This is a genomic window from Chitinophaga sp. CCNWYY40, from assembly GCF_037483205.1.
Taxonomy (GTDB): domain Bacteria; phylum Bacteroidota; class Bacteroidia; order Chitinophagales; family Chitinophagaceae; genus Chitinophaga; species Chitinophaga ginsengisegetis.
Genome location: NZ_JBBHLF010000006.1, coordinates 1 through 115,343 on the forward strand (window position 1 = coordinate 1; position 115,343 = coordinate 115,343).

At 48.1% G+C, this 115,343-nt stretch carries 88 protein-coding genes and 2 tRNA genes (1 of these 90 running past the window's edge); 31 read left to right on the forward strand and 59 right to left on the reverse strand.

The window, feature by feature from the left end; translation table 11 throughout:
* Positions 1 to 198: 198 nt before the first annotated feature.
* Positions 199 to 271: transfer RNA gene (locus V7S65_RS22780), tRNA-Lys, on the reverse strand.
* Between the two features lie 191 nt (positions 272 to 462).
* On the opposite strand from V7S65_RS22780, the gene V7S65_RS22785 reads away from it, so the two are divergent.
* From V7S65_RS22785 to V7S65_RS22800, 4 genes are all read left to right on the forward strand, one after another.
* Positions 463 to 1,275 (forward strand): SDR family oxidoreductase, encoded by an 813-nt coding sequence (locus V7S65_RS22785; RefSeq protein ID WP_079472865.1) that lies wholly within the window; start codon positions 463 to 465, stop codon positions 1,273 to 1,275.
* Between the two features lie 247 nt (positions 1,276 to 1,522).
* A complete protein-coding gene (locus tag V7S65_RS22790; protein WP_079472864.1) occupies positions 1,523 to 2,350 on the forward strand; it encodes an SAM hydrolase/SAM-dependent halogenase family protein in 828 nt (275 codons plus the stop codon).
* Positions 2,347 to 2,640, forward strand: coding sequence for a putative quinol monooxygenase (locus V7S65_RS22795; protein WP_336387913.1), 294 nt, complete (start codon positions 2,347 to 2,349; stop codon positions 2,638 to 2,640). The genes V7S65_RS22790 and V7S65_RS22795 overlap by 4 nt, the downstream gene beginning before the upstream one ends.
* Before the next feature lie 184 nt (positions 2,641 to 2,824).
* Entirely contained in the window at positions 2,825 to 6,061 is a 3,237-nt protein-coding gene (locus tag V7S65_RS22800; RefSeq protein WP_336387914.1) for a glycosyltransferase family 117 protein, read from the forward strand.
* A gap of 212 nt (positions 6,062 to 6,273) precedes the next feature.
* On the opposite strand, the gene V7S65_RS22805 is transcribed toward V7S65_RS22800, so the two are convergent.
* Entirely contained in the window at positions 6,274 to 7,119 is an 846-nt protein-coding gene (locus V7S65_RS22805; RefSeq protein WP_079472861.1) for a sugar phosphate isomerase/epimerase family protein, read from the reverse strand.
* Between the two features lie 165 nt (positions 7,120 to 7,284).
* On the opposite strand from V7S65_RS22805, the gene V7S65_RS22810 reads away from it, so the two are divergent.
* The 4 genes from V7S65_RS22810 to V7S65_RS22825 all read left to right on the forward strand — a co-directional run bounded on the left by V7S65_RS22810 (position 7,285) and on the right by V7S65_RS22825 (position 12,381).
* Entirely contained in the window at positions 7,285 to 8,379 is a 1,095-nt protein-coding gene (locus V7S65_RS22810) for a vWA domain-containing protein (protein WP_079472860.1), read from the forward strand.
* An 81-nt stretch (positions 8,380 to 8,460) separates the two neighbouring features.
* The gene (locus V7S65_RS22815; RefSeq protein ID WP_079473121.1) at positions 8,461 to 9,966 is read left to right on the forward strand and encodes a sigma 54-interacting transcriptional regulator; all 1,506 of its coding nucleotides are present in this window, start codon (positions 8,461 to 8,463) and stop codon (positions 9,964 to 9,966) included.
* A gap of 305 nt (positions 9,967 to 10,271) precedes the next feature.
* Entirely contained in the window at positions 10,272 to 11,594 is a 1,323-nt protein-coding gene (locus tag V7S65_RS22820) for a Gfo/Idh/MocA family protein (protein ID WP_111579687.1), read from the forward strand.
* A gap of 49 nt (positions 11,595 to 11,643) precedes the next feature.
* Positions 11,644 to 12,381 (forward strand): 3-keto-disaccharide hydrolase, encoded by a 738-nt coding sequence (locus tag V7S65_RS22825; protein WP_079472858.1) that lies wholly within the window; start codon positions 11,644 to 11,646, stop codon positions 12,379 to 12,381.
* A gap of 54 nt (positions 12,382 to 12,435) precedes the next feature.
* On the opposite strand, the gene V7S65_RS22830 is transcribed toward V7S65_RS22825, so the two are convergent.
* Positions 12,436 to 12,930 (reverse strand): GNAT family N-acetyltransferase, encoded by a 495-nt coding sequence (locus V7S65_RS22830; RefSeq protein WP_079472857.1) that lies wholly within the window; start codon positions 12,928 to 12,930, stop codon positions 12,436 to 12,438.
* A 472-nt stretch (positions 12,931 to 13,402) separates the two neighbouring features.
* Positions 13,403 to 13,473: transfer RNA gene (locus V7S65_RS22835), tRNA-Cys, on the reverse strand.
* 205 nt (positions 13,474 to 13,678) lie between these two features.
* Between V7S65_RS22835 and V7S65_RS22840 the strand changes: the two genes are divergently transcribed.
* Complete coding sequence (locus tag V7S65_RS22840) at positions 13,679 to 14,557, forward strand: nucleoside phosphorylase (RefSeq protein ID WP_336387915.1); 879 nt, start codon at positions 13,679 to 13,681, stop codon at positions 14,555 to 14,557.
* A gap of 30 nt (positions 14,558 to 14,587) precedes the next feature.
* Positions 14,588 to 15,370, forward strand: coding sequence for a diaminopimelate epimerase (gene dapF, locus V7S65_RS22845; RefSeq protein WP_079472855.1), 783 nt, complete (start codon positions 14,588 to 14,590; stop codon positions 15,368 to 15,370).
* A 64-nt stretch (positions 15,371 to 15,434) separates the two neighbouring features.
* Here the strand turns inward: dapF and V7S65_RS22850 are convergent, their stop codons facing one another.
* Entirely contained in the window at positions 15,435 to 16,934 is a 1,500-nt protein-coding gene (locus V7S65_RS22850; protein WP_079472854.1) for a polysaccharide biosynthesis C-terminal domain-containing protein, read from the reverse strand.
* 89 nt (positions 16,935 to 17,023) lie between these two features.
* Between V7S65_RS22850 and V7S65_RS22855 the strand changes: the two genes are divergently transcribed.
* Positions 17,024 to 17,962: a magnesium transporter CorA family protein gene (locus V7S65_RS22855; RefSeq protein WP_079472853.1), complete on the forward strand. Its 939-nt coding sequence runs from the start codon at positions 17,024 to 17,026 to the stop codon at positions 17,960 to 17,962.
* Between the two features lie 18 nt (positions 17,963 to 17,980).
* Positions 17,981 to 18,433, forward strand: coding sequence for an NUDIX domain-containing protein (locus V7S65_RS22860; protein WP_079472852.1), 453 nt, complete (start codon positions 17,981 to 17,983; stop codon positions 18,431 to 18,433).
* Between the two features lie 42 nt (positions 18,434 to 18,475).
* Here V7S65_RS22860 and V7S65_RS22865 read toward each other — a convergent pair whose 3' ends face one another.
* Positions 18,476 to 19,282: a queuosine precursor transporter gene (locus tag V7S65_RS22865; RefSeq protein ID WP_336387916.1), complete on the reverse strand. Its 807-nt coding sequence runs from the start codon at positions 19,280 to 19,282 to the stop codon at positions 18,476 to 18,478.
* A 343-nt stretch (positions 19,283 to 19,625) separates the two neighbouring features.
* On the opposite strand from V7S65_RS22865, the gene V7S65_RS22870 reads away from it, so the two are divergent.
* Positions 19,626 to 22,157, forward strand: coding sequence for a YfhO family protein (locus V7S65_RS22870; RefSeq protein WP_336387917.1), 2,532 nt, complete (start codon positions 19,626 to 19,628; stop codon positions 22,155 to 22,157).
* 72 nt (positions 22,158 to 22,229) lie between these two features.
* Here the strand turns inward: V7S65_RS22870 and V7S65_RS22875 are convergent, their stop codons facing one another.
* The 8 genes from V7S65_RS22875 to V7S65_RS22910 form a co-directional block, all read right to left on the reverse strand.
* A complete protein-coding gene (locus V7S65_RS22875; protein ID WP_336387918.1) occupies positions 22,230 to 23,102 on the reverse strand; it encodes a glycosyltransferase family 2 protein in 873 nt (290 codons plus the stop codon).
* Positions 23,103 to 23,107: 5 nt separating this feature from the next.
* Positions 23,108 to 23,824 (reverse strand): class I SAM-dependent methyltransferase, encoded by a 717-nt coding sequence (locus V7S65_RS22880; protein WP_079472847.1) that lies wholly within the window; start codon positions 23,822 to 23,824, stop codon positions 23,108 to 23,110.
* 110 nt (positions 23,825 to 23,934) lie between these two features.
* The gene (locus tag V7S65_RS22885) at positions 23,935 to 24,690 is read right to left on the reverse strand and encodes a glycosyltransferase family 2 protein (protein ID WP_336387919.1); all 756 of its coding nucleotides are present in this window, start codon (positions 24,688 to 24,690) and stop codon (positions 23,935 to 23,937) included.
* A gap of 8 nt (positions 24,691 to 24,698) precedes the next feature.
* The gene (locus tag V7S65_RS22890) at positions 24,699 to 25,940 is read right to left on the reverse strand and encodes a glycosyltransferase (protein WP_336387920.1); all 1,242 of its coding nucleotides are present in this window, start codon (positions 25,938 to 25,940) and stop codon (positions 24,699 to 24,701) included.
* 3 nt (positions 25,941 to 25,943) lie between these two features.
* Complete coding sequence (locus V7S65_RS22895) at positions 25,944 to 26,942, reverse strand: polysaccharide deacetylase family protein (RefSeq protein WP_336387921.1); 999 nt, start codon at positions 26,940 to 26,942, stop codon at positions 25,944 to 25,946.
* Between the two features lie 26 nt (positions 26,943 to 26,968).
* Positions 26,969 to 27,661 (reverse strand): methyltransferase domain-containing protein, encoded by a 693-nt coding sequence (locus V7S65_RS22900; RefSeq protein ID WP_111579677.1) that lies wholly within the window; start codon positions 27,659 to 27,661, stop codon positions 26,969 to 26,971.
* The gene (locus V7S65_RS22905; protein ID WP_336387922.1) at positions 27,654 to 28,592 is read right to left on the reverse strand and encodes a hypothetical protein; all 939 of its coding nucleotides are present in this window, start codon (positions 28,590 to 28,592) and stop codon (positions 27,654 to 27,656) included. Before V7S65_RS22905 ends, V7S65_RS22900 begins: the two co-directional genes overlap by 8 nt.
* Positions 28,593 to 28,681: 89 nt before the next feature.
* On the reverse strand, positions 28,682 to 29,353 hold the full coding sequence (locus tag V7S65_RS22910; protein WP_336387923.1) for a C40 family peptidase: 672 nt from the start codon (positions 29,351 to 29,353) through the stop codon (positions 28,682 to 28,684).
* A gap of 157 nt (positions 29,354 to 29,510) precedes the next feature.
* Between V7S65_RS22910 and dnaE the strand changes: the two genes are divergently transcribed.
* From dnaE to V7S65_RS22935, 5 genes are all read left to right on the forward strand, one after another.
* Positions 29,511 to 33,158 carry a DNA polymerase III subunit alpha gene (dnaE, locus tag V7S65_RS22915; protein WP_079472840.1) on the forward strand — a complete coding sequence of 1,216 codons (3,648 nt, stop codon included), beginning with the start codon at positions 29,511 to 29,513 and terminating at the stop codon, positions 33,156 to 33,158.
* Between the two features lie 110 nt (positions 33,159 to 33,268).
* Positions 33,269 to 33,586: a thioredoxin gene (trxA, locus tag V7S65_RS22920; RefSeq protein ID WP_079472839.1), complete on the forward strand. Its 318-nt coding sequence runs from the start codon at positions 33,269 to 33,271 to the stop codon at positions 33,584 to 33,586.
* A 112-nt stretch (positions 33,587 to 33,698) separates the two neighbouring features.
* Positions 33,699 to 35,840: a M43 family zinc metalloprotease gene (locus V7S65_RS22925; RefSeq protein WP_336387924.1), complete on the forward strand. Its 2,142-nt coding sequence runs from the start codon at positions 33,699 to 33,701 to the stop codon at positions 35,838 to 35,840.
* Positions 35,837 to 37,018, forward strand: coding sequence for an aminofutalosine synthase MqnE (mqnE, locus tag V7S65_RS22930; RefSeq protein WP_079472837.1), 1,182 nt, complete (start codon positions 35,837 to 35,839; stop codon positions 37,016 to 37,018). Before V7S65_RS22925 ends, mqnE begins: the two co-directional genes overlap by 4 nt.
* A gap of 12 nt (positions 37,019 to 37,030) precedes the next feature.
* On the forward strand, positions 37,031 to 37,561 hold the full coding sequence (locus V7S65_RS22935) for a DUF192 domain-containing protein (RefSeq protein WP_336387926.1): 531 nt from the start codon (positions 37,031 to 37,033) through the stop codon (positions 37,559 to 37,561).
* Positions 37,562 to 37,638: 77 nt separating this feature from the next.
* Here V7S65_RS22935 and V7S65_RS22940 read toward each other — a convergent pair whose 3' ends face one another.
* Positions 37,639 to 38,013 carry a GreA/GreB family elongation factor gene (locus tag V7S65_RS22940; protein WP_111579673.1) on the reverse strand — a complete coding sequence of 125 codons (375 nt, stop codon included), beginning with the start codon at positions 38,011 to 38,013 and terminating at the stop codon, positions 37,639 to 37,641.
* Positions 38,014 to 38,355: 342 nt separating this feature from the next.
* The gene (locus V7S65_RS22945; RefSeq protein WP_336387927.1) at positions 38,356 to 40,650 is read right to left on the reverse strand and encodes a DUF7133 domain-containing protein; all 2,295 of its coding nucleotides are present in this window, start codon (positions 40,648 to 40,650) and stop codon (positions 38,356 to 38,358) included.
* A gap of 153 nt (positions 40,651 to 40,803) precedes the next feature.
* Between V7S65_RS22945 and V7S65_RS22950 the strand changes: the two genes are divergently transcribed.
* Positions 40,804 to 42,069 (forward strand): NupC/NupG family nucleoside CNT transporter, encoded by a 1,266-nt coding sequence (locus V7S65_RS22950; protein WP_079473119.1) that lies wholly within the window; start codon positions 40,804 to 40,806, stop codon positions 42,067 to 42,069.
* Positions 42,070 to 42,339: 270 nt separating this feature from the next.
* Here the strand turns inward: V7S65_RS22950 and V7S65_RS22955 are convergent, their stop codons facing one another.
* Together V7S65_RS22955 and smc are read right to left on the reverse strand one after the other, a co-directional pair.
* Positions 42,340 to 42,735: a DUF4259 domain-containing protein gene (locus tag V7S65_RS22955; protein ID WP_079472833.1), complete on the reverse strand. Its 396-nt coding sequence runs from the start codon at positions 42,733 to 42,735 to the stop codon at positions 42,340 to 42,342.
* A 77-nt stretch (positions 42,736 to 42,812) separates the two neighbouring features.
* A complete protein-coding gene (smc, locus tag V7S65_RS22960; RefSeq protein ID WP_079472832.1) occupies positions 42,813 to 46,343 on the reverse strand; it encodes a chromosome segregation protein SMC in 3,531 nt (1,176 codons plus the stop codon).
* A gap of 416 nt (positions 46,344 to 46,759) precedes the next feature.
* Between smc and V7S65_RS22965 the strand changes: the two genes are divergently transcribed.
* A complete protein-coding gene (locus V7S65_RS22965; RefSeq protein WP_336387928.1) occupies positions 46,760 to 48,991 on the forward strand; it encodes an FUSC family protein in 2,232 nt (743 codons plus the stop codon).
* Positions 48,992 to 49,217: 226 nt separating this feature from the next.
* On the opposite strand, the gene bshC is transcribed toward V7S65_RS22965, so the two are convergent.
* Positions 49,218 to 50,801, reverse strand: coding sequence for a bacillithiol biosynthesis cysteine-adding enzyme BshC (bshC, locus tag V7S65_RS22970; RefSeq protein ID WP_336387929.1), 1,584 nt, complete (start codon positions 50,799 to 50,801; stop codon positions 49,218 to 49,220).
* Between the two features lie 219 nt (positions 50,802 to 51,020).
* Here bshC and V7S65_RS22975 point away from each other — a divergent pair, with 219 nt between their 5' ends.
* Positions 51,021 to 52,022, forward strand: a complete 1,002-nt coding sequence (locus V7S65_RS22975; protein WP_336387930.1) for a glycosyltransferase family 4 protein — start codon at positions 51,021 to 51,023, stop codon at positions 52,020 to 52,022.
* Positions 52,023 to 52,031: 9 nt separating this feature from the next.
* Here the strand turns inward: V7S65_RS22975 and V7S65_RS22980 are convergent, their stop codons facing one another.
* From V7S65_RS22980 to V7S65_RS22990, 3 genes are read right to left on the reverse strand one after another with little or no spacing between them, the layout of a single operon-like run.
* Positions 52,032 to 53,501, reverse strand: a complete 1,470-nt coding sequence (locus V7S65_RS22980) for a glycoside hydrolase family 130 protein (protein ID WP_079472828.1) — start codon at positions 53,499 to 53,501, stop codon at positions 52,032 to 52,034.
* Positions 53,502 to 53,515: 14 nt separating this feature from the next.
* Positions 53,516 to 54,787, reverse strand: a complete 1,272-nt coding sequence (locus tag V7S65_RS22985; RefSeq protein WP_111579668.1) for a glucose-1-phosphate adenylyltransferase — start codon at positions 54,785 to 54,787, stop codon at positions 53,516 to 53,518.
* A 43-nt stretch (positions 54,788 to 54,830) separates the two neighbouring features.
* Positions 54,831 to 56,246: a glycogen synthase gene (locus tag V7S65_RS22990; RefSeq protein WP_079472826.1), complete on the reverse strand. Its 1,416-nt coding sequence runs from the start codon at positions 56,244 to 56,246 to the stop codon at positions 54,831 to 54,833.
* A 177-nt stretch (positions 56,247 to 56,423) separates the two neighbouring features.
* On the opposite strand from V7S65_RS22990, the gene V7S65_RS22995 reads away from it, so the two are divergent.
* Both V7S65_RS22995 and V7S65_RS23000 read left to right on the forward strand, forming a co-directional pair.
* Positions 56,424 to 57,317, forward strand: coding sequence for a DUF72 domain-containing protein (locus V7S65_RS22995; RefSeq protein WP_336387931.1), 894 nt, complete (start codon positions 56,424 to 56,426; stop codon positions 57,315 to 57,317).
* Between the two features lie 86 nt (positions 57,318 to 57,403).
* Positions 57,404 to 60,328, forward strand: a complete 2,925-nt coding sequence (locus V7S65_RS23000) for an FAD-binding and (Fe-S)-binding domain-containing protein (RefSeq protein ID WP_336387932.1) — start codon at positions 57,404 to 57,406, stop codon at positions 60,326 to 60,328.
* A 5-nt stretch (positions 60,329 to 60,333) separates the two neighbouring features.
* Here the strand turns inward: V7S65_RS23000 and V7S65_RS23005 are convergent, their stop codons facing one another.
* Genes V7S65_RS23005 through V7S65_RS23020 form a run of 4 tightly spaced genes read right to left on the reverse strand, consistent with a single transcriptional unit; the run spans position 60,334 to position 66,816 of the window.
* The gene (locus tag V7S65_RS23005; protein WP_079472824.1) at positions 60,334 to 61,086 is read right to left on the reverse strand and encodes a class I SAM-dependent methyltransferase; all 753 of its coding nucleotides are present in this window, start codon (positions 61,084 to 61,086) and stop codon (positions 60,334 to 60,336) included.
* A 16-nt stretch (positions 61,087 to 61,102) separates the two neighbouring features.
* On the reverse strand, positions 61,103 to 64,276 hold the full coding sequence (locus V7S65_RS23010; RefSeq protein WP_079472823.1) for an efflux RND transporter permease subunit: 3,174 nt from the start codon (positions 64,274 to 64,276) through the stop codon (positions 61,103 to 61,105).
* A gap of 21 nt (positions 64,277 to 64,297) precedes the next feature.
* Positions 64,298 to 65,434, reverse strand: coding sequence for an efflux RND transporter periplasmic adaptor subunit (locus V7S65_RS23015; protein ID WP_079472822.1), 1,137 nt, complete (start codon positions 65,432 to 65,434; stop codon positions 64,298 to 64,300).
* Between the two features lie 35 nt (positions 65,435 to 65,469).
* Complete coding sequence (locus tag V7S65_RS23020) at positions 65,470 to 66,816, reverse strand: TolC family protein (protein WP_079472821.1); 1,347 nt, start codon at positions 66,814 to 66,816, stop codon at positions 65,470 to 65,472.
* A gap of 175 nt (positions 66,817 to 66,991) precedes the next feature.
* Between V7S65_RS23020 and V7S65_RS23025 the strand changes: the two genes are divergently transcribed.
* A complete protein-coding gene (locus tag V7S65_RS23025; RefSeq protein WP_159454455.1) occupies positions 66,992 to 67,696 on the forward strand; it encodes a TMEM175 family protein in 705 nt (234 codons plus the stop codon).
* Positions 67,697 to 67,707: 11 nt separating this feature from the next.
* On the forward strand, positions 67,708 to 68,748 hold the full coding sequence (locus V7S65_RS23030) for a hypothetical protein (protein WP_336387933.1): 1,041 nt from the start codon (positions 67,708 to 67,710) through the stop codon (positions 68,746 to 68,748).
* 55 nt (positions 68,749 to 68,803) lie between these two features.
* Here V7S65_RS23030 and V7S65_RS23035 read toward each other — a convergent pair whose 3' ends face one another.
* Together V7S65_RS23035 and idi are read right to left on the reverse strand one after the other, a co-directional pair.
* On the reverse strand, positions 68,804 to 69,778 hold the full coding sequence (locus tag V7S65_RS23035; RefSeq protein WP_336387934.1) for a terpene synthase family protein: 975 nt from the start codon (positions 69,776 to 69,778) through the stop codon (positions 68,804 to 68,806).
* 211 nt (positions 69,779 to 69,989) lie between these two features.
* A complete protein-coding gene (gene idi / locus V7S65_RS23040) occupies positions 69,990 to 70,523 on the reverse strand; it encodes an isopentenyl-diphosphate Delta-isomerase (RefSeq protein ID WP_079472817.1) in 534 nt (177 codons plus the stop codon).
* 176 nt (positions 70,524 to 70,699) lie between these two features.
* On the opposite strand from idi, the gene V7S65_RS23045 reads away from it, so the two are divergent.
* Positions 70,700 to 71,170, forward strand: coding sequence for a GAF domain-containing protein (locus V7S65_RS23045; RefSeq protein ID WP_111579664.1), 471 nt, complete (start codon positions 70,700 to 70,702; stop codon positions 71,168 to 71,170).
* 47 nt (positions 71,171 to 71,217) lie between these two features.
* On the forward strand, positions 71,218 to 71,958 hold the full coding sequence (locus V7S65_RS23050; protein ID WP_079472815.1) for a tyrosine-protein phosphatase: 741 nt from the start codon (positions 71,218 to 71,220) through the stop codon (positions 71,956 to 71,958).
* Here V7S65_RS23050 and V7S65_RS23055 read toward each other — a convergent pair whose 3' ends face one another.
* The 22 genes from V7S65_RS23055 to V7S65_RS23160 form a co-directional block, all read right to left on the reverse strand.
* The gene (locus tag V7S65_RS23055; RefSeq protein WP_336387935.1) at positions 71,959 to 73,536 is read right to left on the reverse strand and encodes a T9SS type B sorting domain-containing protein; all 1,578 of its coding nucleotides are present in this window, start codon (positions 73,534 to 73,536) and stop codon (positions 71,959 to 71,961) included. It lies immediately after the preceding gene.
* Positions 73,537 to 73,676: 140 nt separating this feature from the next.
* The gene (locus V7S65_RS23060) at positions 73,677 to 74,855 is read right to left on the reverse strand and encodes an aminotransferase class I/II-fold pyridoxal phosphate-dependent enzyme (protein ID WP_336387936.1); all 1,179 of its coding nucleotides are present in this window, start codon (positions 74,853 to 74,855) and stop codon (positions 73,677 to 73,679) included.
* Between the two features lie 19 nt (positions 74,856 to 74,874).
* Positions 74,875 to 75,456: an acetyltransferase gene (locus V7S65_RS23065; RefSeq protein ID WP_336387937.1), complete on the reverse strand. Its 582-nt coding sequence runs from the start codon at positions 75,454 to 75,456 to the stop codon at positions 74,875 to 74,877.
* A 20-nt stretch (positions 75,457 to 75,476) separates the two neighbouring features.
* Positions 75,477 to 76,088, reverse strand: coding sequence for a sugar transferase (locus V7S65_RS23070; protein WP_336387938.1), 612 nt, complete (start codon positions 76,086 to 76,088; stop codon positions 75,477 to 75,479).
* Entirely contained in the window at positions 76,063 to 77,340 is a 1,278-nt protein-coding gene (locus V7S65_RS23075) for a glycosyltransferase family 4 protein (protein WP_336387939.1), read from the reverse strand. The genes V7S65_RS23070 and V7S65_RS23075 overlap by 26 nt, the downstream gene beginning before the upstream one ends.
* A gap of 5 nt (positions 77,341 to 77,345) precedes the next feature.
* Positions 77,346 to 79,238, reverse strand: a complete 1,893-nt coding sequence (locus V7S65_RS23080; protein WP_336387940.1) for a heparinase II/III domain-containing protein — start codon at positions 79,236 to 79,238, stop codon at positions 77,346 to 77,348.
* Positions 79,235 to 80,353 (reverse strand): non-hydrolyzing UDP-N-acetylglucosamine 2-epimerase, encoded by a 1,119-nt coding sequence (gene wecB, locus V7S65_RS23085; protein ID WP_079472808.1) that lies wholly within the window; start codon positions 80,351 to 80,353, stop codon positions 79,235 to 79,237. The genes V7S65_RS23080 and wecB overlap by 4 nt, the downstream gene beginning before the upstream one ends.
* Before the next feature lie 111 nt (positions 80,354 to 80,464).
* Entirely contained in the window at positions 80,465 to 81,436 is a 972-nt protein-coding gene (locus V7S65_RS23090) for a glycosyltransferase (protein WP_336387941.1), read from the reverse strand.
* Positions 81,433 to 83,451 (reverse strand): glycoside hydrolase domain-containing protein, encoded by a 2,019-nt coding sequence (locus V7S65_RS23095; protein ID WP_336387942.1) that lies wholly within the window; start codon positions 83,449 to 83,451, stop codon positions 81,433 to 81,435. Before V7S65_RS23095 ends, V7S65_RS23090 begins: the two co-directional genes overlap by 4 nt.
* A gap of 44 nt (positions 83,452 to 83,495) precedes the next feature.
* The gene (locus V7S65_RS23100; protein ID WP_336387943.1) at positions 83,496 to 84,866 is read right to left on the reverse strand and encodes a hypothetical protein; all 1,371 of its coding nucleotides are present in this window, start codon (positions 84,864 to 84,866) and stop codon (positions 83,496 to 83,498) included.
* Between the two features lie 5 nt (positions 84,867 to 84,871).
* Positions 84,872 to 86,020, reverse strand: coding sequence for a glycosyltransferase family 4 protein (locus tag V7S65_RS23105; protein WP_336387944.1), 1,149 nt, complete (start codon positions 86,018 to 86,020; stop codon positions 84,872 to 84,874).
* Positions 86,017 to 86,568, reverse strand: coding sequence for a serine O-acetyltransferase (locus V7S65_RS23110; RefSeq protein ID WP_079472803.1), 552 nt, complete (start codon positions 86,566 to 86,568; stop codon positions 86,017 to 86,019). The genes V7S65_RS23105 and V7S65_RS23110 overlap by 4 nt, the downstream gene beginning before the upstream one ends.
* Positions 86,569 to 86,571: 3 nt before the next feature.
* Positions 86,572 to 87,666 carry a polysaccharide pyruvyl transferase family protein gene (locus V7S65_RS23115; RefSeq protein ID WP_336387945.1) on the reverse strand — a complete coding sequence of 365 codons (1,095 nt, stop codon included), beginning with the start codon at positions 87,664 to 87,666 and terminating at the stop codon, positions 86,572 to 86,574.
* A complete protein-coding gene (locus V7S65_RS23120) occupies positions 87,663 to 89,183 on the reverse strand; it encodes an oligosaccharide flippase family protein (protein WP_111579653.1) in 1,521 nt (506 codons plus the stop codon). The genes V7S65_RS23115 and V7S65_RS23120 overlap by 4 nt, the downstream gene beginning before the upstream one ends.
* Before the next feature lie 49 nt (positions 89,184 to 89,232).
* Positions 89,233 to 90,546, reverse strand: a complete 1,314-nt coding sequence (locus V7S65_RS23125; RefSeq protein WP_079472800.1) for a nucleotide sugar dehydrogenase — start codon at positions 90,544 to 90,546, stop codon at positions 89,233 to 89,235.
* A 129-nt stretch (positions 90,547 to 90,675) separates the two neighbouring features.
* Positions 90,676 to 93,069, reverse strand: a complete 2,394-nt coding sequence (locus V7S65_RS23130; RefSeq protein ID WP_336387946.1) for a GumC family protein — start codon at positions 93,067 to 93,069, stop codon at positions 90,676 to 90,678.
* 17 nt (positions 93,070 to 93,086) lie between these two features.
* The gene (locus V7S65_RS23135; RefSeq protein ID WP_336387947.1) at positions 93,087 to 93,902 is read right to left on the reverse strand and encodes a polysaccharide biosynthesis/export family protein; all 816 of its coding nucleotides are present in this window, start codon (positions 93,900 to 93,902) and stop codon (positions 93,087 to 93,089) included.
* 43 nt (positions 93,903 to 93,945) lie between these two features.
* Complete coding sequence (locus V7S65_RS23140) at positions 93,946 to 95,748, reverse strand: polysaccharide biosynthesis protein (protein ID WP_235016041.1); 1,803 nt, start codon at positions 95,746 to 95,748, stop codon at positions 93,946 to 93,948.
* A 969-nt stretch (positions 95,749 to 96,717) separates the two neighbouring features.
* Positions 96,718 to 97,290, reverse strand: a complete 573-nt coding sequence (locus V7S65_RS23145) for a LutC/YkgG family protein (protein WP_079472796.1) — start codon at positions 97,288 to 97,290, stop codon at positions 96,718 to 96,720.
* A complete protein-coding gene (locus V7S65_RS23150) occupies positions 97,287 to 98,663 on the reverse strand; it encodes a lactate utilization protein B (RefSeq protein ID WP_079472795.1) in 1,377 nt (458 codons plus the stop codon). Before V7S65_RS23150 ends, V7S65_RS23145 begins: the two co-directional genes overlap by 4 nt.
* Positions 98,644 to 99,399 (reverse strand): (Fe-S)-binding protein, encoded by a 756-nt coding sequence (locus tag V7S65_RS23155; RefSeq protein WP_079472794.1) that lies wholly within the window; start codon positions 99,397 to 99,399, stop codon positions 98,644 to 98,646. Before V7S65_RS23155 ends, V7S65_RS23150 begins: the two co-directional genes overlap by 20 nt.
* A 157-nt stretch (positions 99,400 to 99,556) precedes the next feature.
* A complete protein-coding gene (locus V7S65_RS23160) occupies positions 99,557 to 101,797 on the reverse strand; it encodes a helix-turn-helix domain-containing protein (protein ID WP_079472793.1) in 2,241 nt (746 codons plus the stop codon).
* A gap of 119 nt (positions 101,798 to 101,916) precedes the next feature.
* On the opposite strand from V7S65_RS23160, the gene V7S65_RS23165 reads away from it, so the two are divergent.
* The gene (locus V7S65_RS23165; RefSeq protein WP_111579649.1) at positions 101,917 to 102,870 is read left to right on the forward strand and encodes a nitrilase family protein; all 954 of its coding nucleotides are present in this window, start codon (positions 101,917 to 101,919) and stop codon (positions 102,868 to 102,870) included.
* A gap of 471 nt (positions 102,871 to 103,341) precedes the next feature.
* Here V7S65_RS23165 and V7S65_RS23170 read toward each other — a convergent pair whose 3' ends face one another.
* The gene (locus tag V7S65_RS23170) at positions 103,342 to 104,061 is read right to left on the reverse strand and encodes a hypothetical protein (RefSeq protein ID WP_336387948.1); all 720 of its coding nucleotides are present in this window, start codon (positions 104,059 to 104,061) and stop codon (positions 103,342 to 103,344) included.
* 157 nt (positions 104,062 to 104,218) lie between these two features.
* Positions 104,219 to 104,410 (reverse strand): cold-shock protein, encoded by a 192-nt coding sequence (locus V7S65_RS23175; RefSeq protein WP_079472790.1) that lies wholly within the window; start codon positions 104,408 to 104,410, stop codon positions 104,219 to 104,221.
* Between the two features lie 259 nt (positions 104,411 to 104,669).
* Here V7S65_RS23175 and V7S65_RS23180 point away from each other — a divergent pair, with 259 nt between their 5' ends.
* Complete coding sequence (locus V7S65_RS23180; protein WP_336387949.1) at positions 104,670 to 105,953, forward strand: MFS transporter; 1,284 nt, start codon at positions 104,670 to 104,672, stop codon at positions 105,951 to 105,953.
* On the opposite strand, the gene rpiA is transcribed toward V7S65_RS23180, so the two are convergent.
* Genes rpiA through V7S65_RS23205 form a run of 5 tightly spaced genes read right to left on the reverse strand, consistent with a single transcriptional unit; the run spans position 105,919 to position 111,429 of the window.
* The gene (rpiA, locus tag V7S65_RS23185; protein ID WP_336387950.1) at positions 105,919 to 106,620 is read right to left on the reverse strand and encodes a ribose-5-phosphate isomerase RpiA; all 702 of its coding nucleotides are present in this window, start codon (positions 106,618 to 106,620) and stop codon (positions 105,919 to 105,921) included. The two genes, V7S65_RS23180 and rpiA, sit on opposite strands and share 35 nt — an antisense overlap.
* 27 nt (positions 106,621 to 106,647) lie before the next feature.
* Positions 106,648 to 107,892, reverse strand: coding sequence for an NAD(P)/FAD-dependent oxidoreductase (locus V7S65_RS23190; RefSeq protein ID WP_336387951.1), 1,245 nt, complete (start codon positions 107,890 to 107,892; stop codon positions 106,648 to 106,650).
* Between the two features lie 11 nt (positions 107,893 to 107,903).
* A complete protein-coding gene (locus V7S65_RS23195) occupies positions 107,904 to 108,905 on the reverse strand; it encodes a 4-hydroxyproline epimerase (protein WP_079472786.1) in 1,002 nt (333 codons plus the stop codon).
* Between the two features lie 14 nt (positions 108,906 to 108,919).
* Complete coding sequence (locus V7S65_RS23200) at positions 108,920 to 110,509, reverse strand: aldehyde dehydrogenase (NADP(+)) (RefSeq protein ID WP_336387952.1); 1,590 nt, start codon at positions 110,507 to 110,509, stop codon at positions 108,920 to 108,922.
* Positions 110,506 to 111,429 carry a dihydrodipicolinate synthase family protein gene (locus tag V7S65_RS23205; RefSeq protein WP_336387953.1) on the reverse strand — a complete coding sequence of 308 codons (924 nt, stop codon included), beginning with the start codon at positions 111,427 to 111,429 and terminating at the stop codon, positions 110,506 to 110,508. The genes V7S65_RS23200 and V7S65_RS23205 overlap by 4 nt, the downstream gene beginning before the upstream one ends.
* 205 nt (positions 111,430 to 111,634) lie before the next feature.
* Between V7S65_RS23205 and V7S65_RS23210 the strand changes: the two genes are divergently transcribed.
* Together V7S65_RS23210 and V7S65_RS23215 are read left to right on the forward strand one after the other, a co-directional pair.
* Complete coding sequence (locus tag V7S65_RS23210) at positions 111,635 to 113,254, forward strand: M28 family metallopeptidase (protein WP_336387954.1); 1,620 nt, start codon at positions 111,635 to 111,637, stop codon at positions 113,252 to 113,254.
* A 29-nt stretch (positions 113,255 to 113,283) separates the two neighbouring features.
* Entirely contained in the window at positions 113,284 to 114,042 is a 759-nt protein-coding gene (locus V7S65_RS23215; RefSeq protein ID WP_339546479.1) for a M90 family metallopeptidase, read from the forward strand.
* Between the two features lie 291 nt (positions 114,043 to 114,333).
* Here the strand turns inward: V7S65_RS23215 and V7S65_RS23220 are convergent, their stop codons facing one another.
* Together V7S65_RS23220 and V7S65_RS23225 are read right to left on the reverse strand one after the other, a co-directional pair.
* Positions 114,334 to 115,089, reverse strand: a complete 756-nt coding sequence (locus V7S65_RS23220; protein ID WP_168771463.1) for a toxin-antitoxin system YwqK family antitoxin — start codon at positions 115,087 to 115,089, stop codon at positions 114,334 to 114,336.
* A gap of 83 nt (positions 115,090 to 115,172) precedes the next feature.
* Positions 115,173 to 115,343 carry the 3' end of a hypothetical protein gene (locus V7S65_RS23225; protein WP_336387956.1) on the reverse strand. It continues 378 nt past the right edge of the window, so only the last 171 of its 549 coding nucleotides appear in the window; its start codon lies off the right edge, out of view — the gene reads right to left on this strand; it ends in the stop codon at positions 115,173 to 115,175.

Consider the following 115,343-nt stretch of genomic DNA (forward strand, 5'->3'; position numbering starts at 1 on the left):
GATCCACGTGTTTCGTTGGCTAATCTGCTGCAAAACAACTATTTTTTGTCTTATCCCCCAACTTTTCAACTTGATCCCAAAAATGGTTATCTTTATAAAATAGCTTCGCTCTTTGTAAAGTCATGTAAGCCCAATCGCCAACGCGATCTTCATAAAACAAAAAACCCCACGCGATGCGTGAGGTTTCAAATTCTCCAGTGATCCCCTTGGGACTCGAACCCAAGACCCATACATTAAAAGTGTATTGCTCTACCAACTGAGCTAGGAGATCCTTTGCTGTTAAGCGGTTGCAAAAATAGGAATATTTTTATTTCCGCCAAACTTTTATTCAAAAATATTCCCAAACCCACTCCCACAAAGTATTATAACACCTCATGCCCAAAAATAGTTCATTACATTTCTGTAAATGCCTTGTAATAATTTGATGTTACTCACCTATTTTTGTGGGGCTAAATTATACCCATGAAAACGTACTTTCAGAATAAAACGGTTGTCATCACCGGCGGATCGTCAGGAATTGGTAAAGCCCTTGTAACAGAATTACTGGCACATGGCGCTAATGTGGCTGTTTGCGGCAGAAAGCAGGCTGCCCTCACTGACCTGCAACAGGAAGTCAATAACACCCGGCTGTTTACTTTCGTTGCGGATGTCAGTATAGAGGCCGAATGCAAAGCCTTTATTGAAAGTACCATCAGTAAGTTCGGAAAAATAGATATCCTGATCAATAATGCAGGCATTTCCATGCGCGCCCTGTTCCGCGACCTGGATGTAAGTGTATTGAAATCGCTGATGGATATCAATTTCTGGGGAACTGTATACTGTACCAAATTTGCATATCCTTCTATTCAGGCTAACAAAGGAACCATTGTAGGGGTATCTTCCATTGCCGGGTACAGGGGCTTACCGGCGCGTACCGGCTACTCTGCGTCCAAGTTCGCCATGCAGGGTTTCCTGGAAGCGCTGCGCACCGAAAATTTACATACAGGCGTTAACGTGATGTGGGTATGTCCCGGATTCACGGCGTCGAATATACGTAATACCGCTCTCAATCCACAGGGACAGGCACAGAGCGAAACTCCGCTGGATGAAGGTAAGCTGATGAGCGCAGAAGCAGTGGCAGCAGCTATTGCCACCGCCATCGCCAAACGAAAACGTACGCTGGTACTCACCGGCCAGGGCAAGCTTACCGTGCTGTTAAGTAAACTCCTCCCCGGCTTCCTCGACAAAATGGTTTACAATCACTTTAAAAAAGAACCCGGTTCTCCTCTTCAGTAAGTAACCAATCTTTTCACTGTAGCCGTTAACGTTAGTGCAAAAAATTCCGCTGAAAATACGATCGCCTCGGCTTTTTTGTCTTTATTTGCACTAAGTTTATTTCACTTAACCCCCAATGGCATCTTTTTTGGAAGGAAAGCGCACTTTTAATTTGCCATTCCGGATAAATGAAAAACGGATAGACGAGTGAGGACGGGAATTGATTCGTGGGTTTTGAACACTGGGATTTGGATTTAGATTTTCGGGCATGTCCATTATAACTTTAACATCAGACATAGGAATGCAGGATTACCTGGTAGGTGCCATTAAAGGGCAGCTCTGGCAATACTGCCCGGAATGTCATGTTACGGACGTCACACACCATATCAGCCCTTTTAATTTACCACAGGCTACTTATATCTGCAAAAGCGCCTTTGCCTATTTCCCGCTGGGAACCTTCCACTTTGTACTAATCAATTTATTCGATAAACGACCGGATCACGTACTGGTAGCTGAACACAACGGGCAATACATTGGCTGCGCCGACAATGGCCTGCTCACCATGATTGCCGGAGGTATGCCGGAGAAGGTCATTAAACTGCCCCTTCCGCCGGATGCACCCAGGAACACATTTACCATCATCCAGCTCATGGCCTCTGCCGCCCGGGAACTAAGCCGCGGCAAAGCTCTCGGTGAACTGGGTCCGCTCACCCAGCAGATCCACGTAAAACACAACCTGCAGCCACTTGTAGGCGACGACTTCATAGAAGGACAGATCATTCATATCGACAGCTTCGAAAACGTAGTAGTAAATATTACCCGCCAACAGTTCGATATGCAATGTAAAAACCGGAAGTTCCGCATCTTCTTCCGCCGCGATGAAGTCATCAGCCAGATCAGCGAAACCTATGCAGACGTTCCCGAAGGCACCAAACTCGCCCTCTTCAACGCTGCCGGTTACCTGGAAATAGCCATCAATAAAGGAAATGCAGCCGGCCTGTTCGGCCTGCAGGGCTTCCGCCGCGACCAGCTCACACAGCCGGCCGGATACCAGCAACTGTCATACTACCAAACTGTCAGAATAATTTTTCAATGATTAACCGTATCGTTAAAATGGAATTTGACCCGGAAAAAGTAAACACCTTCCGGGAACTCTTTGCCAAACAACAGGAACTCATCCGGAATTTCCCCGGATGCCTCCACCTGGAACTATGGGAACATGCCGCCTCCGGAAACACCTGGTTCACCTTCAGCCAATGGGAATCTGAAACCGCACTCGAAAAGTACCGCCAGTCCCCCCTCTTCCGGGAAACATGGGCCGCCACCAAAGCGCTTTTCAATGCGAAACCCGCCGCATGGACCGTCCAAACAGCCGTGAGCCTGTAACCTTCAGCGCTTAATCATTGAATTATAATGCTTTTTTAATCTCCCGGAAAACTCCCATCCGGCGCCCGGATGCTGCTAGCCAAAGGCTAACAGCTAAAAAGATATTTACAAAAAGTTAAAACTGTTCGCCAGATTAGCATAATTTGCTGTTTTTTATATTTTTGTCGGACCTTAAAACAACCTTATGAATTTTAAAAGGACCAACAACATGGTCGGCTGGGTCATCTGCATCATTGCCTGCTTTGTTTACATTAAAACGATGGAAGCTACAGGCAGCTTGTGGGACTGCGGCGAGTTTATTTCAAGTGCTTACAAAGTACAGATTCCCCATCCGCCCGGAGCGCCATTGTTCGTGTTGCTTGGAAGATTGTTTAGTATGTTCCTGAAACCATCTCAGGCCGCCCTGGGCGTAAATACCATGACAGCCCTGGCCAGTGGTTTCACCATCCTGTTCCTGTTCTGGACCATTACCCACTTCGCACGCAGACTCATGGTGAAAGCCGGTGAAGAGATCTCCCGCGAAAAAATGATCGCTATCATGGGCGCAGGCGCCGTAGGTGCCCTGGCCTACACCTTCTCCGACTCATTCTGGTTTTCCGCCGTGGAAGGTGAAGTATATGGTATGTCCTCTTTCTTTACCGCCATCGTTTTCTGGGCCATCCTGAAATGGGAACATGAAGCCGATGAACCCTATGCAGACCGCTGGATCGTCCTCATCGGATACCTCCTCGGCCTCTCTATCGGCGTCCATCTGCTCAACCTCCTCACCATCCCCGCTATGGTAATGGTGTACTACTTCAGACGCTTTAAGGTAACCGGCTGGGGCACATTCTGGGCCTTCGTTATCGGTTGCGGCATCACCGGCCTCGTACAGAAATATCTCATCCAGGATACCGTAAAGGCATCCGGATATATGGACGTATTCTTCGTAAATACCCTCGGAATGGGATACTTCTCCGGATTTATCTTCTATTTCGTACTCATCATAGCCCTGCTGGTTATCGGCTACCGTAAACCAAAATTCGGTATCTACGCACCTTTCATCGTTATCGCTACCATCATCCTGGTACCTGCATTTAACGAGGCAAGCGGCGGCACCATCGCCTTCAAATTCTTACTGGCTGGTTTCTTTATAGCCATCCCATACCTGCTGAAAACAGTAGGCGTGAAAATGGATGTATCCAAAACAGCACACTTCAGCCGGCTGACGATCTCCTTCGTGCTGTTTATGCTGGTAGGCTACTCTACTTATATTACCACAATGGTACGCTCTACTGCCAATCCTTCAGTAGATATGTACAACGTAGATAACCCCATCTCCCTGGTAGGTTACCTCGGTCGTGAACAATACGGCGACTTCCCGCTGGTATACGGCCAGGTGTTCACTGCCCGCCCAACCGGGTACAAAGAAGGCGGCAACATCTACGCACGCGGCGCGAAAAAATATGAAATCGCCGGCAAGAAAATGGAACCGGAATACGATCCGGCTGATATGATGCTCTTCCCACGCGTTTGGGACGCCAGCAACGATCAGGGCCACGCCGATTACTACCGCACCTGGCTGGGCCTCCAGCAAGGCGAAAAACCAGGCTTTATCGATAACATGAAATTCTTCTTCCAATACCAGGTGAACTTCATGTATGCCCGCTATTTCCTCTGGAACTTCGCCGGTAAACAAAACGATACACAAGGCTACGGTAACGTACGTGACGGTAACTGGATCTCAGGTATTCCGTTCATCGATAACTTCTTCTATGGCGACCAGTCCATGATACCAGACAGTCTGAAAGACAACAAGGCACACAACACCCTGTTCTTCCTGCCATTCATTCTCGGTGTCATCGGGTTCTTCTATCAATATAATAATCACCGTAAAGATACCCTCATCGTATCCCTCCTGTTCTTCTTTACAGGTTTCGCGATCGTTATCTACCTCAACCAGGCAGGTAACCAGCCGCGTGAACGTGACTACGCCTACGTAGGCTCCTTCTACGCATTTGCTATCTGGATCGGTTTGGGCGTACTGTCGGTATACAGCTTCCTGAAAAAGAGGATCAAAAGCGCTCTTACCCCCGTACTGGCTACTGCTATCTGCCTGCTCGCCGTACCGGTACTGATGGCCTTCCAGGAATGGGACGACCACGACCGCTCTACCAAATACGTAGCCAGAGACGTGGCCAAAGATTATCTGGAGTCCTGCCAGAAAAATGCTATCCTGTTCACCGTTGGAGATAACGATACTTACCCTCTCTGGTACGCACAGGAAGTAGAAGGCATCCGCCCTGATATCAGGGTGATCAACCTCAGCCTCCTCGGGGTGGACTGGTACATCGATCAGATGCGCAGAGCCGTAAACGAAAGCCCTGCTATTCCAATGACCTGGTCTGCCGATAAATATAAAGGTGAAAACCGCAACTATATCCGCTTCTTCGATCCCGGAAATATTCCTGCCGACAAATACTTTAACCTGAAAGAAATCATGAACTTCATGGGAAGCGATGATGTAAACAGTAAAGTAACCACGCAGGATGGCGGCGCAGAAAACTTCCTGCCTACCCGTCAGCTGTTTATCCCGGTAGACAAGCAGGCGATCCTCGCCAATGGAGTGGTAGCGGCGAAAGACAGTGCGAAGATCTTAGCTTCCATGCCTTTCAAAATCACCAAAAACTACCTGCTGAAAAATGACCTCGCAGTATATGATATCATCGCTGCCAACGACTGGAAACGGCCTATCTATTTCACCAGCCCTACCGATCTTGGCCTGAATGAATACATGCAAACCGATGGTCTTACCTACCACCTGGTGCCTTTGCCAAAAGCTACATCTACTGATCCGCTGGGCATGGACATCAATGCGAACGTAGGTGTGATGTACGATAACCTGATGCACAAATTTGAATTCGGTGGCGCTCAAACACGCGGTACCTACTTCGATGAGCCAAACAGGAAAATGATCATGTACCTCCGTCAGGCATTTACCAAACTGTCGGTAGCCATGACACAGGAAGGCGCCTCTAAAGACAGCGCCCTCAACGTGCTCCGCTACATGGACAAAAACATCATGGAAACCAACTTCCCGTATGCACTCACTACACCTGGTAACATGCACAACTATACTTCTATCCAAACCATCTACGCCTATTACATGGCCGGCGATGCGAAAAGGGCAGAAGAACTGTCGAACCAGGTGATCAAGGACTGTGAACAGCAGCTACGCTACTACAGCTCCCTGCCGCCAAACAGGATGACCAACGACTTACAACGCGATGGTCAGAATGCACAACAGTTCATTACCTGGTTAAACCAGATGAAAGGTGAATTTGGTCCTAACGGCACAAGAAAAAATAAAGACGGCGCCGTACAGGTGAATACCGGCGATTCCAATGCAGTACCGCAAGGCGCTGCGGATTCCGCAAAGTAACCGTCAACATACCCGATATAAAAAGGAAAGCCCATACCGGTTGGTATGGGCTTTCCTTTTTTATTAATATTAATTACTCTGCTCTTAAACTCTTAACCGGGTTAACCAGCGCTGCCTCGGTCATGTCCGTTATGGGACATCCACAAAAAAATCCGAAGATCCCGGCCGGGCCGTTATCTTCGGATCCATCATCCAACAAGGATGATATGCTATTACAGGTTACTTACAATAGTTCTCCAGAAAGCAGCGCTGGCCTTCACTTCAGGAACATTGTAATCCCAGTGGTATTCGTATTCTGCAGAAAACAAACCTTTGAACTTCTGATTTTTCAGTGTTTCCAGCACTTTCGGCATCTGGCAAACACCATTACCCCAAACTACATCGTGAGAATCACGAGATTTGTCGTTCAGATCCTTGAAATGCAGGCTTACAATATGACCATCCAGTTTTTTGATACATTCTACCGGATCCAGTCCTGAGCGCACCCAGTGACCAATATCCGCACAGGCGCCCATTAATTTGCTTCTGCCTTTGATCGCTTCCAGCACCGTTTCAGGGCTCCAGTAACGGCTTGGTTTCGGGTGATCATGTATCGCCAGCTTAATCTGGTATTGATCACACAGGGAAGAAATCAGGTCCAGGTCTTCCGGCTTAGGCTCAGAAGTAATGCTCTGGATGCCCATCCTGTTGGCAAAGTCAAACAGCATACGCCATTCTGCAGCCGATTCAGGCACTACCACGCCAAAAGCCTGCAGCACTTTGTGCTTCTTCTTAAACAGCGCTTTTACCTCTTCCTGTTTGGAAGGCGGCATATGGTAATCAAATTTACCTTCAATACCACCACCAATCACCTGGCCGGGATATGCTTCCACGTACTGGATACCGCAGCTGTCCATTTTATCCAGCGCTTCCGCTAAGGTAAAATGATTGAATGTCCACGCCTGCGCTCCCAGCTTCCATCCCAATGCATCTGCCCTGCTCTGGGCAGCTGCCGATTTTGCAAATAATGCAACCGCCAGGCCACCTGCCAGCATCAATGCATTTCTCAGTTTTTTCATATAGCTATTTTTTTGATGATTGAAAGTAGTTGCTTTCAATCTAAAATGCAAGTTTTAGGAGAAGAAAATCATGGTAGATTACTTCCGCCGGAGGCGATCCCCTCCCCGGAGGTTGCACTTTCTCCGCGAAAAGTGGTAAATTTAATTCAGAAGATGAGCTAAGCTATGAGAGGAATACAATTTACCAGGTTCAACCCGGACGAAAACAAAAAACCACCTTTCCAGAAACTACTGGACCTTTTCACCCAACTCCTCACCTACACCAGCGGAGACGTGTCAGAAGCCCTGCAATGGCTTACTGAGCTGGACAACGAATATAATCTCACCAGCCAGGAATACGGTATCGGCGATTTTATTCAGGAGTTGAAAGATAAAGGATACATTCGTGAAAACGAGGAAAGCGGCGCCATAGAAATTACTTCCAAAGGAGAACAAACCATCCGTAAAAACGCATTGGAAGAAATCTTCGGTAAACTGAAAAAATCAGCTACCGGCAATCATAATGTCCGCAAATCCGGCATGGGCGATGAACTCAATGCCGAAACCCGCCCCTTTGAATTTGGCGATGGCGTAGATCAGCTGGACATTACCGCCTCCATCCGTAACGCGCAGATCAATCACGGTATAGACAGTTTCTCCATCAGCCAGGACGACCTGGAAGTAAAAGAAACCGACTTCAAAACACAAACGTCTACCGCCCTGATGATCGATATCTCCCATTCCATGATCCTTTACGGGGAAGACAGGATCACGCCTGCCAAAAAAGTGGCAATGGCGCTGGCAGAACTGATCACCACCCGGTATCCGAAGGATACCCTCGACATCATTGTGTTTGGAAATGACGCCTGGCAGATAGAAATCAAAGACCTTCCCTATCTGCAGGTTGGCCCCTTCCATACCAATACCGTAGCAGGACTGGAATTGGCGATGGATCTGCTCCGCCGCAGGCGCAATCCGAACAAACAGATCTTTATGATCACAGATGGAAAACCCACCTGCCTGAAAATTGGATCACAGTATTATAAAAACAGCTTTGGCCTCGACAGGAAAATACTCAACCGTACCCTCAATCTGGCCGCCCAATGCAAAAAACTGAAAATACCTATCACCACTTTCATGGTGGCCACAGATCCGTGGCTCCAGAAGTTCGTAACAGAATTTACCGAAACCAACAGCGGTAAAGCCTTCTTTTCCGGCACCGATAAACTGGGACAGTTTCTTTTCCGCGATTTCGAAAGCGGTAAAAGAAAGTTTTATTAATAGTAAACAGCAGCATAGTGAAAACCGGATCTCCGCATCCGTCAGAAACTACTGCCAATTTGTAATGCGTAATTATCAATGATGAACACAAACATAAAAACACTAGGCGAACTCAAAAAAAGCGGCTATAAACCAGTTTCCGTAAAAGAAGAGATCAGGCGTAACCTGATCAAAAAACTAAAAGAAAAAGAAAGCACTTTCCCCGGCATCATCGGCTATGAAGATACCGTGATCCCCGATACAGAAAGAGCCCTGCTCTCAAGACATAATATCCTCTTCCTCGGCTTACGCGGTCAGGCGAAAACACGCATGGCCCGCCAGATGACCGACCTGCTGGATGAATATATTCCCGTAGTGGAAGGATCTGAAGTAAATGATGATCCCTTTCACCCGCTCTCCCGCTACGCGAAAGACCTGATCGCCGAAAAAGGCGACCAGACACCCATCACGTGGCTCCACAGCAGCGCACGGTATGGTGAAAAACTCGCCACTCCGGACGTTTCCGTAGCCGACCTCGTAGGCGACATCGATCCTATCAAAGCCGCCAACCTGAAACTCAGCTACGCAGATGAAAGAGTGATCCACTTCGGTATCATCCCACGGTCAAACCGCGGCATCTTCGTGATCAACGAACTCCCCGACCTCCAGGCACGCATACAGGTATCCCTGTTTAACATCCTCCAGGAAGGCGACATACAGATCAGGGGCTTCAAAGTGAGAATGCCGCTGGATATCCTGTTTATCTTTACGGCTAACCCGGAAGACTATACGAACCGCGGCTCTATTGTAACACCGCTGAAAGACAGGATCGAAAGCCAGATCATTACCCACTACCCGAAAACAATAGAAAACTCCCTGCTCATCACAGAACAGGAAGCCGATATCCACGAAGAGCAACAAGCCAAAGTACAAATCGCTGATATGGTGAAACGCCTTATCGAACAGGTGTCCTTTGAAGCCCGCTCCAGTGAATACGTTGATAAGAAAAGCGGTGTGTCTGCCCGCTTAACCATCGCCGCCTATGAAAACGCGGTGAGCGCCGGTGAACGACGCGCCATTATCAACAAGGAAAAGGAAACACAGGTGCGCATCGCCGATCTGCAGGCCATCATTCCTGCCATCACCGGGAAAATAGAACTGGTATACGAAGGCGAACAGGAAGGCCCGCTCCAGGTAGCCCATAACCTGCTGGACAAAGCCATTCGCACCCTCTTTGCCATCTACTTCCCCAACCCGGACTCCTTTAAGAAAAAGAAAGCCGGCGCACCCGCTGAAAACCCCTACCGTAGCGTGATTCAATGGTTCGATAAAGGTAATTCCGTTCAACTCCTGCAGGATATCAGCGACAAACAATACGATGCTACCCTCAGTAAAGTAGAAGGGCTGAAAGATCTCATCAAAGCCCGCTTCCCGAAAGCCAATAGCAAAGAAGCCCTGCTGCTCATGGAGTTCGTGCTGCATGGCCTCTCGTCCTACTCGCTCATCAGCAAAAAAGTAGTGGAAAACGAAACACGCTTCAGCGATCTGCTGGGCACTATGATGAACTTCAGTCTTGGCGGGGAAAGCGAAGAACCGGAGGAGGAATAGTATTAATGCTCTTGTTTAATATCGGCGTAATCATTCAGTGATTACGCCGATACTATTTTAAAATAGTATTTAAATCGCAAGATGGATACCTTGCTCCCAAAAGCCCCCATCTAAAATATTCCAGTTCCCAAAGAAAAAAATAAAATCAGCGTAATCCATGTAATCAGTTCAATCCTGCTCCAAGACAATTTTCATCGCCGGAGGCGATCTCCACCGCTCATAAAATCCGCACAAATAAATCCGCTTTTTTCCCTATTTTGTATTTTTAATTGTCATTTTAACAATTCCACAAAACGTTTTATTACATGAATAATTCCCGAAGAAACTTTATCAAATCTGCCTCCACGTTGATGGCCGGAGCAGGTCTGGTCTCTGCACTGCCCGCCGGGCTGCAGGCATTTCCACTGCGAACAGTAGCCGCCAGCGACCGGCTCAATGTGGCCGCCATCGGCATTAACGGCATGGGTTGGGCAGACCTCACCTCCATGCTGAAAAACCCCGCCGCCCAATGCGTTGCCCTCTGCGACGTGGACAAAAACGTGCTGGATAAACGGGTGGCCGAGCTCGCGCAGAAAGGCATCAAAGTAAAAGCCTACAGCGACTACCGCAAGCTCCTGGAAGACAAAAACATCGATGCCGTTGTTATCGGTACACCCGACCACTGGCATTGTCTGCAAATGACAGATGCCTGCGCCGCCGGTAAAGATGTATACGTAGAAAAACCAATGGGCAACTCTATCATAGAATGCCGCTCAATGGTAGGCGCACAACAGAAATATAACCGCGCCGTACAGGTAGGTCAGTGGCAACGCAGCCAAAAACACTTCAGAGATGCCATCGAATTTGTGCATTCCGGCAAACTGGGCAAAGTTCGCCTGGTAAAAGCCTGGGCCTATATGGGCTGGATGAAATCCATTCCCGTAAAACCAGACGGCACTCCACCTGCAGGCGTGGATTACAAAGCCTGGCTGGGGCCCGCCACCACACGGCCTTTTAACCCCAACCGCTTCCACTTCAACTTCCGCTGGTATTGGGATTATGCTGGCGGCTTAATGACCGACTGGGGCGTGCATCTCCTCGACTACGCCCTGCTGGGCATGAAATCCGGTGCACCCAAATCCATCATGGCCGCAGGCGGTAAATTCGCCTACCCCGATGATGCAGCCGAAACACCGGATACACTCACTACCGTTTATGAATTTGAAGACTATAACATCCAGTGGGAACAGGCCATAGGTATTGATGGCGGCCCTTACGGACGCGATCACGGTATTGCCTTCATTGGCAACAACGGTACGCTGGTGCTGGACCGCGGCGGTTGGGAAGTAATCCCCGAAAAAGGAAAAATGGAAGCCGTACCACGCCAAAAATCCGTTGATAACGGCCTCGACCTCCATACTACCAACTTTGTGGAAGTAATAAAATCCAGGAAACTGGACGACCTCCATGCTTCCGTACAGGTGGGCTCTCTCGTGGCCACTACCGCACAAATGGGTAATATCGCCTATCGCACCGGTAAAAAAGTGTACTGGGATCAGCAAACAGGTAAGTTCACCGACAGCGATGCCAACAAACTGTTAGCAGCAGAATACCATAACGGGTACCATCTGCCTAACGTTACCGCCTGAACGAAAACATAATTTAAATATCATCTACCCGAAAAAAAATAAAAGACACATGCGTACGTTACTGTTATCTGCCTGTACCCTGCTTGCCGTTAGCGCAGCAGCACAAAACAAAGAGCAGATGAAGCCTGAAGCCACGGAAGTATGGGAGCCGGTACCAAAAGTAATTACACCCGGCACAGAAACCCTTACGGCGCCGTCAGATGCCATCGTACTGTTTAATGGAAAGAACCTCGACAGCTGGGAATCAGAAAAAGGAGGTCCGGCCAAATGGGAAGTGAAAGACGATGCTATGACCGTTGTGAAAGGAGGTGGCGTTATCAAAACAAAGGAACAGTTTGAAGACTTCCAGCTGCACATCGAATGGCGCACCCCTGCTGAAGTAAAAGGAGAAAGCCAGGGCCGCGGCAACAGCGGTATCTTTATGCAGGAACAATACGAACTGCAGGTATTGGACAACTATAACAACCGTACCTACTCCAACGGGCAGGCCGGCAGCTTCTACAAACAAAAAATTCCATTGGTAAATGCCTGCAAAAAACCAGGCGAATGGCAAACCTATGATGTGATCTGGACCGCTCCCCGCTTTAACAGCGACGGTTCCCTGAAATCTCCTGCAAGAGCCACTGTACTGCAAAATGGCGTACTGGTGCAGAATAATGTGGAGCTGGAAGGTAAAACAGAATATATCGGCAAACCAACCTATGTAAAACACGGTGCTAAATCCATCGCACTGCAGGACCACGGAAATCCGGTAAGCTTCAGGAACATCTGGATAAGACCCCTGTAAGCCATCATCCTTTTATATGTTATGCAGCGGAGGAAATCCTCCGCTGCATTTTTTTTAAGTTAAACTGTCCTCTTCAATATTCAACGACAAATACACCGCGTCGCTGATCGGATTATCATAATACGCAGCTATCGGCTGAAATCCGAGTGAAGTGTACAAATCAATTGCAGGACGCATATGCGCTAATGTATCCAGCAGGATCCGCTTGTATCCAAGCTCGCGGCTCTCTGCAATAGCTGCACTGGCAAGGGCTTTCCCAACACCATGTCCTTTAAATGCATCCTTTACAAAAAGACGCTTCATTTCTGCAGTAGCTGTACTGTCGTCAAACGACCGGATAGCTACACATCCGGCCAGCTGTCCATCTACCAATGCCAGGAACAATGCACCGGTTGGAGGCACATACACACCCGGCAGGTTTGCCAGCTCATCTTCAAATTGCTGAAAACTAAGATCTACATTTAGCCAATTGGCATATTCGCGAAAAAGCAGCTTCACCTGGTTCAGGTGCTTGGAATCTTCGGCGGTTACTTTAATAATCTCTGTCATAACCACTTCTTTTTAATGTATATAAAACGCAACAAGCCTTCTGCATGCAGAAGGCTTGTTGACCGGAAAATGATGGCAGCTCCATATTTTAATAGAAAATGCCGCCGATATCTTTATTATCAATTACACACGCTGTGTTTAGATAGCTATAGTAAATTATTGATAAATCTCTTGCCTTCTGATAACCTCACCTGCCTCTTGCGGGGTATGCAATATAATCTTTTGAATTGATATTTCAGCATACTTTGCATTATTTCTTTTTTACCCCTGAAGCCAGCCAGCAGCGGGCATCTCCGCATCAAGTCCACCTATACGCCGTGGATGCTTCATAGATACCCCGGGAATACGCCGGGTATACCATATCACCGCAATAGCACATAAATATGCCTCTCTGTTATTGCTAAAATCCATTAAAGTCTTACCGGAAATGAAAAAGCCGCGGTTTACGCGGCTTTAAGAAGAAGATATGTAGAGGTTCCGAGCGGATTCGAACCGCTGTACGAGGTTTTGCAGACCTCTGCCTAGCCACTCGGCCACGGAACCATCAGTTTCAAAATGTTCGCCGTAAGTCCCCCACTGGCGTACATCTCATTCGTTTTGTGGGATTGCAAAAGTAGTGAATTTCTAACAACCACCAAATATTATTTAAAAAATATCTGAAAAAATATTTTGATAATATAGCAGAACAAAGGAATATTGAGGCAGGAAAACAGGAAATGTTGATTTGTGAAAAATAAAAATTAGTACAATGGATAATCGTATTGCAGCATCAGAACTGATCATCAACAACCGCGGAGCCATATATCATCTCGACGTAAGACCGGATGAACTGGCTCATACCATCATCACCGTAGGCGATCCTGACCGTGTCGGTGAAGTAAGCAAACACTTTGATAAAATAGAAGGTAAATATCAGCACCGTGAATTTGTAACGCATACCGGCTATATCGGCAACAAACGACTCTCCGTAGTTTCTACCGGCATCGGCACCGATAATATCGATATCGTACTCAATGAACTGGATGCACTCGTAAATATAGATTTTGAAACACGCCAGGTAAAATCAACGCTCACTTCCCTGCAAATCATCCGCCTCGGCACTTCCGGCGCGCTGCAGGAAAACATACCGGTGGATAGTTTCGTGGTATCGTCCCACGGGCTTGGCCTCGACAACCTCATGAGCTATTATGTGTTTGAAAATACCAGCGCAGAGAAGCAATTGTTAGAGTCGTTCCGCGGACAGGTATTCCTGCAGCCCGGCGGCGCCAATCCTTGTCTCTTTGAAGCATCCGCCAAACTACAGGAACATTTCACAGATGGTTTTCATACAGGCATCACCGTTACCTGCCCGGGTTTTTATGCACCGCAGGGCCGCGTACTCCGTGGCGCCCTGTCTAATCCAGACCTGATCGATAAGCTCACCAGCTTCAGCTACGAACACCACCGCATCACCAACTTTGAAATGGAAACTTCCGGCATCTACGGCATGGGCCGCGTACTGGGGCACGAATGCCTTTCCATAAGCGCCATCGTTGCCAACCGTATCCGCCAGGAATTCAGCAAAGACGGCGGCGCAGCAGTGGCAGCAATGATTGAAAAAGGACTGGGGATCATCGCCGCTATTTAACAACGGCATTAATTTTTTATCTTTGTACCCATGCATAATATTCATTTCTATAAATATCAGGGAACCGGCAATGATTTTATCATCATGGACAACCGGGAAGGGCAATACGACTGGCTTACAGACGAACAGGTGAATGAACTCTGTGACCGCCGCTTCGGCATCGGTGCCGATGGCTTAATGCTGCTCAACAAAAGTGAAGACTACGACTTTGCCATGAAATATTACAACGCAGATGGCCGCGAAGGCACCATGTGCGGTAACGGTGGCAGATGCCTCGTAGCCTTTGCCAATAAAATGGGCGTTGGCGACGGCAACCTCTACTTCATTGCTGTCGACGGAGAACATGAAGCTACCATCGACGGCAGCAACTGGGTAAACCTGAAAATGCAGAATGTGGATGATGTGGAACATGGCCCCCTCTACTACTACCTCAATACCGGCTCCCCGCATTTTGTGAAATTTGTGGAAGATGTGCAGGCGGTAGATGTGTTTAACGAAGGCCGTGGCATCCGCTACAACGACCGCTTCGCAGCGGAAGGTACCAACGTGAACTTTGTACAGAAATTTGAAAGCGGCATATTTGTGCGGACCTACGAAAGAGGTGTGGAAGATGAAACCTACTCCTGTGGCACCGGCGTAACCGCCGCTGCACTCACTTTTGCAGGCGCCGAAGAAAAGGAATACATAGTGCCGGTACAAACTTTAGGCGGACAACTGGAAGTACGCTTCACCAAAACCGGTGAACGGACCTTTGAAAATATCTGGCTCTGTGGTCCGGCTACGCTGGTGTTTGAAGGCGAGATTGCTAAATAATTAAAACTATAAATAAGAAAGCCGCTCAATTACTTGGGCGGCTTTCTTATTTATATCCGTAACCTTATTTTCTTCTGAACACCTTGTTGCCCGCCTTACGTAACGTAGCCGCAACAGTATGATTAATATCTTCCGATACCTGCATCAGCAATATGGCGCCACCAAACAACACGAGGAACAACAGTCCGTGTACTACAATACTGATAAAAGGATTACCCAGGGGCGGAAGCAGGCTGCTGATATAGTATATCGCCACACTGGCCACTACTGCCTTCAGCGTATTAATAGAAAACGGCTGCAGTCCGAAACGCTTCCGGATAAACAATAAGCGGATACCGTTAAACACAAACTGCGAGATCATCATGGAATAACCCGATCCCACCATACCATACTTCTTTATCAGGAAATAATTCAGTGGAATAGACAATATCACCAGCACCGTGGCCGAAGTAAGATCAAACCGCCAGAAACGGGAAGTAGCCAGTAACTGCTGATTCACCCCGGTGCCCATGTCAATGATCTTGGCAACACCCATAAAAAATACCAGGTACTTAGCCGAAGAATACGCATGCGGCATGATCCGGTATATATCATCAATGTTGAGCCATATCTCCCAGAAAATAAAAAGCGCAGCTACCAGCTGTAAAATCGACGACTTCTTATAAATTTCATCAATCTTAGCCATGTTCTTATCCTTCCACGACTGGGCAATAATAGGTGTGGCAATAGAAGAAATACTCCTCTGCGGCACCTGTATCAGCTGGGCCATGTAAGTGGCAATGGTCATATACGCCGCCTCATCCAATCCGCTGATACTCGCAATGATCAACGCCCCTATGTTCTGCGACAGGAGGTTAAAAATAGTAGCCGATGTAAGGGAAAACGCATAGATCATCATCCGCTTATACAGCCGGGATGTAACACTGCTCACCCTTATGGAGAAATACAACAGGTCCTTGCGCCAGAGATAAAAGAGCAACAGCACCAGCGCAATGATATACAGGAGGCTGAAAAGCCACATGAAAACAATGAAACTGATCAGCTTGAATACATACAGGCCAATAATAGCCGAAGTCATAATCCTGATCAGCAGTTCCTTCAGGAAGTTGGGCGCCACCGTTTCATGCCGCGACCAGCTATAGCTTTCAAATACCGAAAACAATACAATCCCCGTCACAAAAGGATACAGGAAATAGAAGTACTCTATAAGCAGGGGCGATTTCGTTACATATTTCCTGACAATCAGATCCTTAAACACCACCGTCCCCACAAAAAACAACGCCAGCCCTATCAGGGTGGCAATTACCACCCAACCCATCAGGTCATTTTTCTTCTCCGGCAAATGATAGGCATAGTAAGGATAAAACCGGTTGATCATCAAACCCGTGCTGAACGTGCAAAACGGTACCACAATCACCCCTATATCCCCTATGATCCGGGTTAACCCGAATTGATCCCCGCTGAAAAATACCGGAAACAGTAATAACGTATTGATCCCGCCTATCGCAAAGCCCAAATAAATCAACACCGACGACCGCAGACTCTGATGTTTTACAACTCCCATTTATATATAAAATATTTTAACTGTTTCCTGTTGCACAATATTACATCAAATGAAAACAGGATTCAACATTTTAACTACCTTTGCGCCCGATGATCCAGTATTTTACAAATATAGATTCCAAAACTGTAGAAATACACCAGCCGGAAAACGGTGCCTGGGTAAATATTACCCCCCCGCTTAAACAGGCCGAATTTGAACAGTTATCTGAGGAACTCGATATTCCCCTGGACTTCCTCACGGATTCCCTCGATATTGACGAAAAAGCCAGGTTTGAGCTGGAAGACAATGTAAAGCTCATTGTTCTGAAAACGCCGACCGAAAATAATTCGATCAACGAAAGCGAAGCCTATTACATCACCATCCCCATCGTAATTATCCTGACCCACCACCAGATCATTACGGTGAACTCCTTCGACAATACCGCCATCAAAAAGTTCCTGAATACTTTTCATAACCGGTCTCCCGAAAAAAGGAACATGATGGTCCTGAAAATATTTGAGAAAGTGGTCATCAATTTCCTCGATTACCTGAAGGAAATTAACCAGCGCAGGAACATGCTGGAGGCTAAATTATACGATTCCAACCGGAACGAAGAACTCCTGGGTATTATGCGTATCCAGAAAAGCCTGGTGTATTTTGTAACCGCCCTGCGCAGTAACGAGCTGCTGCTCATGAAGCTGGAACGGACCAATTTCCTGGGACTGAATGAAGATGAAAAAGAATTCCTGCAGGATCTGATTGTAGATACTTCCCAGGCGCTGGAAATGGCCAACGTATATACGAACATCCTCAGCAGTACAATGGATGCCTTTGCCAGCATCATCTCCAATAACCTCAACGTGGTGATGAAGCGGCTTACCTCCATTACCATTATCCTTACATTTCCCATGCTGGTGGCCAGTATCTATGGCATGAACGTGGATATCCCCTACCAGCATACCCTTCACGCCTTCTATATACCGGTTATTTTGTCGATCGCTATTTCGGTAGTCATCAGCTGGTATTTTATGAAGAAGAAGTGGTTTTAGCCCTTTTTAAATAAGCATATGCAAACAGGATTTAACGTAAGAGTATACGGCATCATGATCAACGATCAGAAGCAGGTGCTGGTAAGCGATGAGTATATCCGTGGGGGTTATTATACCAAATTCCCCGGCGGCGGCCTGGAGTTCGGGGAAGGCACCCTGGAGTGCATCGTCCGCGAATGGCAGGAAGAACTGGGCCAGGATGTAAAAGTGGTAGAACATATCTATACCACCGACTTCTTCCAGATCTCGGCTTTCGATAACGTTACACAGATTATCTCTATTTATTACCTCGTAACGCCGCTGTCGCCGTTCACGGCATCGGTCAGCACTACGCCGTTCGACTTTACCATACCGGAAGGCGTGGAAGAAGTGGAACGCGCCCGCTGGATCAGCTGGGACGAGTTTTCGTCAAGCGCCGTAACCCTGCCCATCGATAAAGTAGTGGCAGACATGGTAAAAGCAAAATATTAAAAAAGAAAGGGGCTGTTTAATCAAACAGCCCCTTTCTTTTTATCAGTTGTTGGTAACAGGTTCTTCAAACGGTTGCTCCTTCCCCATGGCCGCCGCCTTCATCTGCCTGGCGGTGTCATGCCCCAGGTAACGCTCTATCCGGTGCTCTATAAAATAGATCAGCGGCGTAAGCGCCACCGCCACCACAAACTTATAGCTGTAGTTCACCAGGCATATAGCCAGTACCCGTTGCCAACTCCAGTCGTTCCCCAGCTTAAAGGCAATGTACAATACAATAAAGCTGTCTACCAGCTGCGATACAATGGTGGAACCGGTTGCCCTCAGCCATACATGCTTTTCGCCGGTACGCTTTTTAATTTTATGGAACACGGTCACATCCACGATCTGGCTTACCAGGAAGGCTGTTAAGCTACCCAGGATGATCCACATACCCTGACCAAAAATGCTGGTAAAGGCATTCTGCATATCGGGGATACCGGCATCGGCGCGGCTGCCTTTCCACCAACCGTCGGCGGGCACGCTCATGGCTACCCAAAACATAATAAACGCATAGGAGATCAATCCCACGGCGATATAAGAAATACGGCGCACGGCCTTCGGGCCAAAGTATTCATTCACAATATCCGTCATCACAAATTCCAGCGGCCATAACAACACCCCAGCCGTTAAGGTATACGCCAATCCACTTTCGCCGAACAGGGTGAAGGTGTGCACAGGCAATCCCAGTAACTTCTCCAGGGAAAATAGTTTACCGCCAATACATTCTGCAATCAGCGCATTCGCCACAAAGAAGCTGGTAAATATCACGAACAGTTTGGTGGGCCTATCGTTTAACAGATTTCTGAGCATTAGTAATTAACTATAAGTTGAAATATAAGGATAGCAATATTGAACAAATATAACCAGGGCGGTAATGTTTTCCATTGTATTTTTTTTAACAATAATAACACACCCGTCAGCACACATAAAAGGGCATTCAACGGAAAAGCAATGCCTACACCCAATACCAGTATATGATTCACCACGTTATCAAAAGAATGGTCATAAGCTGTAATGCGCAGGATTTCACTGATTATAAAGCACAGATTGCATATAAATGCAAATTTTAAGAGAAACCGGATCCAGCGCATATTGAAATTTCGGATAAATTACAGTTATTTTTGTTTCTTTAAAACTAAATCCAAAATATCCGATGAAGCAAAACTGGCTAAAAGCCATTCTTCCACATGTTGCAGCAATAGGGCTTTTCCTCCTGCTGGCATTTGTGTATTGCGCTCCTGTCCTTGAAGGCAAGGTGGTGAATCAGAGCGACATGAAGAATGTAAAAGGAATGGCGAAAGAGGCAAAGGACTTTTATGAAGCAACCGGCGAACGTCCGTTATGGACCAACAGTATGTTTACAGGGATGCCCTCCTACGTGATATATACAGGTCCGGGTGCCAATAAAATAGCGTACATGAATAGAATTGTGACGCTGTATACGCCGGATCCTGTTAATATGCTGTTCCTGGCCATGATATCCATGTACCTGCTCCTCTGTATACTGGATTTTAAATACTGGATCAGGGTAATGGGAGCCATCGCTTTTGCTTTCTGCTCCTATAATGTGATCCTCATCGATGTGGGGCACGTTACCAAGATGTACGACATCGCCCTGATGCCCGCTGTACTCGCAGGCATTGTGCTCACCTACCGCGGCCGCCTGATCACCGGCGCTGCGTTAACAGCCCTGGCCACCGCCATGCTGATCTACAATAACCACCTGCAAATTATCTACTACACACTGATCATGGTGCTTTGCCTGGCCGTGTGTGCATTTATACATTTTTTCCGGGAGAAACAACTGCTCCAGTTTTTCAAAGCTTCGGCCTTGCTGGCCGTGGCCGGGGTTTTGGCCGTACTCACGTCTATGGACAGTCTTATGATCCTGCGTGAATACACCGATTACACCATGCGTGGCAGCAAATCGGAGCTCACCCTGGATAAAGACGATGTAAACCAGAAGAAGTCTACCGGCCTGGATATCGATTACGCATACGACTGGAGCTATGGTAAGGCAGAATCGGGTACGCTCCTCATCCCTGGCTACGTGGGTAATTCCTCCGGCCAGAAGCTGAAGGTAAGTTCCAACTTTGGTCAGCAAATGATCAGTCTTGGCGCGGCCGAACCACAGGTAGAACAGTTCCTGAGCCAGCAGAAATTACCACTCTACTACGGCGCCCAGTCGAAAGGTACTTCCGGCCCCGTATATGTAGGCGCTATCATCTGCTTCCTTTTCGTATTGTCGTTACTGTTAGTGAAGAGCTGGCATAAGTGGTGGCTGATCGCCATAACGGTGATCGGCTTTATCCTCGCATGGGGTAAAAACCTGGCGTTCATCAATGATCCGCTATTCTACTATTTGCCACTATATAATAAATTCCGCGCACCGGCGCAGGCGCTGGTATTGCCGTCACTCACCTTTGTGGTGCTGGCCTGCTGGGGCTTACAGGAAATTGCCAATGGTAAACACACCACCAAAGAACTGCTGAAAAAACTGAAAGAATCGGCCCTGATCACCGGCGCATGCCTTCTCGGCTTTATCCTCATCAGCTACTTCTTTGTGGGCTTCAAATCCGCCAGCGACGATAACATGCTGCAATATTTCGCCCAAATGATGGGTGGCGAGGAAAACGGTAAATTGCTTATCCGCGCCCTCGAGAAAGACCGCGCCAGCCTGTTGCTGACAGATGCTTTCCGCTCTGCATTCTTCGTCCTCGTGGCTGCCGGCGCTATCTGGGCTTTCCTGGTAAATAAAATGAAATGGCAGGTATCGGCCATCATCATCACCGCAGCTGTTACCATCGATCTGTGGCAGGTAGATAAGAACTATCTCGGCAGCGAAAGCTTCGTAGATGATATGAGCTACATGCAAGACCTGCAGCCCTCTGCCGCTGATCAACAGATCAAACAGGACCCGGACCCATACTATCGCGTATTCAATCTTACCACCTCTCCGTTTGATGATGCCTCTCCTTCTTACTTCCACAAAAATATCGGTGGTTACAGCCCCGCTAAATTGTGGATCTACCAGGATCTCATCTCCCATCAGATCGCCAAAAACAATATGCATGTGCTGAACATGCTCAACACGAAATACTTTATCGTACCCGATCAGAAAACAGGGCAGCCGGTGGCGCAGCGCAACCCGGATGCCTATGGTAATGCATGGTTTGTACGTGACATCGTATGGGCGCCCGATGCCAATACAGAGATGAAAACGCTGGATGCGCTGAATACCCGCGACTCCGCCGTGATCGACAAACGGTTTGAAAAACAACTGGGCAGCTTCAAGCCAGGCGCCGATAGTACCGCCGCCATCAAACTCACCAAATACGGCCTGAATAAACTGGAATACACTTCCCGCAACAGCCAGGAAGGTTTCGGCGTATTCTCTGAAATATACTACCCTGCCGGCTGGAACGCATTTATCGATGGCAAACCCACTGATATTATCCGTACCGACTATGCACTGCGCGGATTGAAAATACCCGCCGGAGAGCATAAGATAGAAATGAAATTTGAGCCGCAAACATTCCTGAAAGGACTGAAAATAGCCAATATCACTTCTGTACTCCTGCTCTTGCTGGTAGCAGCTTCCCTCGTGTTCGAGGTGATCAGGCAAAGCAAAACAGGTGTTGCACCGGAACCGGTGGCTCCGCAAAAACCTACTGCTAAAAAATAAGCATTGTAATATTATATAAAAGAAGAAGGGCGGAGAATCATCTCCGCCCTTCTTCTTTTATATAATATTTTGTTATTGTTCGCTTCTGCCTTTTTTTACTACCGGGTAAAGGGATATCAAACCGGTATAAGTGCGGATGATTTTCCACGCATTGCCCCATTTCAGCTTCGCGAATGCCAGCAGGAACGGCTTTCCCAGGTCTTTCAGCGCTTTCAGATAAGCGATAAAGAGGTTTCTTCTTCGTATATCCATTAAGGTGACCAACCCGTACACCTTGTAATGTTTAATGATCATCTCTTCGGTTTCCTTACGGGCGTGGCGGTCGTGGCAAATGGTTACTGCCGGGCAAACACCTATCCTGAACCCGTAGTAAAGTACCCGCTGCGCCAAATTATTATCTTCTCCATAATGAAAAAATACCGGGTGAAACAATCCTGCTTTTTCCAGACAGGCTTTACTCATCATCCAGGCGGCGGCATTTACAAATTCCACGGGGTATATGTCCTTTACCGGTTCTCCGGGTGCAGGTTGACTGGCACTGTAGTACTGTGCAAACCCTGCATCCATACCACTATAGTCGCCACTCAGATGCACCGGGCTTACGATCCCATACTCGGGGTGTTGCTCCATTACATTGATCAACACGGCAATGGTGTTCTCTTCTGTCCAGGCATCCTGGTTCAGCAGGAAAACATAATCCGCCCCCTGCTGCAACGCCTGTTTAATAGCCATATTATTGGCCTGTCCAAATCCCAGGTTCCTGCCTGAGCGGATCAATGTTACTTCCGGGTAATCCGCTTCCAGCATAGGAATGGTGGCATCCGTTGAGCCATTATCCACTACGATCGTTTGCACCGGATAACTGCCCGACCGTAAACTGCCAAAGCATTGATGTATCCACTTCGCTCCGTTATAGGTGACAATAACAACAAATACCTTTTTCATTCCGGCTATTTTCTGTATTTCTCCTGCAGGAATTCAAAGAAGTAATGGGAAGGTTTTAAGTTAATCAGTTCATACCGGTTCTTTTCAAGATCGGCATAACTCATGGCTTCAATGGCCGGTATGCTCACATCCAGTACACTTTCCGGAGTGCCTTTGGTAATAACACCGATGCCCCAGTCGCTGTCGATGGTAAACACCTGCAAATCCTTACGGGTGCGCAGCATGGCAATCGACTTCCACACATCTCCGGTCCAGGCGCCGGTCCAGTCGGGAATTTCCCCTCTTTCAGCCTTTGCCAGCACTTCCTGTTGTGAAGCGCCTACCGGCGATTCGCAGGCTGCATTGGGAGGATTCACATCATGCACCACAATAAAACCACCGTCGTTCAGGTATTCCAGGCAGTTAACGATATCCTGGTAACATTGCTTGTAAGTATGTAAACCATCTACAAATGCTACATCAATACCATCCCGGCGAAGCATCTCTTTCTGATCTGCAAAAAACTGGTCGCTGGTTACCTGGAAGTATTTGGCGTTGCCCGGTCTCAGCTTTGTGCGTAACCAGGCCCTGAAGGAAAACCTGAATTCAGGATCTACAGCAATTTTTGCTTTTACCGGCGCATTCAGTGAAAAGAACACATACCCGGTATCTACTCCTATTTCAACGTAAACTTTGGCCTTTGTTCTCTGCAACAAAGATTTAATGACAGCAATGCGATTCATTATAATGGTTTAATTTTTTAAATCATTCACTTTCCGCAGAAAGACGACCGTCACAAGATAGACATCATTTTCAATATACGATATCCGTTGCGGTTCATTTTACGGAACAATCAGTACTTTTTGCGAACCAGGTACCTGCCTGCAATAAACAGGTGATTCACCAGGTTGGCCAGCTTACCGTAATAGTGATTCAATATCCGGTAACGCTCCTTCCACGCCAGCTGCTGGTGCTGCTTGGACGTGCCTCCCACCCTGAACCTCGCCACTACCTGGTGCGTGTTACATATCTTCCGCGACGCCTTCAATGTACGGATCATCCAGTCAATATCTGCGCAAACCCGGTACTGCAAATCGTATAACGGGCTCAAACTGCGGCGGATCACATATGCCTGGTGCGATACCACCATGCCGTGTTTCAGGCTTTTCCAGGTCAGTTGCTCCGGTACCTGGTGCGGTGTTTGTTCAGATCTCAACCCAATGTCCTGCCCGTTCTCATCCATAAACATGGCTTCTCCGTAATACACATCGGCATCTTCACAGGTGGCGAACATGTTGCTGATCACATCGGGCGATGCCAGTACATCGTCTGCATTGAGAAACAACAGGTATCCTCCTGTAGCAAGTTGCATGCCTTTATTCATGGCATCGTACAAACCATTGTCTTTTTCAGAGATCACCATGGCAATACGGGAGCGGTATTTTTCGATCACTCCCATTGTATTATCGCGTGAAGCGCCGTCCACAATGATGTATTCAATGTGCGGGTAAGTTTGCGCCAGCACACTCTGGATGGTATTCTCAATAAATTTCTCAGCATTAAAACATACCGTAATAATGCTTAATACCGGCGAAGATGCTTTGTTCATGTATCTGATTATTGCGGGTTCCTGACCACTGATTGAAACAGGTGATAGTACTGTCCGGCTACTACTTTCATTCCAAAATGCTGTTCTGTAAATGTTCTGGCCGCTTTGCCAAACTGCCGGCAGGTATCCGGATGATTCAGCAAGTGCAGCGTTTTTGCGGCAAACTCCTGCTGGTTGCCGGGTGCAACCACATACCCCGTTACGCCGTCCTGCACTATTTCCCGGCATCCGCCTACATCAAAGGTAATACAGGCCGTTTCACAACTACCGGCTTCTATCAGCACATTGGGCAGGTTATCCGCCTTGGTGGGATAGAAAAAAATATCGCTGGCACTGTAGCATTGCATCATTTTCCTGGTTTCCTTCACATAACCGGTATACACGCATTCCAGGTGTTTAAATGTTCCGGGCAGCTGATCTTTACCTATCATCAGCAGGTATACTTTCCGGTCCAGCTGTGCATCCAGCAGGTGTAAAATATGCAGCAGTTCTGCGCCGCCTTTAAACTCGCTGTTAAACAACCGCTCGGATACAAAAGTGATCACAGATGCATCTGCCGGAAGGCCCAGTGCCTGGCGGGAAGCAGCTCTATCCTGCGGCCGGAAATAATCCGTGTCGATAGGATTAGGAATATGATACAACGGTTTGTTCCTGGTAAGCGGACTTTCAGCGGTCATATCGTACAACCACCGCGAAGGCGAAACAATATGCAGATCACTGCCTGCATACAGCTTTTGTTTTCTCTTTATGAGATAATTGCCGGTAGGCAATCCCATAGCAGGGGCACGTTTGTGTTCCCCTTTGCCGGCCACGCCGCTTTTCCAGGAAGTGTCGCCGAAAGTATGCGCCGCGTTGCCCGTGATGGCCCACATATCATGCAGGGTCCACACAATGGGCGCTATAGCGGATAAGCGCGGTAACAGGGTGGCGTCAAAATATCCGCCGTGAATATTATGCAGGCTGATCACATCAGGCTGATAGGCCTGTGCGTGCCGCATGATGGCAGAAGTGGAAAAAGGAAAATATAAATATTGCAGTCCTGCCCGGTTACTCAGCACATTGAGCCCTCTTTCAATAACATTCCGCACCGCACCCGGACGGGTAGCAGTAGCGCGGGAAGAAGCGGTGTGGGTGCCTACCAGGAAATCATTGACGGTATGATAATACTCCGCCAGCCCGGCTGCGATCCTTTGCGCCGCTATGGCAGCGCCGCCGCTGTTCTCATATTTATTGATAAAAAGTACTTTCACCGGCTAGTATTTAAAGAACTGTTGCATTTGTTTACGGAATACATCCGGTGGCCAGTTGCGCACCAGGATGCGGGGCAGTGCATACGGGTTGCTCCAGCTGTGTACCTGTCCGTGATAGTTGGCGCATACCATCTGCAAACCCAGCGCCTTACAGGCTTTGATGCTGTCTGCGTTGTAATAGCGTTTAGTGCCCAGGAACTTCCTGCCGCCAAAAGGATAGGAAAAATGTACCTGTGGAGTGCCCAGTACGCCTTCCAGTATTTCTTTGGACATCCCTATTTCGGTATACTGCTCTTCATAAGTCAGCATGCCCACTGCCGGATGACGGTGGGTATGGCAACCAATGGCAGCATAGGAGGCATCGTCCATCGCTTTTACTTCTTCCCAGGTCATTAACCGGTGGGAAGGGCGACCGGTAGCGGTTTTACCGGACCATTCATACAGCTGCCGCATGGCCGATTCAATTTCCGCAGGTTTACAGAAACGTAGCACCTGCTGCAACGCGTAGTATGTTTCGCGTATAGCCGCAAGCGTATCTGTGGTGTATTGCGCCGGCTGCCCATTGATGGTGATCTGTAAAACAGGTGGCAGGTTACCGGGTGTGAGCAGCACTCTTTCGAGATCGTCCCACCACAATTCGTAGGCAGTATTGATTTTAGAGGTAGTGATATAAAACAGGGCAGGCACCTGGTGCTTCGTCAGTAAAGGCAATGCCTCCAGGTAGTTGTCTGCATAGCCATCGTCGAACGTCACAAATACGGAACGTTCCGGGAAGGCTTTTTTGTTTTTAACATGATAGAGGAACCGTTCGGCATCCAGCACATTGTAATCGGTGGCCAGGTGCGCCAGGTGTGAGCTGAAGTGTTCCGGCGTAACAGAGAGGTCCTGTGGGTCCTGCTGCAGGGTGGTGACCCGGTGGTACAATAAAATAACCGCCGGCTGTTGCACTTTGTTGGCCACATAGTGCATCACTGAAAATATTTTTTTACTCAGGTCTCCCATCAGATAACAGTACAGTTTTTTAATCGTTATGCTTTCTTTGCCCTCACCGCAATGATAATAGGATATACCGGATCGCGGTAATCCAGTTCTTCCGGCAATAATTCTTCTGCGGTAATTCCCTGGAGGATAGCCGTACAGGTGAGTACATTGCCGTAAGAAATGATTTCGATATTGTCTTTACCAAAAATTTCGCCGAAAACTTTCGCGGCCGATTGTATGGTGAACCGCCAGTAGTCGCCCCAGCGTTGTTCGTCGTATACGGAGATCTGTGTAGCGCCCGCCAGTGTGGCCAGTAATACGCCTCCCGGCTTCAGCAGGTGATGCGCTCCTTCAATAGCGGTTTTAAAATCGTAGATGAAATTAAATGTTTGCGTACAAATGAAGCAGTCGATATAGTTGGCCGGCAGCGATGCTTTGTTGGTCAGGTCACCAATAATGGTCACGTCTTTACCTGCCTGCACATGCAGTACTTCATAGCTGCTCACATTGGTGCCAAACTGCTTTGAATAACTGCTTTCGGCTATTTCCAGTACCTGCCCGTGAATATCAGCACGGTGGGCGCTGAGAAAAGAGGTGATGTAGTGCCGGTCTACCGGGGTACCACGATTGTAGCCAAAGCCGGTGGCAAGCGGTTGCAATCTTCTTAAATTATCCCAGGAAACAGGAGATATTACTTCCCGTTTCATCTTTTTGAATATCTTCCTGATTACTTTAAGCATGGCCGGTTATTTTTCTCCAGTATTTTTTAAGCCTGTTTTTAATCTTCGCAGGTATCGTCATACCGGCATTCGCCCGCAGGAATTTTGCAAACACTTTTTCCATCGGCAAATTATTCTTTACGGGAATGTCATCTACCGCGATGGGATGCTGATAAATGTCTGTATACAGCCAATCCTCTTCCTTGTAGTGATGCGTAGCCGAGGCCACGTTGCCATCATGCCTTACCAGTGATTTTACCGGGTATAACGTAAGCATGTCGTGCAGGTAGGCGGTGGCTCTCCAGCGGATAGCCCACGAGCTTACTTTCCCGTGCTTATGCTGGTGCAGCATCCGGAAGAAAGGATAAGCTCCCCAGAAATCAAACGCTGCTTTCAAACCCTGTTCTTTTATTTGGGCAATTACCACATCGGTGTCCCGCTCAAACTTATTCCATGCCCGCTGCCAGGTACCCCAGCCCAAACTGCCCGGATCATGCACCAGGAAAGTAGAGGCGTTGTAATCTGCCGGCATCTTAAACGGATACAGATATCCATGCACCGACATTACCTTTTCGTTGTGCTCATATTTTGTGAGCCCATCGTTCATATATTTCAGGAAGAAGGGAGATACTGTAAGATCATCTTCCAATACAATTATTTTCCCATGCCTGCCAATCACTTCTGTTACCCCGTCGATCACGGAGGTAGCCAGTCCTTTGTTCTTTGTCGCTTCTAAAATAATCACTTCCTTACACCACTGCCGGCTATGCACGATGTCGCGCACCTGTTTGATCAGCTGCCGTTGTTCTTCGGAAGCGCCTTCTTTTGCGCCATCGCAATAAACATACAAGGTGCTCTCCCCTGCCTCCCTGTTTTCACTCAGATGCTGTAAGGTGCTCAGGGTCAGCTCTGGCCGGTTGTATACAAATAATACGATGGGAGCAAATTCCATGATATGAAAAAGTACTGCGCAGCGCAGTTGTTAGGTTAAAACGGTAAAAATCGTATAAAATTAACAATAAAACAAATGTGTAGAAGTGGCTATAGTCTTCCTCCGCCGGCAAAATAACGCTTCCAGTAAGGCTCTTTCAGATCACTGATCATGACGCCGGCACTGGTAGATGCGTGTACGAATTTATCATTCTCCAGGTAGATACCTACATGGGAAATACGTTTATGATGGATCCTGAAAAATACCAGGTCGCCTTCATGGAGGTCATGCGGCTTTAATCTTTTCACCTGTGAATACAGGTCGGTGGAGTTCCCGGAAAGGCCCAGCTGAAACACGGTGTTCATCAGTGTATTCACAAATCCCGAACAATCGATGCCGTCTCTCGTTTTGCCGCCAAGCCGGTAAGGTGTGCCGTACCAGTCATCAATAAAACTGTAGAGTTTCTGGTTCAGTACTTCTTCCACAGCCACATCCAGTAACTGTGCATATTTAAATTGCCAGCTCTGTGCATTTTCCAGGTTGGCACTGCCCCTGGTAATGTTTTTACTGATGCTTACATCTTTGCTGTTATAGTGAGAAGTACTATTACGGGAGGTACGGCTGGTAGCGATACCATCTATAAATTCAATACGGTTGTTGGCAGTGGCTGGTGTGGTGGCAGGTTTCTTATTAGCGGTACCTTTCTTTAATGAAGCGCAGGAACTGAGCGATAATGCACATATCGATAACTTCACAAGTAGATGTCCCTTTACTCTGATCATAAGCTCTGGCTAAATTTTCGCTAAAATACAAATATATAGGGATTTACAACTGCGATTAATATGATTTATATGACAGACAGAAATACAATCAACTAAATCATTAATCACAGTTGATTTTTTATCCCTACTTTTGTCGCTTGACGAAACAGATTAGCAGATGAATTTTTCCCACTTACACGTTCACACCCAATACTCTTTACTGGATGGGGCAGCCGACATTAAATCGCTGTATAAAAAGGCGATGGCTTCCAATCAGCCCGCACTGGCGATTACAGATCATGGTAATATGTTTGGCGCATTTCAGTTTGTGGCAGAAGCATACAACAATAAATTAAATCCGGGCGATCCGAAAGATAAAAGACTAAAAGTAAAGCCCATCGTAGGATGCGAATTCTATGTAGTGGAAAACCGCCACAAGAGAGCTTTTACAAGGGAAGAAAAAGATGTACGTTATCACCAGGTGTTACTGGCAAAAGATGATGAAGGTTACCGCAACCTCATCAAACTTTGCTCCCTGGGCTATATGGAAGGACTGTATGGTAAGTATCCCCGTATCGATAAAGAACTCGTATTACAATATCACAAAGGGCTCATCGCCACCACCTGCTGCCTCGGCGCTTCTGTACCCAGGATCATCCTGCGCAAAGGCGAAGAAGAAGGAGAAAAAGAATTCCGCTGGTGGCTGGATATTTTCGGAGAAGATTTTTATGTAGAATTACAACGCCACGGCATTCCGGAACAGGAACAGGTAAACGCAGTACTGCTCCGCTTTGCAGAGAAGTATAATGTAAAGGTGATCGCGTCCAACGACTCCCACTATGTAGACCAGGCCGATGCCAACGCGCACGACATCCTCCTTTGTATTAACACCGGTGAAAAGAAAAGCACCCCTACCAATAAAGATTTTTCTGACGACGATAGTGGTGGTGGCGGAAAGAACAGGCGTTTCGCTTTTTATAACGACCAGTTCTATTTCAAAACAACGGAAGAAATGAGCAAACTGTTTCATGATCTTCCGCAGGCCATCGATAATACCAACGAAATTGTAGATAAAGTACAGCTGCTGGATCTTAAAAGAGATATCCTGCTGCCCAACTTCCCTATTCCGAAAGAATTTATTACCCAGGACCAGTACCTGCGCCATATCACCTATGAAGGCGCCCGTACCCGGTATATGGAAATGACCGCCGATATTGAAGAACGTATCAACTTTGAACTGCAGGTAATCGAAAACATGGGTTTTGCCGGTTACTTCCTCATTGTGGCCGACTTCATCAAGGCAGGCCGCGAACTGGGCGTATTTATTGGTCCGGGTCGTGGATCGGCCGCCGGATCGGCCGTAGCCTACTGTATTGGCATCACCAATATAGACCCCATCAAGTACAACCTCCTGTTTGAGCGTTTCCTTAACCCGGAACGTAAGAGCATGCCCGATATTGATACGGACTTCGATGATGAAGGCCGTCAGAAAGTAATTGATTACGTTGTACAGAAGTATGGCCGTAACCAGGTAGCACAGATCATTACCTACGGTACAATGGCCGCCAAAATGAGTATCAAGGACGTGGCCCGCGTAATGGACCTCCCCCTGATAGAATCCAATATCCTCGCTAAAATGGTTCCGGATAAACCCGGTATCCAACTGGATCGTATCTTCAACGCTCCCCTCGAAGGTGAAAAGAGCCTCGCCGATAAGGAAGGTCTTGCCGGTGAAGACATTGAGAACGTGAAAAAGCTGCGGGAACTCATCAAAGGCACCGACCTCCAGGCAGAAGTACTCCGCGAAGCCTGCGTACTCGAAGGCTCCGTGCGTAACACCGGTATCCATGCGGCAGGTATCATCATTGCCCCGCAGGACCTGTACGACCTGATCCCCGTATCTACTGCCAAAGACTCCGACCTGCTGGTAACCCAGTTTGAAGGAAGCATCATTGAATCTGCCGGCGTAATCAAGATGGACTTCCTGGGGCTGAAAACCCTTACCATCATCAAAGGTGCGCTGGAACTGATCCGCCAGAACCACGGCATCTCCATCGAAATAGATAATATCCCGCTGGACGACGCCAAAACATATGACCTCTACCAGAAAGGTGAAACCAACGCTACGTTCCAGTTCGAGTCGCCCGGTATGCAGAAATACCTGCGTGAGCTGAAACCCGACAGGTTCGATGACCTCATCGCCATGAACGCCCTGTACCGCCCGGGACCACTGGAGTACATTCCTTCCTTTATCCGCCGTAAACACGGACTGGAACCGGTGCAATACGATATCGCCGAAATGGAGGAATACCTCAACGATACCTACGGTATCACGGTATACCAGGAACAGGTGATGTTGCTGAGCCAGAAACTGGCAGGCTTCTCCAAAGGTGACGCGGACGTACTGCGTAAAGCGATGGGTAAAAAGCAGATCGCGGTACTGAATAAAATGAAGGCGCAGTTTATGGAAGGTTGCGCCAAAAACGGCCACGATCCAAAGGTTTGCGAAAAAGTATGGACCGACTGGGAAGCGTTTGCCTCCTACGCGTTCAACAAATCCCACTCCACCTGCTATGCTTTCGTGGCCTATCAAACGGCCTACCTGAAAGCCCACTACCCTTCCGAATACATGGCCGCTGTACTGAACTGCGCCAGCAATATTGAAAAGATCACCTTCTTCATGGAAGAATCCAAACGCATGGGCATCGACGTATTGCCGCCCGATGTGAATGAATCTTTCAAAGGTTTCGCTGTAAATAAACAGGGCCAGGTACGCTTCGGTCTTGGTGGCCTGAAAGGCGTAGGTGAAGCCGCCATCGAAAACCTGCTGGAAGAACGTAAAAAGGATGGCCCTTTCAAAAATATCTTCGACTTTATCAAACGCGTTAACCAACGCGCTGTAAATAAAAAATCACTGGAAGCCCTGGTAATGTCGGGCGCTTTCGACAGCTTCCCTGAACTGCACCGTGCGCAGTATTTCCACAAACCGGAAGGCGAACAGCTCACCGGCCTGGATAAGATCGTGAAATTCGGGCAGCAGGTAACAGCAGGCTCTTCCAACATGGGTAGCCTCTTCGGCGCCGACGACCTCCCGGATGTGGAGCCGCCAAAGATCCCGGCCTGCGACGCCTGGCCGCTGATCATGAAGCTCAACAACGAAAGGGATATCACCGGTATCTACATTTCCGGCCATCCCCTGGATGACTACCGCTTTGAAATGAAGCATTACCACATGAATTCCGTGCAGGAACTGGTGGAATATCAGACGGAAATAGCCCAGCCGGGCGGCAACGGTGGCCGCTCCCGGGAACGCAATTTCCGCCTGGCGGTATATATCACCAACGCCCAGGAGAGGATTTCCCGCAATAACCGCCAGTTTGGCGTGATGACCATCGAAGATTACACCGGTAAGTTTGAATTTGCCCTGTGGAGTGAAGATTTCATCCGCTTTGCCCCCTACCTCAAACCAGGCCTTTGCCTGTTTATCAACGGCGGTTTCAAATCCAAACGGTTTAACGACAATGAATATGAGTTCAAAGTAAGCAGCATCCAGCTGTTACAGGAAGTAAAGAAAACCCACACCAAGCAGGTATACCTGAACACAATGCCCAAGTTCATCAAAAAGGAGATGGTAGACTTCCTTGTAGACAATGTAAACCGCTTCCCGGGCAACAGCGTACTGCATGTACACCTGACCGACCGCGACGATCAAACCCAGGCAAAACTGCATACTTTTAACCGGAATATAGAGATGAATGACGAGTTGGCGGGTTTCCTTCACAAACAGCCGGATATCGATGTGTATATAGAGATAATCAATAAGTAAGATGTCAAAAATGCAGTAATTTGCACTCGGATCAAGATTTGATCATAATATAACATAATCATAAAAATCAAAACAATCGTTAAAATAAAAACATTTTAAAATCAAAGAATATGGCTTTAGAAATCACTGATGCGAACTTTGAAACGGAAGTTCTGAATTCCGATAAATTAACTGTTATTGACTTCTGGGCAGAATGGTGTGGCCCTTGTCGCGCTATCGGTCCGGTAATCGAAGAACTGTCTAAAGATTACGCAGGTAAAGTAAATATCGGAAAGGTTAACGTGGATCAGAATCCTCAGTTGTCTGTAAACTACGGTATCACCAGTATCCCTGCTATCCTTTTCGTAAAAGGTGGTCAGGTTGTAGACAAACAGGTAGGTGCTGTGCCTAAATCCGTACTGGATAAAAAAATACAGGCCAATATGTAATTTTTATAAAAACTGAGTTTTGAAAGCGTTCCGGTTTGATCCGGAGCGCTTTTTTTTGCGGGAGATTCAGAAACACATTTTTCGCGTATCTTCAGAGCCAAAATCTATTTTTTTGCGTCACTATATCCTCGCCCTGGTTACCTTTTTTTATTGCGCTACGGCCAACGGTCAACGTAAATGCGGCACCGCCGAAGCACTGCAACAGCGGGTAAAAGAAATTCCTTCTCTTCAAAATATTATACAGAATAACGAAAATAAAATGATGCTGGGCCAGCAACGGCAACAGCTGCGTGCAATGGTGGAAGCCATTCCGCAAACAGTATCTGTTCCCGTGGTGGTCCACGTAGTGCTGGATAATCCTGCGCTGGTAACCGATGCACAGATCGCCTCCCAGATCGACGCCCTGAACCGGGATTACAACGCCGCCAATCCCGACATCAGCCAGGTGCCCGCAGTATGGCAGGCGCGGATCGGCAACAGCCGCATCAATTTCTGCCTCGCCCAAAGAACCCCCGACGATGAACCTACCAATGGCATTGTAAGGGTACAAACAGCTGCCGGCCAAAGCTTTTCTATCAGCAACGCAGCGGCAGACGCTAAGTACAACAATACCGGCGGCTCCGACGCCTGGGATCACAGCAAATACCTCAATATCTGGGTTACCCGCCTTTCCGGCAATTACCTCGGCGTGGCCGCCCCTCCGGGTACCGGCTACCCTGTTGAACAGGAAGGCGTAGTGGTGCAATATTCCGCTTTTGGCACTACCGGCAGCGTAGGCAGTACCTACAACCTCGGCAGAACCGCCACGCATGAAATAGGCCATTATTTCGGTTTAAAGCATATTTGGGGAGACGATAACGGAGGATGTACCATTGATGATGGTATCACCGATACGCCCCTGCAAGGCGACAACACGTATGGATGCCCCTCCTTTCCGCGGCTCGACAACTGCACCGCTACTTCACCAGGCATAATGTTCATGAACTACATGGACTATACCGATGACGCCTGTATGCACCTCTTTACCGCCGGACAGGTGGATCGCATGCGCTTTGTACTGGAAAATACAACCGCCGGCCTGATGACGTCCAACGGTTGCGTACCTCCTGTTATGGTGAATAACGACGCCTCGCTGGTAAGCATCAACGCCCCGGATGGCAAGATATGCAACAACAATATTACACCGGTAGTAACCCTGCGTAACCGCGGCGCCAATGCCCTCACTGCCGTGAGCATCTGGTACCAGGTAAACAACGGCGCCCTTACTTCTTACCAGTGGGCGGGCAACCTGGCCAGTTTGCAGCAAACCACCGTAACACTTCCTTCTTCCAATGTAGCAATCGGCAGCTATAACCTGAAAGCATATACGCAATCGCCCAACGGCCAGCCGGATGGAAACGTTACCAACGATACAGCGGATATCCGTTTCCGTTATGATGCGGAAGCCACCCTGCCTTTTGAAGAGGGCTTTGAAAACGACAGCTTCCCGCCCCCGGGCTGGGACCTCTATAATCCTGACCACAGCTTCACCTGGGAACGCGTGCGGAATGTGGGCAAAGGCAGCAACGCTTCCGCCCTCATACGCAACCTCGGATACAATACCAACGACCAGACTGATGACCTCATTACACCGGTCATTGATCCAAAGGGCGCCGACTCCGTATTCCTCTTTTTCGATGTAGCCGCAGCGGTATTTACCGACCCCGCTGCCACCGGAAACGCATGGGATACCCTGCAGGTGCTGGTTACCAACGACTGCCGCGAAACCGGCCAGGTCCTGTATTCCAAATGGGGGCCGAATCTTATTACACGCCCCACAGCTGTTCAAACAGAATACATCCCTACCGCCACCGAATGGCGCCGTGATTCTGTGGATCTGACCGCTGTAAGTCATAAAGGAAAGTTCCAGGTAGCCTTCAGAAACATCTCAAACTCAGAGAATAACATTTATATTGATAATATTAATATTGTCACCAAATCAGTGAATCAAACCCTCGGTGAAAAAGGAGTATTGGTGAATCCCAACCCTACAGACGGCATCGTTTGGGTAACATTCCTGGAAATACCGGAAGACCTGCTGCAGGTATCCATTTACAATGTACAGGGACAGTTTATTATGAGCCGCCCGGCAGCAGCTATCGGCGCCGGCAACCGGCTGACCTTTAATTTGGTAAATGAGCCAAATGGTGTTTATTTTGTAAAATTAATTTACAGGAACAGGGCCAACACCATCAAATTAATGAAAGTAAGATGACGATGAGACAAGATTATCCGGCTGTTCAAACGCTCCTTCAGCAACCCAACCTGGACGCAGCATTGAAGGGCATTGCAGAAAAGATCCTCCAACAGGAAAGAATTACACCCGCAGAAGGGCTGATCTTATTTGAAAAAGGCGATATCGGCTTTTTGGGTGCGTTAGCCAACCTGGTACGCGAGCGAATGCACGGCGACAAGACTTACTTCAACCGTAACTTCCATATCGAACCTACCAACGTTTGTGTATTCACCTGCCACTTCTGCTCCTATTCCCGGTTGTATAAAAACAGGGAAGACGGATGGGAACTGAGTATCGACCAGATGATGGACATCGTTAAAAAATACGATAACCAACCCGTTACAGAAGTACATATTGTTGGCGGCGTACACCCAAAAATGCAGCTCAACTTCTTCGTGGAACTGATCCAGAAGATCAGGGCGCACCGTCCGGACCTGCACATCAAAGGATTTACCGCTGTGGAACTGGATTACATGTTCCGCAAAGCCAAAGTAAGCATAGAAGAAGGTATGCGTATCCTCAACGAAGCCGGCCTGCAATCCATGCCAGGCGGCGGCGCTGAAATATTTGCACCCGAAGTGCGCGCTAAAATATGCCACGATAAAGTAGATGCCGACGGATGGCTCGCCATTCATAAAGCTGCCCACAACCGCGGCATGCACACCAACGCCACCATGCTGTACGGTCATGTTGAATCTTTTGCAGACCGCATCGACCACATGGAACGCTTACGTTCCCTGCAGGACGAAACCGGTGGCTTCAATACCTTCATCCCGCTGAAGTTCCGTAATAAAGGCAACGATATGTCGCATATCCCGGAATCCTCCATCGTGGAAGATCTCAGGCTGTACGCCATCGCACGTTTATACATGGATAACTTCCCCCACCTGAAAGCCTACTGGCCTATGCTGGGAAGAAACACCGCACAGCTTACCCTGTCTTTCGGTGTGAATGACCTGGACGGCACCATAGATGATACCACCAAAATATATTCTATGGCCGGTTCGGAAGAACAAAACCCTTCTATGAACACCGCCCAGCTTACCATGCTCATCAAACAGGCCGGCAGAAGACCCGTGGAAAGAGATACCGTGTACAACGAAATAAGAGATTACACAGATGTAGTTTTTTCAGACGAAGAACTGCTGACCAAATAGTATCGCTGTTTTATGCAATTACACCTGAAATGTATCCTGATAGCCAGTTTATATATCGCTGGCTGTCATCAGAACAACAGTAACACCAACAGTTCCGCAGCTACCGGCACCAACACGACGGCCACTACGGAAACTACCGGTGAAACATCCAACGGCATCGCGTTTAAAAAACAAGGCGCCCTGGCATTCGTTTCCAAATCAGGAGCAGATACCCTGCGGAAAATAGATATCCAGCTGGCCCAAACAGACGAACAGCGCGCCGATGGACTGATGTACCGTAAATCCATGACAGATGATCAGGGTATGCTTTTCATTTTCCCCGACATGGAAGAACGCGCCTTCTGGATGAAAAACACCTACATCTCCCTTGATATTATCTACATAGATGATAAACTGGAAATTGTGTCCATTCAGAAATACGCAACACCCCTGTCGGAAGAAAGTCTTCCTTCTTTCAAAAAAGCCAAATACGTGCTGGAAGTAAACGGTGGATTCTGCGACAAGTATCACATCAAATACGGCGATAAAATAACTTATCAGTAAAAAGGAAGCCCTGGCAGACGCCAGGGCTTTTTTCGCTCCTATGATACATATTTGATCGCTAACACTAATAGCCTCTTTTATACACTCCCCTCCGGATTTGTTACATCCAGGATATGCAGCTGCGTTTTTCCCGCAGGCACTTCCCAGTCAATAACATCCCCCGTGCTATATCCCAGTAGGGCCGTGCCTATGGGAGAAAGGATCGATAACTTACCCAGCTGTAAATTGCTGGCAGCCGGCAATACCAGCTGTACACTTCTAATAGCCCCACTACGCTCATCCCTGAATTTAAGGGAGGAATTTACCTGTACCACATCAGCAGGCACCTTACCTTTCCTGACAGTAGCCCTGTCGAGCTCTTCTCTCAGCTTATCGGTGCCCGGTGCATGATAGCACAGGGTTTTAAGGATCTCGTAATCATGCAGGGACACAATGATCTGTTTCTTTTTCATGATGACCGGGTTTTATATCAGTTGTTTACAGATGATCCCGGATACAGCGCCACTGCCGCTATCCGACGATTCATAAAACTGATTTTATAAGATTGTTTTGGAAAATACTAACAGAATAAAACTACGCAGGTAGTTATCCCCCCGGGTACAACACTTTATGTACTAAAAGTTGCCCGGGCTTAATTGTTGAAGTCTTTGGGGCAGGATAAGAACGGCAACAGGAACCCGCACGTGCGTTTGGATGCACGGGGTGTATTGAGTAAGACTAATATGTTAGTTGCCGGATTCAATTAATAAATAATTGTATCCGGCAAAGATAAGGCTTTTATTTACAACAAACGGTCAATTCGTTAGTTCTCCTGCTGTGAAAGGCTTCTGGCGGCCATTGTTCAGCTTCCGCACCTGCTGGATATCTGCAGCAGAAACTTTATCGGCTTTATTATTCCAGGCACTGCGCAGGAACGTCAGTAGTTGTGCAATATCTGCATCACTGAATTCATCACTGGCGCCGATACCCGGCATATCGCCGTTTATTTCCGGCGCTTTGTACACTTTGCCGTGTACTTCCACCGGACCGGTAAGGCCGTATAATACAATAGATATAAATGCTTTCTTGTTGCCGTTTACCCAATTGCTTTCATTCAGCGGCGGCGCCATAGACGCAATGCCTTCCCCGCTTTTGCCATGACAGGTTTGACATACGGTATTGAAAATCTTATATCCCCGTGGCAGTTCTTTCCGCAATGCCTCCATTTTTTTCGCATTTGCTTTGCTGTCCATGTTCTTCAGCACTGTTTCCAGCTGCCGGCGCAATACCAGCGTGGTATCAGGATTCCAGGCAATGACCTGTTTCAGCAATGCCGCTTCGCGGTTTGCGGCGTTGTTTACCAGTGCAGCTGCCACATAACGGTCAGGGGCATACGTTTTTATCATTTTATCTTCCAGGCGGGTGGCGGCGGCTTTATCCAGTTTTCCAACCACAGGCAATACATAGGCTACCACCGGCGCCAGGTATGGGTTATCCGACAGCGAGTCCAGTGCCGCTATTGTTGCTTTGATACTGCTGCTGTTTAATACAGCCGGCAATGCTGCCAGGGCCTGCATCTTCAACGCAGGATCCGGCTGTTGCCAGATACCGCTGATATCTTCTGCGGTGAGGCTGTGCAGCCCTTCCAGCGTCCAGAGGGCGTGGATCTGCGTCAGCGGATGCGCCGCGTCTTTCAGCATGGCTCTCAGTTCCGGCGCCATCGTGGTTAAGTGCTGATCAATGATGAGCTGTTGCGCTTTATCTCTCAAAATACCATTTTCATTACCAAGCATTTTACCGAGGAAGGCGGGCGTAAGTTCAAACGTTACCGGTTGTGGTTTACTGCCGGCAGGAATAACGCGGTAAATACGTCCGCAGTTCAGCGGCTGCGTAAGGTTACGCATCTTTATTTCGTTCTTCAGGTATTCGGTGAGGTAGGTTTTGTGTTGCAGGATGCCGCGATACATATCGGCGATATACAAAGCGCCATCCGGGCCGGTACGCAGGTCCACCGGTCTGAAACGCTCATCGGTGCTGGCGAGGAATTCTTTCCGCTGATACGCCTGTACACCTTTTACGATGTAGCTGCTGTCTGATAAAATATTTCTTTTGATCAGGTTGGCGGAAGGCTCGGCTACAAAGGCATTTCCGGCATAGGTAGCCGGCAGCAGGTTAGCGCGGTAAATCACCGGACCACAGGCGGCGGTGAATTTCACCAGGCGAAGACTATCGTCCAGCGAACCTTTCTGGTAACCACGGTTTACACCGGGCGTAGGACGCGCGGGATACGTGCGGTTATCGGGTACTATTTTCTGGTCGAAACCAGCGGCATTGTTCTGTTGCGGATTGGTGCCGCCAAGTCCCGGGGAAAAATAATCGCCCAGCAGGTTTTCGGAGTTGTTATTATAGTAAAGACGACCGTGATCATCCTGCGTAATGCCCCATTGTCCGCGGAAATGCGTGGGTTCCTTCAGCCACTTATCTCCCATCTTACGGTAACGCCTATCCGATTTCGCGTTATAGATCCAGTTGTCCATTGCGCGCAGCAATCCGTTTGGCTGGTGTTCCACATTTCCGCCGGCAGCGTATTGGTCATCCACCAGTGTTCTCTTACCGGGTTTGTCGCTGTTATTTTCAATAAACCACAATTGCGGCGGTGTGGCTACCAGTACCCCGTTTTCTATCAGGCATATGGCCCGTGGCAGTACCAGTGAGTCCAGGAATACGGTGCGTTTATCCATTACGCCATCGCGGTTGGTATCTTCCAGGATCACAATTTTACCATCGGGTTTATCTTCCCCGGTACCGGCAGTATCGGGCATGAAGCCGGTCATTTCCACTACCCACATGCGTCCGCGTTCGTCAAAGGTCATGGCTACAGGTGCCACTACCATTGGTTCTGCGGCCACCAGCTGTACTTCCAGTCCTTCATCAACCTGCATGTGCCCGATGGCGGTTTTGCCATCCAGTACGGGTGAAGTAGCAAACTGCTCCCGCATGGCAATAGAATCTTTTTCGTGCTTGTTCCCGTTTTTCTGCTGGTTCCCTTGTCCACAGGCAAATAAAGCCAGGGATAACGTGGTGATTAAACGATAATGAATACGCTGCATTTGTTATTATTCGATTGCGAAAGCGATAAAAATACATTTCTAAATATATTTTTTCTGAAAAATTATATGAGATAACAGTTTACTATGTGAGCGACGGCAAAAAAACTTATCTTCGTCGCTTCATTGCATACATTTTACGATTTATTTGCATTTATGGAACGCTTTCAGGGCATCATAGGCATTGTACTTATTTTGGGTATCGCCTTTCTATTCTCCAACAACAGAAGTAAGATCAACTACAGGCTGGTGTTCAGTGGTATTGGCTTACAGGTACTAATCGGCTTTCTGGTATTTAAGGTGCCCCCTATTACCTGGTTCTTCCAGCGGGTAGGCGATGCAATGGGAAAGCTGGAAGCCTTTGCCCGCAAAGGTGCAGCCTTTGTGTATGGCGGTATTGGCGTATCGCAGCCCGATGGCACCGGGATCAAGGATTATGCTGCCGGTGGTTTTGTATTTGCTTTTAACGTTACGGCCACCATCATCCTGGTGTGTGTGCTGGTAGCGGTTTTATATCATTATGGCATCATGCAGCGTGTGGTAGCGGTGATTGCCCGCGCCATGAATTATGTGATGCGTGTAAGCGGCGCAGAAGCATTGAGCAATGTGGCCAGCGCCTTCGTAGGACAGGTAGAAGCACAGGTGATGATCCGTCCTTACTTATCAAGCATGACCAAAAGTGAAATCCTCGCCTCCATGAGTGGAAGCCTGGCTTGTATTGCCGGCGGTATCCTGGTAGTGTATGTGAACATGGGATTACAGGCAGGTTTGCACATTGCGCCCTTCCTGATCACCGCCAGCCTGATGGCCGCACCCGGCGCACTCGTAATATCCAAGATCGTTTTCCCCGAAACAGAGGAAAGCGTAACGATGGGCCGCGTTAAAATGGAAGTAAAAAGTAATTATACCAACGTGATCGACGCCATTTCACATGGCGCCGGCGATGGTTTTAAGATAGCCATGAACGTGATAGCCATGCTGATCGGGTTTATTGCTTTCATTGCGCTGATCGACTGGGGCCTCATTCATATCGGTCATATCTTCAACCCTAAGTTTGATCTCAGCCTCGACTGGATCTTTGGAAAGGTGTTTATGCCAATGGCCTGGGCAATGGGCGTACCACAGGGAGATGTACAAAACGTAGCTACCCTGCTCGGCCAAAAACTTACCATCAACGAATTTGTGGCGTTCAAAAGTCTTACTGATAAAACAGTACCAGTGCTAAGTGCCAAAGGGATTGCCATTGTTACGATTGCCATTGCGGGTTTTGCCAATTTCAGCAGCGTAGGCATGCAGATCGGCGGTATCGGTGAACTGGCACCCGACAGAAGGGCGGATCTGGCTAAATTGGGGCTAAAAGCGCTGTTGTGTGGAACGCTGGCGTCTTACATGTCGGCCTCTATTGCGGGTATTTTAATTTAGGGAGATAAATAACGAAAGATATTTCAAAGGGCTGATCTGCGGATCGGCCTTTTTTTTTGCGCAGCCTCTTTACATTTTTACGCAGGCCCTTCGCTGCAACGGGCAGGGGCCTGCAACAATAAATAATTGCCGCGAACCTGTTAGTTTACGCCCATAACAAAACAGCGGACAGCAATCAGGGGTAACACCTGCTTTGCAATCCGCTGCTTCAATAATATAGTGGAAAACAGTTCTCCCGGAAAACAAAGGTTCCGGTATGCCTGCTGTTAGTTATTCCAAACGTTTGATGAGACCTGCCTGTACAGCGGCCCATGCTTCGCCCTGACCTGCATCTTCCCAATAATTCTTCATTTCGGAAGCTGCTACAATTTTATTTACAGCAGCGATTGCCTGGTTTCTGAGTGCGCGTGTACCAATAAGGTTCAGCACATCCAGCTGATCCAACGGATCTTCCGGGAAATCTTCGCTTGGGCGTGCCACCAATGCTGCCACCAGTTCCGCAGCGGCCAACGCCTCTTCGCAATCCGAAATTTCCAGTGTTTCGATGTTGTTGATAACACGCGCTAACGTGTCAGCCACCAAACCACCGTCTTTATTATCAATCAGGTCAAAAATCCAATCCTGTGATCCATCATTTTCAAAATTCCTGGTGCCCCATGCGCCCATAGTGTTTACGTTTTTTTATTTTTTTAGAATCAAGAATAAAAGTAATGAACTCTCTTCACAACAACCAAACCAACTGGCTAGTTCAAACTCCTGAAATCAACCGGAACGAGCTTGCTTACACCCGGTTCCTGCATGGTTACGCCGTAGATCACGTCTACAGCAGCCATCGTTTGCTTGTTATGTGTTACAATAATAAATTGTGAATTATCCGAAAATTTGCGGATCATGTTGGTAAACTTACCCACATTGGCATCATCCAATGGCGCATCCACCTCATCCAGGATACAGAATGGCGCCGGCTTAATCAGGTAAATGGCAAACAGCAATGCGGTAGCCGTCAGTGTTTTCTCACCACCGGATAACTGCGTAATCGCTGCCGGGCGCTTCCCTTTTGGCTTTGCAATGATTTCAATACCGGTATCCGCCAGGTTTTCGGGATCGCTCAGGATCATATCGCACTGATCTTCTTCCGTAAACAAAGCTTTAAATACGCGGATAAAGTTTTCCTTCACCTGGTTAAAGGTATCCAGGAATTTCTGGTTGGCGGTAGACTCCACCTCCTGGATAGTAGCCAGCAGGGAATCTTTCGCATTTACCAGGTCCGTTTTCTGCTCCAGGATAAACTCGTACCGTTTCTTCATTTCCTGGTAGGCTTCAATGGCGGTGGGGTTAATTTCCCCCATGTTCTCCATGCGCTTTTTCAGTCGCTCTGCACTACCCGTTAATTCATCCACCGACAACTCTGAGCTGCGTTGCTCATCTATAATTTCATCGAGGTTCACTTTAAACTCCACGCTGAGCCTTTCCTTCATGGAAGCCAGTTGCAGTCGCAGTTCATTTACTTTATCCTTGATGGTATTCAGTTGCTGTTCCAGTTCCTGTTTGGCGCGCTGTTTTGTTCTCAGCGTGGTTTCCAGTTCCTGTAGGTGGTTACGGAAGTTATAGTATTCCTGGTCTTTTTCGTTGAGTGCTTTTTCTTCTTCTTCGCGCTGGCGGAACAGTTCCACGAGCCCGTCGTCCGCGTGGCTCAGTTTATCCACGGCGCCGGCAATGTTGGCCACGGCGTCTTCCAGTTGCGATTTGTTGCTGGTAATCTGCACATGCAGGTCTGCCAGTTGTTTGCGTTTAAATTCCAGTTCCTGTTTGAGGGCCTGTACTTTACTTTGCTGGCGGGTATGTTGCAGGTTTTGGTTATTGAACTGCACCGTAGCCATATTGAACTGCTGCTCTGCTTCCTGGGCCATCCTGTCGGCGTCCGCGATGCTGTCCTGCAATTCGGTGACCCTTTCGTTCAGGCTTTCCAGTTCGTCTTTCACGCCGGAAATGCTTTCCTGGTTGGTTTCCAGGGATTGCTGCATTTCCTCCAGGCGTTTATCGCCGGCTTCAATGAGGTGGTGGAAGTTTTCAATCCTGTTCTGTAAGCCAAACAGCTGATTGCTCAACTGGTTTACCCTTTCCCGCGCAGCATTGATATTATTTTCATTTAACTGGCTGTTGTAGCCCAATACTTCGTCGTGTTTGCTTTGCAGCGCCACTTTCAGGCGGCCCACTACTCCTTCGAGGTCTTTGATCTCAGTTTCCAGCTTTTCCAGGTTTTTGGCCCTTCCCAGCTTCTTACCTTCGAACAATCCTACAGAACCTCCGCTGATATTGTATTTACCGCGATGCATGCGGCCGGATTTTTCTACCAGCAGCATCCTTTCATCGGCCACCTGACTGAATTCCAGGCGGGTAAGGTCTTCCCCGATAAATACTTTACCCAACAGGTGTTGTCCCAGGCCCCTGTACTTCTCCTCAATTTCCACTACTTCCAGCGCAGGAATGGTGCCTGCCGGCGCCAGCAGCGAACTGTAATCAGTGCGGAACTGATCGAGGATAAAGAAATTGGCCTTTCCTTTTTTGTTGTTATCGAGCAACTGGATGGCCTGTACCGCTTCCTGTACGTTGTTCACTACATAGTAGCTCAGGTAAGGCTCCAGCAGGTTTTCCACGCAGGTGCGGTATTCTTCTTTACAGAAAAATATATCACTCAGGATGGGGGCGTTATTGTTCCAGTCGGGATTCTTCTTGAGGAATTTGATACTCTCCGGGTAGCCTTCCAGGCTGTCGACCAGTGATTTGAGCAGGTCGAATTCGTTCTTTTTGGAATCGAGGGTACGATTCTCATCTACCAGCTTATCACGCAGTCCTTCAATATCAGACTGGGTGGCGAGTATTTTACTTTTGGTTTCTTCCTGGAAACGGACCATGTTTTCCAGTTCCGTTTTGCTGCCGGTCAGTGTTTGCTGCAGCGCTTCCTTTTCTGTTTCCAGTTGGGCGATCTGCTGCTGACGGCTGGTCTTTTCTTCCTGGAGCTGCTGCATACTGCGTTGCAGGTTCATGACGGAAGTATCGGCAACGGCTACTTTCTTTTCGGCCTCAAATTGCTGACGTTGCCAGCGTTGCTGGTCGTTACGCAGGGTTTCGAGGGCTTGTTTCTTCTGATGGAAGCGTTCTTTCTTTTCCTCTACCATATCGCGGAGGGTGTCCAGTTCGTCTGCCATTGTTTCAAACACTTCCCCTTCTTCTTCCACCTGTTTCTCGGTAAATTCAATGGAAGTGGTAAGTCCCTGCAGTTGCCCTTCCGCATTGTTGAGGAAGTCGCTGATATTTTTTTCCCGCTCGCGCAGATATGTCAGTTGCTGCGTGGCGAGGTTCTTATCGTTTTCTTTGGTGCGGATAGTGGATACCAGCTCATTAAAGGATTTCTGCATGGTTTGCAGTTCCCTTTCTTTTGCTACAAAATGCAGCTTATCCTGTTCCACGGCCGCTTCTGCGGTGAGGATCTCGGTTTCCAGTGCCAGTTTGCGGTCGCTTTCGTTTTGCTGGGTGTCCGACAATTCCTTAAAGGTCACGTTAAAGCCTTCCAGTGCGGCTTTAGCGAGTTCTATACTGATTTCGCGGTATTCCTTTTTTACTTCATAGAAGCGTTCTGCCTTACGGGCCTGGCTTTCCAGTGTTTTGAGGTTGTTATTGATTTCAAACAACAGGTCCTCAATACGGTTCAGGTCTCCTTCTGTGGCGTCCAGTTTGGACTTAGCTTCTTTTTTGCGGGTTTTATATATGGAGATGCCTGCCGCCTGTTCCAACATACGGCGACGGCTGTTTTCCTTGTCTTTGATGATATCGTCCACCATTCCCAGTTCGATAATGGCATAGGAATCGGTACTTACGCCCGTGTCCATGAACAGGTTATGGATATCTTTCAGGCGGCAGGCCACATCGTTAAGGCGGTACTCGCTGTCGCCATTCTTGTAAAATTTGCGTGTAATCGTCACCGTAGTGAACTCGGTGGGTAGTACGTTCTTGGTGTTTTCAAAAGTGAGACTAACCTCCGCCATACCGCTTGCAGAGCGGCTTTTAGAACCGTTAAACACAAGTCCAGCCTGGTTATCAGACCGGAGGTTACTGATCTTGTGCTCGCCGATTACCCAGCGGATGGAGTCGATGATATTACTTTTGCCGCAACCGTTTGGCCCAATCACACCAGTGATGCCCTCATCAAACTGCAAAACGGTTTTATCTGCAAAACTTTTAAAGCCTTTAATTTCTAGTGTTTTTAAGCGCACGTCGTACTCCGAGGTTTTTTAAGGCGTCAAAGATATAATTTTACCCGAATCAAAAAGTAATTTAAGTGAGATGCAATAATATACAGTAATTATTTATACACAATTACCGGTCATTTGCCTCTGTCCGCAGCACGCAACTAAAGTCTAAAAGACTGGTTATAAATATAGTAAAAAGAACAATTAGAATTTAATTCGCTGTTAGAAAATTACCCGGATTTTGTCTTCACCGGGATTACTCTGATTAAACTGATTCACGTAATGATATTTTCTGAGCCAGGTATTAAATTATAGTTAAAAATAATATATTCATCTTCAGAAGAATAAAAAAGATGTAATCAGTTTAATCAGTGTAATCCCGGTGAAGACAAAATCCGCGTAATCCGCTTATCTTTGCGCCATCAAAAACCCATTTACGCTTGCGTACAGAACAGCAGATCAATAACATAAAAAATTTCCTTTACAGTTATCATTTCAGCAACGGTATGCGTACCACCATCAGTGTGGTAGTGCCTTCACTGGTGTGCGCATACTTTGGTATGCTGGACCTGGGCATCGCTATGTCGATGGGCGCCCTGTGTACCGCCCTCAGCGACGTACCCGGCACCATTGTACATAAGCGGAACGGCCTGATCATCAGCACCATCCTGATCTTTTTTTCTGCACTGGGCACGGGTTTGCTGATCCCTTACGTAATCCCGATGGCGATCTGGATAGCGGTATGCTGTTTTATGTTTGCCATGCTGCTGGTATATGGTAACCGCGGCGGTAACATTGGTACCGGCTGCCTGCTGGTAGTAGTGTCTATCCTCGGGGAAACCCAGCTCACCCCGAAGCTCACGCTCCTGCACTCCTCTATGGTGCTGCTGGGCAGCATCTGGTATGCAGTGCTGGCGCTCATCCTCTGGCAGATCCGCCCCTACCTCAACGTACAGCAGGCACTGGGCGACTGTATCCTGCAAACCGCCCGCTACCTCGAAGTAAGGGCTAACTTCTATACGCCCGGCGTAAATGTAAGCGAGAACTATAAAGCCGTGCTGGACCAGCAGGTGATCGTCAACGAAAAACAGGAAAATGTACGCGAACTGCTGCTGAAAAGAAGATCGGCTCAACAAGGCACCACCAGTCTCAATAAAAGCATGGTACTCATTTTCCTGGATATGGTAGACCTCCAGGAACAGATCATGGCCTCTCAAACCGACTATAACGCCCTGCAGGCCGATTTTAAAGACCTGGCGATCCTGGAGAAATTCCACGCCCTTATCCTTGAATTCACCCAGGAACTGAAGAACATAGGAATGGCCGTGGCAGCGGGTCAGCGCTCCCTGCCAAAAACAAACCTGAAGTTTGAGATGGAAAAGGTAAAACAGGCCATTGCCGACATTACCATGAAACTGCCTACCCTTAAAGAAAGAACCCGCACCATCCCGCTGAGCAACATCCTGCAAAACCTGCAGGACATGGCCCAGCGCATTTATAACCTGCACCGGCTCACCCGCCTGGAAAGACTGAAAGACGAATCCATAGATCCAAAACTGGAGCTGTCGAAGTTCACTACCCGTCAGAAATATGACTTTGAAACGTTCCGGGACAACCTCACTTTCAAATCACATATCTTCCGGCACGCCATCCGCGTGAGCCTGGCTACCGTATTGGGTTACGGGCTGGGCATCGCACTTCACCTCGACCGGGTATACTGGATCCTCTTAACCATAGTAGTGATCCTGAAACCGGGCTTCGGGCTTACAAAATCGCGCAGCATACAGCGTTTAATCGGTACCGTTACCGGCGCCTTATTTGCCGCCGGCCTGCTGTACCTTACGCATAACGATACAGTGATCTTTATTGTGATGCTGATCTGTATCCTGGGCGCCTATAGCTTTATGAGCTTCCAGTATACCGTCAGCGTATTTTTTGTAACGCCGTTTATCATCTTCCTGCTGCACTTCCTTCATCCTTCAGACCTCTACAATGTAGCGCAGCGGGTGCTGGATACCTTTATCGGCGGAGGCATCGCCTTCTTTGCCAACATGCTGCTGTGGCCTACCTGGGAGCATAACTTCCTCCCGGATTACATGAAAAAGATGATGGAAGCCAATCGGAAATATTTTGAACTGGTAATGCGCCCCTATTCCAATGAAAAGGTAGCCGTTACGGATTTCAAACTGGCCAGGAAAGATACTTATGTGGCCGCCGCTAATATGATGTCGGCCTTCCAGCGCATGTTGTCGGAGCCAAAAAGCAAACAGAAAAACGCATCCGAAGTGTATCATTTCGTGGTGCTGAATCATACGCTCACCTCGCACACCGCCACCCTGGCGGCTTACAACATGCATCACGGGGTGCAGTTTCCACGCCCGGAATACCGCGAAATCACGGATTATCTCCTCCATTGTATGGACCAGCTCACCCTGCTCACAGATCCGGCTACCAGCAGCAGCGCCCAGCCTTCTCCGCAGGTACACGCCTTTGAACGGCTGGATGCCCACCTGGAAAGCCTGGTGCATCTGCGTCAGCAGGAAATCAATGAAGGCAAAGGACCTACGGCAACCCGCGATGAAATGCTGGAAACCAAGCAGGTGCACGATCAGCTCGTGGCGATCCTGTCGCTCGTAAAAGATATGAGTAAAGCGTTAGCGCAGAGCGCGTAGGAGATCGCCTTCGGCGATGAAATTGTCTTGGAGCAGGATTACGCTGATTATACTGATTAATTTGATTTTGTTTTTTTAGGTTTTTTATAAAGGATTAAGGGAGATAAAAGCAGATATCTGCTTTTATCTCCCTTAATTATTATTTAAAATCAAAAAGTTAAAACCAGCTAATCAGTATAATCAGCGTAATCCTGCTCCAAGACAATTTCCCCATCGCCGAAGGCGATCACTCCCCTAAAATGGTAAACTGGTCAGTAACCGGCGTGAGCGCAGCCAGCACCCTGTCAAAGAAGGCGGGACCTTCCTGGGCATACCAGGGCATGAAGTTCTCCTTACGTTCCTGTAAAGAACCTGCAGGGAATAATTTATTTTTAATCTGACGGATCTGATCTGTTTGCCACGCGAATTTTTTCTTCTCGGCACGCAGGAACTTATGTTCCAGCTTACCAATCGACTTCAGCGCTTTCTTTCTTTCAGAGGCTGTGGTAGCAATCAATGTTACATCAATGCTGCGGGCTTTTTCTTCCAGCGCATCAAACAACTGCTCAATGGCAGCATATTCATCTTTCAATACCAGCGACGCATTGGTGTGCCGCTTCACATAATCGTTTACAATATCTTCTGTTCCCTTGAAAAGATCAGTGGTAGTGAGTCCCAGCTTATGGATCCGCTGTTGCGAAAGTTCATCGGTCAGCAACAGGGAATTACGCAGCAGCAAAACAGGGAAAGGCACTTTGTAATGTGCGAAAAGTCCTTTCAATTCCAGCCAGTAGGCAATTTCTCCGCCACCACCAATAAATGCGATATTCGGCAGGATAGTTTCCTGGAACATTCCCCGTAAAATAACATTGGGACTGAAATTTTCAGGATGTGCTTCCAATGCTGCTTCCAGGGAAGCGGCGTTGAAAGTCAACGACGTGTGTAATACTTTCCACTGATCGCCGTCCTGAACAATACGCTCGCGCGAGCCATCCTGTAAATAAAAAAGATTTATTTCCCGTGGATTGGCCTGTACTTTATAATGTTCGCCCAGCTGCTCCAATGTATCACTTACAATAGTATGCGACGCCTGGTTAAACAATTCATCCTTTATAACGGGAAGGTATAAACGTTTTAATGCGGCGTTGTCCGGTACCAGTACTACCAGTCCGAAACGGCCGAATAACGCATGTACCAGGTACAGCGTGGCTTCCTGGATATTCGCGTGTTCCAGGTAAGCCTTTTGCAGTAGATCTATCAGTTCGTCGCTGTGAGGCGCATAACCCAGTCCCTTCTTCACTTCACCGATCAGCGCTTCCAGTCCATCCGGCTTCATACGCCCTACAGCTCCCTGCTGGTCTGTATTCCAGGTGAGGGTTTTCCCTTCCAGGTAGATGCTGCCCAGTTCTTCGAGGTCGGCATCTTCACTGCCCATATAATAAACCGGTACAAAATTATGTTGCGGGTATTGCTGTTTCAGTTCATGACAAAGCTTAATGGTTTGCAGGATCTTATAAGCGAAGTAGAGGTAGCCGGTGAAAATGTTCGGCTGATGCGCGGTGCACACCGTAAAGGTATTGGGCTGCAACAGGGCGGTAATATTGTCCTGTACTGCCTTTATGGGTTCCAGGGTAGTGTATTGCTGTTCCAGTGCGGCTACCAGTGCGGTTCTTGGTGTATCAAAATGTTGACGGGCGGCTATCGCGGCGGCAAAATCCGGATGTACAGGAGAATAGGTGTAAAATGGTCTGATCTGCGGACGTTCTGCTAAAAAATCTGTTACCAGCTGGTTAAAATAACCAGTTTTCCCATAAGGAATATATTCGGGCATATTGAGTTTCGAATTACAAATTACCAATTACAAAACGATGCAGTGCCAACACATCGAAATTTTTGAATGTACGAAGTTAGGTAATTAGTCAATTGGTTGATCAGATTATTGGTTGACCGGTAATCATTCCGGTACACCGGTTTCTTTGGCGCTTGTTTTGACAGCTATGTTGCAAACAACAGACGCCTTACAGCGGTGCTGTTGGAAAAATATATCATTATGAAGATTGCAATACTGGCGCCGATAGCCTGGCGTACACCTCCAAGGCACTACGGCCCCTGGGAACAGATGGCTTCCAACCTGGCAGAAGGACTGGTAGCCAAAGGAATGGACGTAACCCTTTTTGCTACGGCCGATTCGCTCACTTCAGGTATCCTGGCGGCCATTTGCGCCAAAGGGTATGAAGAAGACCGGGAGGCAGATGCCAAAGTAAACGAGTGTATGCATATCAGTTACCTGATGGAGCAGGCCAGGGATTTTGATATCATCCATAACCACTTTGATTTCCTTCCCCTCACCTATTCCAGGCTGATCAAAACGCCTGTAGTAACTACTATTCACGGGTTTTCTTCTCAGAAAATATTACCGGTGTACCAGCGGTATAATGATATAGGGAGATATGTGTCTATCAGTAATTCCGACCGCCATGCGTCGCTGAATTACGCGGCCACTGTGTATAATGGTATCCGCACGGAAGATTTTGCCTTTGAGCCCACGCCTGAAAACTACCTCTTATATTATGGCCGGATCCATCCTGACAAAGGCACTCATGATGCGGTGCAGATAGCCCTGCACTCCCGCCGCAAGCTGATCATAGCCGGGATCATACAGGATGAAGCGTATTTTAATGAGAAAGTAAAGCCTTATATAGATGATGAACAAATCATTTACATTGGCGCGGTAGGCGGAGAGGAACGCAGCATGCTGCTGGGCGAAGCCAGCGCACTGCTGCATCCTATCTATTTTGAAGAACCTTTTGGCCTGAGTGTGGCGGAGGCCATGCTTTGCGGCACGCCCGTTATCGCTTACAACCGCGGCTCCATGCCGGAGCTGATCCATGACCGTAAAACGGGTTTCCTTGTAAATAATTTACACGAAGCCGCTGCCTGTGTGGAAGATCTCTCGCTGATTAACCGGCAGGATTGCCACCTGCACGCAAAAAATAATTTCAGCGCGGAAACAATGACGGAGAAGTATATCGCAGTATATAACCAATTGTAAAAGGCCGGGCTACACGCCGTCTTCCTTGATCTGCGTCAGCAGTTTTTCCAGGTTGACGGTGGCGAAGCCGGAGGCATAATCCGACAGGCCATAAGGAATAATCAGTTCATCGTTATGGATAATAGATCCGCAGGAGTACAATACATTAGGAACATATCCTTCCCTTTCGTCTTTATTGGGCATGAGCAGGGGCTCGCGTAAGCGGCCTATTTCCTTTTCAGGATTTTCCAGGTCCAGCAGGCTGGCGCCGATGCAATAGGTACGCATAGGACCTACGCCGTGGGTGATCACCAGCCAGCCGTCCGGCGTTTCAATGGGCGAGCCGCAGTTGCCCACCTGTACAAATTCCCAGGCATACTTGGGCACATGAAGGATCTGCGGGTTTTCCCATATATTGATTTTATCGGAGTACATAATATACCCGTTGATGCCATCAATGCGGGAGATCATCGCATATTTGCCGTTGATCTTACGGGGGAAAAGCGCCAGGTTTTTATTCTGTGCGCCTTCTCCGTAGAGCGGCATGATCTTGAAATTATAGAAGTCTTTTGTTTGCAGCAGCTTGGGCTGGATCGTAATCCCATCATAGGCCGTGTAAGTGGCATAATAGGTAACATTCCCGTTTTCGCTGGTATATTTTACAAAACGGGCATCTTCAATGCCCCTGCTTTCTGCATCTGAATAAGGAAAAACTACCCGGTCGGACAGGTCGGTATCCAGTGAGAAGTTCAGCTCATAGTACGAGTCTGCCAGCCATAGTACCCTTTCCAGTCCTTTTTTAAGGAGATGATCTACCTGGAACCGTTGTTGCATTTCCCGGATCACCTTTTTAAGCACGAGGTATTCAAACTGGTCCGGCAGGGAGTTTTGTATTTCGCGCATTACAGAATCCGGCAGCCGGATGGATGCCGCATTCTGAAAAAACGTTTGTTTATGGTACATAGAATTGCGGATAATCTCCGCTTCATCTACATAATTACCGGGTGCTATCAGGGAAATTTCATTGTTCTTATCAATGATACCGGATCTGAAGGCAATGGAAGATACGTGTCCTTCCCCTACTGCGCGGAAGCTCATGATCACGCGCTTTTGTCCTTCTTCCAGCCCGCTCTGGTCCACATCTTCCACGAGGGAAGGATTGAAGAACGCGGCTGATTCGATGGAGTATTCGTTGGTGAAATAAGAACCGGTGAGCAATTTACGTTTGAGCGAGAGTCCTTCGTAGTCGATCTGCAAACCGGGAAACAAATGTCTCAGCCGGTCTGCATGTCGTTCAAATATCCTTGTGATGTTCCGGTGACGCCGGGAAAACTCTCTTAGTATAGGCATGACCGTTAGCTCCACCTCAGCGTCGTTCATTGCTGCTACCAGTTGAATGATAGACTTGGCCCGGGCCTCTCCGTTGAAAAAAAACCTGGCTACTACCCTCTTCAGGTCAGGATAAATTTTTGTACTCTTCCGCTCTATGGACAATCGCATGGTTATCTTGTTTGTTAAATACTGAATCCGTCTTCCAGGACCACTCCCTTTTTAACAACAACAATGCCGTCTTTTACCGTATATTTCTCAAAGTCCCCATCAGCTAAGTGTTTTCCGCCATTTATATGTACGCCGTTTCCGATGCGGCAGTTTTTATCGATGATAGCATTACTGATCACACAGTTCTCCCCGATTCCCATTAACGGCCGTCCTTCTGCGCGTGATTTTTCTATTTCATCCAGCGTCTGGTAGTAGTCGCTCCCCATGATATAGGCATTGCTGATTTCGCTGCCTTTACCGATGCGGGTACGGATGCCTACCACTACTCTTTCCAGCTTGTCTGCCATAATAATACAACCGTCGGCTATCATTGTTTTCTCCATGTGGCCGGAAATTTTTGTAGGCGGCAACATGCGGGCGCGGGAGTAGATGGTTTGGGATTCATCAAAGAGATTAAATAAGGGGATTTCATCGGTGAGACCGATATTGGCTTCAAAGAAAGACTGGATGTTCCCGATATCTGTCCAGTAGCCTTCATATTGATAACTGAAGATCCTGCGTTTGTTTTCAATGGCCTGCGGGATGAGCTGCTTACCAAAATCGGCGGCTTCCGGTTGTGCATTGAGCATATCGAACAGTACCTGCCGGCTGAAAATATAAATGCCCATGCTGGCGAGGTATATGCGGCCTTCCCGCTGCATTTCCTCGCTTACTTCCGACGCCCATGGTGGAAGAACGGCCTGGGATGGCTTTTCTGTAAAAGACACAATAGCGCCGTTTTCATCTTCCTTTAAAATACCAAAATCAGAAGCATCCCTCGCGCTTACGGGAATAGTTGCAATAGATATTTCCGCACCCGTGTCGATATGATGTTTGATCATCTTTTTAAAATCCATCTGGTACAACTGGTCACCGGATAAGATGAGGATATACTCAAACTCAAAATTCTCCATGTGATGAAGGCATTGCCTCACGGCATCGGCCGTTCCCTGGTACCAGGTGGGATTATCGGGGGTTTGCTCCGCTGCCAGGATATCTACAAAACCCTTATCAAAATTGCTGAAGTGATAAGTGTTTTTAATATGCTTGTTCAGGGAGGCGGAATTGAACTGCGTTAATACAAAGATGCGGTTCAGTTCTGCATTCAAACAATTGGAGATAGGAATATCCACCAGTCTGTATTTACCTGCCAGGGGCACCGCTGGTTTTGAGCGGCGACGGGTAAGCGGATACAGGCGGGTGCCGGCCCCTCCTCCGAGAATAATGGATATTACATCGTTAGTCATAATGGGAATTGGTTTTAGAAGGTCATCACTCAATTATTCTTTACTATTTCATACTCTTGTACATTTCCAGGTACCGTTGCGCCGAACTGTCCCAGGAATTATCAATGTTCATGCCTCTTAATCGTACTTCGTCCAGGTGTTTGGAATCGCGGTACAATTCGATGGCCCGTTTTACGGAGTAACAAACATCCCAAACGCTGGCCTGGTTAAAGCGGATGCCTACGCCATCCTTGTCTCCGAAGTCAATGACCGTGTCTTTCAGTCCGCCGGTACTGCGTACCACGGGAACTGTTCCATAACGTAATGCGTACATCTGGTTGAGGCCGCAGGGTTCCACCCGGGACGGCATCAGCAGAAAATCGCTGCCGGCATATATCTGATGTGATAATGATTCGTCGTAGCCAATGTGTACATTGAAGCCGTAACTCACTACTGCACGGGTTTGCTGCAATGACCATTCAATATGTGGGTCGCCGCTCCCCAGTACGAGGAAATTCACCTCTCCGGCTAATTCATGCAGGGATCTGCCAATTATTTCCGGCAGCAGGTCGGCGCCTTTGTCGCCCACCAGGCGGCCAATGAAGGATATCAGCGGCAGGGAGGCATCCAGTCCGAAGCGTTCGCACAGGTGCTGCTTGTTGGTTTGTTTGCCTGCAGTGATGGTATCCTCATCATAATTAAGCGGCAACATCCGGTCGGTGGCCGGGTCCCATACCACATTGTCGATGCCATTCAGGATACCCACCATTTTCGCTCTCTCCTGGTTGATGAGCGCTTCCAGGCCATTGGCATTATAATATAACTCCTCCAGGTAACCCGGCGAAACGGTAGTTACCCGCCAGGCGCACTTGATAGCAGAAGCCAGTGGGTTAATAGCCCCGCCCCAGTCCAGCATACCGGACTTCCACAAATCGAAAGACGGGATGAGGTATAGTTTGTCCCAGCCAAACTGGCCCTGGTACTGCGCATTATGAATGGTGAGCGCTGTGGGAATACTTTTCAGCCGCTCATATTTATACCCGTAGTTCAGCAGGAAAGGGATTAACCCGGTATGATGATCATGGCAATGGATCACGTCCGGCTGATGTTGCCATTCGTTGATCCAGTCCAGCACAGCCACCTGGAAGGCCAGGAACCGTTCTGTATCGTTAGGATAGCCATAAACGCCGGGGGTATCGAGCAAACCGGGGATATCTACCAGGTACAGGTCGAAACCCAGCTCATTGCTGCGTTCCTTTATAACGTTAAAGTGGTACCAGTTGTGTCCCAGCCACATGCCGGCCTGGTGTACCACGTCGAATTCGTGGGTGTGGTAATATTTATTCCTGTAGGCGGGTATCACTACTTTGGCAAAGTTGCCAAGCTGGTGCTGGTATTTGGGCAATGCCCCCACCACATCACCTAGTCCACCTACTTTGGCTACCGGGTAACATTCCGCGCTGATGTGTAAAATCTCCATGCTGGTTAGTTGATAATCCTTATTAAGTTAAACTGGAAAAATAAGAAAACAAAGACTTCCCCACGATTTTTTATGATTATTATGAATATCCCCGCCGGCGGGGATAGGAGCCGTTACGATAGTTTATATTTGTAACAGCAAATTGTTATGTGTCTCACCTCTAAATGCTGAATGCTCATGGATTTTGGTCGCGTTCCTACTGATATGCTGATGGACATTGATTTTAAGTTGCCCGCAGAACCTGTTTTTAATAAGAAGGTATTGAAAGGCAAACCCTTGAAAAAGCCGCAGGCCTGGCTGGGATGCGCCAAATGGGGACGAAAGGAATGGATCGGGAAAATATATCCCAAAGGCACGAAAGAGGCCAATTTCCTCGGCGAATATGTAAACCACTTCAACAGCATTGAGCTGAATGCCACCCATTACCAGATCTATGGCCCCGAAACCATTTCCAAATGGGACGCCAACGCACAGGGAATGGACTTTAAGTTCTGCCCCAAAGTACCACAGGCGATCAGTCATTTCAGCAACCTGGTAAGCTCCGGGCCTAAAACCACCGCCTTCCTGGAAGGAGTGCTGGCCTTTGGCAAACACCTGGGTCCCATCTTTTTACAATTGAGTGATAAATATGGTCCCGCCAAACGGGAATACCTATACGAATACCTCGCCTCCCTGCCCACCGACCTGCAGTTTTTTGTGGAATTACGCCATAAAGAATGGTTTGAAGATGAAGCCGTGCGGCTGGAATTGTACGAAAAGCTCAACAAACTCAATGTGGGCCTCATTATTACCGACACTGCCGGCAGAAGGGATGTAGCGCATATGCACCTCACCATCCCAAAAGTATTTATCCGGTTTGTGGGCAACAGCCTGCATCCAACAGATTATACCCGGATCGACGACTGGGCCAACCGCATCAAATATTGGCTGGACAACGGTTTGAAAGAGGTTTATTTTTTTATGCATATGCACGATGAAGCCACCTCCCCGGAGCTGGCCGTATACCTGGTAGACAAGCTGGAAGCCGTTTGCGGGATAGACGTAAAAAAGCCCCAATTTGTAAAAGAATAGCGGTTTTTTTTACGAATACATTACAAGGGATGAAAAAGACGGACTGAAATATTAATTTCGCCCTCTCAAAACAGGTTTTTACCATGATGCGCGACAAGCTAGAGCAATTAGCCGGGAAACTGGAAGGCATGCTTTATACAGATGATACCATGCGGACACTTTATGCCACCGACGCGTCGGCATACCGTGAAATGCCGCTGGCAGTAGCTATTCCGCAGCATATCGACGATCTTAAGACACTGATCAGTTTTGCGCGTGAAAATAAAACATCCCTCATACCACGTACAGCCGGTACTTCGCTGGCCGGCCAGGTTGTGGGCAACGGGATCATTACCGATGTTTCCCGCACTTTCACCAACATACTGGAATTTAATAAAGAAGAAGGATGGGTACGCGTACAGCCGGGCGTTATCCGCGATGAGCTGAACATGTTCCTCAAACCGCACGGATTTTATTTTGGCCCGGAAACCTCCACCGCCAACCGTGCCATGATAGGCGGTATGGTAGGCAACAACTCCTGCGGCTCCAATTCCGTAGTATACGGCAGCACCCGCGAACACCTGCTGGAAGTAAAAGCCCTCCTGAGCAACGGAGAAGAAGTAACCTTTGGCAGCATGGACGCAGAAAGCTTCCACCGGAAATGCGAAGGTCCCGATACCCTGGAAACCCGGATCTATAAACAAATCCGTACCAGTCTTAGTAACTACAGCTACCAGGAAGAAATCCGGAAGGAATTCCCGAAAAAAAGCATTCCCCGCCGCAATACCGGCTACGCGGTAGATATGCTGCTGGAAACAAACCCCTTCACCGCCGGTACGGAAGACTTTAACTTCTGTAAACTCATTGCCGGTTCTGAAGGTACCCTGGCTTTTCTCACAGAAATAAAACTGCATGTAGACCCGCTTCCTCCAAAGGAAACAGGTTTGCTCTGCATACATTTTAATAATATAGATGAATCCCTGCGGGCCAACATCCTCGTGATGGAATACAAACCCAGCGCCAGTGAACTCATCGACCACTACATCCTGGAATGTACAAAGGATAACATCGAACAAAGCAAGAACCGCTTCTTTGTGCAAGGCGATCCCGGCGCTATCCTGGTGGTGGAGTTTTGCCGCAATACACGGGAAGAGATCATCGAAATTACCGGGCGGCTGGAAGCCACGCTGCGGGCGGCTGGACTGGGATACCATTTCCCCCTGTTATTCGGCGACGACAGTAAAAAGATCTGGGCGCTGCGTAAAGCAGGTCTGGGTTTGCTCAGCAACCTCCCCGGCGATGAAAAGGCTGTACCTGTGATTGAAGATACCGCTGTTGCCGTGGAAGACCTCCCCGACTTTATCCGGGACTTCAACGATATACTGGCGAAATACAAATTATACGCCGTGCACTATGCACATGCCGGTAGTGGTGAAATCCACCTCCGTCCTATCATCAACCTGAAAACGGAAGAAGGAAATTTACTGTTCCGTAAAATCGCAGAAGAAATTGCCACCCTCGTAAAAAAATACCACGGCTCCCTCAGTGGGGAACATGGCGACGGCAGGCTCAGAGGCGAGTTTATTAAACAGATGGTGGGCGACAAAAACTATGAACTGCTCCGTCAGATCAAGTATACCTGGGACCCTGAAAATATTTTCAACCCCAACAAGATCGTAGACACACCATCCATGAACACGATGCTGCGCTACGAACCCGGACAAAAAGCACCGGAACTGAAAACCATTTTTCATTTCCCGGATCAAACCATGCTGCAACACGCAGAGCAATGCAATGGCTCCGGCGACTGCCGCAAAACGCAACTCAGCGGCGGCACCATGTGCCCCAGCTACATGGCTACCCGCAATGAAAAGGATACCACCCGCGCCAGGGCCAACATTCTCCGCGAGTTCCTCACCAACAGCACCAAAGAAAACCGCTTCGACCATAAAGAAATTTATGACGTGCTGGATCTTTGCCTGGCCTGTAAAGGCTGCAAGTCCGAATGCCCTTCCAACGTGGATATGGCCAAGCTGAAAATGGAGTTCCTGCAGCATTACCATGATGCCAACGGCGTGCCGCTGCGTGCCAATATGATCGGCAACTTCTCCAAACTATCCGGACTGGCAGCTATTGCGCCCGGCGTTTATAATGCGATGATCAATAACTCCTTCACCGGTGGGATCATCCGTCAATTCGCCGGCTTTGCCGCCAAACGCTCCCTGCCCGGCCTGCATAACATTACCTTACGGAAATGGTTCTACGAAAAATGGCCGAAGGAAAAACAGGGCGCTGCCGGTAATAAAAAAGTATATCTTTTCTGTGACGAGTTCACTAACTATAACGATACAACTATCGGTATCAAAGCAGTACAACTCCTGCACCGATTGGGTTACGACGTACAAATGATTGAACACCCGGAAAGTGCCCGCGCCTATATGTCGAAAGGATTATTGCGCAAAGCACGCGAATATGCCGACCGCAATGTTCGTATATTCAGCAACGTTATTAACGAGAATGTGCCTTTACTCGGCGTAGAACCTTCTGCCATATTGAGTTTCCGCGATGAATACCCCGACCTTGTGAGTGAAGGGCTTCGCGCACAGGCAAAAGCGCTGGCAAAAAATGTATTCCTGATAGATGAATTTATTGCCGCGGAAGCAGACAAAGGACATATCACCGCTCAACAGTTTACCGCCGACAAACAACATATCAAACTCCATGGACATTGCCAGCAGAAGGCATTATCATCTGCCCTGCACAGCAAAAAAATGCTTTCCCTGCCACAGAATTATTCCGTAGAAGTAATTCCTTCCGGTTGCTGCGGTATGGCCGGTTCCTTTGGTTACGAAAAAGAACACTACGACCTGAGTATGCAAATTGGTGAAATGGTATTATTCCCCGCAGTGCGCAATGCGGCGCAGGGAACGATTATAGCCGCGCCGGGTACCAGTTGCCGTCACCAGGTGAAGGATGGTACCGGCGTGAAAGCGTTGCACCCGGTGGAGATATTGTATAACAGTTTGGCATAGGGAATCTATACCGTTCCCAGGTAGAGCTTTGTTTCATAATGAAACTTCACCATGCCCTGCTCCTTGTATTTCCCGAACAGGTCTTCCAGCGCGCGCATCATGGGCGTATACGACGGGTGGCCCTGTTCGGGGACATAGGAAGAGGAGAGCAATCTTCCTTTAAGCGCAGCAAAATCGAATAGCTGCGCATTCTGAAATACTTTTTCCTGCATGGTACCGGGCTGAAAAAAGCCAGCTAACTGTGACGCCCCAACGTTTCTGTGCTGCATATCTTTATAATCCGTGCCGTATTGGTGCAGAAGTTTTTCGTAGCCTTTTTCAAATGGCAGCTCCGACTGGCGTACATTCCACATCAGCACTACCTTTGCATTTTCGCGGCCTATTCGGCGGAACTCTGCAGCAGTAGCCTGCTGATCGAACCAGTGAAAGGCGGTGCCGGCCACTATCAGGTCCACAGAGGCATCCGGGAGGGTGGTATGTTCAGCGCTGCCGTTAACGGCAATGAAGTTCGGATACCGGTTCAGCAGCTTTTCGGCGGCCTCTCTCATATCCTTATTGGGTTCCACTGCATATACTTTGTTGCCATTGTCAAGGAATGGCTGGGCGGAAATACCGGTGCCTGCTCCTATATCTGCCACAATAGTGTGGCGTGTCAGGCCGGTTTCGGCTTCGAGATAAGGAATAACGGCCACAGGATAATGTGGCCGGTATTTGATATAGTTATCTACGCGGGTGCTGAAGCGTTCTGTATTTTTCATCGTAATGAAGTTAGGGTTATTCTCCTAATCCTTTTGGCTTTTTCTCTTCATTACCGTGCGCTTCGAGGTCGGCCAGTTTCTTTTTACCATAAGACAGTTTAGTGATGAGTACATACAAAACCGGTACAGTAAAGATTCCCAATAAAGTAGCGGCAAGCATACCTCCCACTACGGTGAAGCCTATATTAACGCGGGAAGCGGCGCCGGCGCCCTTTGCCAGGCACAATGGCATCACCCCTAATATGAAGGCGAAGGAAGTCATGAGGATAGGACGCAAACGTAGTTTTACGGCCTCCAGTGTGGCATCCAGCAGCGGCATCCCCCTGTCCACGCGCTCTTTACAAAACTCCACGATCAGGATGGCATTTTTCGCCGCCAAACCGATCAGGGTGATCAAACCAATCTGGGAATAAACGCTATTGGATTGTTTCGTTAACGACAGCGCCAGGATGGACCCGAACAATGCGATCGGTACGGCGAGCAATACAGAGAACGGAACAGACCAGCTCTCGTACAGGGCTGTGAGCAGCAGGAATACAAACAGGATCGATAATCCAAAGATGAGTGTACTACTATTACCGGCTTCAATTTCCTGCAGGGATACGTTGGCCCATTCGAAGGAGAAGTTTTCCGGCAGCACCTGTGCGGCCACTTCTTTCAGTGCATTGATGGCGTCACCACTACTGTAGCCGGGTTTACTGTCGCCGTTGATTTCAACAGAGCGGTACAGGTTAAAGTGGTTGATTACCGGGGCGCCGGAAGCTTTTTTGGTGGTGATCAGTGCGCTGAGCGGCACCATCTGCCCGGTAGCATTGCGGACATAATACGTGTTCAGGTTATTGATGCTGGTACGGTAAGTAGAATCTGCCTGCAGTACCACGCGGAAGCTCCGGCTGAATTTGGTGAAGTCATTTACATACAGTCCTCCGAGGAAAGTTTGCAATGCGTTGAATACATCGCTGACGGCTACACCGAGTTGCTTACATTTATCGCGGTCTACCTCCACGTTGAATTGCGGGGTATTGGCGCTGAAGAAAGCGTATGCCCGCGCTATTTCCGGCCGCTGGTTGGCGGCCATCAGGAACTGCCCCATTACCTGGAGGAACTGGTTGATATCAGGATTGCTCCGTTGCTCCAGCATAAAGGAGAACCCACCTGTATTACCTAATCCACGGAGCGTGGGTGAAGGAATACAGATGATATTGGCGCCAACGATACGACTGGTCGCCATTTGAATTCTTCCTAAAACCGTCCCCATATTATCTCCGTGTTTATACCGCTCATCCCAGGGCCGGAGGCTCACGAAAAAGGTGCCGGAGTTGGGCTTGGTGGCATTTGCCACGAAGTTGATCCCTGTTATACCAAAGAAGTGCAGTACTGCACTGTCTTTCAGCAGAATATCACTGATCTGCGCCACTACTTCCTTTGTCCGCTGGGAAGAAGATGCTTCCGGCAGTTCCAGTGCTATGAACATGGCGCCCATATCTTCCTGGGGTACAAAGGTGGTGGGCGTTTTCTTAAAGAGATAGAATGCGGCCACGAACAGTACCGCCATAATCACCAGTACTGCCGGCGTTTTACGGATACTGAACATCACGCCTTTACCATATCGGTTGGTAACTCTTGCAAACCATTCATTGAATTTGAAGAAGATCTTATTCAGTCCTGTTGATTTCTGGGTAAGGTGCGCGGGCCTTAAAAGGATCGCAGTGAGTGCAGGCGTTAACGTTAGTGCCAGGAACGCCGACAACAATACTGAAAAGGCAATGGTTAAGGCAAACTGCTGGTACAACCGTCCGCTTACACCGGGAATAAAGGCTACTGGTACAAACACCGCTGCCAGGATGAGGGCGATGGCAATTACCGGCCCCTGTACTTCCGACATGGCTTTGAAAGTGGCTTCCCGCGGCGTCATCAGGTTCGCATCAATATGATGCTGCACGGCTTCCACCACCACAATGGCATCATCCACCACAATACCGATGGCCAGTACGAAACCAAACAGGGTGAGGGTATTGATGGAAAATCCCAGCAGCTGGAAAAATATAAAGGTTCCTATCAGTGAAATCGGGATTACCAGGATGGGGATAATGGTTGCCCGCCAGTTCTGCAGGAATACAAATACCACGATCACCACCAGTATCAGAGCTTCCACAAAGGTTTCTATTACTTCTTCGATAGAGATTTTTACGAAAGAGGTAGATTCAAACGGCACCAGCCATTTCACATCTTCCGGGAAGCGTTTCGACATCTCCTCCAGTTTGGCTATTACCAGGTCGTTTACATCCAGTGCGTTGGCGCCGGGCGCCAGGTAAATGGCCATACCGCTACCGGTTTTACCATCTGCTTTTGCTTCGATGGCGTAGGTAAAGGAGCCGAGGTCTATCCGGGCCACATCGCGGAGGCGAACGAGGCTTCCATTCTGGCTGGTGGCCACTACTACGTTGCCGAATTCTTCGGTGGTGGCCAAACGGCCTTTTACGCTTACGGTATATTCAAAAGCCTGTGTACTGCGCATAGGCGCCGCGCCCACACTACCGGCTGGTACCTGCTGGTTCTGTTCCGTGATGGCCCGGGCAATGTCGCCGGCGGTTAATCCAAGGGCGGCCATTTTATCCGGGTTCAGCCAGATACGCATACTATAATCCTGTGAAAACGCATTTACGTCGCCCACGCCGGACACACGGGCCAGTTCCGGTTTCAGGTAAATGTTCATGTAGTTATCGAGGAATTCGCGCGAGTGTTTTCCTTTGGGAGAGTTCAGCGCAATTACCATCAACATATCATTGGAACGTTTCTTAACGGTTACCCCTACACGACGTACTTCATCGGGCGTACTTGGCAGCGCCAGGCTCACACGGTTTTGTACATCCAGGGTAGCGATATCCGGGTTGGTACCCAGTTTAAAGCTCACGGTAATACTCATGGAGCCATCGTTTGCACTTACTGATTGTATGTACATGGCGCCGGGTGTACCATTCACCTGGTTTTCTATGGGGGTGGTCACTGTTTCCTCTACCGTTGTGGAGTTGGCTCCCACGTAGTTGGCCCTTACATCCGTTACCGGCGGTGCAATGTCCGGCAGCTGTGCAATAGGGAGGTTAAACATACAGATGAGCCCTACAATCACAATAATGATAGCAATTACGATCGTAGTATTCTTGCGCTCTATAAATGTTTTTGAGATCATACTGTGATGGTGATTTAGGATTTATTGTTTTGCCCCTGCTCCTGCTCCGGCGATATTTACGGTATCTCCGGGTTTCACCCGCTGGATGCCTTCCACCACGATCCTGTCGCCGGCTTTCAGTCCGCTGGTAACCAGCTGCATGGTATCTGTAACCGGGCCGGGAACAATATCCTGGGCGCCAACTACATTGTCTTTTGAAATTGTATATACGCTTGTTTCCGATAAATTCTGGATAATGGCTTTCGCCGGAATAGCCAGCTGTGTGGCGGGAGTGCCGTATTGCATCACAATCACGATACTCATACCTGACTTCAGCATATTATCCTTGTTTTCAAAAACAAGTCGTACCCTTACGGTACCGGTTTGCGGATCTACAATATTATTGATGGTTAACACTTTACCGGTTTCGCCGTAGCGGGTGCCATCGCCAAACTGGATATAGAATTTTTCATCGCCGCCCTGGCCTTTCTGGATGCGCAGGAATTCCGGCAGGCGGGCCTGTGGAATATCCATATCTGCAAACATGGGGTGTTCATTTACGATGGTGTTGATGAGGGTTTGCCCGGCATTGATCACGTCTCCTACTTTTATCTGGGCGATACCAATTTTACCGGTTACAGGCGCCCGCACCACGGCATGGCTTACATCGGTGCCGGCCCTTGTCACGGAAGCTTTTGCAGCCGCCACATTGGCCTGGGCGGTTAGCATGGCGGTGTAAGCCTGATCTACCGTTTGTTTGGAAATGGCGTCGTGGTCCAGGAGGGATTTATATCTTTCGTAGTCGCGTTGCCGTTGTGCCAGTTCGGCTTCCGCCTGTTGCTGGGTGGCGGCTACCTGCCCGTAGGCGGCGGCATAGCGGCTTCTGTCAATATCATACAGGGGTTGGCCCTTCGTTACGTTGCTGCCGTCGGCCACCCGGATGGCTTCCAGGTAACCGGAAACATCCGGCTTTAGCTGCACGATATCGTGGGCCATCAGGGTAGCAGGGAATTTCTCCGACACGGTATATACGGCCGGTACTACTTCTGCGGCTACTACGGTTGGCTTCATCTTCCCCATCATAGCGGCCTGTTGCTGTTGCTTTTTGCTGTTGCCACAGGCTACACAGAGTATCATTCCTGCCACATAAAAGGTCCGCTTGTAATTTATTAGATACATATGAGAAATTAATTGCGAATTACGAATGCTGATACTTATTTAATTTTGCCCATAGCTTTATCCAGGTCTGTTTTGCTGATCAGGGTGTTTAACAGGGCCTGCACATAATCTACCTGCGCCTGTTTCAGTTCACTTTCTGCTGAAATCACATCAAGACTGCTCGCCACTCCCTGTTCAAATTTGAGCACAATACGGTCATAAATGCCCTGGGTCAATCCCATATTTGTTTTCTGGGTCACGAACCGCGACTTGTTATTAAGATATTGTGTATTAGCGTTGGTCACTTCCAGTTTGATCTGCTGCGACAGGTAACTGAGGTCGTTTTCTGATTTCTCCAGCGTAATTTTATTCTGCCTGATCTGGTGTAGTCTTTCGGTACCGGTAAAAATGGGCCATGCCAGGGTTAGTCCCAGTGCGGAGGCGCCGAAACCGGTTTTATACAGATCCCCGAAATTTGCGGAGAAGTAGTTCCAGCCGTAATTCACAAAACCATTTAAAGATGGCAGGTAGGCCATCTTCTTACTTTTCAGGTTCAGTTGATTCAGGGCAATCTGGGTAGTTTGTATCCCGTATTCTACCCGGTCCTGCACCTGGTAATCAACGGTATCAGCAATAAACGATTCCACGTTGAGGTCCTGTACGGATTCTGTGAGGTCCAGTTTTGCTTCCTGGGGCATGCCCATCTGGAATTTTAATAACTGGGTAGTATATACGAGTAAACGGATCTGGGTTTCGATATCGGTTACTACATTATTATAGGACACCTGGATCCTGTCCACATCCACTCTTTCCGCCACTCCTACATCGTAGCGGGCTTTGGTGTCTTTCAGGGTTTTCTCCAGCTGTTCCATATTGGCTTTGGAGAGACGGATATTTTCTTCGTTGGCCAGCACGGCGTAATAGGCTTTGGTAATGGCCACGCGGGTATCAATTTCTGTTCTTTTATAGGTTCTTTCTGCCAGGCCGCCATATACTTTTGCGGCTTTCAGTCCGAGGAAGTAGTCGCTGTTGAAGATGGTCTGGTTTACCTGCCCGGTTACGGAGGAGGCGTAGCGGGTTCCGAATTGTACGGGGATTCTTACGCCGGAAGTCGGATTAGTCAGATCGGGTATTAAAGACGTGGCCAGTTTCAGGTTATCGGTAAAGCTGGCGTTGACATCTGCGTGGGGAAGCAGTTTTCCGGTAGCTTCCTTGATCTGTTCCCGGGAGAAATTGATATCCAGCCGGGCATTTACGACATCGTTCTGATGGGCCAGGCCGTACTGTATGCAATTCGCCAGATTAAAAGCAAAGGGTCCCTGTTGCGCCGTATCTGTTTGCCCGTAAGCTCTTGTTATCCCTGAAAGTAAAACAAAGGTGAATAGAAAAAGACGACAATGCATACGTATTACTTTGAAAGTATATGATGATTGATAAATACTTAACAACAAACAGGTAAAAAGGTTCTGTTGGGGAGCCGGCTATTATACGGTCTCCGGAAAACGGGCAGAATGCCTAATAACTGCCAGCTAAAAGCTATTTTCGTATCTTTCGGAAAAGTTATTGTTAACTATGTCTATGTCTGTCATAAAAGAACCCAAACCGTTTCATCGTGAGTTTGAGCTGGAGCGATTGATGTTTTTCAGTGATGCGGTGTTTGCCATTGCTATTACATTACTGATCATCGGAATAAAACTGCCTGCCCTTCCGGGGAAAATGCCTGCCAACGGCTATTGGGATTTTTTTGAACCTACCGCTATTGAATTTTTAACATTCGTGGTAAGTTTTGTCTTTATCGGGAACTTCTGGGTACGGCATCTTCAATTATGCCGGTTTCTCCAAAATTACAATGAAGGATTGATTCACCGGCATCTTTTCTTTTTATTTTTTATTGTGACGTTTCCTTTTTCTACTTCTGCGTTGCTGCATACCAGTTCTCATTTTATGCTGCCTTTCTTTATCTACCTCTGTAACCTGGCGGGTTGCCTGGCAGCCTTGTTCTGGATCAGCTATTATGTATTCCAGAAAAATCCGGACCTGGCCATTGCCGGTCATCATACCGAAAAAGAACTATTATACCAGCGGTTCAAATACGGCTTTCTCACTATGGCAACGGGTTTCACCTGCATAGCCATGACCTATTTCCTGTACCCGGAGAATACAGCGTACCAGCGTATCAGTTATATGCTGATCCCTGCGCTGGCTTTGTTTAATTATTTCCGTTTAAAGATAAAGAAACGCAATACGCTCCGCCTGGTACACAAAATGGGGGCAAACAACTGAAAAAGCAGCCTATGTTAGAACTGGACAAAAAGGAAGCGCAGATAGTACAACGGGCTATTCAGTCGTGGCAGCGTGACCGCCTCATCAACGATGAGCAGGCCGGCGAGCTGCAGAAAAGCTATAAAGTGGTGAACACCGACTGGCAAACCCTTACACTCTATATTTTTATTGCGGCCATATCCTGCGCGCTGATGGCTTTCGGATCGCTGGTGCTGGATGAAAAGTGGATAGAGATTATCCGGAAGAAGTTTTCGCTGACCGACAGTGTAATTGCCCTGGTATTTGGTGCGCTCACTGTTTTTCTTTGTTACGAAGGATGGCGCCGTAATAAACATCAACCGGTGTTTTCGTTTAACCGGGAACTTTTCTGGCTGCTGCCTGTTCTTAGTATAGGCGTGAGCGTGGTTTACCTGGGCAAAAGTGTGAACTACCTGGAAGGCAATTATGGCGCCTTCTGGTTGCTGGCTACCGCCTGCTACGGCGTGCTGGGCATTACGCTTCACTCCCGGCTGTTATGGGTTGCCACCCTGCTTTGCCTGATCCCGGCTTATGTAAAGCTCACCTATTTCCTTACCGGAGACGCGGCTTATTTCCTGGGCATGAATCTCCCCTGCCGCATGGCCCTGCTGGGAGTGCTGCTCACCGGTGTGGCCTGGCTCCTGCGTCAGTTCAAAGTATATGCGCCCATCAAAGATATTACCTGGAGCGGGGGCTGGCTACTGTTGCTGATTTCCGGCTGGCTGATCTCTATTTTTGGTAACTGTGGTACCTGGGACGAATGGCAGCAATTACGGCAGGTTCACTTATTGCAATGGGTGATCATTTACACCGTGCTGTGTGCCGGCGTATTCCTGCTGGGGCTGCGGTTAAAAGACGACCTGCTGCGCGACCTGGGTGTTGCCTTCCTGCTGCTGGACCTGTATACCCGCTATTTTGAATATCTCTGGGATTTCACCAATAAGGGACTCTTCTTTGGCATCCTGGCGCTGTCGTTCTGGTGGGTAGGACGGCTCATTGAAAAGCGGATGAAACAGGGAAATGAACGGAAATAAAAAAGGCCTGCGGCGGTATGCTTCTTTCTAAAAAACAAGCGCCGCAGGCGCTCTTCTACGCTGCTACCACATCTCCTACGGCCATACCATAGCGGCCGGTATCTTTCACACTCCAGTCGTAATTGCCTGTAATCCAGGACCGGAGTACAGACACGTACCTTAACAATTCATAATCGGTTTCAACACCTTTCAGTGGAAGCAGTTTTTCCAGGGTAACAAAAATGGCTACTTCTTCATTATGCATGCGGGTGGCTTCATTAATAGCCTCCTGGAGACTGCATTGCCGCGCATGTTGCAGCACCAGCACGAGGTTATGCACATCGCCCTGCCTGGCTTCTTTCGTGCAGGAAAACAGGTCGTTGGCCCAGCAAACAATATTGTTGCAGGCCTGGATCATGCGCTGTATCAGGGGCTGTTCTATTATTTCCCGGCTGAGATACACTTTCTCGATAATCTCTATGGCTTCAATATCCGCCAGGAGGGCGCCTGTAAAGGGCCGCATATGTACATAATCAGCCACGGAGGGAACAATACCCGCCTCGCGGTTTTCGGCTTCCCAGATACAGGATGTGAAATAATCGTCCATACTACGGATAAAGCGCAGGCGCCAGGCCGGGCTGCCGATGGCGCGCATACGTTCCCATATGCTGCTCAGGGCTGCCGCCAGCGGGCCGCCGCTTTCCAGCGTCACCTGGCGGTTATGACGCATGATATCCATTAACCCGGACATCATGCTTTTGAGGTAATCGGCTTTGCGCCCCGTAGCAGCTTCATCGCACTGATCATCAAGGATAAACAGCCAGGTGTTAAAATCCGCGATGATGCAAAGCTCGTGCAAAGCCGCATCAGGAAAGGCCCTGGCTGCCAGCCAGGCGAAACGGGCTTTCTCAAAGCGCCGCCAAGCAAGCTCGGAGGTGATCAGACCATAAGTTTGTACCCAGGAAGCAATGTGTTGCTGGGCTTCATCTGCGTGTTGGTTAACGCCGGAAGGGAATGGATAACTGACAGTTGGCATTTGGATGGTTGTCATGTGTCTTTTGGTTTAATAGTTAACTATGGTGGGTAATAAAAATGACGTTGGCATTACCGGGAGGGAATCCCGGAAAGGTGCAAAGGAGCGGGCACAGGTAAACATCCGCTACTTAAAAGCAGAAAACAAGGCAGATAGGTGTGTATAATCTCTTAAATTAAAACAACCCGGTTAACAGTAAAAAAACTGGCATAGTAAAATAAAAATTTAATTAAACAGCGCTGACCGGCGTACCGAGATATTGCAGTACCAATGGTAGTGCGCGATGGAACCAGATGGTAAACGCAGCCGGTTCTTTTTCCATTAATTCAAGTATTTCGCCGGGTGACAGATAGCGGTAATCACACACCTCGGAGGCTTCGGGAAATATGCTGCCATTATAGGTACCCAGCAATACATGATCAAATTCATGTTCGGTTAACCCGTTATCAAAACCGGTTCTGTAAGTAAAAGAAAAAATCTCCTGCAGGTCACAATCGAATCCCATTTCTTCTTTTAAACGCCGGTGCGCTGCTGACGCAGTATCTTCCCCTGGATAAGGGTGGCTGCAACAGGCGTTGGTCCATAGCCCGGCAGAATGATATTTCTCCAGCGCCCTGCGCTGCAATAAAATCTCGCCTGCATCATTGATGATAAATACAGAAAAAGCGCGATGGAGCAACCCTTTCTCGTGGGCTTCCATCTTCTCCATCGTTCCAATAGCCTCATCCTGTTCGTTCACTAATATTACATCCGGTGATTTCATAGACTGTCAAAGATATTTTAATTACGCTTCCGGCAGATGAAAATAGGACAAAGAAGCAAAAAACTATACTTAAACAAATAATAATTGGTTGAGTGGTTAACAGCAATACTTTAACGGTTACTTAGATAAATATAATATAAATTTTCCGGACTTTTGCAATATTAACAACCACGAAAATGGCAGAAGACTTACAAATCATCAAAGGAAATAAAGCGGAGCAGTACACTTCCCTTCTTCCCCAGATCAAAGGATTACTGGAAGGGGAAACCGACCTGGTGGCCAATATGGCCAATGTGGCCGCTGCGCTGAAAGAGCAGTTTGGATGGCTCTGGGTAGGCTTTTACCTGGTGAAAGAAGATGAACTGGTGCTTGGTCCTTTTCAGGGTCCGGTAGCGTGTACCCGTATCCGTAAGAACAGGGGTGTTTGCGGCAGCAGCTGGGCACAGGCCCGTACGCTTATTGTGCCGGACGTGGAAGCCTTCCCCGGACACATCGCCTGCAGCAGCTTATCAAAATCTGAGATAGTGGTACCGATAATCCGCAATGGCGAAGTAACGGCCATACTGGATGTGGATAGTGAACATCTTTCTCATTTTGATGTTACTGATCAGCAATACCTGGAAGAAATTGTGGCACTGATTGTGTGATAACAAAGCGGATTTTTGTATAATCGCTTTATTGAGGAACCATTATTATGCTTTTTTTCAGAAAAAAAAATACCGAAACAGTACCACCTGCAGATCTGCTGGCATTTATGACGACAGATATCCACTCGCATCTTGTACCGGGTGTGGATGATGGCGTACCTGACGTGGCTACGTCTTTACATTTTATTGAACAACTGCAGGCAATGGGGATCCGGAAAATTATTACCACCCCACACATCATGATGGACCGATACCCCAATTCCGCCGGCACCTTAACCGATCCATATCAGCAGGTACAACAGGAGCTGCTCCGGAAAAACAGCCCGCTTCCTTTTCACTTTGCTGCAGAATACTATCTTGATGAACAGTTTGTGCCATTGATGCAGCAACCGCTGCTTACCATCTCCGGGAATATGGTACTGGTGGAAATTTCGTTTATGTCGGCCCCGCCACAACTGGCGCAATGGCTGTTTGATATACAGGCGGCCGGCTATCAGCCGGTACTGGCCCACCCCGAGAGATATGGCTATTACCACGCTAACATACCGCAGTACGAACAATTGAAACAACAGGGCTGCCTGTTGCAGCTTAACCTGTTGTCGCTCACCGGTTACTATGGAAAACATGTACAACAGGCGGCTGAAAAACTCATGGCTGCCGGCTTACTGGACCTGATCGGCACCGACCTTCATCACGAGAAGCACCTGCGCGCCATTGCCGGCATTGCCAAAAACACGAAGCTCCGCAAAACACTAGAAGCCTATCCATTCGGCAACGCCGCACTATAATCAGCGGATCAGCATCACCGAACCGGTTTGCTTTCTCGCCTGCTGCTTACTATCAGTATACAAAAGCACCCATACATAAGCGGCAGTTGGTAACATCTTTCCTTTGAAGAGGCCGTCCCACGCGCCATCCGGACTGTTGGTACTGAATACCGTTTGTCCCCAGCGGGTATACACTTCCAGCTTGTAATCATGTACATCGTCGTGTACTTTTGCCCGGAACAGGTCATTTTGCCCGTCGCCGTTGGGAGAGAATGCAGTGGGTACGAAAACGGCGCATTCACGGACATTGCGGATTATATCCGCGCTGCCATCAACTTCACAACTGTGTGCATCCTTCACTTTGAAATGAAACGTGCCCGCGTCTAACCCCGACCAGCTGCTATCTCCCTGCCAGTGGCCATTATCCAGGCTATATGCATAAGGAGGCGTACCTCCTGTGATATCCAGCATGATCTTTCCATCCATTGTGGTAGTGCAGCTCACATCTTTTTTACGCACTCCTGCAATGCTCACCGGCGAAGGCTCCACCACTTCAATACGATCCAATTGCTCAGCACAATTTTCTTCATCCTTCACCAGCACACTATAATTGCCCGGCGACAGTTTTGGGAAAGAAGGCGTATAGGTACCGCTGGTACTGCCGTTGAAATAATAACGATAGGGCGGCGTACCGCCATCAGTTTCCAGTGCGATGGTATTATCGTTATCGCCATAACACGGCGAAGGCGTTACGGTCACTTTACTTTTCACTTCTTTTCCAATAATCGTGGCGCGTTTTGTTACGCTCACGCCATTGGGATGTGTTACCGTTACCTCGTAATCGCCGGGCGCCAGCCCGGTGATGCGTGAAGTGGTTTCCCCGCCCGGGCTCCAGCGGATTGTACAATTGCTGGTAACACCAGTAATGCTCACGCTTGCCTCACCGGTGCGTTCTCCTTTACAGGTATGTTTCAGCGTGAGGGAAAGCTGCGGCGTTTCCAGCAGTGCAGCAGAAATATTATCTATCAACAGTGCAGAACCATAAATACTTTTATCGCAGGGAATGGCCGGATCGGCCATGAAAGTGATAAACTTATAGTTGCGGGTGGGATGAAAAACAAAAGTATAGCGCTTCCAGTTGGTATGAAAGAAAGCGCCGGTACTTGCCAGTCTTTCCGCCGTATCGCTGGGGGCATTGCCGCCATACACTGTAAGGTTTGCGTAACAGGCCAGGAATGCGTATTCAGGAGCATAGGCGAGATCCATTGATACCGTATAACTTTTACCGCCAATAAGCGGCACCTCCTGGCTAATGGATTCCAGCCATGCAGGACCGCTGTGCAGTCCTATATAAGTTGCTCCATCCGAAGCGGGTTGTGTGATATTGAGAGTGCCCGGTTGTATATCAGGCGTATTTCTTCCTCTCCAGGAAGGGGGCACTTTACCCTGCCCCGGGGTTCCTTCCAGGGAAGGATTTTTCAGTAGAATATTCTGCGCGGTAAGGGGATGCAAGGCGCTCATAGTACAGAACAATACTGCTGCAAGGTGTTTACATACACCGTACATAATATCGGAATATTTTAACAGCAGTGGTTTCATAGTTAGTATGTTTTTGAGGATGTCTTTCTCAGGATTAGACTGATTATATTGATTACGCTGATTTTAATTTTTTTGTGAGAATTTTATTTTTTCTACTACGCTTTCAAAAAGATAAAATCAGCGTAATCAATATAATCAGTCTAATCCTGGGAAAGACAAGCGGGGGAAACGTTTACTTCTGCTGTATTCCCCGCGAATAATTCCTTTATACGATTTGTAACGCTTGAAAGATCTGTTGTGGTGAGATTAGATCCACTCGGCAGGCACAGTCCATTATTAAACAGGTTTTCTGAAACACCGTTTACATATGCAGGCGCGTGTTCAAAAACCGGCTGCATGTGCATGGGTTTCCATAATGGTCTGGACTCAATATTTTCTTTCTCGAGTGCAAGGCGCACCGTTTCACGGGTAATGCCATTGCTCAGCGCCGGGTCAATCAGGATAGTGGAAAGCCAGCGGTTACTGAAAAAACCGGTTGGTTCCGGTACCAGCGTAACACCTGGCAGATCTGACAACTGCTCCACATAATGCTGGTAGTTGGCTCTTCTCTGGGACACTCTCACGTCCAGCACCTCCATTTGGCCGCGGCCGATGGCGGCGCAAACATTGCTCATCCGGTAGTTGTAACCGATGTGCGTGTGTTCATAATGCGGAGCAGGATCACGGGCCTGTGTAGCCAGGAAGCGCGCTTTGCTGATGGCCGCTTCGTCATTGCCTATCAGGGCGCCGCCACCGCTGGTGGTGATGATCTTATTGCCGTTAAAACTAAGAATCCCCAGCTTGCTGATGCTGCCGCATGGCTGTCCGTGATATAACGAACCCAATGCTTCCGCCGCATCTTCAATTACCGGGATTTCATAGCGGTTGGCTATTTCCATGATTTCATTCATTTGTGCCGGCATGCCGTACAAATGAACAGGGATAATGGCTTTAGGCTTCTTACCTTTTGCGATCCTGTCTTTCACGGCCTGCTCCAGCAGCGCCGGGTCCATATTCCAGGTACTGGTTTCACTGTCAACAAAAACAGGCGTTGCGCCCAGGTAAGCAATTGGGTTGGCTGACGCAGAGAAAGTCATGCTCTGGCAAATCACTTCATCGCCTGCACCCACACCTGCCAATATCAGGGCAAGGTGCAGCGCGCCTGTTCCGGACGACAAAGCCGCGGCATATGCAGTATGCGTATAGTCTGCAAGATCTTTTTCAAATCCATCTACATAGGCGCCTAAAGGGGCGATCCAGTTGGAATCAAATACGTCTTTCACATACACCTGTTCATTTGCTCCCATATGAGGCGACGATAACCATATTTTTTTGTTCATGACGATAATTTTTTTGCGTTTATCTTTTACGTGCGGGGTTTCCCACCGCTACACTATGATCAGGAATATCTTTGGTAACTACAGCGCCGGCGCCGATCACGGCCCATTTGCCAATAGTAATACCAGGAATAACTACAGCGCCGGCGCCAACATGTGCGCCTTCCCCTACCCTTACATTTCCACATAAGGCTACGTTAGGGGAAATGTGAACGAAATCTTCAAGCACACAATCATGATCTACCGAAGCATTGGTGTTGATGATGCAATGCCTGCCAATCAGCACATCAGCGTTAATGGTAGCACCGGCCATCACCACTGTTCCTTCTGCGATCATGGCAGTAACGGAGATATTGGCCCGCGGATGCAGGGCCATTCCGAAGCGGCCCGGCAGTTGTTCTGAAATGGTTTTCCGGGTTGAATTTTTACCTATGGAGATAATAATTTCCGGAGATGATAATGCGGGTGAATACGCCGTTACCGGGTACTGCCAGATCTGCTTTATATCCGGGTTGCTATCAAACAAACCGTCCACAGGGATTCCCCGGGATTGTAATATTTCGATAATCACTTTAGCGTGTCCGCCTGCGCCGAATAAATACATATCTGCTTATTTTAATTATTTCATCCATTGCCCATGAAACGCTCCATAGTAGCTGCACCGGCCGCGTTAATCCCTTCTGACTTAATTACTTTCTGTACGGTCATCCAGGCTATTTTTATATCAAGGGCCAAACTGATATTATCTACATACCAAACATCGTATTCAAATTTCTGCTCCCAGCTGATGGCATTCCGGCCATTTACCTGCGCCCAGCCTGTGATACCGGGACGTACTTCATGACGGCGGTGCTGCGTGGCGTTGTATAACGGGAGATAATCTACCAGCAAAGGCCGCGGGCCTATCAGGCTCATATCTCCTTTCAGTACATTGATCAGCTGGGGAATTTCATCGAGCGATGTTTTCCTGACAAATTTCCCCACAGGTGTGAGCCGGATCTCATCCGGCAGGAGCCGGCCATCCGCACCTTTCCGGTCGTTCATGGTTTTAAACTTGATGACACGGAATACGCGGCCATTCTTTCCCGGCCTGGGCTGTAAAAAGAAAGGCTTACCGTTATTGGCGACGGTCAGTAATACGATCAGCACTGCCATCACCGGTGATAGTAATACCAGTGCCAGCAGTGCCGCGGAAATGTCCACGAGTGGTTTAAATAGATTCCTGTACCAATGCATCGGTTGCTTTTATTTCTTTTGTTACTTTTTGCCTGATATAATTCAGATAGCGGAGGGCCAGTACCTGCCGGTCGAAATTTTGTTTGGCGTACTGAAAGCCGCTCTCACCTTCACGTTGCAGGCGCTGCGGATCCTGCAGGTAGCTGCGGATCGTAGTGTTATAGGCCGCGGTGTTTTCCGGCTCCACATAACAACCCGCTCCGGCTGTTTCTACCAGCTCTCTTGATACGCCGTCGATGGCCATCAGGATAGGCTTTTTGCAGGCCATGTAGTCAAAGGTTTTATTGGAGTAAACCGTTTTAAATGTGTCTACTCTTTTTAATACCGAAGCGCCCATTTCAGACGCGAGGATATATTTGAATACTTCAGCCTTTGGTACTGCATCCAGGAAACGCACGTTCGTTACCCCTTTTTCGGCGGCCAGTTGCTGCAGCCTGGGCTTCTCCATTCCCTGTCCTATCAGCAGGAATAACACCGGCGTATCTTCCAGCGCTTTGCCCGCATCCAGGATCTGTTCCAGGTGATTCGCTACTCCATGTGCTCCCACATAAGTGATCACAAATTTTCCGTCCAGCTGATGTTCCCGGCGGAAAGCCTCGCTGTCAAAGGATTGCAGCAGGTGATCCGACAAGGAAAAATCTGCTGCATTGGGAATGAAGATCAGTTTCTGTTCCGGCACTTTTTTCTTATCCCGGAGCGTATTATAAAACGCAGGCGTTAATACATTGATCAGGTCTGCTTTCCGGTAAATAAAATCTTCTACCCAATAGGCCAGTTTAATGACGAGCTTATTTTTCAGAACGCCGGTATCAATGGCTGATTCCGGCCAGAGATCGCGCACTTCAAATATCAGCGGCATCCGTTTCAACCTGGACAACAAGTAGCCGGAGAAGCCCACAAATAAAGGCGGAGAGGTAACCACTACTACATCGAACTTACCTTTCACCTTGAAGAGGCCGGCCCAGAGGGAGGAAAACATAAAAGAGAAATATCCCCACAGCCTGCCGAGAAAGTTAGTGTTATAAGACTCCGACACATGGCAACGCCATACGGTAACGGCGCCCTGTTGCTTCTTTACAAAGTATTTCCCTTTGTACTCCTCTCTTTTTGCGGAACCGTTGTAATGCATCATGCCACCCAGCACCGTCACTTCTGCGCCCTGATCTGTCCAGGACTTCGTGATTTCATTCCACCGCGAGCCACCCGGATCATCTTCTTCTAAAAAATATTGGTGTACTAATAAAATTTTCATGGATATTAAATTATGATCTCAGTAATAATGGTATCAGCATCCGAAGTAAATATGATGCTGCTGTTTTCTTCCTTCACGCCATAGAGAGATGAATACATGCCCGGTTTGCACAGCGGCTGCAAAATGGCGCCACTGCTGTCTTCCGCTCTGGTAATTAATTTCTCCGGTGTGCTGGTATGCCACAACTGCCGCATCACCAGGTAAGGAGGTTTGTGCTGGATATGATCTTTTACAATCCATACCGGCGCGTTCTTTTTCTTCCGTACCTGGCGGATGTGAACAATATCTGGCCCCACATGCTGAAATCCGCTTATGGCGCCTTCCCAGATATATTCATCCGTAGTTTCGTATAGTCTTGCGCGTGAACACTGCGACCAGTTATACCAGATAAATCGCGGTCCTTTCAACATCTGGTCGTAGTTATCCAGCATAACGGTGTTATGCGAAGCGGTGCCCATGAAGTAACGCAGGGTTTCTTCATCGGTATTATATTTATAGCTGCCTGCATCCATCAGCAGGTTTTCGTTTTTATACCAGATATCCAGGTGCAGGTTATCCGCCTGCGAGGGTCTGTCCCGGTGATTTCCGCAACGCAGGAAGGTGAGCGTTTCCATCTCCCGGCAGATAAAATATCCACCTTCGGGGAACGAATACAGCATCTGATCTTTTTCCAGCACCGTGGTATCATATGCTGCCGGCTGCAATCCGTACCAGTAAAGGTCTTCACTGATTTCCGGGAACTCCGCATCCATTTGCAGCAGCGTGGCAAGCGCCTGCAGCTGCGGACGGTAGTCGCGGTAATGCTCATTATTAAGACGGAAGAACAGCGCGCCGTCGTTGGCGCCATAGTTCGGCAACCAGCCGTTGCCATCGTTCATGCATACACGCAGAAAGCGCAGCGACTTAGCCGCTTTTTCTTTCACATGCGGCGCAAAGGATTCCCCGTTGAGCGCCGACAACCGCAATGCCCAGGTAAACAGCTGGATCACCACCCGGTGGTAGTTCATGGAAAACTGCAGGAAGGTGCCATCGTCATATACCTGGTAAGCAATTTCTTCTTCAAACCACTTCCGCCCCTGCTCTTTCCAGGTAGCGGCGCCGGGCAATGTTGGATACAACAATCCGCCAAGGTATAATGCCAGCGTTTCCGTGATCGCGTGATTGTTACGTACAGCGATCCGCGAAAAATTGATGTTATGAAATACATGATGCAGTTGCCAGTAAATAGCGTACTGGATCTGGTCAAAAACTTCTTCGGTGAGTGCAGGCGAGTGCCGGTAGTAATATAAGGCAAAGGTCCAGTTCAGCACCCGCAAACTTATTTCCTGGCTGCATTTGTAATGCGGGCCACTGTTTACTTTATTGGCGCTGATCCACGACAGGATATCGCCAAACACCAGTGCGGCATTGTCTTTTCCGAAGTGATGATCATACCGGATAATATCGTACAGGTAAGCGAAACGGGCTTTCTCCCATACATACTTGATATCGCCGGCTTCTGCTGAATAATCGTTTACTTCCGTCCAGTGCTGTTCTCCATTATACATGAATCCCGAATCCGGGTTTTTCATCCAGGGGAAATCTTTGCCGAGCGATAAAGTAGCGCCGTTGAAAAAAGTGAGCTTTCCTCCTTTGATCTGTTTAAAGCGCTCTGCCAGCGCCGGTTCCGGCTTCCGTACTGCAGTCACTTCTTCCCTGCTCTGGAAAAAGAACACCACCGGTTGTTTTTTCCACTCTTCCAATGACAGATAACGCTGAAATGCAGGCGCCTGGGGAAAGCGCTTTTTGAGGCGCCCGGTTCTGCGGTTCAACTCGTGAACAGAACGGAATGCCACATAGCGCCAACCCATATTCCTCACTACCTTCAATCCATTTATTACTGTATTCAAACTACTCATACCACTTCTGTCTGTTGCTGTTTTACAGCAAATATTTGTGTTAAATGTTCGGTAATCCTTTCTGATGTTTTGCCGTCCCATAAAGCAGGGATGGAGCCTTTCTTCCACTGGCCGGCAAATAATTTCTGCATAGCCGGCGCCAATGCTTTGGGATCAGTGCCCAGTAATTCGTTGGTACCGGTGAGGCATGTTTCCGGTCTTTCTGTAGAATCCCTTAATGTCATGCAGGGAACGCCCATTACAGTGGTTTCTTCTGTAATGCCGCCGGAGTCGGTGATTACGGCTTTTGCATTTTCCACGAGGTAATTAAACTCCAGGTATCCCAGTGGTTCTACCAGGTGCAAACGCGGATGTGCCACTGCAATTTTTTCCAGGTTCTTAGCGGTACGTGGGTGTACCGGGAAGATGACCGGCAATTGCTGGCTATGAATCATAATTTCATTGATCAGTAAAGCGAGATTTTCTTCTTCATCTACATTCGCCGGGCGATGCAGGGTCATTACCAGGTACTGCTGCGGCTGCAATCCTGCCTGTTGCCAGATAGCGGGCGGTGTAAAGCGGCTCCGCTGTTTCAGCAGGGTATCAATCATGGTATTTCCTACAAAGAGGATCTGTTCCGGCGACTTACCTTCTTTCTGAAGATTTGTATTTGCAATTACCGAGGTGGTAAAGAAGTAATCGGTGATAGAGTCTGTTACCAGGCGGTTAATTTCTTCCGGCATAGTAATATCACCGGAACGGATGCCTGCTTCCACATGCGCTACTTTAATTTTCATTTTCTTGGCTACAATAGCGCAGGCAAGGGTGGAAGTAACGTCGCCTACCACCAGCAACAGATCGCAGGGGTGCGCCGTCAGTTCTTTTTCAAAGCGGATCATGATATTCGCCGTTTGTTCCGCCTGGGTACCGCCACCTGATTCCAGGTTTGCATCCGGTTCAGGAATACCCAGCTGCTCAAAAAACGACTGGCTCATGTTTTTGTCGTAATGCTGCCCGGTATGCACCAGGCGGTAACTGATGTTATAACCCTCCTTCCGCTTTTCCTGAACGGCAGCGATGATAGGAGCTATTTTCATAAAATTAGGGCGCGCACCCGCGATGATGGTTAACTTCATATCGATATGGTTTTAATATGGTTTATCCCTGCGGTCCCGGAGGTGCAGGGGATTTTTCAATCTGGTTTTTCGTTTATGCGTGCGGGATACTTCGTTTACCCGGCACGTTTGTTATGCTACTACTTTTTTATACAGTTGCAGTAATTCCTCTCCCCCATTGCTTAACGTGTGGCGGTTGTATACGGTATTATCATGCCGCATTTTACCGATCGCGTCTGCAATATCCCATTCGTTCAATGCCACCAGCTGTGTGCCGGCAGGCCGGTTCACCACATCAGTAGCCAGCACCTGTTTGCCAAGAAACAGGGCTTCTTTCACTGATAAAGAATCGCCATCTGTAGTAGTGATCCTTAAAAACACATCCGACCTTTTCAGGATCTCGAAGAATGGATGTGGTTCACTGATCAATAAAACATTGGCGGGTATTTCAAGTCCCTGTTGCTGCAGGAAAGATTTATAGCGGCCGGAAGCATCTGAAATCACCAGCGCGTCGTCCTCCATTTTCCGGAAAATATTCACCAGCAGTGTTACCTGGTAGGTTTCATTGCCGGCCTTATCAATAGAAACAGTAGACGCATTGGTAGCATATATTCCTGCATATTTCGCCCGCATGCCGGCCACGGCGGCCTGGATGGACGCTGTTAGCTCTTCCGGCTGCTGTGGCGGAATAAATGCGCCGATCATCTGTGTCCGTTTATTCCATTTCCTGCCTTTTTCAAAGCTTTTCTGGTTCAGTACAATAGGCATATAAGCGATCCTGAATGCAAGCTGATCCAGCAGGTTGTACAAAGCATTGTGCCTGCCGAGGTTTCCGTGCAAAGTAAAGAGCATCCTCTTACCAAATATTGTACCCAACAACACAAAGCAGCAGCGGACTACCGGGTGATAAATATGAAAATGAATGAACCGGTGCTGCCTGATCTGCTTTAAAATATCACCTTTGGTACTTCTCCGGAAATCGGTAAACGTATACTCATATCCGTTGTTATTCAGGTATTGTAATAGTCTTTGTATATGGATGGTCACACCACCAATAGGCGGCGGCATGGTAGCCAGTATTAACAATTTTGAGCGTTGCTTCATTCCAGTTCTTTTATAAGTTGAGTCCTTGCCTGATCGCCTGTTTGCGGGTTGTCCGCATCGCCTAACACCCGGTTACATATTTTCATGGCCGCAGCTTTACCATACTTTTTAGCATAGGCATTCAGCAGCATATAATCTTCCACGCCCATCTTAAAAGCCTCCCATCTCCTGCTGGAAATCACCTGGCTGCCATTATCGTATACTACGGCAAAGTCGGCCGACTTGCCATCAAAATCATCCCAGAGTGAGGTGGCGCCCTCCTCGTGTCCCGCATCTGCATACTGCCAGAACCCGATACCGGTAACGTCATCTGCATACGCCTTCCAGGCCATTAAGCGATAGTAGCCGTAGGGCGACAATGACTTGGTAGGTTTCTTTGTGTCGTATAGCCATACCTGTTGTGCCGATAAACGTTGCTGGCGGTAAGCTCTCAGCACATTGCCGTTATCGTACAGCTGGAAGATATCCACCTGCCCGGATAAGCCGTTTAATACGGTGGCATTGGACACCGTAGCAAACAGTTTTGCATTTTTCCTGACCGACTTCACCCATGTGGCAAACTGCCTGTACACCGGTAACTGCGCCGGTTTAATTTCGTCAAAAGGATAGAGGTAAATATTGGATGCCGCAATGCCCTGTTGCTGCAAGGCAGCTACCATCGCATCATACCACGTTAAAAAAGATTGCTTCCAGGTGTCGGATAAAAAGTCGTCCTTCTTCCCGGAAAAATCAAGGAAGAGTAACACATTCTGAAATCCTTTTACATACGACAGGTTATTACGGAGCTTTTCATTTTTAGCCAGTTCTATATTGGGCAGCAAAATACCCGGATGAAACACAAAGGTATTTACATAGTGCGCCAGCAAATCCTGCCGGGCGCTTTCTTCGCGTCCTTTAAAGAAGGTATCATTAAAGTAAGGCCATACATTTACATCGGGTTTGTATTGCCGGTAGGCGGATAAAGCGCCGTTGCCGGCGGTAACGGTAAGCGTCCTGCTGGTGTTGCCTGCACTCAATGTAAGTTTACCCGCGCCGCTTTGCGTTGCCACCGCCTTTACCAGCAACAGCCTCGATTCATTTTGGGCAAGGTTCATTGTTTCCCCGCTCTTTATTTCCATGAGTGCATCGGGCACTACTTTAAAATCGCGGCTTTTCACCGGCTTCGCCCAGTACACCTGGTAACGGACAGCTGGTGTAGAGGCCGTAAAAGCAACCTTCACACCGGTAGCCGCCGCTGTATTATTGATTAAGGAAAAAGCTGCATATTCAGAAACACCGGGCAGGGTTTGGATCGCAATATCCCCGCCGGCTGTTTGACCGGAACCCGCCAAACCAGAAGCCAGCGGCGTTAATGTTATACCACTTCCGCCGGCAGGCGCCATACTTTTGGCAATCGGTGCATCCCCGCCCGCACCTTCTGCTGAGAAACGTTTATTGATAGTAGCGGTACGCTGCTCCTTTACAAATCCTTCCATCGCAGAAGAAGCCACCATCATTGATTTTTTGCCGGCGGCCTGCTTACCTGTGAACACCTGTATTTCATCTGTAAAAAAGTAACTGCCATTGGGAACTACTATCAGCCGTATATACTTTCCCGTTATACCAATATTCCGGAGCGATAATGGCACAATGCGGTAGTACTCATCTTTTACGGCCGACTGCCCCATCATATCTCCTGCAAATGACCAGTTCTGCTGATCATTGCTTACAAACGCCAATACGCTCAGGGGTAGCGTTACCTGGGCTTTTTGTCCCGTTACGGTATTGAGGTTAATACCCGTTACCGGTACCGGCTGCGGCAAAGTAATATCAATGGTAATTTTACCGGTGTTTTGCCAGCCCAATGTTCCGGGATCTTTCCAGAAAGAATTACCGGTAGTATATTTTCCGTCAGATAAAGCGCTTACCTGGCTTTGATCTTTCGTAAGACTATAATTTGGTGCAGGCGTTACCTTGCATTGCCACCCGGAGATGGCCTGCCGGGAAACAGCGGGAAACTGTATCGCCAGTATCATGCAAAAAAGAAAAAATACTGATCTCACCATAGCAAAAAAAATTGTCACTTAATCAACGCATAAACAAATACCAACCCAAAGTAAAACAGGAGCGATGCTGCGATGAGCTGCTTCCGCTTTACTTTATCCAGTGATAAAAATCCACCTGCAAAAACAACATATATAACCGGGTATACCGACATAATCCTTCTCGTATCCGCATTGGAGCTGGCCCCGAGGATCAGCAGCGCTGCAATGATGAACAGGAAACGTAATTCCCTGATCTTAAAGAGTGGATTACGCGGCTTAATAATAGCGGTATAAATAATAACGCCCCAAACCACAAACCAGAAAAGGGCCGCCAATGCCCACGGAATGAAAAAGGGGTTTTCTTCCAGCACTGCATAAAAAGGAAACGGCAACGTTTGGGAAAACAATCCCACCACCACGTGCCGCACACCAAAAGGCAGTTTCAGCAGCAGGCTGCCAAATGAACCTAACCCTGCGTTTGACATGGAAGAGTCCAGGTAATTTTCACTGGTACTCTGAATAGTGTTGAAGCCCTGCTGCAGGTAAACCACCTGCGTTAACGCCGGTAATGCCAGCAGGATTAAAATGGGTATTTTAAATTTATTGAGTGTTTTGTTATTCTTGTCTGTTACCAGCAGATAGATATACGCCATTAAGAACGAGGCGCTGAAAAAGCCATGCTCCGGCCGGAATAAGTAGATCAGTACGGTAAGCAGGATGCCATAAAAAATACCTGCCAGTCCCTGCCTGTTAATGATCAGCAGGAAGTACAAACCAAACAGCAAACCGATGTGTACATCTCTCAGGTAAACAGCAGAAAAGAAAAAGTTATAAGACAGGAAAGCATATACAACCGTAAACTTTATACTGAGTTCACGATTGATATAAGTTGATAAAATGCTGAACAGGATCACGGGGATCAGCGCTGAGCAGAACACGATCTGTAATTTCTGCAATACCAGCGTATTATTATCAATGCCTTTGGCAAGGAAGCCCAGCACGCTGGAAAACCAGGCGAAGCCCTTCCAGTCGGCCGAGAAGAAGTCATCCCGGTAATATGCGGTAATATCGCCCAACGTCCGCATCGATGCTACTTTATCGATGTAGGTATAAAACGTTACCGAATCCTTTGCATAGAAAATATCCCGGAAAGGGTCCTGGATATAGATAGCATTCGTTACCAGCATAAAGATACCATACACCAGGAAAAACGAGAGGAAAAGCCGCAGCCCTGTTTGCCGGCGGGCCGGTTCTTTAAACATGGCGGTTATAATCAGCATGCCGGTACCCAGCAGGATCATATTAAACAGGAAAGTGGCTACACTCACTGATACAATACCAGCAATACAAGCGAATATAAAATTCAGCAGGAGCAGTAAATTGGTATTGGCATTGCTATTCCTCATTCCTATCAGATATTAATAATTTTGCCGGCCATCGTTACATTTGAAAACTCCGACATGGCCCGTGTATAAGCAGTAGTTTGCAACCTGTTTCTCAGATCTGCATCTTTCAGAACAGTCACCACTTTATTGATAATTTCTTCTTTTGATACCGGATCTACCAGGTAGCCGGTTACATCATTTACCACTGCTTCGTTGGTTCCTCCCCGGTTGCCTGCAATGGCTGTTTTGCCGCAGGCTGCCGCTTCGAGGTATACCAATCCGAACGATTCATAAAACTGGCTGGGAAGAATAAAGAGATCGCAGACGGCGAAATAATCGGAGAGTATTTCGCGGGCAACGCCCCCGGTAAACAATACATGTTTTTCCAGTTTCAGTTCCTTTACCTGTTGTTGTAATGCAGGGAGATAAACACCGCTGCCTGCAATAATGCAAAGCAGATCCGGCACAGCAGCCACTATTCGGGGCAGGCTTTCAATGACCAGTTCCTGTCCTTTCTCTTTTACCAGGCGGGAGGCGCTGAAAAGCACAGGGCGATCAGGATCTATGCCCAGCCGGGCTTTGATAGCGCTTACCTGCTGCGGGGTACGCTGATGGAAAATATCCGTATCAATTCCATGACGGATCAGCAGCAGCTTTTCTTTGAGTGCGGTTTTCGTCCACAACTCATATTCGGCTTCACTAACCACTACTATTTTCTTCTGTTGCTGCAGGAAGTTCAGCATCCGCCGCTGCATGCCAAAAGCGCGCAGCAGGAAGGAAGGCTTTTCAAAGAAGCTGGCCTTTTCGCTGCCATGCAGCACCGACAAGGAGCGGGCCGACAAGTCCTTTAATGCCGGGTGGAACAGGGCGCCCATTTTTTTTGCACGGGCGTCGCTGAAAATGATAGTATCAAACGACTGCTCCTTTACTATCTTCTTCAGCTGACGGAAGAACAGGTAAAAGTGAACATATTTCTTTTCGGGGATAGTATAACAGTGAATGCCATACGTTTTTTCAAATGATGCCAGGAAGGCTTCATTACGCGGCGTTTTATAGGTGAGCAGGCTCACCTGGTGCCCGTTTTTCACCAGTCCTATGGCCAGGTCGTGTGCATACACGCCCGCGCCTCCGATGATAGGCGGAAATTCGTAAGATATGATTAAAACATTTTTCATAGACCCCATTCGTTACAGATATACCCCTCTACATCCTTTCCCTCGTAAATCACTGCGGGGTTCCCCATCACCAGCGAGTTAGCAGGAATATCCCTGTTTACATATGCTCCCGGTGCTATCATCACATTATCTCCGATATTAATTTTACCTACAATTATTGCATTCGATCCAATCCACACCCGGTTGCCTACCACCGGCACGCCCATAAGGCGGCCACGGCTCGACTGCCCTATCACTACACCGGGCGAAAGATTTACATTGTTTCCCAATTGCGCATTCCCATTGATAACAATCGTGCCGAAATGCCCGATATACAATCCATAACCCACTTTGGTGGTATGTGGTATCTGGAATCCATATTTATAAGAATAATGCCGGAGTATTAACCGCAGCAAAATTCTGAATGGAGCCGCAGCCCCTTTATGCAGCCTGAAAAAAAACATGTAACGGAATCCTTCTATTAAAAAGAAAGCCTTTACAAAGCTTTTTGCATCTGTTTTCCCGTGATACCGGTGTAAATCTGATTTAATCAATTGCCTGACTCTCATAAACTACGGTTTAACATTGTTGAGCATCAGATCATTAAATGTTCCGCGGATCTTCCGGCTGTATTCCGTAGGCTGATTTCCCGGTAAAATATATTCCTGGTGAAAGGATTTTAATTTCTGCGAAATCAGGTAAGCCTTCACGGTGCATTGATGCTTCATGGCTAATATCAATGCGTGCATCCTGCCGGAATACACATCGGAAGCGGATTGGTACAGCTGCTTCAGGTCATTGACAGAAGACAGCTTTGCCACCGGCAACTCCAGGTGATAATTCAGTTTTATATAATTCCGGAAAGCAATGGTTTCCGCCGCATCGGTGATGGTAGTATAAAACAGCTCTACAGATAATCCTGCATCCAGGTACCCTTTTACCACTGCAAACCACTCTTCATAGTAATCTGCATTGGTTTTACCGGGCTGGTTATATTTTGCAAACACCTCGTTAAAACTGGTAATTCCCACCAGTGCTTTCCTGTTTGTATTTTCTTCTTCAATCCTGTTTTTACCGCTGTAAAAAGCGATGTCCGGCGTTAGCACTGCTTTGTGGCCAAACTTTTCAAACAGGGATGCTTTGGAATAACTGTCTCTTACCCAGATGAGGTCTGCCTTTGACAAAGCTTTTGAGAAGAGGGACTGCTCTTTTGCATTGAAGGTAGTACCCACTCCCACACCAATGATATAAATTTTCGCACGGGTAAATTTCTTTACCAGGAGCGTCCACCAATACATGGCAATTGCAAAGCGGCTGGGATAGTCTTTTCCTGATGATTCAATCAGTTGTCCGCCGCCAATCACCACGATGTCGTAGTTTCCTTTACGTAATTTGGCGCGGATATGTTTATAATTGATACCGATCCAGTATAAACCAGCCAGTTTCAACTTTGCTTTTTTGGCAAACGACAGCGCAGGCGGCGCTATAGCGCCTGTTCCCGCTTCCAGGTAATTATATGCCGGCATGCTGTTCATACCGGGGTTGGTGAAATAGGCAAAATCTGTACTGAAATCGCTATCCCGCAATAAACTGGTCATGCTTTCACGGATGGCCTGATCACCCAGATTATTGGAAAACCCTTCATTAATGATTAACGCCTTTTTCATATTTGTCTTCTTATCAATTTTCCGATCAATGATCGCTGATCTTTATTTAAACTTACAAACCAGGCAAAAGGAACACTGCCAATGCCAATTATGATGGCTGATACCATCAGCCCGCCCCAGGAACCGGGCAACATGAATTTCCTGCAACCCCACGATAATAACAGTACCCACACAAATAATCCGCATCCACGCAAAATACTGGGATAATAAAACCACGGTTTCTGTTCCAGGATCTTAGCAGCATAGGTGGGTGAGAATATCAGGTTCTTCACCGTTAATAATACTGCCGATACAATGGCTACACTATAGATGCCCCAGTTAAAATATTTTATGACCAGTATGCCTAACACCAGGTTCAGTATGCCACAGAAGAAGGACGTGAGTCCCGGTACTTTTACTTTGTTATATACCGAATTGATAGACAGTATGGGCAATACTGACAGGTTAAAGATCAAATGACCGGTCAGCAGGATCATGAGCGGGTAAAAATGGGTGAACTTCTCACCTACCCACAACCGGAGAATCACATCCGAATAGGCAACGATAATACCTATTGGAATAGCCAGTACCAGTCCCATTGCTACCACCGAATACTTCGAAAACTTCAGCAGGTTGCCGAAGTCTTTATCTGCATAATATTTATATACCACTGGTGTAAATATGGCTACAAATACCCCTGCAAATGAACGTAATAACGTGTGCCACTGGGCTACGGTACTGAATTCACCGGTAGCTGTGGCTCCATAGTAATGATTCAGTAAAATGATGTCAATATTGATAAAGAGCAAGGTGCCTATCTGGTTAATCACCAGCCAGAAACTCATGGAGGCCACATATCTCACTATCTTCTTATCAAAACTGGCCATCCGTAATTTCAGAAACGGAAATTTCCGGATGATCCAGATCAGCGCTGCTGCAAATGACACCAGTGAAGCCAGGAAGAAGGAAACTCCTATCAGGCTTAACTTTGCCGAAGTATTCAGCAGTAAAAAGATCAGCGCTGTTCTTACCACTATTTCCAGGATGGCAATGATGCGCTGGATATAAATTTTATTCGACGCAAATGCCGGTACCAGGAAAAGTCCACGGATAAAGGTGAGTACGAAAGAGGTGATAATGGCGATGAACACCCACCTCATTTCTCCCACGGCGTATCCGCGATAACTGATGATGCTGTCTATTTTATATAAGAACCAGCCTATCAGCGGCAGGATAGCAACAATTAACAGGGTGGCTGAAATGATGGAGGAAGAATAGATGGCGTTTGAAGACGCATGATCATCCTTTCTCATTGCCAGTGTAAAGTTCCTTCCTACCGCCGCGTCAATAGCAATGGTAATGATAGACAAATATGAACTGAAAGAAGTAGCCAGTGCTATGATACCATAGCCATCCACACCGATCTTCGCGATATAAAAAGGTACTACTACCAGCCCCAGTAAAATATTTAAAACCAAAGCCAGAAAGTTAGTCCCTAAGTTTAGCGACATCTCATAGCTCACCCCTTTCGTTGACATCAAATATCAATTTCCAAATTATTTATATATGTTTCTGCGTTAACTGCTTTTAGAGCCTGCCGTCTACCAGGCTTCTATCTACACAAGCTTTGGTATCAAAAATGACCCCGTTGTTACGTCTGTACTTCAGGTAATCAAAGGTTAAAAACTCTTTATGTGCTACTGCTACGATGATAGCGTCGTATACAGCGCCTTTATCAATAGCGTTTAAGATTTTCACGCCGTATTCTTCTTCCACTTCTGCGGGATCAGCCCAGGGATCGTAGATATCTACATTCAGACCGAACTGTTTCAGTTCGTGATAGATATCCACCACGCGGGTATTACGTACATCCGGGCAGTTTTCCTTGAAGGTAATTCCCATGATGAGCGCTTTTGATCCTTTGATTTTATGATCTTTATCGATCATCAGCTTCACTACCTTATTGGCTACGAAGTGACCGATATGATCGTTTACACGGCGGCCGGACAGGATCACCTGCGGGTGATAGCCTACAGATTCCGCTTTGTGTGCCAGATAATAAGGATCTACACCGATGCAGTGACCACCCACCAATCCTGGCTTGTATTTCAGGAAGTTCCATTTGGTGCCGGCGGCGTCGATAACGTCGTTGGTATCGATACCTATCCTATCGAAGATCAGCGCCAGTTCGTTCACAAATGAGATGTTCACGTCGCGCTGTGCGTTTTCAATAGCTTTGGAAGCCTCGGCCACCTTCAGGCTTGGCGCCTTGTGGGTACCTGCTTCAATGATAGAACCATACAGGGCATCTACTTTATCTGCAATTTCAGGGGTAGAGCCGCTGGTTACTTTCTTGATCTTTGTGAGGGTGTTTACTTTATCACCCGGGTTAATCCTTTCCGGGGAGTATCCCACAAAGAAGTCGGTGTTATATTTCAGTCCGGATACTTTTTCAAGTACGGGAACGCAGTCTTCTTCTGTACAGCCTGGGTATACGGTAGACTCATAGATTACGAGGTCACCTTTTTTCAGGATGCTTCCCAGCATTTCAGACGCTTTGATAAGCGGGCGGAGATCCGGCGCCTTGTAGGCATCTATCGGTGTGGGAACCGTTACAATAAACGTGTTATACTTTTTCAGATCTTCCACATTGGAAGAGAAAGAAAGCCCGATGTCTGATTTCTTCCCGGCTTTCAATGCTATCACGGCGGTCAGATCTTCCATGTTAGCTTCCCTGGTACGGTCAGCGCCCGCAGCCAGTTCTTTTACTCTTTCCTTGTTGATATCAAATCCCAACACATCGTATTTTTTGCCAAATTCAATTGCTAACGGCAAACCAACATAGCCCAGGCCTATAACGGCAAGATGGATATTCTCAACGCTGTTGCTAATCTTAACCATAAAATATTTGTCTGTCTTTTATTTTTTTAAGTCTTTTAATACAGTCCTGCCATCCATCCAACTGATAAGTACAGGGTATATCCGGGGCAAAATGGCGATGCATACACGAATATACATAATATCGTAATGCTATTTCCCGTCCAGCACAGCCCGTTTCCTCCATTTCCCCAGGAAACGCTTACCACCGCCGTCTTCATTGCCGTAACCGTACCCGTATCCATACCCGTAGCCATAGCCGTAGGCGCTCTTATTCTTCACATCATTGATAACGATATTGATCCGGGGCAGTTTACGTTGCAGGTACAGGTCTTTAGAAATCTGCAGCTGCTGTTTGAAGGTAAAGCCGTGGCGAACCAGGTACAGGGTGGCATCCGCATAGCGGGCCAGTACCTGCGCATCTGTTACCAGCCCTATCGGGGCGGAGTCGATCACGATATAATCAAAGCGTTCATTCAGTTCTTTAAACAGCGCTTCTGTCCTTTGCTGTAATAACAGCTCGGTAGGATTTGGCGGAATAGGACCGGAACTGATGATCCAGCAGTTTTCATGAATCCCTGATGGCCTGATCAGCGCTTCCATAGAAGTTTTACCGATGGCGTAAGTGCTGAAGCCTTCGTGGTTGGGCAGGCCCAGTCGCTCTGCGATCTTAGGCTTGCGCAAATCCATTTCCATCAGCACTACCTTCTTTCCTGAAAGGGCCAGGATGGCCGCCAGGTTGGTAGACACAAAGGATTTTCCTTCTCCTCCCATGCTGGAAGTAACAATTACCGCTTTATTACTGATATCGGACAATACAAACTGGAGATTGGTTCTTAAAGCACGGAACTGCTCCGCTACCGGCGTACGTGAATCGGCTTTGGTGACAATCATATTTGATGAGGCGTGACCAATTTCCGCCAGTACCGGCACTGGTGTGTTGCTGGTAATGTCCTGCTTATTGAGGATCCTTCTGCTTAACAGTTCTCTCATGTACAGGTATCCGGCCGGGAGTGCTACGCCCAGTACCAGTCCTAACAGGAGGATGAGGATGCGTTTTGGTTTGAAAGGCAGTGCATCGCTTTTTGCATCGTCAATAATGCGGGCGATAGCCAGGTTAGAAGTTTTGGAAATCGCGGATTCTTCTCTTTTCTTCAGGAGAAACAGGTATAATTCCTGTTTGATGGCCTGTTGACGGGAGATATCCAGGAATACCCTTTCTTTGGCAGGCACCTGCCTGATTTTCTGATTGAGGGCGCTGGCATTCTTTTGCTGTTCTTCGATGCCCACCTGGATACCTCTTTTCAGGGAAGCCAGGTTGCTGAGCAGGTCGGAACGGATGCCTGCGAGTTGCTGGTCCATATTCACCACTACCGGGTTGGTAGTTGTGCTGGACATCAGCTGGCGTTCCCTGTCGAGCTGCAGGGTGTTATAACGCTGTACCAATCCTACAAAGGTAGGGTCCTGTACAATGAGGGAAGAAGGCACTACCCTTTTATTGTTTTCGGTGTCGCGCATATATTGTTCCAGCGACTCTACCACGTTTAACTGTACCTGTTGTTCCAGCAGCTGTTTGCGGGCATCGCCGGTACCTTCTACCAGTAATTTCGACTGTGATTCAATATCTGCCAGTTCATTATCCTGTTTGAACTGCTGTATATTTTTTTCTACCCCCGACAACTCCTGTGTTACAATAACAAGACGGTTGTCGATGAAGGCGATGGTGCTGTCGGCGATACGGTTTTTGTCTTCCACACTTGCTTTCAGGTAGGTGGTCAGCAGGTTGTTCAGCACTTTTTCTCCTTTTTCAGGAATCCGTGCATCTAAACTCAGATCGATGGTACTCACCTGTTTATTGGGAATACGCACATCCAGCAGCAGTTGGTAATTAGCCGTAGTTTCATCTACAGACGCCACTTTGACGGTGTAAGCCGACCGGGTGAAAGGAAACTCTGTACGGGTTATTTTTGCCACGCCTTCCTGGAGGTGAAGCGTATCATTCCAGGCAGCGGTACGTGTACCTTTTTTGCCGGACAATTCAAATTTATCATTCCCCAATGGCGTAATAACATAAGAGGTTTTGTTAATGGTATCATTGAGGGAAAGCCATTGCAATGAAAAAGGAAGGTTACCGTATTGCTCGGATTCTTTCACTCTTCCATCTACAAAATAAGATGTGTTCAGTTGCAGGTTGTTCACTACCTTCTGCATGAGGGTACGTGACTTTAATATTTCCACTTCATTGTCCACGCTGCTTTTATTGGAAAAAACTTCCAGCTGTTGCAGTATCTCCTGACCGGGGATATCGCCACCTTTCTGGTCATCCTTTACCAGTACTTTAGCACTGATTTTATAACTGGGAGTGGCGTAGCGGAGATACAACCACGCAGCAGACACACCCATTATTATGAAAATAACAAACAGGTACCAATGTCTCATAAGGGTATCCAGTATATAACGGGGGTTGATCCCACCGTCTTTTTCCGGCTCCCTTGCCTCGTGCCCATTTAAATGAGCTGCGTGATTCGTAAAGATATGCTCTGGCATATTTTCTTATTAAAAAATTAAAAATTAATTCTCGACACCGCCACGATCAACAGTGATAAAACAGATGCCAGGATTGAAATACGTTTTACCTGTGCAAAGTCCGTACTGGACACTTTCGATTTATTAGGTTCTACATATACTACATCTCCCTGATGCAGGTAAAAGTAGGGAGATGAAAAAATATTGCTCTGGTTCAGGTTCAGTCTTACAAATTCCTTCTTTCCATTATTATCCCTGATCAGTAATACATTTTCCCTTTTTCCGTAGATAGTAAGATCGCCGGCTGCGCCCAGTGCATCCAGTAAGGTTACCTTCTCATTGGGCATCACATAGGTAGAAGGCTTGTTCACCTCTCCCAGTACGGTGATCTTAAAATTGGCAAACCGCACGTTTACTACCGGATCTTTATAGTAGGTAGCTGCTTTTGTTTTGATCTCTTCCCTGACGCTGTCGGTTGTTTTGCCCTGCACCATTATTTTACCAATCAATGGCAGTACCACATATCCGTCTTTATCTACCAGGTAGCCGCTTATTGCTGCGGCAGCGGGTGCTGCAGCGGTATTACCGCTTACCGGCACTGCTGCGCCGGACTGATTCAGCATGGCGGTAGCCGTTGGATCAAGCGTTTGGATGGTTATCTGTAAGATATCATCTGCCTGGATTAACGGCGTTGAGTAAGTGGCCTGTTGTATTTCATGTTGTTTGATAGTATCCGGTACATCTCTGAAATACGTAATGTTTTTTGGCGCCGAACAGGACGTGATAAATAACGTGACCACACCCGACAACACCATTAATAATCCTTTAAAATCTCTGATAGATCGCTCACACATATTGATTGCTCTTGTTTCTTATTTAGTAATGAATACCGGATGATCAGATGATCATCTTTCCCTTATCAAGTTCTTCATAAGTAGAATTTTTGCTGATGAACTCCGGTACCAGTTGTTTCATCCTGGCCACCGTTGGCGTGAGATAATGTTTCCTGGCAGATTCTATCAGTTGATTCACTTGTTCATTCACCTCGGTAAAATCTGATGCACGTACTTTGGCAATCATAATTTTTTCGTGGTAAGTGGGTAAGGTATTCTCTGCATTGTTCAGTAATTCTTCATACAGTTTTTCCCCCGGGCGTAAGCCGGTGAAAACGATCTGTATATCTTTTCCGGGTTCTTTGCCGGACATACGGATCATTTTACGCGCCAGTTCTGCAATCTTCATGGGTTTACCCATATCGAACACGAATATTTCGCCTCCCTGTCCCATAGAACCGGCTTCCAGCACCAGCTGGCAGGCTTCGGGGATGGTCATGAAGTAGCGGGTAATATCCGGATGGGTAACCGTTAGCGGGCCACCTTTTTCCAGCTGTTGCTTGAAACGTGGAATTACAGATCCGTTTGAGCCCAGTACATTGCCAAAACGGGTAGTGATAAAGCGTGTGGGAGGTGTACCATACACCGGTCCTATTTTCTGGTATTTTTCATTCAGGTGGTTGTTGAACGACTGGGAGAAGATTTCGGCAATACGTTTGGAGGCGCCCATTACGTTGGTAGGGTTCACCGCTTTATCCGTAGATACCATTACAAATTTCTCGGCGCCGTATTCCACTGCCAGTTCCGCCACTATTTTAGTACCCAGTACATTATTCATTACTGCGATGGAAGGATTTTTTTCCATCATGGGTACATGTTTGTAGGCAGCGGCATGATAAACGATTACCGGCGCATAGATTTCAAACAGTTGCTGCATCCGTATACGGTCGCATACATTACCGATAAAAGGAATCACCGGAACCCCGCTGATGGTTTCCGCCAGTTCCAGCTCCAGTTCGTGCAGCGGCGATTCTGCTTTATCACAGAGTATAACTACCGATGGTTCATATTTTATTACCTGTCTTACAATTTCACTACCAATAGAACCGGCGGCTCCTGTAACCAGGATACTCTTTCCTTTCAGTTCTTTACTGAGCTGTACGTTTTTGATGTTGATAACAGATCTTTCAAGAAGATCTTCTATGTTGATATCCTTTAACTGGATACCGCTATTGGTGTTACCTTCTGTCCACTGGCTCACGGGAATGATTTTTTGTACACGTATGTTTAATGCGATACATTCTTCTACGAGTTCATTGAGGTGTGTCCTGTCCAGGTGATCTTCCGGAATCAGCAACAAAGTTGCCTTTGCCTGTTTTACGAGCTTATACAGTTCTCCTTTGCGGGAAGCGTAGATGGGTAATCCTTCCAGCGACTTACCGGCATGTGCATTGGTGTCTGCCAGGAAAGCGGTGATACGGATATCCGAATGCGGATCATCGCTGATCGCTTTCCGCAGCATGAGACTGGAATGTCCTGTATAATAAATCGCAGCACGGGTTCTGTTCACCGCGCGGAAATTATTATAATATTTGAAGATCCATTTCACCAGCAGGCGGTAGGATAACAGCAGAAAGGAGCTGATGAAGAAGTTGATCAGGATTACAGACATGGGAAAAAGCGCCTGTTCCCGATCCAGCAGATGGCTGTAGCTGACAGCGAGATAGATACCACAGCTGATAATGTTCAATGCTGCAATACGTCCGATATCAGCGAGGCTGGTAAAACGGACGATTCCCCTGTAAGTGTGGAGCAGCAAAGATAACGCGAGCGTTACAGCTCCGGTAAGCAAGGCTATCTTTTCCAATGGAAACAAAACAATAGCAGATGCATCAAAATTTAGTCTCAGGAGAAATGCTAAATTGATTGCGATGACAGAGCACCCCAGGTCTAACAGTAAGATTAGCCACGACGGGGTAATCCATGATGAATTACGCACCATAGGTTCAATAATAAGATATGGTTATTAAATATAAGCTCGCCTGTTCAACTAAGGTCGCGCAAGTTTCAAGGTTTTCATAGAGGCGCTTAGTTAGAATACAGGACGGAGAATTAATTGATTATAATCTTTCTTTCGGTTTTCAAAGTTAGCGCAAGATAACTACTAAAAATGAAAAGTTCTGTTATGAAAAAGTAAACTGTTAAATTTTTTTTTCAACGTTCTACTCTTCTGAAAGATTAATCACACAAAGCACTTCCGAATCCCTTTTAACAAAGCGATTATGACTACCATTTTTCCTATGGGCTATCTGCTCAAACACTGGTCTGTTGGCACATAACGACAAATAACCCCGCCGGATAAACGAAAAATGCGGATCAGCCAATCATGCTGTCCAGTTTGCATACTATTAAAGAAAATTTTCCTGTGATGCTACATTGGTGGTGATGCACCCCGATCTTTTGCTGTAACGACTTGTTCTGATGCCGCTCTAAAGTGTTAAATAGATGAAACATGGTCTTTCAATTTTTCTGGTTAACGCAGCTGCTAAAAATATGGCTATAATAATATGGTTAAAAAAATCACTGCGCTATCGATTCTTGCAACGCACGCAATTGAACAAACACCATACCAATTTAAGGGATCTGTTTAATTTCCCGGCCTAAAGTTAATGAAGTATTTATTATACTCCTTTAATTGTTAAAAAATAACGAAAATATTCTGTAGATAATTATAGCATACTCACTCAGGATGCCTCACTAAAAAAACGGACTCACCGGTAACCGGTGAGTCCGTTTTTTTAGTGAGTATAACGTAATAGCGTATACGTAAAAGATATTACCCGGCCGTAATAAATACTACCAGGCTCTTCGCCCCATGTGCGCCCAGCACCAGCGATTGCTCGATATCTGCTGTTTTGGATGGGCCTGCAATAAATACCCCGAACCCGGTTTGCGGCGCACCGATCTTTTCATAAGCCTCATGCATGGTAGGCAGGAGCCTGCCGGCCGGCAGTACAATGGCCAGATGCTGGCAGATAAAAGGTAATACCCTTACCGGTATTTCGGCTTCTGTAAGCCATATGGCGCCGTTTTCCGCTACTCCCCACTGACCGGGCACAACCGCCATATCCACATCTTCCAGCAGGTGCGGATCTTCGTTTATCCATGCACGTTGTTCATCCCCTACCCTGATAATACGCTGCAGGTGCGGATAATGCTCCGCCAGTAATGCAGGTATTTCACTTTCATCCTTTATCTCAAACAAACTGCCGCCTAATCCTTCCAGTACTTTGCGGTAGGCCTCCAGCGTACCCGGCATATTACCGGATAATCCTTCCAAAGACGGCAATACGGAAGCCTCCGGTTGATGTTGCTTCACAGCGGCTAATATCTGGTCCCTGCTGCTCATGATTTTTTATTTTTTTCGTACCACTGGGAGAAGGATTGCTTCGGCGGAGCCGGCATCTCTCTTTGTTTATACCAGGGATTTAAACGGTTATTCACCATACCGGGGAAAGCGCGCATTACCCAACGCCCCATTTTACCGGCGGTCCGGTAAACAGCGGGCGTAGACAATACCCCGCTCATTGCCTTCATACTGGCTGTTTTTGCGGCCGTAGTATAGCCTTCCTTTACCAATACCTGCCGCCACTTATACAGCTGCTGGTGAATATCTATTTTCACCGGGCATACATTGGAGCAGGAGCCGCACAGCGTAGATGCAAAGGGCAGGTCGGCATAATCCTTCATATCGAGGTTGGGCGCCAGAATAGCGCCAATAGGGCCCGCTACGGCGGTATGATAGCTATGTCCGCCGCTGCGGCGATATACCGGGCAGGTGTTCATGCAGGCGCCACAACGGATGCACTTCAGCGAGTTGCGGAAATCTTCCCGTCCCAGCTGCCTGGAACGGCCATTATCCACCAGTACAATATGCAGCTCCTGGCCGGGCCGGGGCTGCCTGAAATGACTGGAATAGGTGGTAATGGGCTGCCCGGTGGCGCTACGGGCCAACAGGCGCAGGAACACTCCCAGGTGCTTACGCTGCGGGATTATTTTTTCGATGCCCATACAGGCAATATGCACATCTGCAAGGTGCGCGCCCATGTCGGCGTTACCTTCGTTGGTGCATACCACCATTTCACCGGTTTCCGCTACCGCGAAGTTCACACCGGTGATAGCTGCTTTGGCCTGCAGGAATTCCTTCCGAAGGTGCTGCCTCGCGGCAGCGGTCAGGAATTGCGGGTCTGCGTTACCTGCGGGCGTACCCAGGTGTTCGTGGAACAGCTCTCCTATCTCTTCTTTCTTTTTATGAATACAGGGCAGTACAATATGACTGGGCGGCTCTTTGGCGAGCTGCACAATCCGTTCTCCCAGATCGGTATCAATTACTTCGATGCCATTGGCCATGAGGTGAGGATTCAGATGGCATTCCTCTGTGAGCATGGACTTACTTTTCACCAGGTGACGCACCCCGTGTTTTTTCAGGATGCCTGTCACGATCTGGTTATGCTCTTCTGCATCCGCGGCCCAGTGAACGATGGCGCCATTCTGTATTGCCTGTTGTTCAAACTGAACGAGATAATCGTGCAGGTTGCCCAGGGCGTTCAGCTTGATGGCCGAAGCGGTTTCCCGCAGCTGTTCCCATTCCGGAATGCTCCAGGCCATCTTATCCCTTTTGGCGCGTACCCACCAGAGGGTTTGGTCGTGCCAGTCCACCCGCGGCTCATCCTCGTTGAACTTGTCTGCCAGCGTGGCGTGATCAGCTGTTTGCCTGTTCATGGATATTCTGATTGAGAATTTCTGCAATATGCATCACCTTTACCCCAGCGTGCTGCCGGCGTAAAATGCCTTCCATGTGCATGAGGCAACTCACATCTGTTCCGGTGATCACCTCTGCGCCATGTTTAACGTGATCGGCTACACGATCTTTTCCCATTTTTACGGATACGGCTTCTTCGGTAACACAGAAAGTGCCGCCAAAGCCGCAGCACTCATCCTGCCGGTCCAGCGGTACCAGCTCCACTCCTTCCACCATACGCAGCAACTGCTCCGGTTTGGAGAAAGGCGCCGCTACCAGTTCACTCATCTGCGCAAGGGCGAGGCCACGTTGACCGTGACAGCTCTGGTGCAGTCCTACTTTACAGGGGAAACGGGCTGTCAGCTTTTCTACTTTGAGTACATCTGTGAGGAATTCCGTGAGTTCGTAGATCCGTTCACGTATATGAGTGGCTGCTGTTTCTGCTGCCGGATCGTGCAAATGATCTTTGATATGCAGCACACAGCTACCGGAGGGGCCTACAATATAGTCGTAGTCAGCAAAGTTTTTAATGAACAGGCTATTGCACTGGTGCGTAAGATGTTCGTATCCTGAGTTGGCCATTGGCTGGCCGCAGCAGGTTTGCCCCTGGGGAAACTCCACTTCACAACCCAGTTTCTGCAGCAGCTGCAGGGTGGCAATGCCTACCTGCGGGTAGAACTGGTCAATATAACATGGTATAAATAATCCTACTTTCACGGGTAAAGTAATTTAAATGATCATTGCTGACCTGCAAATTTAGCGGGCAACGCGACAGTAATCCTCCCTCTTTTTTACCGGTTACTGGCTTATTTTTCACTGATCTAAATTAAAGCAGTGTCTGGAGGTTGGCAACCCGGTCTGTCCTGTTGGTGCCTTAATCGTTCATGATTTGTTCTTCCTGTTTCTTTTTGAGATACCATTGTACCACGCGGATTTCAGCGAAAGTAGCGGCATCGCCTACTCTTTCCTTGATGGGACCTGCGGCGGTGGCGCCTAATTCGCCGATATGCTTGAGGATAAGGCGCATGGTGCGTTCGGTAACAAAACGGTTGATGTCCATTTCACCGGCTTCCACGCATTGGGCCAGGTGGCTTTCAATGGTACTGATGGCGAGTTGGCGCGCCGTGGCAATATCGGGGATAGATTTACCGGCGAGATATAGTTCCAGTGTACCGCGACGGCTGCTGCCTTTTTCCACTTTGCCTTTGGCAGCTTTTTCCTTGGCAGCGGTAACAGGAGCCGCGGCGGCAGCGGCATCCGCGTCTCTGAGTTTGGTGTAGTCTTTTAAACCGGTGGTAAAGTCCAGGTCAGCGTAGGATACTTCCCAAACGTGCCGCAGTTTGTTCCAGCAATCGGCTTCGAGGGCCATGAGCTGGAGGAGATATTTTTTCGACTTTGCTTTTTTCACATCAGCGATGTGTGTTTGCAAAGGCTGGATAAGATCTTCATAAATACTTTGGGTAAAATAACCGATGGCTTTATTTACCCGTAGCTTCAGCTGTTCCATTTCCCCTGTTTGCACGGCGGTATCCAGCAGTTGATGCAGCTGTGTTACAAACCGGGTGGCTACTTCCTGTTGCTGTTCTGCTTTGGCCGACATAGCGCGGCTTAGTTTAATGGCCGCGTCGAAGTCGGGGAGCTTTTTATCCTGGATCCATACGGCGTGGCTGCGGATGGTGGCCTGCATACGGTACCAGTCGAACAACTGGAGCAGCGACGTAGCCTGGAACTTCTTCTTTTCCATTTCCAGCAACACTACCAGTTCATTGGCTTCATTCTCTTTTTCTGCAAATTCAATTACCTGTCGGTCTGTTCTGATGCTGCCGTGTCCGATGCGGGAATGCAGTACCAGTCCGTCGAGTGAGGTACAGCGGCTCAGTGCCACGTATACCTGCCCGGGTGCGAAGGCGTATCCTGCGTCGATGATGGCGCGTTCAAAGGTAAGGCCCTGGCTTTTGTGGATGGTGATGGCCCATGCGAGGCGTATCGGGAACTGGGTAAAGCTGCCTATTTCTTCTTCCTCAATGCTGTTCTCATCCTGGTTGTAGGAGTAGCGGATGTTTCGCCAGGTTTCCTTTCCCAGTTTAAGTTCTTCATGGGAGCCTGCGAGCACCAGCATAATTTCATCGTCGTTGATTTCCTTTACAGTAGCGATTTTACCGTTGTAGTAACGGCGTGGTTGCGCCAGGTCGTTTTTGAGGAACATTACCTGTGCGCCAACTTTCAGTTGCAGCAATAGTTCTGTAGGTAATGCCTTGTCGCTGAAATCCCCTTCTATCTTTCCTTCAAAGCGATATACTTTTCCGGGCATATCTGCCAGGCGCCGGGCATTGATTTCATCGGCCTTCCGGTTATGGGTGGTGAGTACGATGTACTCTTCATCTTCTCCCTTAAAATTCGGCTGATAATGTTCATTCAGCAACTGCAGGTCTTCGTGCAATACTTCATTATTGCGGATCCGGTTCAGCACATCAATGAAGTGCTGTTCATTTTGCCGGTAAATTTTCTTCAGTTCAATATACAGTGGCGGCGCCTGTTCTATTACTTTGGCGGCAAAGAAAAAGGTGCTGTTGTAATATTCAGAGAGCATGCGCCATTCTGCATCCGGTACCACCGGCGGGAGCTGGTACAGATCCCCGATAAACAATACCTGTACACCGCCGAAAGGCAGCAGTGGTTTATTGCGGAAATGGCGGAGGATCACGTCGATAGCATCCAGCATATCGCAGCGCACCATACTTACCTCATCGATGATGAGCAGTTCCATTTCCTGCAGCAATACTTTTTTATCGTTGGTAAAACGAATATTGCGGAACAGGCCGTGTTTATCTGTACTGCTGATTTCATCCATTCCAAATCCTCTTTTAGTGCCGGGGATAAAAGGTCCGAAGGGCAACTGGAAAAAAGAGTGCATGGTAACACCACCGGCGTTGATAGCGGCTACTCCTGTAGGCGCTACTACTACCGTGTTTTTACGCGTATGTTCTTTGATATACTTCAGGAACGTAGTTTTCCCTGTACCGGCTTTACCGGTAAGGAAGATATGGCGGTGTGTGTGGTTTATGAAATCTGCCGCCAGGTGAAAGATAGTATTTGTATTATCCGGTTGGGGCATTTGCTGTTAAATTGAAAGGGCGAATATACAGAAAAAGTGGCGAAAACGGCGGAGATATTGCGTGTAACCAAATGTAAAGTATCTTCGTTTTACTTTCCGTCAACAAAAACTTTTTTCACATGAACGATCTCAGAATTGCTACCGCGCAATTTGAAAACAGGAGTAATGATAAAGCCTATAACCTGGGTGTTATCCGGGAGTTATCCCGGCAGGCCGCTGCCGACGGCGCCGATGCCGTGGCTTTCCACGAGTGTTCTGTGACGGGTTATACTTTTGCCAGGAATTTATCGCGGGAGCAGATGCTGGAGTTGTCGGAGATAATCCCCGGAGGTCCGTCTATCAAGGCGTTGCAGGATATTGCTGCTGAAAATAATATTGCCGTGCTGGCGGGATTGTTTGAAAAAGATGCAGACGATAATTTATTCAAAGCCTATGTATGTGTAGATAAAAACGGGCTGGTGGCGAAGTACCGCAAGCTGCATCCGTTTATCAATCCGCATCTGCAGCCGGGAAATGAATATGTTATTTTTGATCTGAAGGGATGGAAGTGTAGTATGCTGATTTGTTACGATAATAATATTACGGAGAATGTACGCGCAACGGCCCTGCTGGGCGCCGAAATCATTTTCATGCCGCATGTAACCATGTGTACGCCATCTACACGGCCCGGTGCGGGTTTTGTGGACCCGGCGCTCTGGGAAAAACGCCGGGAAGACCCTACTTCGCTGCGACTGGAATTTGACGGTATGAAAGGCCGTTCCTGGCTGATGAAGTGGTTGCCCGCGCGTGCGTATGACAATGCAGTGTATGCCGTTTTCTCCAACCCTATCGGCATGGACGACGACCAGCTGAAAAACGGCTGCTCCATGATTATTGATCCGTTTGGTGATGTGATCGCAGAATGCCGGAAACTGGACAATGAGGTAGTAACGGCTACGCTTACACGAAATAAACTGACCGAAGCCGGTGGGCACCGGTACCGGCTGGCGCGCCGGCCCGATTTGTATGGAGAAGTGATTGCAGCGGCGCATACGCCGGTACAAAAGGTGGTATGGCTCCAGGAAAAAGAGTAAATGCGCTATGGCAGCAGTGGAGGCGCTGCTGATACGGCATTCCTGACCGGCAGCACCGGGACTTGATAATTTAAACTAAATTATAATACAAACAAAAAAACACGATTGGTTGCGGGTTTTGGCCGATTGGCCTTAAATAAAACCGGGAAATCCATCTGGCCGGTTATCTTTGCAACTCCTGACACATGTTTACAGAGCTTTAAGATAACCCGTTTTTTAGCTTCTTGTATAAAAGAACCGTTCCCTTGTGGAGCGGTTTTTTGTTTTCCGGGACGGGGGTGTGCGGCGCCTTCGGCGCTTTTAAATTGTCCTGGAGCTGGATTACACTTATTGTGCTGATTTCACTGATTTGGCTATCAGAGATAGTTATTATTGTGGGAGATGGATATACATCGCTATTACAGGGATATTACCTGGAGATGGGATAGGAAATACAGTGGAGATGGGGATTACATGGAGTGAACGTGGAGTTCACGTGGAGGGGACGTGGACTTGATCGGGAAACGCACTGCCAGTAGGGGTTCCGGCGGTTTTTATTTTGCTGGTTATGGGGGGTACCACGTGCATGATATCGGCGGCGGTGAAGCGGCGGCTGGCCAGGGCGGCCTTGTTAGCGGATGTATTTATTTGTAATACATGCAGCAATGTGCCGTGGCCACTGAGGCGTGTATCCAGTGCTGCGCCGGGAAAGGGCTTACTTAAATCGATGGTGACCACCTTTGCGCGGCTGCTGATGATGCGCCGTTGCATAAAGCTGATACGGACAGCAATGCCGGTGATATGGAGGTGTGTGGCATTGCCCTGGGGAAGCAGCTCCTGTGCGGGTATGTTCCAGGTTCCGGCGGGGGTTAGTACCGGTTGCCGGCTAAAAAACTGTTCCACCGCGGTATGCCTGTTGAACCGGAAGCCCTGCAGCTCCTGCATGCCGTTTTTCCCGGCCCGGATCAGTGCTTTATTGAGGCGGTTTACGCAGGTATCGTCCGGCGTAATATCCAGCAGCGGCCCAATGGCGTGCCGGATCAGCTTCGCCTTTGTGCTGGCCATGCCGAACTCCCGGGCAGACTGCCTGGTAGCGCCGGTTTGCCGCACTGATTGCGCCATTGCGCGGATAAAATAAATTCCATTTCTCCGGTAACCTACCTGGTTTTCCAGTTTACCGGTAAAAAGGACGATCCCTGTTTGTTTTGCCATCGTTTGATAAATCTGTTTCCTTAAAATTACGAAAACAGGCTGGCCGGAGAGACAGGAAGAAGAGACTGAACAAAATGAACAACACGCAGGATTTCATGCATAAAAAAACCGCCCTGGCAAAGCCAGCGCGGTTTATAACGAACTATTATAAAATAAATTATGCCAGTCTTACGTTAACAGCATTCGGGCCTTTTCTACCTTCTTCCACGTCAAAAACTACGCGGTCATTTTCGCCGATGCTTTCTTTGATACCAGATACGTGAACAAAAATTTCTTGTCCTGAACCTTCGATTTTAATGAATCCAAAACCTTTAGCTTCATTAAAAAATTTTACTACACCTGTTTGCATTATATTTAATATTTAATTGTGAACGTGTTCTCGCCATTATTACAGCAGGCGGCTACCTGGGCAACTAGAAGAAAGACTGTAAGAAAAAGCTGAATGTGAAGAGGTGATCTACCAACAGAATTGAAATACATTATCCTTAAGAAGCGGTACGAAGATAAATGATTTCCTGAATACAACCCTAATTTATTTTAAACTTTTTCTTCGCCACTATGGCCTGCTGGCTCATAATTCCATATTAAAATATATTTTCGCATTCTATATGAAACATCCTGACGCATGGCGGATAAAAGCCATATTAACCGGTTCTGCCGGTAACCTCGTAGAATGGTATGATTGGTACATTTACGCCACGTTTTCACTCTATTTCGCGCCGGTCTTCTTTCCGAAGGGCAGTTATACCGCCCAGTTGCTCAATACGGCAGCCATATTTGCGGTAGGTTTCCTGATGCGGCCCATTGGCGGCTGGATGTTTGGCCGCATTGCCGATAAACAGGGGCGTAAAGCCTCCATGACACTGTCCGTGCTCCTGATGTCGCTGGGTTCCCTGCTCATTGCATTTACGCCCTCCTATAACAGCATTGGCCTGGCGGCGCCCGCGCTGCTACTGATAGCGCGCCTGTTACAGGGCCTCAGCGTAGGCGGCGAATACGGCACCTCCGCCACCTACCTCAGCGAAGTGGCTACCAGAGAGCTGCGGGGCTTTTACTCCAGTTTTCAGTATGTAACGCTGATAGGCGGGCAGCTGGTGGCACTTGGTGTGCAGATGCTGCTCCAGAAGGTATTCCTTACGCCGGCCCAGCTGCATGAATGGGGATGGCGTATCCCGTTTGTGATTGGCGCCGCGCTGGCATTTTTTGCGCTCTACCTCCGCCGGCATATGCAGGAATCCACTTCTTTCGAAAAAATAAAAGCAACAAAAGATAAAGGCTCCCTGAAACTGCTGTTTAAAAAGCATCCACGGGCAGTGATGACGGTAGTGGGATTAACGATGGGCGGCACACTGGCCTTCTATACCTATACCACTTATATGCAGAAGTTCCTGGTAAATACCGTGCATCTGACCATAGAACACGCCACTACCCTCACCTTCTTCCTCATGCTCATCTTTGCCATTTTGCAACCGCTCTTTGGCTGGATTTCAGACATCTATGGCCGGAAGCCTTTGCTGATCGGGTTTGGTGTGTTGGGGACAACCTTTACCGTTCCTATTTTAACGGGCATCAGTCATGCTACCTCCGAATGGACGGCCTTCTGGCTTATTTTAATGGCGCTGTTGATTGTAAGCGGTTATACCTCTATCAATGCCGTGGTAAAAGCGGAAATGTTCCCCGCGGAAGTGCGGGCGCTGGGGGTTGGATTCCCCTATGCCATTACGGTGGCGCTTTTTGGCGGCACCGCAGAACCTATTGCGCTTTACTTTAAGAAGATAGGATACGAACCGCTGTACTATTGGTATGTAACCATTTGCATCTTTATCTCGCTGCTGGTATATGCTACTTCGCGGGATACTAAAAAGACGTCTTTGCTTGATAGGGATGCGTAATTTCCCTGATGGAGCCATCAGCATTACCGATGATCAACCGGGTAGCGTAGTGGAGAAATAATCCATTTTCCACTACGCCGGGAATATTATTCAGTTGTGCATGCAGCGCTGCCGCATTATGTATTTTCTGATAATGGCAATCGAGGATATAGTTGCCATTGTCCGTTACAAAACGGTTGTTATCTTTTAAACGTAAAACAGGATGCGCTCCGAGCGCCGCCAGTTGTTTGAAGGTAAGCTCCCATCCAAAGGTGGTTACTTCTACCGGCAAAGGAAATTTGCCCAGGTGCTTTACCAGTTTTTTTTCATCTATCACTACCAGCATTTCTTTTGATGCTGCTGCGATAATTTTTTCCCGCAGCAATGCGCCACCCCCTCCTTTGATCAGTTGCAGCTGCGCATCTGCTTCATCTGCCCCATCTATATCAATATCTATCTTGTCAACCTGTTCAAAATCCACCAGGGGAATCTGTTGCTCTATGGCCAGTTGCTCCGACTGTGCGGAAGTAGCCACCGCCTTTATATCAAGGCCCGATCTAACTAACTCGCCTATACGCAGAATTGTATAATACGCTGTGCTGCCGGTACCCAAACCAACGGTCATACCAGGCTTAATATATTCAGCGGCTTTTTCGCCTGCTGCTTTTTTACCGATATCTGTTTGCATGGAACAAATATAACTATTCGCTGTTAGCTAACGATATCTTGCGGGAGAAAATGCAGCAATATCCATACTGGTATTGGAACCATTGGCCAGTTCCGCCAACAGCTTGCCCGTAGCGGGTCCCAGGCTGAGGCCCATCATAGCGTGACCGGTACCCATCAGCAAATTGGTGTGGGAGGGCGCATAACCGATATAGGGCAGACCATCCGGTGAACAGGGGCGGCAACCGCTCCATACCTGTTTTTTATCGGGTGTTTGTATAGGGAGATTGGGGAAATACCGGTTCACTGAATCCACGATTCCGGCCACACGGTTCATGTTTACCTGGTCGTTCACCGGCGCTACTTCCATGGTACCACCGTAACGTAAACGATTACCCATTGGCGTTAGTGCCACCCGTGCTTCACAAAGAATCGCCGGGATATTTAAATTCACGGACGGCGACTCCAGGGTAACTGAATAGCCTTTGCCCGGCATCATAGGAAGACGTTCACTCGCCAGATGCGCTACAGCAGGGCTCCAGGAGCCGGTTGCCAGTACAAATACATCTGCGCTATGTGTTTCCTGCCCGGTGATTACCGCTGTTACTTTATTGCCGCTGGTTTTGATTTTTGTTACTTCCCGCTGTGGCAGGAACTTCACCTGTTTTTGTTCCAGGTATTGTTTCAGTTGCTGCATCAGGTCGTTGGGATAGAGATGGCTATCGCAGCGATAATGCACGCCGCCCAATACATCCAGCTGTACCTGTGGTTCCAGTACCTGCAGTGCGGCTTTATCCAGTACTACCGCGTCCAGGCCCATTGTATTGGCCTGGGCGGCGAGGTGTGCTTCTTCTTCCGCCACCGCAGCTGTTTTATAGTACATGATAATGCCTTTGCGTTCCAGTCCGAAGTTAAACCCGGGCTGTTGCGCCAGCGATGTATACAGCGAGCGGCTGAGTAAATTGATATCCCGCAAGGGCAGCGCGGAAGCTTCCACATGCTTTGCGGTAGCGCTTTTCATGAATTTGAGTCCCCAGCCGATGAGTTGTTTATTCAGCGAAGGCTTTACATAAAAAGGGCTTTTGCTGCTAAACATCCACCTGATTCCCTGTGAGATGATGCCCGGTGCAGCCAGTGGTACAAAATGACTTGGAACAATCATGCCCATATTTCCATAGGAGCAGTTGTTACTGAAATCTCCTTTATCGAGTACGGTTACTTCCCAACCGCTTTCGTTCAGATAGTAAGCGGTACAAAGGCCGATAATTCCACCACCGATGACGATTGCTTTCATGTTTTAATAAGTTAGATCACCTGGAATCCGTGTACATACGGGTCGTCGTCATCCAGTATAATAGTGTTATAGCCGGTTACCATTGCCCAGCCTTCAATACCCGGTACAATAGCGGGTTTCCCGCCAATGGTGGTTTCTGCTTCAATGGTGCCCGTGAATTGTGAGCCGATGATGCTTTCATGGATGAAACGGTCGCCTGCCTTCAGCTTTCCTTTGGCATGCCACTGTGCCATCCTTGCAGATGTACCGGTGCCGCAGGGGGAGCGGTCGATGGCTTTATCGCCATAAAACACCGCGTTACGCGCCGTTGCTTCCGGGCTGATAGTGGCGCCGGTCCAGAGGATATGGCTTAATCCTTTGATATGCTCATTTTCCGGATGCACAAAGGAATAGTTTTCGTTTAGTCTTTTCCGTAATTCGCGGCTCCAGGATACCAGTTGATCGGCCGTATGATTTTCCAGTCCTTTGAAGTTTTCCTGCGGGTCTACTATTGCGTAGAAGTTACCACCGTAGGCCACATCTACTTTCAGCAATCCTAGATCGGGGCACATCACTTCCAGGTTTTCTGCAGCGAGAAAAGATTTCACGTTGGTGAGCTTTACAGATTTCACCTTCTTTCCTTCCTGTACATAGCTCACCAGTACCAGTCCGGCTGGTGTTTCCAGTCGCAGCTGGCCGGGGACCTTTGGAATAATAAGCCCCTGTTCAATAGCGATAGTCACGGTACCGATGGTACCATGACCGCACATTGGCAGGCAGCCACTGGTTTCAATATATAATACGCCGGTATCGTTTGCTTCATCAGTGGGCGGGTACAGGATGCTGCCGCTCATCATATCATGGCCGCGGGGCTCAAACATGAGCCCCTTACGGATCCAGTCGAACTCCTGCAGGAAATGCAGGCGTTTCTCCATCATGTTGTTTCCCTTCAGCACGGGGCCACCGCCGGCCACCAGTCGAACCGGGTTGCCACAGGTATGCGCATCTATACAAAAAAAAGTCTTGGTCGACATAATCATTTAATATTTTAACGACTAACGGTGTCCTTTGTCAGGTGACCATCTATCTTTCTCCAGATGCCAAGCGGATTCTCATCTTTCAGCGCATCCGGCAGCAGCTGCTGTGGCCAATCCTGGAAGCATAGTGGTCTTGCAAAACGAACAATCGCCGATGCGCCCACAGAGGTACTTCGTATATCCGTGGTAGCAGGAAACGGGCCGCCGTGATGCATAGCATAACCAGGTTCCACACCGGTAGGCACATTATTCAAAATAACCCGGCCTACTTTCTGGCACAGGATTTCCACTGCATCCGCATATGTTAACAAGTCGGTGGCGGAAGCCATTACCGTACCGGTTAACTGGCCATGTAAATGTAATAACAACTTTGATAGTTCTGCATCGTCATTACATACTACCAGCAGGGAGGCGGGGCCAAACACTTCCTGTTGCAGTTCTTCACTGGCTATAAAATCCTTTGCATCTACGCGGTAGAGCGCAGGCGAGCCTTTGGTGGCATCCTTCTCCTTCGGACCGGCATACAATGTTTGCACTCCTTTGCGGCGCGACAACTGCTCCCTGTTTTCATAATAGTGATAACAGATGCCGGGGTTGAGCATGGTTCCTGCGTTGATAGCAGCCATTTCCTTTTGCAATGCTACCGCGAATTGTTCTGTGGCGTTGCCGGCCAACGCTATCAGCAGGCCTGGGTTGGTGCAGAATTGCCCGGTGCCCAGCGTGATGGATTGCGCATATTGTTGCGCCGTTTGTTGCGCAGATGCCTCCAGTTTGCCTGGTAACAGCAATACGGGGTTAATGCTGCCCATTTCCGCGTACACGGGGATAGGTTCTGCCCTTTGGTTTACTGCATCAAAGATAGCCGTGCCTGCTTTGAAGGAGCCTGTGAAGCCAATGGCTTTAATGCCGGGATGCTTTACGAGTTGTTGTCCCAATAAAGCGCCGGCGCCGTTCAGGCTGGAGAACACGCCATCGGGCATACCGCAGGATTGTGCAGCCTTTTGAATGGCAGTAGCCACCAGTTCGTTGGTGCCTAAATGCGATTCATGTGCCTTTACGATAACGGGGTTGCCGGCGGCCAGTGCAGATGCTGTATCGCCTCCGGCAGTAGAAAATGCCAGCGGGAAATTGCTGGCAGGAAATACTAATACGGGGCCCAGCGGCACCAGCATTTTTCGTATATCCGCCCGCGGTAGCGGCGTACGTTCCGGCTGGGCAGGGTCGATGATGGCTTCTACCCAGGAGCCTTCCCGCAGCACTGCTGCGAACAGGCGGAGCTGGTTAACCGTGCGCATACGTTCGCCTGTGATGCGTGCCAGGGGGAGCCCGGATTCCGTTACTGTCCTTTCCAGCAACGGATCGCCGATGGCGAGTATTTCTGTGGCGATAGCTTCGAGGAATACTGCCCGTTGTTCCGGGGAAGTGTGGCGGTATGTTTTAAAAGCCGTGGTGGCCTTTTCCACTGCCAGGTTTACTTCTTCCGTTGTTGCGGTTACGAACATTTCCGGCAGCGTGGCGTTGCTAACGGGATCGTACGCACGAAGTGTATCCGTTCCCGTTGCAGCCGCCGCGAAGCCTATGATATTTTTGCCTGTTATCATGCAGGGAGTTTTAAATAATCCGGTAGTTGCGGGCGTGTAGCCAGTGCAGTTGCAATTACTTTTTCCGCGTGGGCCAGTTCAGCGCCTTGCGGCATCAGTCGTGGTGCGCGTACATTTATGCTGCCGATACCGGTAGCGGTAGCTGCCAGCTTAATATATTGCACCAGTTTAGGAACGATATCCAGTTCCAGCAGTGGCATAAACCAGCGGTAGATAGCCAGTGCTTCTGCGATGCGGCCTGCTTTCACCAAACGATAGATGGCTACAGTTTCCCGTGGGAAAGCATCTACCAGTCCGGCTACCCAGCCATTAGCGCCCAGTACCAGGCATTCCAGCGCCAGCGTATCTACGCCGCCGAGGATACTGAAACGATCGCCAAAGCGGTTGATCATGCGGATTACATTGGTAGTATCGCGGGTAGATTCTTTCACTGCCTGGATGTTTGGTGCTTTTGACAATTCTTCAAACATATCCAGTGTTACGAGGATCTTATAATCCACCGGGTTGTTGTAGATCATGATTGGCAAAGAAGTGCTGCCTGCAATGGCGAGGAAGTAAGCCACTGTTTCGCGGTCGTCTGCCTTATAGCGCATGGGAGGCAGGAGCATGAGTCCTGCTGCACCGGCTTCTTCTGCGGCTTTAGCACAGGCGATAGCTGCTGTAGTGGTTTGTTCCGCAATATTCATGACTACCGGTACTTTACCGGCCAGAAAAGCCACTGCATGCTTCACGAGCGCATACTTTTCTTCGTTCAGTAAACTACTGGCTTCTCCCAGCGAGCCGCCGAGGATAATACCATTAACGCCTGCATCGATTTGTGCCTGCAGGTTTTTGTCGAACATCTCATAATCAATATGATCATCCGCAGTAAAAGGGGTGAGCAGTGCGGGAAATACGCCTTGCCAGTTAATTGCTGCCATTTTTTCCTATCTTTTTTATGTCAACAAAAATAGCCGGAGAGGCCCGATAGCACGCTGCTGTAATTAATCAATACTGCGCAGATTTTAACCGAAAAAACCCTTCATCTACCGATATTTAAAAAATATCCGCATATTATCACTGTACCTATTTTTTGGAATTCTAGCTTAAGTCCGCTAATTTTTGCCCTGAATAAACCGTAAAACATTGAAAGTACCTATCATACTGGCCCTCACAGCGCTTTTACCCGGTATGGGGCTGAAAGCGCAGGATTCAGCAGCCATCAAAGCCATTAACCCGGCAGATTTCGCCCGGCACATCAGCGTACTTGCATCCGACGCTTTTGAGGGCCGCAAACCCTTTACCCGCGGAGAAGACAGCTCCATTCAATACCTGGCGGCACAGTTTAAGCAGCTGGGATTAAAGCCTGGTAATGGCAACAGCTATTTCCAGGAAGTGCCGATGGTGTCTATCAGTTCCAAACCCGCCGGTAACCTGGTCATAAAAGGCGCCGGCGGCGAAGTATCACTGCAGTACCTCGAAGACTTTGTAGCCGCCACCCGCCGCGTACAGGAGCAGGTAACCATTCCCACCAGCGAACTGGTGTTTGCCGGCTATGGCATTGTAGCGCCCGAATATAACTGGAACGATTATAAGGGGCTGGATGTAAAAGGCAAGACTGTAATCGTGATGATCAACGACCCCGGCTTTGCCGACAGCACCCTGTTTAAAGGCCGCATCATGAGCTACTACGGCCGCTGGACCTATAAATTTGAAGAGGCATCGCGGCAGGGCGCCACCGGCGTGATCATCATCCATGAAACTGCCGCCGCCAGCTATCCGTGGAAAGTAGTGCGCAGTGGCTGGTCCAACTCCAAGCTGCACCTGCAAACTGCTAATAACAATATGCATCGGACCGCACTGGAAGGATGGATCACACTGGACGCCGCAAAGAAAATCTTTCAGCTGGCCGGCGTATCGCCCGATATTATGCAGCAGGCCAGGACAAAAGGTTTCAAGCCCGTAGACCTCCACTTAAATACATCTCTCGTTATAAATAATACTATCAAAAAATCTACCTCCCATAATGTGCTGGCAATACTGCCAGGCGCTAAACGTCCGCAGGAATGCGTAGTATATTCGGCCCACTGGGATCATTTTGGTATAGGCGAGCCCGTTAAAGGAGATTCCATATACAACGGCGCCGTAGACAATGCCACCGGCACCGCAGGACTGCTGGAACTGGCCACTGCCTTCACTAAGCTGCCGCAGCCACCGGCCCGCTCCCTCCTGTTCCTTTCCGTTACCGGCGAAGAACAAGGGCTGCTGGGATCGGAATACTACGCCGCACATCCCGTGTTCCCGATGGAGAAAACCGTAGCAGATATCAACCTGGATGTACTCAATACGTTTGGCCGTACCCGTGATATCACGGTTATTGGCTTTGGTCAGTCAGAGTTGGATGAATACGCGCTGCGCGCCGCTCAAAAGCAGGGCCGTATCACCGTTCCTGAAGCCAATCCTGAAGGCGGCTGGTTTTTCCGCTCCGACCATTTCAACTTCGCTAAAAAAGGCGTGCCGGGGTTGTATATCGGTCCGGGTAACGACGCCATAGGGCATGAAGCCGGCTGGGGAAAAGAACAGACCGCTGCGTATAACCGTTTGCGTTACCACTCCCCCGCCGATGAATTTGACGCCGCCTCCTGGAACATGGACGGCATGGTAGAAGACATCCGCCTCCTCTTTGACGTAGGCTATCATCTCAGCAATGAAAGCAGTTTCCCTGCATGGAAGAAAGGTTCAGAGTTTAAAGCATACAGAAAATAACTACAGACATGGTTTTATTCGGATTGATAATGATAGGACTTATCCTGTTCCTGTACTTCCAGAATATGTACGGCCGCAGGAAAGGGAAGAAAACGGCGGTACCCGAAGGGTACCAGTCGTTGTTAGAAGAACATGTACGCTACTACCAGCAGCTGCAACCCACAGAGAAAACGCGCTTTGAAAGCATGCTGCAACGCTTCCTTAAAAGAACCAGCATAGAAGGCGTAGGCACCGAAGTAGAACCGCTGGACCGCGTGCTGGTAGCCGCCAGCGCCATCATCCCCATCTTTGGATTCAAAGACTGGGAATACTTCAATCTTACCAACGTAATCCTTTACCCCGATACCTTCGACGAAACTTACCAGTATGAAGGCAATCGCCGTAACATCCTCGGCATGGTAGGCACCGGCGCACTGAACGGACAAATGATCCTCTCCCGCTCCGCCCTGCGGGAAGGGTTCTCCAACGTAACCGATAAAAACAATACCGCCATTCATGAATTTGTACACCTCCTCGATAAAACCGATGGCTCCATTGATGGCTTCCCCAGTAAATTACTGGATCACAGCTATAGCATTCCGTGGATGAAGCTGGTGCATCAAACGATTCAACAGATATCAGAGGGGCATACGGATATAAATCCTTATGGCGCCATGAATGAAGCGGAGTTTTTTGCCGTGATATCGGAGTACTTTTTTGAGCGGCCGGATTTATTGGCGGAGAAGCACCCGGAGTTGTATGGGATGCTGGTGCGGATATTCAGGCAGGACCCTGCGGGGAAGGGGTGATCTTATGCGATGAGTTTGTATAGAAAGATATATACAAGACAGATTACTATACTTAAAATCAACAGGCTTTTATGTGGCAGTACTTTTCTACACCAATAATAATTAAGAAATAAGTGAATACAAACCAGTGCGGTGTATAGCGCCATAAGGTGAATAGGGTACTTAACAGGATTAGAGGCATATCCAAATGCAAAAGCAAAAGCTATAAATAGGATACTGATAATGGTAAATAATAGGAGGTTGATTAAAACTGGCCTGGTAGACATATGATTATTGTTATAGGGTGGTCTTCTATATTATCTCAAAACTAGTAACTATTTCTTCTATTATTTTAGTATAGAAAGGTTCCTTTTCAGGTTGTTGTAAAATAAAAGACAGCAAACAAATTACGTTATCGCCAGGCACATAGAGCCGGTAAATTTTGAGCTTCTTTTCGCCATGCCCAACATATTGTACTACCTTTTTTGACTTTATGCTATTTATTATTGCGTCGGTAATAGATCCCTGAATGAGTGGAAATGTCTTATTGAAATCCCTGGTTCCTTTTACTACCAGGCTATCAAAAGGCTCATTTCCCTTCTCTACTAAAGAAACACTAAGCCTGAGAATGGAGCCATCAGCAGTATAGGCAGTAAGCAGCGTGTCTGCAGCAATATTCTCGTTGATGATCCATCCTTTGGGGAGATTCAGCTTTAAGGGTCTGTTAATGTATGTCTCCCATTCAATGGTAAAAGCAGTATCTTTTAGTTTATATGTCCATGTGCCTACTCTTAGTTCGTCATTATACTCCCCAAATGCTGCTATCTTTCCGTCGGGATAAAAATATTTCCATGCTCCTTGTTTGGCCAGGTCTCTATCTAGCTCTCCTTCACTTGCAATGCTTCCGGTTTTATAATACGAAGTGTATTTAATGTCTTCTTTAGATAGCGCGACTATTCTGCTTTCCAGTTTCCCGTCAGGGAAAAAGGTTTCTCTGATTTCTTTTTTTTGTTGACAGCTGGTGAAAGTGGTTAAGAAGATTATTATGCAGTAAGAAACTGGTTTCACGATTTGCATTTTTAAGTAGAAACATTAATTGATTGGGCAAAGGTAAGCGATTGGTTTTTACTAACATGTGCCTTTAAAGTACGCTATTTCTTCTTTAGTTTTCTCATATTATTTCCTACTTTGATTCCCTTAATAGAAGATATAGTGATAGCCTGTGGGAGATACTCAAATCTAATTGATTGCTCTTTATTAATTACCAGCTCATAAAATGGTTTATGGCAAATTGCAGGTTCATAGTCTTTATATTGCTTATA

What these genes read in the sequence shown, in the direction of transcription:
- V7S65_RS22785 (WP_079472865.1), top strand. Translation starts at nt 463, where the DNA reads ATGAAAACGTACTTTCAGAATAAAACGGTTGTCATCACCGGCGGATCG.
- V7S65_RS22790 (WP_079472864.1), top strand. Translation starts at nt 1,523, where the DNA reads ATGTCCATTATAACTTTAACATCAGACATAGGAATGCAGGATTACCTG.
- V7S65_RS22795 (WP_336387913.1), top strand. Translation starts at nt 2,347, where the DNA reads ATGATTAACCGTATCGTTAAAATGGAATTTGACCCGGAAAAAGTAAAC.
- V7S65_RS22800 (WP_336387914.1), top strand. Translation starts at nt 2,825, where the DNA reads ATGAATTTTAAAAGGACCAACAACATGGTCGGCTGGGTCATCTGCATC.
- V7S65_RS22805 (WP_079472861.1), bottom strand. Translation starts at nt 7,119, where the DNA reads ATGAAAAAACTGAGAAATGCATTGATGCTGGCAGGTGGCCTGGCGGTT.
- V7S65_RS22810 (WP_079472860.1), top strand. Translation starts at nt 7,285, where the DNA reads ATGAGAGGAATACAATTTACCAGGTTCAACCCGGACGAAAACAAAAAA.
- V7S65_RS22815 (WP_079473121.1), top strand. Translation starts at nt 8,461, where the DNA reads ATGAACACAAACATAAAAACACTAGGCGAACTCAAAAAAAGCGGCTAT.
- V7S65_RS22820 (WP_111579687.1), top strand. Translation starts at nt 10,272, where the DNA reads ATGAATAATTCCCGAAGAAACTTTATCAAATCTGCCTCCACGTTGATG.
- V7S65_RS22825 (WP_079472858.1), top strand. Translation starts at nt 11,644, where the DNA reads ATGCGTACGTTACTGTTATCTGCCTGTACCCTGCTTGCCGTTAGCGCA.
- V7S65_RS22830 (WP_079472857.1), bottom strand. Translation starts at nt 12,930, where the DNA reads ATGACAGAGATTATTAAAGTAACCGCCGAAGATTCCAAGCACCTGAAC.
- V7S65_RS22840 (WP_336387915.1), top strand. Translation starts at nt 13,679, where the DNA reads ATGGATAATCGTATTGCAGCATCAGAACTGATCATCAACAACCGCGGA.
- dapF (WP_079472855.1), top strand. Translation starts at nt 14,588, where the DNA reads ATGCATAATATTCATTTCTATAAATATCAGGGAACCGGCAATGATTTT.
- V7S65_RS22850 (WP_079472854.1), bottom strand. Translation starts at nt 16,934, where the DNA reads ATGGGAGTTGTAAAACATCAGAGTCTGCGGTCGTCGGTGTTGATTTAT.
- V7S65_RS22855 (WP_079472853.1), top strand. Translation starts at nt 17,024, where the DNA reads ATGATCCAGTATTTTACAAATATAGATTCCAAAACTGTAGAAATACAC.
- V7S65_RS22860 (WP_079472852.1), top strand. Translation starts at nt 17,981, where the DNA reads ATGCAAACAGGATTTAACGTAAGAGTATACGGCATCATGATCAACGAT.
- V7S65_RS22865 (WP_336387916.1), bottom strand. Translation starts at nt 19,282, where the DNA reads ATGCTCAGAAATCTGTTAAACGATAGGCCCACCAAACTGTTCGTGATA.
- V7S65_RS22870 (WP_336387917.1), top strand. Translation starts at nt 19,626, where the DNA reads ATGAAGCAAAACTGGCTAAAAGCCATTCTTCCACATGTTGCAGCAATA.
- V7S65_RS22875 (WP_336387918.1), bottom strand. Translation starts at nt 23,102, where the DNA reads ATGAAAAAGGTATTTGTTGTTATTGTCACCTATAACGGAGCGAAGTGG.
- V7S65_RS22880 (WP_079472847.1), bottom strand. Translation starts at nt 23,824, where the DNA reads ATGAATCGCATTGCTGTCATTAAATCTTTGTTGCAGAGAACAAAGGCC.
- V7S65_RS22885 (WP_336387919.1), bottom strand. Translation starts at nt 24,690, where the DNA reads ATGAACAAAGCATCTTCGCCGGTATTAAGCATTATTACGGTATGTTTT.
- V7S65_RS22895 (WP_336387921.1), bottom strand. Translation starts at nt 26,942, where the DNA reads ATGGGAGACCTGAGTAAAAAAATATTTTCAGTGATGCACTATGTGGCC.
- V7S65_RS22900 (WP_111579677.1), bottom strand. Translation starts at nt 27,661, where the DNA reads ATGCTTAAAGTAATCAGGAAGATATTCAAAAAGATGAAACGGGAAGTA.
- V7S65_RS22905 (WP_336387922.1), bottom strand. Translation starts at nt 28,592, where the DNA reads ATGGAATTTGCTCCCATCGTATTATTTGTATACAACCGGCCAGAGCTG.
- V7S65_RS22910 (WP_336387923.1), bottom strand. Translation starts at nt 29,353, where the DNA reads ATGATCAGAGTAAAGGGACATCTACTTGTGAAGTTATCGATATGTGCA.
- dnaE (WP_079472840.1), top strand. Translation starts at nt 29,511, where the DNA reads ATGAATTTTTCCCACTTACACGTTCACACCCAATACTCTTTACTGGAT.
- trxA (WP_079472839.1), top strand. Translation starts at nt 33,269, where the DNA reads ATGGCTTTAGAAATCACTGATGCGAACTTTGAAACGGAAGTTCTGAAT.
- mqnE (WP_079472837.1), top strand. Translation starts at nt 35,837, where the DNA reads ATGACGATGAGACAAGATTATCCGGCTGTTCAAACGCTCCTTCAGCAA.
- V7S65_RS22935 (WP_336387926.1), top strand. Translation starts at nt 37,031, where the DNA reads ATGCAATTACACCTGAAATGTATCCTGATAGCCAGTTTATATATCGCT.
- V7S65_RS22940 (WP_111579673.1), bottom strand. Translation starts at nt 38,013, where the DNA reads ATGAAAAAGAAACAGATCATTGTGTCCCTGCATGATTACGAGATCCTT.
- V7S65_RS22945 (WP_336387927.1), bottom strand. Translation starts at nt 40,650, where the DNA reads ATGCAGCGTATTCATTATCGTTTAATCACCACGTTATCCCTGGCTTTA.
- V7S65_RS22950 (WP_079473119.1), top strand. Translation starts at nt 40,804, where the DNA reads ATGGAACGCTTTCAGGGCATCATAGGCATTGTACTTATTTTGGGTATC.
- V7S65_RS22955 (WP_079472833.1), bottom strand. Translation starts at nt 42,735, where the DNA reads ATGGGCGCATGGGGCACCAGGAATTTTGAAAATGATGGATCACAGGAT.
- bshC (WP_336387929.1), bottom strand. Translation starts at nt 50,801, where the DNA reads ATGCCCGAATATATTCCTTATGGGAAAACTGGTTATTTTAACCAGCTG.
- V7S65_RS22975 (WP_336387930.1), top strand. Translation starts at nt 51,021, where the DNA reads ATGAAGATTGCAATACTGGCGCCGATAGCCTGGCGTACACCTCCAAGG.
- V7S65_RS22980 (WP_079472828.1), bottom strand. Translation starts at nt 53,501, where the DNA reads ATGCGATTGTCCATAGAGCGGAAGAGTACAAAAATTTATCCTGACCTG.
- V7S65_RS22985 (WP_111579668.1), bottom strand. Translation starts at nt 54,787, where the DNA reads ATGACTAACGATGTAATATCCATTATTCTCGGAGGAGGGGCCGGCACC.
- V7S65_RS22990 (WP_079472826.1), bottom strand. Translation starts at nt 56,246, where the DNA reads ATGGAGATTTTACACATCAGCGCGGAATGTTACCCGGTAGCCAAAGTA.
- V7S65_RS22995 (WP_336387931.1), top strand. Translation starts at nt 56,424, where the DNA reads ATGGATTTTGGTCGCGTTCCTACTGATATGCTGATGGACATTGATTTT.
- V7S65_RS23000 (WP_336387932.1), top strand. Translation starts at nt 57,404, where the DNA reads ATGCGCGACAAGCTAGAGCAATTAGCCGGGAAACTGGAAGGCATGCTT.
- V7S65_RS23005 (WP_079472824.1), bottom strand. Translation starts at nt 61,086, where the DNA reads ATGAAAAATACAGAACGCTTCAGCACCCGCGTAGATAACTATATCAAA.
- V7S65_RS23010 (WP_079472823.1), bottom strand. Translation starts at nt 64,276, where the DNA reads ATGATCTCAAAAACATTTATAGAGCGCAAGAATACTACGATCGTAATT.
- V7S65_RS23015 (WP_079472822.1), bottom strand. Translation starts at nt 65,434, where the DNA reads ATGTATCTAATAAATTACAAGCGGACCTTTTATGTGGCAGGAATGATA.
- V7S65_RS23020 (WP_079472821.1), bottom strand. Translation starts at nt 66,816, where the DNA reads ATGCATTGTCGTCTTTTTCTATTCACCTTTGTTTTACTTTCAGGGATA.
- V7S65_RS23025 (WP_159454455.1), top strand. Translation starts at nt 66,992, where the DNA reads ATGTCTGTCATAAAAGAACCCAAACCGTTTCATCGTGAGTTTGAGCTG.
- V7S65_RS23030 (WP_336387933.1), top strand. Translation starts at nt 67,708, where the DNA reads ATGTTAGAACTGGACAAAAAGGAAGCGCAGATAGTACAACGGGCTATT.
- V7S65_RS23035 (WP_336387934.1), bottom strand. Translation starts at nt 69,778, where the DNA reads ATGACAACCATCCAAATGCCAACTGTCAGTTATCCATTCCCTTCCGGC.
- idi (WP_079472817.1), bottom strand. Translation starts at nt 70,523, where the DNA reads ATGAAATCACCGGATGTAATATTAGTGAACGAACAGGATGAGGCTATT.
- V7S65_RS23045 (WP_111579664.1), top strand. Translation starts at nt 70,700, where the DNA reads ATGGCAGAAGACTTACAAATCATCAAAGGAAATAAAGCGGAGCAGTAC.
- V7S65_RS23050 (WP_079472815.1), top strand. Translation starts at nt 71,218, where the DNA reads ATGCTTTTTTTCAGAAAAAAAAATACCGAAACAGTACCACCTGCAGAT.
- V7S65_RS23055 (WP_336387935.1), bottom strand. Translation starts at nt 73,536, where the DNA reads ATGAAACCACTGCTGTTAAAATATTCCGATATTATGTACGGTGTATGT.
- V7S65_RS23060 (WP_336387936.1), bottom strand. Translation starts at nt 74,855, where the DNA reads ATGAACAAAAAAATATGGTTATCGTCGCCTCATATGGGAGCAAATGAA.
- V7S65_RS23065 (WP_336387937.1), bottom strand. Translation starts at nt 75,456, where the DNA reads ATGTATTTATTCGGCGCAGGCGGACACGCTAAAGTGATTATCGAAATA.
- V7S65_RS23070 (WP_336387938.1), bottom strand. Translation starts at nt 76,088, where the DNA reads ATGCATTGGTACAGGAATCTATTTAAACCACTCGTGGACATTTCCGCG.
- V7S65_RS23075 (WP_336387939.1), bottom strand. Translation starts at nt 77,340, where the DNA reads ATGAAAATTTTATTAGTACACCAATATTTTTTAGAAGAAGATGATCCG.
- V7S65_RS23080 (WP_336387940.1), bottom strand. Translation starts at nt 79,238, where the DNA reads ATGAGTAGTTTGAATACAGTAATAAATGGATTGAAGGTAGTGAGGAAT.
- wecB (WP_079472808.1), bottom strand. Translation starts at nt 80,353, where the DNA reads ATGAAGTTAACCATCATCGCGGGTGCGCGCCCTAATTTTATGAAAATA.
- V7S65_RS23090 (WP_336387941.1), bottom strand. Translation starts at nt 81,436, where the DNA reads ATGAAGCAACGCTCAAAATTGTTAATACTGGCTACCATGCCGCCGCCT.
- V7S65_RS23095 (WP_336387942.1), bottom strand. Translation starts at nt 83,451, where the DNA reads ATGATACTGGCGATACAGTTTCCCGCTGTTTCCCGGCAGGCCATCTCC.
- V7S65_RS23100 (WP_336387943.1), bottom strand. Translation starts at nt 84,866, where the DNA reads ATGAGGAATAGCAATGCCAATACCAATTTACTGCTCCTGCTGAATTTT.
- V7S65_RS23105 (WP_336387944.1), bottom strand. Translation starts at nt 86,020, where the DNA reads ATGAAAAATGTTTTAATCATATCTTACGAATTTCCGCCTATCATCGGA.
- V7S65_RS23110 (WP_079472803.1), bottom strand. Translation starts at nt 86,568, where the DNA reads ATGAGAGTCAGGCAATTGATTAAATCAGATTTACACCGGTATCACGGG.
- V7S65_RS23115 (WP_336387945.1), bottom strand. Translation starts at nt 87,666, where the DNA reads ATGAAAAAGGCGTTAATCATTAATGAAGGGTTTTCCAATAATCTGGGT.
- V7S65_RS23120 (WP_111579653.1), bottom strand. Translation starts at nt 89,183, where the DNA reads ATGTCAACGAAAGGGGTGAGCTATGAGATGTCGCTAAACTTAGGGACT.
- V7S65_RS23125 (WP_079472800.1), bottom strand. Translation starts at nt 90,546, where the DNA reads ATGGTTAAGATTAGCAACAGCGTTGAGAATATCCATCTTGCCGTTATA.
- V7S65_RS23130 (WP_336387946.1), bottom strand. Translation starts at nt 93,069, where the DNA reads ATGCCAGAGCATATCTTTACGAATCACGCAGCTCATTTAAATGGGCAC.
- V7S65_RS23135 (WP_336387947.1), bottom strand. Translation starts at nt 93,902, where the DNA reads ATGTGTGAGCGATCTATCAGAGATTTTAAAGGATTATTAATGGTGTTG.
- V7S65_RS23145 (WP_079472796.1), bottom strand. Translation starts at nt 97,290, where the DNA reads ATGAGCAGCAGGGACCAGATATTAGCCGCTGTGAAGCAACATCAACCG.
- V7S65_RS23150 (WP_079472795.1), bottom strand. Translation starts at nt 98,663, where the DNA reads ATGAACAGGCAAACAGCTGATCACGCCACGCTGGCAGACAAGTTCAAC.
- V7S65_RS23160 (WP_079472793.1), bottom strand. Translation starts at nt 101,797, where the DNA reads ATGCCCCAACCGGATAATACAAATACTATCTTTCACCTGGCGGCAGAT.
- V7S65_RS23165 (WP_111579649.1), top strand. Translation starts at nt 101,917, where the DNA reads ATGAACGATCTCAGAATTGCTACCGCGCAATTTGAAAACAGGAGTAAT.
- V7S65_RS23170 (WP_336387948.1), bottom strand. Translation starts at nt 104,061, where the DNA reads ATGGCAAAACAAACAGGGATCGTCCTTTTTACCGGTAAACTGGAAAAC.
- V7S65_RS23175 (WP_079472790.1), bottom strand. Translation starts at nt 104,410, where the DNA reads ATGCAAACAGGTGTAGTAAAATTTTTTAATGAAGCTAAAGGTTTTGGA.
- V7S65_RS23180 (WP_336387949.1), top strand. Translation starts at nt 104,670, where the DNA reads ATGAAACATCCTGACGCATGGCGGATAAAAGCCATATTAACCGGTTCT.
- rpiA (WP_336387950.1), bottom strand. Translation starts at nt 106,620, where the DNA reads ATGCAAACAGATATCGGTAAAAAAGCAGCAGGCGAAAAAGCCGCTGAA.
- V7S65_RS23190 (WP_336387951.1), bottom strand. Translation starts at nt 107,892, where the DNA reads ATGAAAGCAATCGTCATCGGTGGTGGAATTATCGGCCTTTGTACCGCT.
- V7S65_RS23195 (WP_079472786.1), bottom strand. Translation starts at nt 108,905, where the DNA reads ATGTCGACCAAGACTTTTTTTTGTATAGATGCGCATACCTGTGGCAAC.
- V7S65_RS23200 (WP_336387952.1), bottom strand. Translation starts at nt 110,509, where the DNA reads ATGATAACAGGCAAAAATATCATAGGCTTCGCGGCGGCTGCAACGGGA.
- V7S65_RS23205 (WP_336387953.1), bottom strand. Translation starts at nt 111,429, where the DNA reads ATGGCAGCAATTAACTGGCAAGGCGTATTTCCCGCACTGCTCACCCCT.
- V7S65_RS23215 (WP_339546479.1), top strand. Translation starts at nt 113,284, where the DNA reads ATGATAGGACTTATCCTGTTCCTGTACTTCCAGAATATGTACGGCCGC.